This is a genomic window from Adhaeribacter soli, from assembly GCF_008727925.1.
Lineage (GTDB): Bacteria > Bacteroidota > Bacteroidia > Cytophagales > Hymenobacteraceae > Adhaeribacter_A > Adhaeribacter_A soli.
Genome location: NZ_VTWT01000010.1, coordinates 57672 through 173014 on the forward strand (window position 1 = coordinate 57672; position 115343 = coordinate 173014).

98 protein-coding genes (2 of these 98 cut by a window edge) are annotated in these 115343 nt (G+C 47.2%); 59 read left to right on the plus strand and 39 right to left on the minus strand.

Annotated elements, in window-relative coordinates:
- A protein-coding gene (locus F0P94_RS16290; protein ID WP_150904975.1) for a LamG-like jellyroll fold domain-containing protein crosses the window boundary here: on the minus strand, positions 1-4457 show its 5' portion. It extends 3403 nt beyond the left edge of the window; only the first 4457 of its 7860 coding nucleotides appear in the window; its start codon is at positions 4455-4457; the stop codon falls past the left edge of the window.
- A 439-nt stretch (positions 4458-4896) separates the two neighbouring features.
- Here F0P94_RS16290 and F0P94_RS16295 point away from each other — a divergent pair, with 439 nt between their 5' ends.
- From F0P94_RS16295 to F0P94_RS16320, 6 genes are all read left to right on the plus strand, one after another.
- Positions 4897-5835 carry a helix-turn-helix domain-containing protein gene (locus tag F0P94_RS16295; RefSeq protein ID WP_150904977.1) on the plus strand — a complete coding sequence of 313 codons (939 nt, stop codon included), beginning with the start codon at positions 4897-4899 and terminating at the stop codon, positions 5833-5835.
- A 659-nt stretch (positions 5836-6494) separates the two neighbouring features.
- On the plus strand, positions 6495-6875 hold the full coding sequence (gene rpsF / locus F0P94_RS16300) for a 30S ribosomal protein S6 (protein ID WP_150904979.1): 381 nt from the start codon (positions 6495-6497) through the stop codon (positions 6873-6875).
- Complete coding sequence (gene rpsR / locus F0P94_RS16305; protein WP_150904982.1) at positions 6872-7123, plus strand: 30S ribosomal protein S18; 252 nt, start codon at positions 6872-6874, stop codon at positions 7121-7123. The genes rpsF and rpsR overlap by 4 nt, the downstream gene beginning before the upstream one ends.
- A 15-nt stretch (positions 7124-7138) precedes the next feature.
- Positions 7139-7582, plus strand: coding sequence for a 50S ribosomal protein L9 (rplI, locus tag F0P94_RS16310; protein WP_150904984.1), 444 nt, complete (start codon positions 7139-7141; stop codon positions 7580-7582).
- Between the two features lie 145 nt (positions 7583-7727).
- Positions 7728-9902, plus strand: a complete 2175-nt coding sequence (locus F0P94_RS16315) for a GSCFA domain-containing protein (RefSeq protein ID WP_150904986.1) — start codon at positions 7728-7730, stop codon at positions 9900-9902.
- Positions 9903-10428: 526 nt separating this feature from the next.
- Positions 10429-12468, plus strand: a complete 2040-nt coding sequence (locus F0P94_RS16320; protein ID WP_150904988.1) for a thioredoxin domain-containing protein — start codon at positions 10429-10431, stop codon at positions 12466-12468.
- 337 nt (positions 12469-12805) lie between these two features.
- Here F0P94_RS16320 and ygiD read toward each other — a convergent pair whose 3' ends face one another.
- From ygiD to F0P94_RS16335, 3 genes are all read right to left on the minus strand, one after another.
- Positions 12806-13645 carry a 4,5-DOPA-extradiol-dioxygenase gene (gene ygiD / locus F0P94_RS16325; protein ID WP_150905187.1) on the minus strand — a complete coding sequence of 280 codons (840 nt, stop codon included), beginning with the start codon at positions 13643-13645 and terminating at the stop codon, positions 12806-12808.
- A 132-nt stretch (positions 13646-13777) separates the two neighbouring features.
- Positions 13778-14314, minus strand: a complete 537-nt coding sequence (locus F0P94_RS16330) for a YceI family protein (protein ID WP_150904990.1) — start codon at positions 14312-14314, stop codon at positions 13778-13780.
- Between the two features lie 152 nt (positions 14315-14466).
- On the minus strand, positions 14467-15000 hold the full coding sequence (locus tag F0P94_RS16335; RefSeq protein WP_150904993.1) for a GNAT family N-acetyltransferase: 534 nt from the start codon (positions 14998-15000) through the stop codon (positions 14467-14469).
- Positions 15001-15336: 336 nt separating this feature from the next.
- Here F0P94_RS16335 and F0P94_RS16340 point away from each other — a divergent pair, with 336 nt between their 5' ends.
- Positions 15337-15738, plus strand: a complete 402-nt coding sequence (locus F0P94_RS16340) for an STAS/SEC14 domain-containing protein (protein WP_150904995.1) — start codon at positions 15337-15339, stop codon at positions 15736-15738.
- Between the two features lie 373 nt (positions 15739-16111).
- Here the strand turns inward: F0P94_RS16340 and F0P94_RS16345 are convergent, their stop codons facing one another.
- Positions 16112-16705: a hypothetical protein gene (locus F0P94_RS16345; protein WP_150904998.1), complete on the minus strand. Its 594-nt coding sequence runs from the start codon at positions 16703-16705 to the stop codon at positions 16112-16114.
- Positions 16706-16976: 271 nt separating this feature from the next.
- Here F0P94_RS16345 and priA point away from each other — a divergent pair, with 271 nt between their 5' ends.
- Positions 16977-19493 carry a replication restart helicase PriA gene (priA, locus tag F0P94_RS16350; RefSeq protein WP_225307254.1) on the plus strand — a complete coding sequence of 839 codons (2517 nt, stop codon included), beginning with the start codon at positions 16977-16979 and terminating at the stop codon, positions 19491-19493.
- Positions 19494-19568: 75 nt separating this feature from the next.
- On the opposite strand, the gene F0P94_RS16355 is transcribed toward priA, so the two are convergent.
- From F0P94_RS16355 to F0P94_RS16365, 3 genes are all read right to left on the minus strand, one after another.
- On the minus strand, positions 19569-23141 hold the full coding sequence (locus F0P94_RS16355; protein ID WP_150905000.1) for an Ig-like domain-containing protein: 3573 nt from the start codon (positions 23139-23141) through the stop codon (positions 19569-19571).
- A gap of 19 nt (positions 23142-23160) precedes the next feature.
- The gene (locus F0P94_RS16360) at positions 23161-23604 is read right to left on the minus strand and encodes a DUF4907 domain-containing protein (RefSeq protein ID WP_150905003.1); all 444 of its coding nucleotides are present in this window, start codon (positions 23602-23604) and stop codon (positions 23161-23163) included.
- 412 nt (positions 23605-24016) lie between these two features.
- The gene (locus F0P94_RS16365; RefSeq protein ID WP_150905005.1) at positions 24017-24451 is read right to left on the minus strand and encodes a protease inhibitor I9 family protein; all 435 of its coding nucleotides are present in this window, start codon (positions 24449-24451) and stop codon (positions 24017-24019) included.
- Positions 24452-24693: 242 nt separating this feature from the next.
- Here F0P94_RS16365 and F0P94_RS16370 point away from each other — a divergent pair, with 242 nt between their 5' ends.
- From F0P94_RS16370 to F0P94_RS16380, 3 genes are all read left to right on the plus strand, one after another.
- The gene (locus F0P94_RS16370) at positions 24694-25917 is read left to right on the plus strand and encodes an S-adenosylmethionine:tRNA ribosyltransferase-isomerase (RefSeq protein ID WP_150905007.1); all 1224 of its coding nucleotides are present in this window, start codon (positions 24694-24696) and stop codon (positions 25915-25917) included.
- A 312-nt stretch (positions 25918-26229) separates the two neighbouring features.
- A complete protein-coding gene (locus F0P94_RS16375) occupies positions 26230-26562 on the plus strand; it encodes a Rieske (2Fe-2S) protein (RefSeq protein WP_150905025.1) in 333 nt (110 codons plus the stop codon).
- Between the two features lie 123 nt (positions 26563-26685).
- Positions 26686-27177 carry a hypothetical protein gene (locus F0P94_RS16380; RefSeq protein ID WP_150905027.1) on the plus strand — a complete coding sequence of 164 codons (492 nt, stop codon included), beginning with the start codon at positions 26686-26688 and terminating at the stop codon, positions 27175-27177.
- Positions 27178-27512: 335 nt separating this feature from the next.
- Here F0P94_RS16380 and F0P94_RS16385 read toward each other — a convergent pair whose 3' ends face one another.
- Positions 27513-27830, minus strand: coding sequence for a winged helix-turn-helix transcriptional regulator (locus F0P94_RS16385; protein ID WP_150905029.1), 318 nt, complete (start codon positions 27828-27830; stop codon positions 27513-27515).
- Between the two features lie 157 nt (positions 27831-27987).
- On the opposite strand from F0P94_RS16385, the gene F0P94_RS16390 reads away from it, so the two are divergent.
- Complete coding sequence (locus tag F0P94_RS16390; protein WP_150905031.1) at positions 27988-28932, plus strand: ClpXP adapter SpxH family protein; 945 nt, start codon at positions 27988-27990, stop codon at positions 28930-28932.
- A 452-nt stretch (positions 28933-29384) separates the two neighbouring features.
- Here the strand turns inward: F0P94_RS16390 and F0P94_RS16395 are convergent, their stop codons facing one another.
- On the minus strand, positions 29385-30770 hold the full coding sequence (locus F0P94_RS16395; RefSeq protein ID WP_150905033.1) for a M20/M25/M40 family metallo-hydrolase: 1386 nt from the start codon (positions 30768-30770) through the stop codon (positions 29385-29387).
- Between the two features lie 340 nt (positions 30771-31110).
- On the opposite strand from F0P94_RS16395, the gene F0P94_RS16400 reads away from it, so the two are divergent.
- Entirely contained in the window at positions 31111-31578 is a 468-nt protein-coding gene (locus F0P94_RS16400; protein ID WP_150905034.1) for a hypothetical protein, read from the plus strand.
- Between the two features lie 156 nt (positions 31579-31734).
- Positions 31735-32256, plus strand: a complete 522-nt coding sequence (locus tag F0P94_RS16405) for a hypothetical protein (protein ID WP_150905036.1) — start codon at positions 31735-31737, stop codon at positions 32254-32256.
- A gap of 2 nt (positions 32257-32258) precedes the next feature.
- Here F0P94_RS16405 and F0P94_RS16410 read toward each other — a convergent pair whose 3' ends face one another.
- The 3 genes from F0P94_RS16410 to surE form a co-directional block, all read right to left on the minus strand.
- Positions 32259-32984 carry a hypothetical protein gene (locus F0P94_RS16410; protein WP_150905038.1) on the minus strand — a complete coding sequence of 242 codons (726 nt, stop codon included), beginning with the start codon at positions 32982-32984 and terminating at the stop codon, positions 32259-32261.
- Between the two features lie 9 nt (positions 32985-32993).
- Positions 32994-34661 (minus strand): S8 family serine peptidase, encoded by a 1668-nt coding sequence (locus F0P94_RS16415; RefSeq protein ID WP_150905040.1) that lies wholly within the window; start codon positions 34659-34661, stop codon positions 32994-32996.
- A gap of 402 nt (positions 34662-35063) precedes the next feature.
- The gene (gene surE, locus F0P94_RS16420; protein ID WP_150905042.1) at positions 35064-35873 is read right to left on the minus strand and encodes a 5'/3'-nucleotidase SurE; all 810 of its coding nucleotides are present in this window, start codon (positions 35871-35873) and stop codon (positions 35064-35066) included.
- Positions 35874-36063: 190 nt separating this feature from the next.
- Between surE and F0P94_RS16425 the strand changes: the two genes are divergently transcribed.
- The 11 genes from F0P94_RS16425 to F0P94_RS16475 all read left to right on the plus strand — a co-directional run bounded on the left by F0P94_RS16425 (position 36064) and on the right by F0P94_RS16475 (position 50104).
- Complete coding sequence (locus F0P94_RS16425; protein WP_225307255.1) at positions 36064-38259, plus strand: peptidase domain-containing ABC transporter; 2196 nt, start codon at positions 36064-36066, stop codon at positions 38257-38259.
- Positions 38256-39635 carry an HlyD family secretion protein gene (locus F0P94_RS16430; protein ID WP_150905044.1) on the plus strand — a complete coding sequence of 460 codons (1380 nt, stop codon included), beginning with the start codon at positions 38256-38258 and terminating at the stop codon, positions 39633-39635. The genes F0P94_RS16425 and F0P94_RS16430 overlap by 4 nt, the downstream gene beginning before the upstream one ends.
- On the plus strand, positions 39610-41058 hold the full coding sequence (locus F0P94_RS16435) for a TolC family protein (protein WP_150905047.1): 1449 nt from the start codon (positions 39610-39612) through the stop codon (positions 41056-41058). Before F0P94_RS16430 ends, F0P94_RS16435 begins: the two co-directional genes overlap by 26 nt.
- A 217-nt stretch (positions 41059-41275) precedes the next feature.
- Positions 41276-41917 carry a hypothetical protein gene (locus tag F0P94_RS16440; protein ID WP_150905049.1) on the plus strand — a complete coding sequence of 214 codons (642 nt, stop codon included), beginning with the start codon at positions 41276-41278 and terminating at the stop codon, positions 41915-41917.
- Positions 41918-41934: 17 nt separating this feature from the next.
- Entirely contained in the window at positions 41935-42366 is a 432-nt protein-coding gene (locus tag F0P94_RS16445) for a DoxX family protein (RefSeq protein WP_150905051.1), read from the plus strand.
- A 181-nt stretch (positions 42367-42547) separates the two neighbouring features.
- A complete protein-coding gene (locus F0P94_RS16450; RefSeq protein WP_150905053.1) occupies positions 42548-44281 on the plus strand; it encodes a M14 family metallopeptidase in 1734 nt (577 codons plus the stop codon).
- 45 nt (positions 44282-44326) lie between these two features.
- Entirely contained in the window at positions 44327-44881 is a 555-nt protein-coding gene (locus F0P94_RS16455) for a hypothetical protein (protein WP_150905055.1), read from the plus strand.
- Between the two features lie 111 nt (positions 44882-44992).
- The gene (locus F0P94_RS16460) at positions 44993-45883 is read left to right on the plus strand and encodes an ABC transporter ATP-binding protein (RefSeq protein ID WP_150905058.1); all 891 of its coding nucleotides are present in this window, start codon (positions 44993-44995) and stop codon (positions 45881-45883) included.
- Positions 45884-46440: 557 nt separating this feature from the next.
- A complete protein-coding gene (locus tag F0P94_RS16465) occupies positions 46441-47148 on the plus strand; it encodes a tetratricopeptide repeat protein (RefSeq protein WP_150905060.1) in 708 nt (235 codons plus the stop codon).
- Between the two features lie 45 nt (positions 47149-47193).
- Positions 47194-47967, plus strand: a complete 774-nt coding sequence (locus F0P94_RS16470; protein WP_150905063.1) for an ABC transporter permease — start codon at positions 47194-47196, stop codon at positions 47965-47967.
- A 145-nt stretch (positions 47968-48112) separates the two neighbouring features.
- Entirely contained in the window at positions 48113-50104 is a 1992-nt protein-coding gene (locus F0P94_RS16475) for a cation:proton antiporter domain-containing protein (RefSeq protein ID WP_150905065.1), read from the plus strand.
- Here the strand turns inward: F0P94_RS16475 and F0P94_RS16480 are convergent.
- The 6 genes from F0P94_RS16480 to dnaG all read right to left on the minus strand — a co-directional run bounded on the left by F0P94_RS16480 (position 50101) and on the right by dnaG (position 58410).
- On the minus strand, positions 50101-50787 hold the full coding sequence (locus F0P94_RS16480; protein ID WP_150905067.1) for a hypothetical protein: 687 nt from the start codon (positions 50785-50787) through the stop codon (positions 50101-50103). The genes F0P94_RS16475 and F0P94_RS16480 overlap by 4 nt on opposite strands.
- A gap of 134 nt (positions 50788-50921) precedes the next feature.
- On the minus strand, positions 50922-51644 hold the full coding sequence (locus tag F0P94_RS16485; RefSeq protein ID WP_191907073.1) for a hypothetical protein: 723 nt from the start codon (positions 51642-51644) through the stop codon (positions 50922-50924).
- A gap of 444 nt (positions 51645-52088) precedes the next feature.
- The gene (locus F0P94_RS16490) at positions 52089-53291 is read right to left on the minus strand and encodes a bifunctional 3,4-dihydroxy-2-butanone-4-phosphate synthase/GTP cyclohydrolase II (RefSeq protein WP_150905072.1); all 1203 of its coding nucleotides are present in this window, start codon (positions 53289-53291) and stop codon (positions 52089-52091) included.
- A gap of 84 nt (positions 53292-53375) precedes the next feature.
- A complete protein-coding gene (locus F0P94_RS16495; RefSeq protein ID WP_150905074.1) occupies positions 53376-54545 on the minus strand; it encodes a glycosyltransferase in 1170 nt (389 codons plus the stop codon).
- 15 nt (positions 54546-54560) lie between these two features.
- A complete protein-coding gene (locus tag F0P94_RS16500) occupies positions 54561-55766 on the minus strand; it encodes a glycosyltransferase family 4 protein (protein ID WP_150905076.1) in 1206 nt (401 codons plus the stop codon).
- Between the two features lie 655 nt (positions 55767-56421).
- Entirely contained in the window at positions 56422-58410 is a 1989-nt protein-coding gene (dnaG, locus tag F0P94_RS16505) for a DNA primase (RefSeq protein WP_150905078.1), read from the minus strand.
- A gap of 494 nt (positions 58411-58904) precedes the next feature.
- Between dnaG and F0P94_RS16510 the strand changes: the two genes are divergently transcribed.
- From F0P94_RS16510 to F0P94_RS16535, 6 genes are all read left to right on the plus strand, one after another.
- On the plus strand, positions 58905-60011 hold the full coding sequence (locus F0P94_RS16510; RefSeq protein WP_150905080.1) for an Mrp/NBP35 family ATP-binding protein: 1107 nt from the start codon (positions 58905-58907) through the stop codon (positions 60009-60011).
- A gap of 6 nt (positions 60012-60017) precedes the next feature.
- The gene (locus F0P94_RS16515; protein WP_150905082.1) at positions 60018-60287 is read left to right on the plus strand and encodes a NifU family protein; all 270 of its coding nucleotides are present in this window, start codon (positions 60018-60020) and stop codon (positions 60285-60287) included.
- Positions 60288-60388: 101 nt separating this feature from the next.
- Positions 60389-61744 carry a choice-of-anchor B family protein gene (locus tag F0P94_RS16520; protein WP_150905084.1) on the plus strand — a complete coding sequence of 452 codons (1356 nt, stop codon included), beginning with the start codon at positions 60389-60391 and terminating at the stop codon, positions 61742-61744.
- Positions 61745-62459: 715 nt separating this feature from the next.
- The gene (gene fahA, locus F0P94_RS16525; RefSeq protein ID WP_191907074.1) at positions 62460-63734 is read left to right on the plus strand and encodes a fumarylacetoacetase; all 1275 of its coding nucleotides are present in this window, start codon (positions 62460-62462) and stop codon (positions 63732-63734) included.
- Between the two features lie 147 nt (positions 63735-63881).
- Entirely contained in the window at positions 63882-64793 is a 912-nt protein-coding gene (locus F0P94_RS16530; protein WP_150905086.1) for a flavin reductase family protein, read from the plus strand.
- 208 nt (positions 64794-65001) lie between these two features.
- Complete coding sequence (locus F0P94_RS16535; RefSeq protein ID WP_150905088.1) at positions 65002-66453, plus strand: hypothetical protein; 1452 nt, start codon at positions 65002-65004, stop codon at positions 66451-66453.
- A 135-nt stretch (positions 66454-66588) separates the two neighbouring features.
- Here the strand turns inward: F0P94_RS16535 and F0P94_RS16540 are convergent, their stop codons facing one another.
- Genes F0P94_RS16540 through porX form a run of 3 tightly spaced genes read right to left on the minus strand, consistent with a single transcriptional unit; the run spans position 66589 to position 69829 of the window.
- Entirely contained in the window at positions 66589-67815 is a 1227-nt protein-coding gene (locus F0P94_RS16540; RefSeq protein WP_150905090.1) for an alanine dehydrogenase, read from the minus strand.
- Between the two features lie 4 nt (positions 67816-67819).
- On the minus strand, positions 67820-68272 hold the full coding sequence (gene tsaE, locus F0P94_RS16545) for a tRNA (adenosine(37)-N6)-threonylcarbamoyltransferase complex ATPase subunit type 1 TsaE (RefSeq protein WP_150905092.1): 453 nt from the start codon (positions 68270-68272) through the stop codon (positions 67820-67822).
- Positions 68273-69829, minus strand: coding sequence for a T9SS response regulator signal transducer PorX (gene porX / locus F0P94_RS16550; RefSeq protein ID WP_150905094.1), 1557 nt, complete (start codon positions 69827-69829; stop codon positions 68273-68275).
- Between the two features lie 619 nt (positions 69830-70448).
- Here porX and F0P94_RS16555 point away from each other — a divergent pair.
- The 11 genes from F0P94_RS16555 (at position 70449) to F0P94_RS16600 (ending at position 80289) form a co-directional block, all read left to right on the plus strand.
- Positions 70449-71678 (plus strand): HD domain-containing protein, encoded by a 1230-nt coding sequence (locus tag F0P94_RS16555; RefSeq protein WP_150905096.1) that lies wholly within the window; start codon positions 70449-70451, stop codon positions 71676-71678.
- Between the two features lie 30 nt (positions 71679-71708).
- Positions 71709-72155 (plus strand): hypothetical protein, encoded by a 447-nt coding sequence (locus tag F0P94_RS19725; protein WP_191907075.1) that lies wholly within the window; start codon positions 71709-71711, stop codon positions 72153-72155.
- Between the two features lie 125 nt (positions 72156-72280).
- The gene (gene lpxD, locus F0P94_RS16560; RefSeq protein WP_150905098.1) at positions 72281-73303 is read left to right on the plus strand and encodes a UDP-3-O-(3-hydroxymyristoyl)glucosamine N-acyltransferase; all 1023 of its coding nucleotides are present in this window, start codon (positions 72281-72283) and stop codon (positions 73301-73303) included.
- A 30-nt stretch (positions 73304-73333) separates the two neighbouring features.
- Positions 73334-74731 (plus strand): bifunctional UDP-3-O-[3-hydroxymyristoyl] N-acetylglucosamine deacetylase/3-hydroxyacyl-ACP dehydratase, encoded by a 1398-nt coding sequence (locus F0P94_RS16565; protein ID WP_150905100.1) that lies wholly within the window; start codon positions 73334-73336, stop codon positions 74729-74731.
- Positions 74732-74904: 173 nt separating this feature from the next.
- Positions 74905-75696, plus strand: a complete 792-nt coding sequence (gene lpxA / locus F0P94_RS16570; RefSeq protein WP_150905102.1) for an acyl-ACP--UDP-N-acetylglucosamine O-acyltransferase — start codon at positions 74905-74907, stop codon at positions 75694-75696.
- Positions 75686-76315, plus strand: coding sequence for an ABC transporter ATP-binding protein (locus F0P94_RS16575; protein WP_150905104.1), 630 nt, complete (start codon positions 75686-75688; stop codon positions 76313-76315). The genes lpxA and F0P94_RS16575 overlap by 11 nt, the downstream gene beginning before the upstream one ends.
- A 198-nt stretch (positions 76316-76513) precedes the next feature.
- Positions 76514-76990, plus strand: coding sequence for a hypothetical protein (locus tag F0P94_RS16580; protein ID WP_150905106.1), 477 nt, complete (start codon positions 76514-76516; stop codon positions 76988-76990).
- 69 nt (positions 76991-77059) lie between these two features.
- Complete coding sequence (locus tag F0P94_RS16585) at positions 77060-78475, plus strand: hypothetical protein (protein WP_150905108.1); 1416 nt, start codon at positions 77060-77062, stop codon at positions 78473-78475.
- A gap of 171 nt (positions 78476-78646) precedes the next feature.
- Positions 78647-79201, plus strand: coding sequence for a dihydrofolate reductase family protein (locus F0P94_RS16590; protein ID WP_150905110.1), 555 nt, complete (start codon positions 78647-78649; stop codon positions 79199-79201).
- A 94-nt stretch (positions 79202-79295) separates the two neighbouring features.
- The gene (locus F0P94_RS16595) at positions 79296-79769 is read left to right on the plus strand and encodes a hypothetical protein (RefSeq protein WP_150905112.1); all 474 of its coding nucleotides are present in this window, start codon (positions 79296-79298) and stop codon (positions 79767-79769) included.
- A gap of 79 nt (positions 79770-79848) precedes the next feature.
- Positions 79849-80289, plus strand: a complete 441-nt coding sequence (locus F0P94_RS16600; protein ID WP_150905115.1) for a hypothetical protein — start codon at positions 79849-79851, stop codon at positions 80287-80289.
- 123 nt (positions 80290-80412) lie between these two features.
- Here F0P94_RS16600 and F0P94_RS16605 read toward each other — a convergent pair whose 3' ends face one another.
- Positions 80413-81246, minus strand: a complete 834-nt coding sequence (locus tag F0P94_RS16605; protein WP_150905117.1) for a helix-turn-helix domain-containing protein — start codon at positions 81244-81246, stop codon at positions 80413-80415.
- Between the two features lie 109 nt (positions 81247-81355).
- On the opposite strand from F0P94_RS16605, the gene F0P94_RS16610 reads away from it, so the two are divergent.
- Together F0P94_RS16610 and F0P94_RS16615 are read left to right on the plus strand one after the other, a co-directional pair.
- On the plus strand, positions 81356-81922 hold the full coding sequence (locus F0P94_RS16610; RefSeq protein ID WP_150905118.1) for a sugar O-acetyltransferase: 567 nt from the start codon (positions 81356-81358) through the stop codon (positions 81920-81922).
- 1 nt (position 81923) lies between these two features.
- Positions 81924-83015 (plus strand): alpha/beta hydrolase, encoded by a 1092-nt coding sequence (locus F0P94_RS16615; protein ID WP_150905120.1) that lies wholly within the window; start codon positions 81924-81926, stop codon positions 83013-83015.
- Positions 83016-83155: 140 nt separating this feature from the next.
- Here F0P94_RS16615 and F0P94_RS19730 read toward each other — a convergent pair whose 3' ends face one another.
- Entirely contained in the window at positions 83156-83299 is a 144-nt protein-coding gene (locus tag F0P94_RS19730; protein WP_191907076.1) for a hypothetical protein, read from the minus strand.
- A 161-nt stretch (positions 83300-83460) separates the two neighbouring features.
- Here F0P94_RS19730 and fabG point away from each other — a divergent pair, with 161 nt between their 5' ends.
- The 7 genes from fabG to dnaK all read left to right on the plus strand — a co-directional run bounded on the left by fabG (position 83461) and on the right by dnaK (position 91482).
- On the plus strand, positions 83461-84207 hold the full coding sequence (fabG, locus tag F0P94_RS16620) for a 3-oxoacyl-[acyl-carrier-protein] reductase (protein WP_150905122.1): 747 nt from the start codon (positions 83461-83463) through the stop codon (positions 84205-84207).
- A 146-nt stretch (positions 84208-84353) separates the two neighbouring features.
- The gene (locus tag F0P94_RS16625) at positions 84354-84686 is read left to right on the plus strand and encodes a four helix bundle protein (protein WP_394349690.1); all 333 of its coding nucleotides are present in this window, start codon (positions 84354-84356) and stop codon (positions 84684-84686) included.
- A 30-nt stretch (positions 84687-84716) separates the two neighbouring features.
- Positions 84717-86798 (plus strand): VWA domain-containing protein, encoded by a 2082-nt coding sequence (locus F0P94_RS16630; protein ID WP_150905126.1) that lies wholly within the window; start codon positions 84717-84719, stop codon positions 86796-86798.
- 149 nt (positions 86799-86947) lie between these two features.
- On the plus strand, positions 86948-87469 hold the full coding sequence (locus F0P94_RS16635; protein ID WP_150905128.1) for a transposase: 522 nt from the start codon (positions 86948-86950) through the stop codon (positions 87467-87469).
- 163 nt (positions 87470-87632) lie between these two features.
- A complete protein-coding gene (locus F0P94_RS16640; RefSeq protein WP_150905130.1) occupies positions 87633-88205 on the plus strand; it encodes a pseudouridine synthase in 573 nt (190 codons plus the stop codon).
- A 143-nt stretch (positions 88206-88348) separates the two neighbouring features.
- Positions 88349-89416, plus strand: a complete 1068-nt coding sequence (locus F0P94_RS16645) for a hypothetical protein (protein ID WP_150905131.1) — start codon at positions 88349-88351, stop codon at positions 89414-89416.
- Between the two features lie 140 nt (positions 89417-89556).
- Positions 89557-91482, plus strand: coding sequence for a molecular chaperone DnaK (gene dnaK, locus F0P94_RS16650; protein WP_150905133.1), 1926 nt, complete (start codon positions 89557-89559; stop codon positions 91480-91482).
- Between the two features lie 111 nt (positions 91483-91593).
- On the opposite strand, the gene F0P94_RS16655 is transcribed toward dnaK, so the two are convergent.
- Positions 91594-91785, minus strand: coding sequence for a GldL-related protein (locus F0P94_RS16655; RefSeq protein ID WP_150905135.1), 192 nt, complete (start codon positions 91783-91785; stop codon positions 91594-91596).
- Positions 91786-92140: 355 nt separating this feature from the next.
- On the opposite strand from F0P94_RS16655, the gene F0P94_RS16660 reads away from it, so the two are divergent.
- Together F0P94_RS16660 and F0P94_RS16665 are read left to right on the plus strand one after the other, a co-directional pair.
- Complete coding sequence (locus F0P94_RS16660) at positions 92141-93037, plus strand: hypothetical protein (protein ID WP_150905137.1); 897 nt, start codon at positions 92141-92143, stop codon at positions 93035-93037.
- A gap of 147 nt (positions 93038-93184) precedes the next feature.
- Positions 93185-94234 carry a hypothetical protein gene (locus F0P94_RS16665; RefSeq protein ID WP_150905139.1) on the plus strand — a complete coding sequence of 350 codons (1050 nt, stop codon included), beginning with the start codon at positions 93185-93187 and terminating at the stop codon, positions 94232-94234.
- Between the two features lie 45 nt (positions 94235-94279).
- On the opposite strand, the gene F0P94_RS16670 is transcribed toward F0P94_RS16665, so the two are convergent.
- The 3 genes from F0P94_RS16670 to F0P94_RS16680 all read right to left on the minus strand — a co-directional run bounded on the left by F0P94_RS16670 (position 94280) and on the right by F0P94_RS16680 (position 96191).
- Positions 94280-94930, minus strand: coding sequence for an outer membrane beta-barrel protein (locus F0P94_RS16670; RefSeq protein ID WP_150905141.1), 651 nt, complete (start codon positions 94928-94930; stop codon positions 94280-94282).
- A 157-nt stretch (positions 94931-95087) separates the two neighbouring features.
- Entirely contained in the window at positions 95088-95507 is a 420-nt protein-coding gene (locus F0P94_RS16675) for a DUF5329 family protein (protein WP_150905143.1), read from the minus strand.
- A gap of 279 nt (positions 95508-95786) precedes the next feature.
- Positions 95787-96191: a DUF5329 family protein gene (locus F0P94_RS16680; RefSeq protein WP_150905145.1), complete on the minus strand. Its 405-nt coding sequence runs from the start codon at positions 96189-96191 to the stop codon at positions 95787-95789.
- An 847-nt stretch (positions 96192-97038) separates the two neighbouring features.
- Here F0P94_RS16680 and F0P94_RS16685 point away from each other — a divergent pair.
- A complete protein-coding gene (locus tag F0P94_RS16685) occupies positions 97039-98301 on the plus strand; it encodes a pyridoxal-dependent decarboxylase (protein WP_225307256.1) in 1263 nt (420 codons plus the stop codon).
- Positions 98302-98546: 245 nt separating this feature from the next.
- Here the strand turns inward: F0P94_RS16685 and F0P94_RS16690 are convergent, their stop codons facing one another.
- The 4 genes from F0P94_RS16690 to F0P94_RS16705 all read right to left on the minus strand — a co-directional run bounded on the left by F0P94_RS16690 (position 98547) and on the right by F0P94_RS16705 (position 104257).
- A complete protein-coding gene (locus tag F0P94_RS16690; protein WP_150905147.1) occupies positions 98547-100805 on the minus strand; it encodes a TonB-dependent receptor in 2259 nt (752 codons plus the stop codon).
- A 231-nt stretch (positions 100806-101036) separates the two neighbouring features.
- Positions 101037-102152: an acyltransferase family protein gene (locus F0P94_RS16695; RefSeq protein ID WP_150905149.1), complete on the minus strand. Its 1116-nt coding sequence runs from the start codon at positions 102150-102152 to the stop codon at positions 101037-101039.
- A gap of 444 nt (positions 102153-102596) precedes the next feature.
- Positions 102597-103130 (minus strand): 5-(carboxyamino)imidazole ribonucleotide mutase, encoded by a 534-nt coding sequence (purE, locus tag F0P94_RS16700; protein ID WP_191907077.1) that lies wholly within the window; start codon positions 103128-103130, stop codon positions 102597-102599.
- Positions 103127-104257, minus strand: coding sequence for a 5-(carboxyamino)imidazole ribonucleotide synthase (locus F0P94_RS16705; protein ID WP_150905199.1), 1131 nt, complete (start codon positions 104255-104257; stop codon positions 103127-103129). Before F0P94_RS16705 ends, purE begins: the two co-directional genes overlap by 4 nt.
- 224 nt (positions 104258-104481) lie before the next feature.
- Between F0P94_RS16705 and F0P94_RS16710 the strand changes: the two genes are divergently transcribed.
- The 3 genes from F0P94_RS16710 (at position 104482) to F0P94_RS16720 (ending at position 108059) form a co-directional block, all read left to right on the plus strand.
- The gene (locus F0P94_RS16710; RefSeq protein ID WP_150905151.1) at positions 104482-105102 is read left to right on the plus strand and encodes a MarC family protein; all 621 of its coding nucleotides are present in this window, start codon (positions 104482-104484) and stop codon (positions 105100-105102) included.
- Between the two features lie 716 nt (positions 105103-105818).
- Positions 105819-107033, plus strand: coding sequence for a pyridoxal phosphate-dependent aminotransferase (locus F0P94_RS16715; RefSeq protein WP_150905201.1), 1215 nt, complete (start codon positions 105819-105821; stop codon positions 107031-107033).
- Positions 107034-108059, plus strand: a complete 1026-nt coding sequence (locus tag F0P94_RS16720; protein ID WP_150905153.1) for a bifunctional heptose 7-phosphate kinase/heptose 1-phosphate adenyltransferase — start codon at positions 107034-107036, stop codon at positions 108057-108059. It begins immediately after the preceding gene.
- 501 nt (positions 108060-108560) lie between these two features.
- Here F0P94_RS16720 and F0P94_RS16725 read toward each other — a convergent pair.
- The 5 genes from F0P94_RS16725 to F0P94_RS16745 form a co-directional block, all read right to left on the minus strand.
- The gene (locus F0P94_RS16725; RefSeq protein ID WP_150905155.1) at positions 108561-108866 is read right to left on the minus strand and encodes a hypothetical protein; all 306 of its coding nucleotides are present in this window, start codon (positions 108864-108866) and stop codon (positions 108561-108563) included.
- A 381-nt stretch (positions 108867-109247) separates the two neighbouring features.
- Positions 109248-110291: a uroporphyrinogen decarboxylase gene (hemE, locus tag F0P94_RS16730; protein WP_150905157.1), complete on the minus strand. Its 1044-nt coding sequence runs from the start codon at positions 110289-110291 to the stop codon at positions 109248-109250.
- Positions 110292-110336: 45 nt separating this feature from the next.
- Positions 110337-112292: a glycosyltransferase family 2 protein gene (locus F0P94_RS16735; RefSeq protein WP_150905159.1), complete on the minus strand. Its 1956-nt coding sequence runs from the start codon at positions 112290-112292 to the stop codon at positions 110337-110339.
- 413 nt (positions 112293-112705) lie between these two features.
- Positions 112706-113314, minus strand: coding sequence for a recombination mediator RecR (gene recR / locus F0P94_RS16740; RefSeq protein WP_150905161.1), 609 nt, complete (start codon positions 113312-113314; stop codon positions 112706-112708).
- Positions 113315-113329: 15 nt separating this feature from the next.
- A complete protein-coding gene (locus tag F0P94_RS16745; protein WP_150905163.1) occupies positions 113330-113611 on the minus strand; it encodes an ATP-dependent Clp protease adaptor ClpS in 282 nt (93 codons plus the stop codon).
- Positions 113612-113776: 165 nt separating this feature from the next.
- Here F0P94_RS16745 and F0P94_RS16750 point away from each other — a divergent pair, with 165 nt between their 5' ends.
- A complete protein-coding gene (locus F0P94_RS16750) occupies positions 113777-114448 on the plus strand; it encodes a hypothetical protein (protein ID WP_150905165.1) in 672 nt (223 codons plus the stop codon).
- A gap of 8 nt (positions 114449-114456) precedes the next feature.
- Here F0P94_RS16750 and F0P94_RS16755 read toward each other — a convergent pair whose 3' ends face one another.
- Together F0P94_RS16755 and F0P94_RS16760 are read right to left on the minus strand one after the other, a co-directional pair.
- Positions 114457-114714 (minus strand): Txe/YoeB family addiction module toxin, encoded by a 258-nt coding sequence (locus tag F0P94_RS16755; RefSeq protein WP_150905167.1) that lies wholly within the window; start codon positions 114712-114714, stop codon positions 114457-114459.
- Positions 114714-114968, minus strand: coding sequence for a type II toxin-antitoxin system Phd/YefM family antitoxin (locus tag F0P94_RS16760; protein WP_150905169.1), 255 nt, complete (start codon positions 114966-114968; stop codon positions 114714-114716). The genes F0P94_RS16755 and F0P94_RS16760 overlap by 1 nt, the downstream gene beginning before the upstream one ends.
- A 229-nt stretch (positions 114969-115197) precedes the next feature.
- Between F0P94_RS16760 and F0P94_RS16765 the strand changes: the two genes are divergently transcribed.
- Positions 115198-115343: the 5' portion of a S9 family peptidase gene (locus F0P94_RS16765; RefSeq protein ID WP_150905171.1), read on the plus strand. 2047 nt of this gene lie beyond the right edge of the window; only the first 146 of its 2193 coding nucleotides appear in the window; its start codon is at positions 115198-115200; its stop codon lies beyond the right edge, outside the window.

Sequence of the window (115343 nt, forward strand, 5' to 3'; positions counted from 1 at the left end):
GTTACCGTTAAGGTAACCGTACTGCCCGGACACAGGTTTACCGGGCCGGCAGGGCTTATTACTAGGGCCGTAGCAACCGTGAAGTCGGTGCTGCTTACTGCGGTTCCTCCTGCTGTGGTAATACTGATCTTACCGGTAGAAGCGCCTGCCGGAATCGTAGCTGTTAACTGGGTAGCGGAATTAACGGTAAAGCTGGCAGCAGCAGTTCCGTTAAAAGTTACACTGGTGGCTCCGCTGAAATCATTACCCGTAATCACAACTGCACAGCCCGTTGGGGCAGTACCGGGCGTAAAGGAAGAAATATCAGGTGCTGGTACAAAAGTAAAATCACTATTGCTTAAGGCGCTGCATCCGAAAGAAGTTGCTACGCTGATCTTGCCGGTTGTGGCCGTGGCCGGCACCACCGCTGTTATTTGGGTTCCTGAAATTACCGTATAGCTGGCCTCATTCACCCCGTTAAACTTAACGCTATTTACAGTACTTAAATTTGTACCGGTTAGCGTTACCGTCATCCCCGGTCCGGCAGAAGTTGGTGTGAAAGAAGTAAGGGCCGGCTGAGGATTAATAGTTATGGTTTGGGTAGCCGTGCTATTGCAGCTTCCCCCATAATTGGCCGTTAGCGTGTAAGTAGTAGTGCTTGCCGGAGCGGCTGTAAGGGTTTCGCCGGCAGCAGTGCCCCCGGACCAGCTCCAGCTATAAGCAGCAGCCTCAATGGTTGCCTCGGAAGTTATCCGCGCCGGAACAGCCGCGGAGCTGCCCGCCGTAAGCGTACCATGAAAATTATTAGCAGTACCATCATAAGCCGTAGTACCGGAAGTTTCGTCGAAGCGCCAGTACCCAACCAAACCTGAGGAACTACCACTAATAGCTCTGTTCATATCTGCCTGAATTTCGGACTGGGTACGGACTTTATTCCACACCCGGAATTCATCGATGCTTCCTTTATGATAATTACCATTCCAACGCCCGATCATCATGCCGGTAGCGCCTAAAGTACTGGCGCCATCGGAAACGGTACCGGATGCAGCTAAATTCCCGTTCAGGTAAATTGCTTTCCAGTTCCCGCCTTTTCCGGCCGAAACCAAGGCTACGTGGGTCCATTTGTCCAGGTAAGGCGTAAAATTCACCGACACCCTGCCATTGGAAGTAGTGCCATAATCCCAGTGCAGCATTTTATCCGTCCAGGGAGCATGCGCCTGAAAGCGCAACCCGTCGGCAGTAGTAAATGAAAAAATAGAGCTGGCTTTTACATCTGCCGTATTGGTCTTTACCCAAAACTCTACGGTTACGGCTCCCCCGTTTGCATTGAAGTTAAAATCCGGAACATTTACATGATTGCCCAGTCCATCGGTTTGCAGTGCGGTGCCCGCCAAATTCTGGTTACCGGTAGCCGTTAAATTTACGGACCCTCCGGCGCAGAAAGTGGTGGTGCCTGCAGCGGTTATGGACGGAGCGGTTACCAGGGTAAATTGGCCGGGGCTGTTGCTGGCACCGCCTGCGGTTGTAACTGTTACCGGCCCGGAAGTGGCAGATGCAGGAATAGTGGCCGTTATCTGGGTACCAGCAGCATTTACCGTTACGTTTGTGGCACTTGAATTATTAATCCGAACTGCTAAAGCACCGGAGAGATTTTTCCCGTTAATTGTAATGGTACAGCCGGCCTTCGCTGCCACCGGAAAGAAAGTATACACTTCCGGTGTCGGAACAAAGGTAAAATCACTACTGCTTGTGGCGCTGCATCCGGCCGCAGTTACCACGCTGATCTTACCGCTGGTAGCTGTAGCCGGAACTTCAGCCCAGACCTGAGTAGCGGAAAGGATGGTATAAGAAGCCGCATTTGTTCCGTTAAACTTTACTTCGGATAACGTGTTTAAATTCGTACCTGTTAGAGTAACCGACATTCCCGGCCCGGCAGAAGCCGGGGAAAAGGAACTGATTATTGGCAGCGGGTTAACGGTTATGGTTTGCGTTTCGGTTACCGAACAGCTGGCCGGATAAGCGGCCGTTACGGAATAAGTAGTGGTGGTACCTGGCAAAGCAGTTACAACTGCTCCGGATGTGGTATTTAAACCCGTAGCCGGACTCCAGGTATACGTTGGCGCCAGCCACGCAGGAGTTATCCAGGCCGGCAATCCTGTTGATGTCCCCTGCACGAAGGTACCGGCAGCATTTCGTCCGGAAATATCGGCGGTGACAGAGCCGTAGGTTTCGTCGAAGGTCCAGTAACCGAGCAGGCCACTTTGAGCACCGGCATAGGTTTCGTACATATCTGCCTGGATTTCGGCCTGAGTACGGATCTTATTCCAGATGCGGAATTCGTCTACGGCACCTTTATGATACAGCGCATCCCATTTTCCAATGGTAAGTCCGGTTCTGCTGCGGGTGTCCGCGCCATCGGAAACGGTAGCGGAATTCACCAAAACCCCGTTTATATAAATTGCTTTCCAGGTTCCGTTTTTACCGCCAGAAACCAGGGCCACGTGGGTCCACTGATCGAGGTAAGCGGTATAGGGCGCTGAGATCCGGCCACTTCCGCTTAAATTCCCATAATCGAAATGCAGGGTATTTCCGCTTCCGGGCACATGCGCCTGAAAACGCAGGCCATCGGCAGTAGTAATCGAGAAAATACTGCGGCTGCCGGTAGTGGCGGCGCTGGCCTTGGTCCAGAATTCTACGGTTACCGGTCCGCCGTTCGAGTTAAAACTGAAATCCGGTACGTTTACATAGTTTCCGTTCCCATCGAAATTAACCGCTGAACCGTTTTGTGTATAGTTACTGGTTGCCGTAAGCTGCACCGAACCGCCGGCACAAAAAGTTGTGGCGCCGGCCGGCGTAATGGTTGGCCGGACCACAATAAGCGATGCACTGCTAAAAGTAGTTCCCTGGGGAGTCGTTACACCAATAGTACCAGAGGTTGCATTGTTGGGAATAGTGGCTAAAATGCTCTTACCATCGGTACTTACAGTAAAAGTAGTTGTACTAACGCCGTGAAAATTTACTGCGGTTGCGCCGGCAAAGTTACTACCATTAATCGTTACCTGACAGTTGGCCGGGGAAACGTTCGGAGATACGCCGGAAACCGCCGGCAGGCTGCCGTTCGTCATTTTTAAAGCCCAGTAATCAAAACCGCCGCGGCTTGTCGTTGATTTGTCGCCGTTACGGCCGCCATAAGAATTAGCGCCTAACAAATAGCTGCCATCAAGCGCTTCTACTAAGTTTCCGCCGAAATCATAATTATTGGTGCCGGTAGGCCTTTCCCAGAGTTTGTTGCCATTCGCATCGAGTTTGATCAGCCAGATATCCATGGAACCCCGGGAGGCGGTGGTTTTATTGCCACTGATACCGGACATAGAGCTACCGGCCAGTAGAAAATTACCGTCTGCCGTTTGAATAATATCTTCAGCAATTTCGGAATCTGTGCCGCCGAAGGTTTTGTCCCATTGTTTATTACCATTGGCATCCGTTTTTACGATCCAGTAATCATTACTTCCCCAACCAGCTTCCGATTTATCTCCGCTGATACCGGAATTGCTATAGCCTGCCAAAATATAACCACCGTCGGACGTAAGTTCCATGCTACTAAAGTTATCGTTTAAACTGCCGCCATAAGCTTTATCCCACTGTTTAACGCCAACGGCGGTTAGTTTAATAATCCAATAATCCGTTCCACCTTTAGAAGCCCCTGACTTGTCGCTGCTGATTCCGGAGTCGGATGATCCGCCTATTACAAAGCCACCATCGGTCGTTAATTCCAGATCATACAGGTATTCTATTGAACTTCCACCGTAACTTTTATCCCACTGTTTGTTGCCGCCGGCATCGAGCTTAATTACCCAGAAATCTTTATCGCCTTTGGAGGCCTGGGTTTTGTCGCCGCTTATTCCAGAATCAGAATCGCCGGCCAGAAGATAGCCGCCGTCGGAGGTTTGAACAATTTTTCTTAATGCATCGGTCAAATCGCCCCCAAAAGTTTTATCCCAGAGTTTATTACCATTGGCATCTAATTTCAGCACCCAGAAATCGAGTCCTCCTTTTGAAGCCTGACTTTTATCGCCGCTGATCCCGGAAGAAGAATATCCGCCTAAGATATAGCCCCCATCAGAAATTTGTTGCAGGGAAGCCAGGTAATCTGCACCGCTGCCACCGTAGGTTTTTTCCCATTGTTTGTTACCCTGCAGATCGAGTTTTACGATCCAGAAATCATTATTCCCTCTGGTAGCTTCCGTTTTATCGCCGGAGATATCGGATTTGGAATATCCCCCCATTATACAGCCGCCATCGTTCGTTGGAGCAATACTGTTAAGCTGCTCATCGGCGCTGCCTCCCAAGCCGATGTCCCAGATTTTTACGGGTACGCTTTGCGAAAAACCTGCAGTAAAAATTAAGCAAAACAAGACCAATAACAGCACATAATGCAATCGGAATGTTCGTTTGAAGCGCAAGTAGTGGTACATCATAAATAATTCAGTAAAGGGTGAGTATTTAATAAGCAGGTTTTAGTTTGGGATGGTTACAAAGCGGTAATACCTTACAGGTCGATTTTTCAAAAGCTTTATTTTTTTGCCGTTCATCATTTTAAGGAAGTACCTCCATAAAGGAATGAATGGATTGGCAGTTACCGGGTGCTTGCATGCGTTCAGGCTATTCCGGGCAGCAAAACCAAAGGGAAAGTACTTAAGACAGGTGCAGCATAAAGCTGGGCGCTGCCAATTGGAGAGCACCATCAGGTTAGCCCGAAAATTGCTATTTCTCCTTAAAAAGGATTGTTTGAAATCCGAAGAATATATGATTGCCATACTTTAACTTCTCTCCGATTATAAAATAAATTGTAAAATTGCTAATTTTGAAAACAGAGAAAGTACGCCAAAAGGAGAAACAGCTACGCCAACAGGAGAAATGGGACGGATAATTAAACTGGAACTGGACTACATTCGCGAACTGCAGGAACAACAAATGCAGCGGGAGAACGCCCTGCTGCCACCCGAAGCCGGGAAATTAAAACTGGAACGCATTCCCGGACAGCACCTGAACCGGGTAAACCTGCACGAGATCAAAATGGCCGACCAGGAGCTAACCTTTCACACGCAAAGTATGCCGCTGGTCAGCATCGGGTTCCAGCTGCAAGGCACCGACGAATCGTGGTATGCCGGCGTAAAAGAACCTATGATCTTGGCGGAAAAAACCTTCAACGTCAACTTCCAGCCGGGAATTTCTGCCAAACACACCATGCGGGGCGAAAACGGGTTTTACTTTCTGCACCTGGGTTTTACCAAAGAACGTTTCCTGGAACTTACCGCCTTTAGTCCGGTACTGCACGAGGCCTATGCGAATGTTTTTTTAAAGAATGATTTCTTCCTCCTCTGGAAAAACTCTCCGAAGATATCTCCTGCCCTGCTCAACACCGTAGCCAACCTGAAACAGATCAATTTCAACAGCAACCTGGCCGGCATGGTGCTGGAAGCCGCCTTGCTGAACCTGATCGTGCAGGCCCACGAAGGTCATTTTACCGAACCAAGCCCAAGCCGCGAAAACGGTATCTTACAGGAAGTAAAAGCTTACCTGGAAGAAAATTATTTGGCCGATCTCAGTTTGAAAAGCCTGGCAAAGGAGTTTGGCACGAATGAATTCAGCTTAAAGAAAGGCTTCCGCGAAAAATACGGGCATACCGTTTTCGGTTACATCCATCAACTCCGCATGGAAAAAGCCAAAGACTTATTACTGGCCGGCAAAAGCATTAAAGCTGTAGCTATCGAGATGGGCTACGAGCACAGCAATCACTTTTCGGCCGCTTTTACCAAATGGTTCGGCCTCAGGCCTTCCGGATTTAAAAAGTGACCTTACCCCAGCCCTCTCCTAAAAACAGGAGAGGAAGCTTTTTTTGTCTGAATCAGGATTTTCAGGATTACAAGATTTTCAGGACAATTGTTTGAATCAGAATTATAGAATTTTCAGAATTTTTCTTTTAGATCTTGTACGGACAGGGCTTGACCTGTCCCACGCATATCGCCAGCGCAGCGCTCCTGAAAACCACGTTAGCAGATAAAAAACTAAACTAAATAGAAAGCCAAATACAAAGGAAAACTGACAGAAGCCTGCCCCGAAAGCTTTCGGGGTTTCTAAGGAGATAGACTTTGGATTAACCGGTGCCCCGATATGCATCGGGGTAGACCTCAGGCACGAGGCAGCCCGGAAGGGCAGGAGAATCCACGGCTTTCGAGTTTGAAACGAAGCCACCTAGGTCTACCCCGAAGCATTTCGGGGCTTGAGGGAGAAAGCTCAATTGAAAGTTGAAGGTTATGAGTTTAGAATTGAAGCTTGTTTGAATCTGTAGAAGTTAGACTCAAATATTTCTGAAACCCCGGAATTAAAATAAAAAGCCCTTCGTTTTATCAGAACGGTATTACTTTTAGCAGAAAAACAGCACCGATTTGCAAGAGTAGAAAAAACCTTCTATCTTTGCACCCTTATAGTATAACCATACACATTATAAAAAAATGGTATCAAAAAATTACGAAACGGTCTTCATTCTGACCCCTCTGTTAAACGAGGCTCAGGTGACAGAAACGGTCGAGAAGTTCAGACAGGTGCTTAAGGAAAATGGCGCCGACATTATCCACGAAGAAAACTGGGGCCTGCGTAAACTGGCTTACCCAATTCAGAAGAAATCTACTGGTTTCTACGTTCTGGTGGAATTTGCAGCTCCGTCTACTATTGTAGACACGTTGGAATTGGCTTACCGCCGCGATGAGCGCGTGGTTCGCTTCTTAACCACTGTTCTGGATAAACACGCTGTTTCTTACAACGAGCGTCGCCGCAAAGGTGAAATGAACACACAGAAAGCTGCAAAACAACAAAAGGAGGCACAAACAGCATGAGCTTAGTTAACGAAAAAGTCCACAAGCAGGACAATCGCAAAAAATACTGCCGCTTCAAGAAAAACGGCATCCAGTACATCGATTACAAAGACGGTAACTTCTTACTGAAGTTCGTAAACGAGCAGGGTAAAATTTTGCCACGTCGTATTACCGGTACCAGCCTGAAATTCCAGCGCCGTGTATCGCAGGCCGTAGCCCGTGCCCGTCACCTGGCAATTTTACCTTACGTAACTGATTCTTTAAAATAAGGAGGCTGAAAGAAAATGGAAGTAATTTTAAGAGATGACGTTAAAGGTTTAGGTTTCAAAAACGATATCGTTACCGTAAAACCAGGTTTCGGCCGTAACTACCTTATCCCGCAAGGCCTTGCGGTAATGGCAGACAAGTCGAACAAAAAAGTAGTAGCTGAGAACATCCGTCAAGCTGCTCACAAAGCTGAAAAAGTAAAAGCAGATGCCCAGGCAATTGCTGACCAGATCGGCGACATGACCCTCGAAATTCCGGCCCGCGTTGGCGAATCCGGCAAAATTTTCGGTGCGGTTACTACCCTGCAGCTGTCAGAAGCCCTGAAAGCAAAAGGCATCGATGTAGATCGTAAGAAGATCTCTTTCGATACCGATGTTAAAACTGCCGGTGAATACACAGCTTCTATTGTACTGCACAAAGAAGTGAAGCACCAGGTTAAATTTAACGTAGTTGCTGAGTAAGCATTTACTATAAACCCGCTTAAAACGCCCTGTTACTAAAAACAGGGCGTTTTTTTGTTTGCAACGGGCAACTTAAAGAATAAATCTCCGATTTTAATTAAATTGCCTGCTTTCCTTTTACGATCAGAAAACATACTGTTTTAGCATGATATTCCGTACCGAATTGCACCCCAGCCCGGCTGACCAAAAACTCGACCTGACCTCCAAAGCGGTTACGGTCGGTTCCTGCTTTTCGGAAGTGATCGGGCGGCAACTGGAGAAATACAAGGTAAACACCCTCTCCAACCCTTTCGGCACCATTTTCAACCCCCTTTCTGCCTGCAAACTGCTGCAGGTTTGTGCCGGCGCCGACATCGAGCTGGCCGATTCCTTTGTCGAAAATAACGGCCGCTGGTATTCCTATGACTTTCATTCTTCCTTTTCCGCCCCCACCGAAGAAGACCTTTACGAACAGCTCGACGAGGTAATTGTAAAAACCCGCCGCTTCCTGAAACAAGCCGATGTGCTGATCCTGACCCTGGGAACGGCCAATATTTTCCGGCTGAACATTACGGGCGAAACCGTAGCCAACTGCCATAAATTACCGGCAGCAAACTTTACCCGCGAAACGCTGCTGCCCGAAGAAATTATTACCGCCATTGCCGAAACGCACAGCCTGCTTCGCGAACTGAACCCGAACCTCCGCCTGGTTTTAACCGTGAGTCCGGTAAGGCACATTAAAGACACGCTCGAACTCAACAGCGTGAGCAAAGCCGTTCTCCGCCTGGCCACTCATTATCTTTCGCAGCAACTTCCTTTTGTAAGCTATTTCCCAGCCTACGAGCTGCTCATCGACGATTTGCGCGATTACCGGTTCTACAAGGAAGACATGCTTCACCCTACTGCCACGGCGGAACAATACATCTGGGAGAAATTTTCCGGCGCGTATTTTGAAGAAACCTTCCACCTGTTTGCTCAGGAATGGGAGAAGATCTTACGGGCCAGAGAGCACAAACCGTTCCATCCGGAATCGCCGCAACACCAGGCTTTCCTGCAGAATATCATCGAAAAACTGCATACCCTTCAGGAAAAAACCGATGTAACCGAAGAACTGGCATATTTCGAAAGTCAGGTAATTGTGCTGCCGGAAGTGGTAGAAGAACCTGATTCTGAAGAAGAGGAAGAAGAAGCGGAATTAACGCCGGAAGAAGCTCAGGAAACTGCTGCAACTGTAGAAACTGCCCTTGCTGAAACTTCTGACGAGGAAGAAGACATTGCCACGCCGGTAATGGTTGCCGTTCCGGAAGAAGCCGTGGCTCTGGAAGAGGGTTCCCGGAAGAAAAAGAAACGCAAACCAAAGCGGAAAAAGAAGAAGCCATTTGGCACCGAAGAAGCCCAGCCCATTGCCGAAGCTGCTGCAGCCGAATCGGTTATTGCAATAGACCAGGAGGAAGCAAGTGCAACAGAAACTACGCCTGTAGTTGAAAGCACGCCCGAGCTTGGGACCGTTTTAGAAGAAACCGCCGAACCGGTAGTGGCTACTTTAGCGGCCGCCTTTACTGAACCAACCGGCGCAACGCTATCGAAATCGGCCAAAAAACGGGCTGCCCGCAAAAAGAAAAAAGCACTGGCTGCTCAGCAAACTTCCGAAGAAGCAATGGTTCAGGAACAAGTTGCTCCAATTGAAGAGGAAAGTATTGCTGAAACCGAAACTCCCCTTGAGATTGCGCCATCAGAACCCGTTTTAACCATTCCGGTACCGGTGGAGGAAGTAGAACCGGTTCCGTTCCAGGCAACTGAAGCGGAGCCTACGCCGGCACCTGCCCCATCAGCTTCAGCAAAAGGCCGGAAGGAAAAGCAACCAAAGAAAACAGCCGCAAAAGGCAAGAAAAAAGAATGGCCGGATCTGTTTGCCCCGGCCATTCCTGCCGAAGCAGCTCCGGTAGAAGTTCCTGCCTTAACGGAAGCGCCTGAGCCTGAACCGGAAGTAAATCCGTTACTGGAAATACTTTCTGATTGGGAGAATATCCCAATGCCGACTGCTCCAAAACGCCGCGGACGACCTAAAAAAGAAGAACCGGCAAAGGTCGAAGCTCCGGTTCCTGCCGCGACACCGGTTACTCCCGAACCTGTGCAAACGGAAGTACTTCCAACCGAAACGGTTACACCGGAACCGGCATCCGTACCGGTTTCCGAAACAGCTGAAGAAACAACCGTAGCAACGGAACAACCGAAAAAGAAACGGACCTACAACCGGAAACCAAAGCCGGAAACAACCTCCGCTCCTGCTCCCACCCCGGCACCGAAAGGCCGCCGGAAAAAAGCAACTCCGGAAGGATAATACCTAATGGCCTGTCCTTCGGCAGGCCATTTCCTTTTTTGTCATCCTGAACGCCAGTGAAGGACCTCGTCGGCCAAAAGCAGAATAGCCAAAACAGAAGTTCCTGCAATTCGCCGAAAGTTGTTTCGCTATCTCTCAACAGGACATAATTAAAAATTGGCAGAATATTATACCCCGGTCTGTGTCGCACAGACCGGAGCACTGCCGGAAGGTAAAGCCAGATTTCAAGTAGCAGAATGGTTGTTGGTGAAAACACAAACGCAATGCTGTTTCGGACATCTTTGTCCGAAACTAACCCTGGTGCGGACATCCATGTCCGCGAGTGCAGTTACGGGGACAAGGATGTCCCCTGCAGGTTGCTTCCAGACATAGATGTCCGGAAGAGCAGTAAAAGCATTTAAATAATACTCCGTAGCGTAGGGTTTAAACCCTACGCTACGGAGATAAATCCATTCCCGTTAAAAAACGCTATCTTTTCGACCAAAAAACCCGGTACCCGTAAAACGTCTGTTTAAATTCCTGCACCATGCCTGATACCTCCCGCAAGCCGAACCGTTTAGTCCACGAATCGAGCCCTTATTTGCTGCAACACGCGCATAACCCCGTAGATTGGTACCCGTGGGGGCAGGAAGCGCTGGAAAAGGCAAAGAAAGAAGATAAGCTCATTATTGTGAGTATCGGGTATGCGGCTTGCCACTGGTGCCACGTAATGGAGCACCAGAGTTTCGAAAATGAGCAGATTGCCCGGGTAATGAATGAGCGCTACGTGTGCATAAAAGTAGACCGCGAAGAACGCCCCGATGTGGACCAGGTGTATATGGATGCCGTACAAGCCATGGGTTTGCAGGGCGGCTGGCCACTGAACGTATTTCTGAACCCGGAGGCCAAGCCCTTTTACGGCGGCACGTATTTTCCGCCGGAGCAATGGATCCAGGTGCTTGAAAACGTGGCTACTGCCTACCAGAAACAACGAACCGAACTGGATGCCTCCGCGGACCAGTTTGCCGAGCACCTGAACGCCGATGAACTCTCCAAATACGGCCTGAAATTCGAAGAAACCAATACTTTTTCCGAAGAAGAACTCACCCAGCTTTACCAGAAATTCAGCAAAAACTACGATAAAAAACGCGGCGGTATAGGGAAGGCGCCTAAGTTCCCGATGCCGGCCAATTACCAGTTTTTATTGCGCTACTACTACCATTCCAAAGATCCGGCCGCGCTGGAGCAACTGAACCTTACCCTCACCGAAATGGCGGGCGGCGGCATCTACGATCAGGCGGGCGGCGGCTTTGCGCGCTACTCCACCGACGAGGACTGGCTAGTGCCCCACTTCGAAAAAATGCTTTATGATAACGGGCAACTGGTAAGTTTGTATTCCGAAGCTTATCAGGTTACCAAAGATCCGCTTTACAAGGAAGTAGTGTACGAAACCATCGGCTTTGTAGAACGCGAACTGATGAGTCCGGAAGGCGGCTTTTATTCCTCCCTGGATGCGGACAGCGAAGGCGAAGAAGGCAAATTCTACGTTTTCACCAAAGAGGAACTGGAAAAGATCTTAGGGCAGGAAGAGCCGCTTTTCTCGAAATACTACCACGTAACGGCCGCCGGAAACTGGGAACACGGCCGGAATATTCTGCACCGGAAAGTAAGCGATGAAGTATTTGCCAAAGAAAACGAACTGGAGATTGCGGTGTTGCAGGAATTGGTCCCCGGTTGGAAACAGAAAATCCTCCAGGTGCGGCTCGAACGCGTTCGCCCGAGCCTCGACGATAAGATCCTACTGGGTTGGAATGCGCTGATGCTACGCGGCCTGACCGATGCCTACAAAGCTTTCGGGGAAAAGGAATTTCTGGATCTGGCCGTAATAAATGCCGAATTCCTGCTGATGAACCTGAAAATAGAAGCCCAGCTGTACCGGAACTTTAAACAAGGCAACGCGAGCATTCCGGCTTTCCTGGAAGATTACGCCCTGCTCATAAGAGCGCTGATCGGGCTGTACGAAGTTTCGTTTGAAGAAAAGTATTTACTGGAAGCCAAGAGATTAACCGAATACGTGCTAGAGAATTTCGCCGATGCAAACGATTTCCTGTTCTTCTACACCGATAAAAATGCCGAGAAACTGATCGCCCGCAAAAAGGAATTCTTCGATAACGTAATTCCGGCTTCCAACTCAGTAATGGCGCAAAACCTGTGGCAACTAGGCTTGTTTTTTGATGAAAGCAGCTATTCCGAACGCGCCGTAAACATGCTGAAAAAGGTGCAGGAACTCGTAGTAAAAGAACCGGGCTACGTGGCTAATTGGGCCATTTTGTACTTGCAGCAACTGAAACCCGCTGCCGAAATTGCCATTGCCGGACCGGAGGCCGATACTTTAAGGGAAGAACTAAGCACTTTTTTCCTGCCAAATGCTATCGTTTGCGGTACCTCCCGCCCCGAAAGTCAGCTTCCCTTACTCGAAGACCGCGCCGGAATGACGGATAGTACGCTGATCTACGTTTGCTTCAATAAAACCTGCCAGATGCCGGTGGAAACGGTGAAAGAGGCTTTGGCGCAACTGGGGGTTTAGCTGAAGTATGACTCTTTAAGTGCAATTTCGACTGAAAGTTCGGCGGAGCCAAATCTCCGGAATAAGGTAGGAAGCCTTAGTAAAAGGGCTACCAACTGGATGAGATCTCTCCTGTCGTCGAGATGACCGGGAAATTTTATAGAAATAGTAGAGATTTCTTACTAAAAAGTCGGCATGTTGAGCCATTGCAAAACAACTTGTCGGCACCTGGTAGGAAGCTATCTACTAAAAGCCGACGAGGTCCTTCGCTGGCGCTCAGGATGACAAGATTTTTTTAAAAACTTCTGACCTGAACCAATTCTTCCTTATTCCGATAATCTTCCCTATTTCATTATACCTACCCGATCTTCACCGAAGTCATGGTAAGGGAGCCGGCTACGGCTTTGTCGTTGAAGAATGAGCTGCCTTCGTTTTTGCCTTGCAAGGCCAGGGCGTACAGTAGCGGGTAATAGTGATCCGGTGATGGTACAGCCAGTTTGGCGGATTTGCTTAGCTTTTCGTAATTGATCAGGGCCTGGTGGTCGCCGTTGGTGATCTTGCTTTTGAAGATCTCATTCATCTCCAGGGCCCAGTCGTAGCCGTATTCGTTGTTTATTTCGCTGAAATCGCGGATGGCAAGCATGCCCAGATTGTGCACCATATTGCCGCTGGCCAGGATCAGCACGCCTTTTTTGCGTAAAGCGGCCAGTTCTTTGGCCAGATCGTAATGGTACTGGGCCGGCTTGTAATAGTCCATGCTGAGCTGCAGCATCGGGATATTGGCTTCCGGGTACATCTGCATCACCACCGACCAGGCGCCGTGGTCTAAGCCCCAGTCGTGGTCCAGGCCTACGTTGGTAGATTTGATTAGAGAAGCCGTTTCTTTGGCAAGGGCCGGATTTCCGGGCGCCGGATACCGGGCTTCGTTCAGTTCGCGGGAGAAGCCCCCAAAATCGTGGATGGTTTTGGGCTTTTCCATGGCCGTAATGTGTGTGCCCCGCGTTAACCAGTGCGCCGACACGATAAGCACCGCCTTTGGTACCGGGATCTGCTTCGCCATTTGTTTCCAGCGGATCGTAAATTCATTATCTTCCAGGGCATTGGTAGGCGAACCGTGGCCTACGAACAGCACCGGCATGAGCTGGTCCTGCTCCTTTAAAGAACTCGTAAAATGATTGAAAGCGGTTAAAGTGGTCATGCCGGCAACTCCTGTAACTAAACTTTTGATAAATGTTCTTCTTTCCATGGCTGTACTCCAAAGAATAAAATAAAAACGGAAGCACAGCCGGCTTTTTCTTTCCGGCTGCTTCCGCTGCAATTTAAATTGAAATTACGCCTGCTTCACCAGCTGCACTTCGGCCTGAAGCTTAATTTCGTCGCTTACCACCACGCTGCCGGCTTCGGTTACCGCGTTCCAGGTAAGGCCGAACTCCTTGCGGCTGATCTTACCGCTTACCGTAAATCCGGCTTTGGTTTGGCCGTACGGGTCTACCACGATTCCGCCGAATTCCACGTCTACCGTAACCGGTTTGGTAACGCCTTTAATGGTCAGGTCGCCGTGCAGTTTATAGTCGTTGCCGCCTGTGTTTTCGTACTTCGTACCTACAAAACGAACTTCACCGTGCTGCGCCGCATCGAAGAAATCTGCCGATTTCAGGTGCGTATCGCGCTGCTCGTTGTTGGTGCTGATCGAATCTACATCGGCGGTAAATACCACGCTGGCGGCATCGGTAAATTTATCGTCGGAGGTTTCGGCTTCGATATTGAACTTCTGAAAATACCCGGTTACCGTGGTGATCATCAGGTGTTTCACTTTAAACTGGATCTCACTGTGCGTTGGGTCAACCACCCATTTTACATTAGCCATAATTTTATCTTTTAAAGTTTTATAGGTAATTCCTTCCGGAATATTTTTTCAAATGTACATACATTTAATGTATATACATATATTTTGACAAAAAAAGTTTCAAAACTTTATGTTCTGAAATTTTTAAGGCTTCAAAATGGCTTATATCCGCGTTATTTAACCCATTCCTCCTTCAGCAAGGAATACAGATAAAGGTCATGAAACCGGCCGTTTACCTGTTCGGCCTGCCGGAGAATGCCTTCCCTAGTAAATCCTAAACGTTCCGGAATTCCCTGGCTTTTATGGTTGCCGGTGGCACATTTAATTTCGATGCGGTTCAGCCCTAAAGCAGTAAAACCGTGGCCGATGATCTCTTTACACGCTTCCGTAACCAGGCCCTTGCCTTGAAATTCTTCGCCGAGCCAATAACCAATAGCGCCCGTTTTGTTCTGATGATCGAGGTAGTACAGCCCTATGCGGCCGGCCACTTTCCTTGCATGGAGGATCATAAAAGAAGCTTCCTGATTATCAGCCGCGCGTTGCTGTGCACCTTTAATAAAGCTTCGGAAATTATCGGCAGACTGCATAAAATCTACCCAGGTCAGCCAGGTTTTTAAATGCGTGCGGTTGTTATCGATCAGCTCGAAGGCAGGCTCGGCGTGATGGTCGGCAAGAGGTTCGAGTGAAATGGTTTCGGAGATCTGCATAAATTAAAAACTTATCGGGTTATTGCCTCGCCAGGTTGTAAAAAACCTGACCGGGTGCCCTAAGTTAATTATTCTAACATATAACCCGTCTATCTTTTGCCCGAATTTTCTACCTTAAGCCTTATTTTTTTCGGTATAGGACTTCAGAATTAGGGTTCCGGTAAATCTATGAATAGCCCGCTGCTTTCGGTAATCTTATGCGAATCAGGAAGCATTCGCTACCAGTATCAAACTTCAAATGAAATTGGCAGAGGAAAGTCCTTAAAAACCAATTGCCCTTCCTGCCGTTCAATTTTAATACAAACCCAACTGCATTTCTACCTTACCCTATTTGCCATGATCGAACTGAAGAATGTTTTTAACAAGGTTTTTCTCACCATTGAAACCGATGCTTTAAACAGATGGGTGGAAGCAACCTGGTACGGCTACCCAACAGAAGATAATTTAAGAACCGGCGTGGCTGCCTATACCCAGGCACTGGCCAACACCAATGCCAACCACATCCTGATCGATGCGCGCAAGGTTCTCGGCACCTGGAAACATTCTTTGAAATGGATGTTAGAGGATTGGGCGCCCGTAGCGGCACAGATGGGGCTGGAATATTATGCGCTGGTGGTAGCTCCGGAAACATTTGCCGAAGAAGCAGCATTGAACATGCGCGAAAACCTGTATTCTTTTCGGGCAAAGGTTTTCAATAACCTGGACGAAGCGAAATTCTGGCTAAGGAGTCAGGGGTAGGTTGTTTAGAGGTGATTTTTCAATGTTTAGAGTTTTCGGAAGGATGACATCAAACTTAAAAATGGAAAAGCAAGTTATTGACTTCCCTATGCTATCACAAATTTTCCAGATTACTTTTATTCATAGCAGCGCCGTCGGAGACGGCTTATTTCATTAAACTTTGAAGTCATCCTCCGGAAGACTCCAAAGAGCGAAGTTTCTTTCGATCCGTTCGAGAGCTTGTTCGGCGTGATGGTCGGCAATGGGTTCTAGGATGGTGGTTTGGGAGATTTGAATATTAGTTTTAACGAGCTACTTTAAACAACCTATAAACAAAAGAGGTATAGTTGAAACTATACCTCTTTAAGATTTCAAAAAGCTTAGTTCTTATTTCTTACTGTAATATTCCTGCTTCTTTAAGTTTAGCATTTACTCTTGAGGCATCTGCCTGAATTTGAGGTCTAATTTTATTTAAAGCGTCATTTAATGCATCAGGATAAATCTTTCTCCCAGCACTTGTCATTCCGTAACCATAATATAGAGCCATAGTTGTATTCGACTCTCCAATAGCCGAGTACTTTCCGATTAATTTATTATTCTTATCTAAAATCCTTAACTCAACCTCCAGTTTTAAATTAAACTTACCCATTGGAAACCCGAATAAATTTGGTGCAAATAAAAATAAACCAGAAACAATTGGGTAAAGGGCACCACTTTTAAGTTCAACTACATTCCTTTTTAAGGCAATGTAACCATACTTATCACCATAAGGGTCCATTAAATTTGCTTCAACTTCTTGCGTAAAAATTTTCAATTCATCTCCGCTGGATACGACAGTAGTGTTTGCCATATCCTCCATTCTTCTTTCAAGAGTTAAAAGCTTTGGAGTAATAGGTTCTTTCTTTACAGATAGCATAGAAGGATCCCATGCTTTACAACTTGTCATTAAAAATGAGAATAGTAGAACAATTGAAGTTATCTTTTTCATAATGTTTTATTTTGCTTGTAAATATGGTGCTTTTTGTCAAAACAGAAAAAATATTTTAACACCAAAATCATGCATTAAAGCTATTCCCATTTACAATATCCGTTAACTTGTTTTATTATTTAATGTGTACTTAAAAATATCAACCCCTAAAAATGTAAGCTTGTAGACTGTATCTTCCACCCGCAAGGAATTCTCCCCTCCTTTTCCGACCTTTGCAGCGCGATTTTACTTTTTAACCGCAATACCTTAGCGTTTTATCTTGGATTCTCCGTTGCTTTTTTCCCCAGAAGAATTACCTGCCGACCGGCTCACGCTGTTCGTGGATGTGATCCTGCCTTTGCCGTTGCCGAAGCTTTACACCTACCGCGTGCCGTACGAAATGAACGACCAGGTTTTTGTGGGCGGCCGGGTAATTGTGCAATTCGGGGCGAAAAAGGTATTGAGCTGCATTGTAGCGGCCGTGCACGAAAAACCGCCGGCGGGTTACCAGGCTAAATACCTGATGGAGGTGATCGACGAAACGCCGGTGGTTACGCCGCCGCAATTGCGCATTTTTAGTTGGATGGCTGAATATTATATGTGCACGCTGGGCGAAGTGATCAACGCGGCTTTGCCGGCTGCTTTGAAATTAAGCTCCGAATCGCGCATCCAGATGCACCCGGCTTACCGCGACGAAACCAACGAATGGCGGCTTTCCGCGCAGGAAGAAAAAATTCTGTACGCGCTTTCCCAACAGCCTACCCTAACGTTTACCGAAGTCGGGAATTTATTGCAGACGAGCCATTTTCATAAGTACATCAAATCGCTGCTGCTGAAGGAGATCATTATTATTTTCGAGGAAATTGCGGAAAAGTACAGCCCGAAAGTGGTAAAGAAAGTGCGCCTGAACCAGGAACTGCTAAACGAACCGGAAGCACTGGAAAAACTCTTCGACGAACTGGCTTCCAAACCGAAACAGGTGGATGTGCTGATGTATTACCTGCAAAAGGCGCCGGTGCATCAGGATCCCAATCTGAACTTCAAAGGCCTCGATAAAAACCTGCTTACGTCTAACCCGCGGCTATCGCTTTCGGCCATTAATTCTTTGCTGAAAAAAGGAGTACTGGAACAATTTGAGCAAATTGTTTCACGGTTTCCGGTCGATGACTCGGTGAAGCAAATGGCTTTTCCGCTTTCCGAATACCAGGAAAATGCGCGCAAACAAATACTGGACTTTTTTGCCGAAAAAGATACCGTTCTGCTGCACGGCATTACCGGATCGGGTAAAACAGAAGTGTATATTGACCTGATAAAAAATGCGCTGGAAGGTGGCGGACAGGTGTTATACCTGCTTCCCGAAATTGCCTTAACTGCCCAGATCGTTGGCCGCTTAATGAAAGTTTTCGGCGATAGATTAGGCGTGTACCATTCCAAATTCTCGGATAACGAACGCGTGGAAGTCTGGAACGGCGTTTTAAGTGGGCGGTTTCAGGTAGTAGTAGGCGTGCGTTCGTCTATTTTCCTGCCTTTCCACGACCTTTCCCTCATTATTGTAGATGAGGAACACGAATCGAGCTACAAGCAGTACGACCCTGCTCCCCGCTACAACGCCCGCGAAGTCGCTTTAATGCTGGCCAACTTTCACGGCGCGAAAACCTTGCTCGGTTCCGCTACGCCTTCCGTAGAAAGCTTCTACAACGCAAAAAATGGCCGCTGGGGATTGGTAACCATGAATAAGCGTTTCGGTACGGCCGTTTTGCCGGAAACAGAGCTGGTAGATACGCGCGACGAGCAGAAACGCAAGAACATGCACAGCCATTTTTCGGCCAAACTTCTGGAGGAAATTCAGGAACGGTTGAAGCGCGAAGAACAGGTGATTTTATTCCAGAACCGCCGTGGCTACGCGCCTTACATAAACTGCAACGATTGCGGCTGGATACCCAAATGCAAGAGTTGTGCGGTGAGTTTGTCGTTCCATAAATTCAGCCACGAGCTGCGCTGCCATTACTGCGGTTTCCACGAGCGGATGCCGCATTCCTGCATTGCCTGTGGCTCCACCGATCTGAAAACGGTAGGTTTCGGCACCGAGAAAATAGAAGACGAACTGAAGATCCTGCTGCCGGAAGCTAATATCCAGCGCATGGACCTAGACACGACTAAAAACAAGAACGCCTTTCAGCAGATCATTTCCGATTTCGAAGCCAACCGCACCAACGTTCTGGTAGGAACGCAGATGGTAACCAAAGGCCTCGATTTTGAAAATGTAAGTTTGGTAGGCATTATAAACGCCGATAGCATTATTAATTATCCGGATTTCCGGGCACACGAACGGGCTTACAGCATGTTCGTGCAGGTTTCCGGAAGAGCCGGAAGGAAAGGTAAAAAAGGAAAGGTAATTATCCAGACAGGAAATGTGGCACAACCCATTTTTCAGAAGGTAATGGAAAACGATTACCAGGCGCTGTACGAAATGGAAATTGCCGAACGGCAGCTCCATGGCTTCCCTCCTTTTGTGCGCTTAATTAAAATTACGGTAAAGCATCTGGATGAAAAAGCCTGCGACGAAGGTGCTTTGCATTTGGCAGGCGAGCTGAAAAACCGCCTGGCCGGGCCGATGGTTCTGGGACCGGAAACGCCCTATATTTTCAAGATCCGGAATTATTTTCTGAACGAAATTCATATTAAGCTGCCGCGCAACCACGCCTCCGGAAAGGAAACCAAACAGCAAATAGCGCTGGCCATTGAGCAGATAAAGCAGCAACCGGAGTTTAAGAATTTACGGGTAGTAGTGGATGTAGATCCGGCTTAGATTTGGATCAATTAAAAAGCAGAAAGCCTTAGAATATTTCCTAAGGCTTTCTGCTTTTTTGCTAAAAGGGTTTCCTTATTTTTCTAAAACAACCCGCAACACCTTACTCACATCCTCCCGAGTAACTTTAAGCAGGTAAATTCCGGAAGCTTGATTTTTTACATTAAATTGTTTTTCCTCCTCTCCAGCACTCAATTGTTCGGTTGTAATTAATTGTCCTGCAAGGTTGTAGAGCTCCAATCTTGCAACATTCTGATTTCCCTTTACTTTCACTGAAAATATACCGGAACTCGGATTAGGGAAAACACCTATTGCCAATGCACTCTTGGATTCACCCAAACCAGTGGTAGTTACATTTATTGGGGCAGATGGTGAGGACGAACAACCATTTACCGTTACTACCACTGTATAACTTCCATTTGCAGTAACAGTATAGTTTTGGTTTGTAGCTCCAGGAATTGCCACGCCATTTAAATACCATTGGTTTCCGGTTGCACTTCCTGAAATAAGAACATTACCCGATTGCGATATACTTGGCGAGCCGGGTACCCCTTTAACCGTTACATTGATAGCAGCAGAAGGTAGGCTTAAGCACCCACCAGCTTTTGCAACTGTAGTAAATGCCCCTGCCGAATTTGCTATATAAGAAGCGGAATTTGCTCCAGTAATCAGGTTCCCATTCAGGTACCATTCGAACATACCTCCCGGAGTGTTTGAAGAGGCAGTTAATGTGACTGAGCTTCCAGAACAAAAAGTAATAGGTCCTGCTGAAGACAAAACAGGAGCAGCCGGAGCAGCATTTATTAAAATTTGTTGGGTAGCCGTTCCGGTACATCCGCCATTGGTATTAGAAATAACTATGGTATGGGTTCCTACGCTTAAATTTCCTGGATCCAGGGTACTACTTGCAACACCATCAATTGTAAATGTACTGCCGGATGGCGTGCCGGTTAAGGTTACAGCTGCTTCACTCTGGCAGTAAGCTGATTTTAACCCGCTGATTACCGGCACAGGAATAGGATTAACGGTTATAAGTGTTGAAGCGGAGGCAGCACTACTACAAGAGCCTGAAGTTGCGATAGCTGAATACTGGCCACTATTTTTTACGGTAAAAGTTGCTGAGTTGGCTCCAGGAATAATATTACCATCTTTGAACCAGGTAAAGGTTGCGCCGGAAGAAGCAGAATTAGCCGTTAAAACCACGGAATCACCGGTACAGAAAGTAATTGGTCGGCTGGCAGTAATATTAGGTACAGCAGGCACAGGACTTATGGCTACGGTAGTAGCGGCGGAAGTGGCACTAAAACAAGCTCCTGTAACTGTTATTGAGTAATCCCCGGCGGAGCTTGCGGTATAGGTTGGATTGGTTTCTCCTTGTATTGGCATACCATTTAATGACCATTGGTAGGTTGCACCCGGTACCGGAGAACTTATACTTAATACTAGTGAACCTGAAGAACAAATGGTTGTTGAACCACTTATTACCACTATTTCCGGAGTTTTATCGGTGGTATATTCCCAGAACCCACGGGCATACCCTTGAGTTGAATTACTTCCAATTCCAACATACCCCTTTGCGCCAATACTAAAAGCTACTGCTCCCGAACGGGTATCGCCCCCAATGTCGGTTATCTGGCTCCAAGTATCCAATGCAGGGTCATATTCATAAAAAAAAGATTTTTCTCCGGTGCTACCAAAGCCGGTTCCCAAATAACCTTTTGACCCGATACTGAATCCAACTGCCTCTATAATTGGTCCACCTGCAAAATCTGCTTTCATAGTCCAGGCATTGGTTATTGGATCATATTCCCAAAAATCGTCTCTTGCCCCTGAGTTGCTGTTACCAGTACCTATATAACCTTTAGCACCAATGCTAAAGCCAACAGCCCGCTCCCTGGCCGGGCCGGGCACATTTGCCCGGGATAACCAGGTGTCAGTGGCTGGATTGTATTCATAAAATGTATTGGATGGCCCGATAACGTTGGCATATCCGGTACCTATATAACCTTTAGTACCGATGCTGAATCCGACCGCACTAATTCTGGCACTTCCAATAAAATTAGCCTTCTGAGTCCAGGTATTGGTTAGCGGGTTATATTCCCAGAAATCGTTTTTATAATTTCTGCTATTATCCAGCCCCGTACCTACGTAACCTTTGGAGCCAATGCTAAAACCAACTGCCCCTTTACGAAGCCCGCCAGCAAAATTAGCTTTCTGCGACCAGGTATCGGTAACAGGATCGTACTCCCAAAAATCATCCTTAAAAAATCCGAATTCTCCTGTACCTAAATACCCTTTCGAACCTATGCTAAAGCTTACGGCCTCCTGCCGTGAACCGCCCCCGAAGCTGGCTTTTTGGGTCCAGGTATCTTTATCGCCGGGGCTACCTACATTCATATTCGTGCCGTTATCAATTATTATAGAAGCTACAGGGGTAGAAGATACAACCCTAATGCGATAAGCGTTTCCATTAGGGGTGTTGGCCGGAATAGTTGTCACTATGGTGCCTGCAGTTGTGCCATTTAATGTTCCAAGCACGGTTGGCGTAGCAAAAGACCCGTACTTATCAGAAAGCTGGGCCGTAAAAATATTGCCGGCATAAGGCATTTCCGGGATTCCATTTAGCGTAAACGCAATGTTTAAAGAAGCCCCGGGACACAAAATACTGGAATTCAAGGCTGTTGTAGCAACAGTAAAATCCGGGGTGTATTCAAAAAATGAACTTGATTCGCCAAATATAGTAGTACCAGTGCCTAGATAACCTTTTGAACCAATGTTGAAAGCTACTGCGCCATCTCGCTCCAAGCCAGGTATGCTTGGCTTCTGGATCCAGGTGTTAGTTACCGGATCATATTGCCAGATATCTGCAGTTTTATAGGTACTGTTAAATGGGCTTCTTATTAAACCAGTTCCTACAAAAGCTTTTGTTCCTAGTACAAAGGCAACCGCACTGTTCCGGGCTGCCCCACCAAAAGTTGCTTTCGTAGTCCAGGTATTGGTTGCTGGATTATATTCCCGCAGGTCGTTCTTAAAACCTGTATTATCTGATCCTAAACCTACATAGCCTTTGGAATTAATAGTAAAACCTACTGCCGCCCACCGTTCATTGCCTGGAATACTAGCCTTTTGAAGCCAGGTGTTGGTAGTCGGGTTAAATTCCCAGAAATCATCAAACAAAGTAAAAACCGAACCAGAAGTATTGGAACGGATGCCTGTTCCTACATATCCTAACGAACCAATAGAAAACCCAATTGCATTTGCCCTGGCTGTCCCCGGAAAATCGGATTTTTGGGTCCAGGTGTTGCCAACAGGGTCGTATTCCCAGAAGTCTTTTTTATATAGACCATTTGCTCCGGAACCTGTTCCTACATAGCCCTTATTGCCTATACTAAAGCCTACTGCCGCACTTCGGGTTCCACCCCCAAAATTGGCCTTCTGACTCCAGGTATCAGTTGCAGGGTCGTATTCCCAGAAATCATCCCGTTGGTTTCCGGTTCCCAAATAACCTTTCTGCCCAATACTAAAACCAATAGAGGCAGAACGGGCAGTACCGCCAAATGAAGCTTTGGTGACCCAAGTGTTGGGGGCTTGCGCCTGAGCGGATAAACAATAAATTGCACTTAATATTAAAAGTAAAAGTTTCCTCATATAAAGCTTTACTGATTTGTTAATTTAAAACATTGAGTTCTTTTAACTCCTCCATAGTAATTGTTGGCGGCATTTCACCATTCTTTAGTTTTTTAATCACCAAACCAGCTACTTTCTCCGCTTGGTCTTTCGTCTTAAATCCTTTATTGCCTGCAAGCCCAGGTACGCTGGTTTGCCGGATCAATGGTCGACCATCTTTAAGAATTTCATACCCGAAGGTTCCTCCTTCCGATGGCATCACCTGGAAGGAGAAAGCTGCAGCCGGAGTAGCTTCCGGAAAAGCAGTTACTGTTTTCCCGCTTTCGGCAGAAACGCTGGTCTCGGCTGCAGTTGTCCGAGTGGGTGGAAAAGGTTGCTTATGTAATTGTTCGGTAGCAGATTGTTCAGATTGGTTAAATTCTTTTTTCTGCTTGGAGCATGCAGAAAAAAGAATTACCAGCAATACCAGATAAATTATTTTCATTGTAATTAGCGACTGCCAAAGCTTAAAATACAGAACCTTGGCAAAATCTTAGAATTAAAAGGTGGTTCCTCATCACCTTTACCCTGGAAATAATTATTGAGATTTATAATGCAGGAAGGATGAATCGATGCAATTTAACAAATAGTAAATTACCCAACAAAGATCCTTTTCTGAATAATAGAACAGCAGACTTAATTTACTGGAATACAAACGGTATAATTTCAGTGGTTAAATATCATTTGTATAGACTGCTAACCCAAAATAAGCCTGTAAATCGGGATTCTGAAAAATAAAACAATCCTCGAAATTCCGACATCCGCTCAATCCGGCCTAAAAAAGAAAACCGCTTCCCGGCAAATCCGGAAGCGGTCCTCAATCAACTACTACACAATGAAAAAACTCTATAATATTTTTAATCCGCAAAGGCAAAACTTGTTTCAGTAGCGCCGGCCGGATAGATCGGACCGTCGGCTTCTACAAATTCAACCCGGGAATCATGTCGGAAGGTATATACCTGCGAAGCGGTGAGAGGCGCGGCGAAGCCTTTGGTGCCTTCCCAGTACGTTTGCTCGAAAGCAATCGGACCGGCAATGCTGTTGGCTAAGGCTTGTACGTCAGCTTCGGAATTAAGGGTGTTGTTTGCATCAAAAAAAGTTACAATAAAAACAGAATCAGCGGTTTGCGAAGGATCGTTCTTTTTGATCTGTCCCGGCGCATCGCCTTTTTTCAAGTCGCTGGCCTGGGCCGCCGGCACTAATCCGTCCATCTCAGATTTTTCACAAGAAACCAGGAAAACCGACATCACTACTACTACCCACACCTGCGAAATTTGGAAAATCTTCTTCATAAAAATTATTTTATAGTACCCGGAAATTGTATTCAGTTTCAAATTATAGTCCTTTAACGCCCTTATCCTGCTTGCGTTTATCACTTTTCAAGGAAGGCTATAGTACTTAAAATTTAACAGCACTACTACCTGATTTCTGGTTCTTTCCGGCTTACAGACATAAATTGGCAGGTTTTCCGGCCGAAAACTGTTTTATTAACCTTCGGGAGCGTATTTTTGACCCTTGCAGAAATGAAAAGCGCATGCTCCACCCGAAGAACCTGAAGATTGCCGATTACCAGTACGCCCTGCCCGACGAACGCATTGCCAAATTCCCGCTCGGGCAGCGCGACGCCTCCAAATTGCTGTATTACAAGGAAGGAAAAATTGCCGATCATGGCTTTCAGGAAATTCCGGAGCTCTTGCCACCTGATACTTTACTGCTCTTCAACGACACCAAAGTGGTACAGGCTCGTTTGTTCTTTACCCGAAGCACCGGCAGCATTATTGAAGTGTTTTGCCTGGAACCGATAGCACCCACTTCCGAAATTCAGCAAGCCATGCAACAAACCGGCACCTGCATCTGGCGCTGCATGGTAGGAAATGCCAAGAAATGGAAAGAACCGGAACTGGTGTTGGAATTTAGTTTTCAGGATAAAAACGGTAAGCTGAAGGCCGAAAAAGTAAGCCAGGAAGAAGGCAGTTATCTGATTAGATTTTCGTGGGAACCCGCGGAGCTGACCTTTGCCGAAGTACTGGCCGGCGCCGGAAACCTGCCGCTTCCCCCCTATTTCAAACGCGACGCCACGCTGGCCGACCAAACCCGCTACCAGACCGTTTACGCACGGCAGGAAGGCGCGGTGGCTGCTCCAACCGCCGGTTTACACTTCACGCCTCAGGTACTGGAAAAACTTCAGGCAAAAGGCATTAAAACGGCTTATTTAACGCTGCACGTGGGGGCCGGAACGTTTAAACCGGTGAAGGCGGAAAAAATGGAAGATCATGCCATGCACGCCGAACAGATCATTATTTCCCGGGAACTGGTGCAGCAAATTCTGGAACATTTCCCGAAACCAATCATCCCGGTAGGCACTACTTCCATGCGAAGTCTGGAAAGTTTGTACTGGCTGGGCCTGCTGCTGCTCCGCAACCCGGAACTGAAAGCAGAATCGTTGGAAGTGCCGCAATGGCTGCCGTATGAAGAAGATTTGAACGTTGCCGTTCCCGAAGCGCTTCAAGCCGTACTGGACTTTTTACGCCAAAACAATACCGATTTTCTGGCCGCTTCCACCCAAATAATTATTGCCCCCGGCTACGATTTTAAAATTTGTGCCGGATTGGTTACCAATTTCCACCAGCCGGGCAGCACCCTTTTATTATTGGTTTCAGCTTTGGTTGGCAACGAATGGAAACGCATCTACGAGCACGCCCTGCACAACAACTACCGCTTCCTAAGCTACGGCGACAGCTCCTTATTAATGGCTTAATTGTTAAATTGCTGATTGTTAAATTGCTGATTGTTAATTGATGATTGTTAATTGATGAATTACGTTGTGCGTAGAATTAGAGAAGCGTTCTACGCACGTTCGGTTTACCAGTCTCTGACTGACGTAAACTTTTTCAGTTGATTCAGAAGCCTGAATTTCAGGTAAATCTGATTTATGGGAAACGCCAATCTGGAGATTGGCTATCTGTTGATGCTTAGAGCGCTCCGCTAACTCTACGCATAACTTTATCAGAAACAATCATTATTCATTATTCATTAACTACTAATCACTATTCACTAATCACTAAATAAAATGGAGTGGATCAAGATATTTGAATCGGAAGAGGAGGCTAAGAATGCGGTGCCGGTTACCAAAGCGAAACAGCTGATCCTGAACGGACAGAAGATCTGCCTGGCGCATACCCAGCAGGGCTTCTTTGCCATTGCCGATACTTGCCCGCATTTAGGCGAAAGTTTAAGCAAAGGCACCACCAATTACCTGAACGAAATAGTTTGTCCCTGGCATAGTTACCGCTACCATTTAATTTCCGGCGCCGAATGCAAACACCGTTCCCGCGATGCCCAGACCTTTAAAGTAGAAAACCGGGAAGACGGCCTTTATATTGGGGTGCCGGAAAAAAATTAAGAGATGCGGCCGAATCAAATTCCGCGTTCAGCGTTATTTTAATTGCTACTTTCGTAAAATAAACTCAACCGGAGAGCCATCCATTTTCAAATCTCCCCATTTTCAAATCTTCAAATTAAAGAAATGTCAGCTGCCAGCTTCGAATACTTACTGGAAAATGCTTTTGGTCCGGACGATGCGGTTACCAAAAAGATCCTGAATAAGAATCTGTACGAAAATTTTATTGCCGCCGAAGACAAACACCGTCAACGCAATTCTCAGGAGTTCGACGAAGACCTGGCCTTTGCTTTCGAGCGTTTGCGTTTAGGCATCGGCGTGGCTTTGATCCAGGTATTTGTCCGCTTATCTGAAAATCCTGATAGCAAACAGGTGGTAGAATTGTTACTGCATGCGCTGGAAGCAAAATCGATCGAGGAAATTGACAAGATCATGCACGAAGGCGTTTCCGCTTTCGATAATTTATATGCCGACGTGTTTGTAAACAAGGACCGCGAAGATATGCTGGCCCTGTTCGAAAGAACCCTGGAAGCTGAAAATAAACCCCAACTCAACGCCGTACTCCGCGAAGGTTTAGCCCTCCTCGATCACATTGACTGGGATCATCTTAGTGAGTAGTGATTAATGGTTAATGATTAATGATTAATAATTAATAATCAGAGGTTAACTCAAAGAAGACTGTCATCCTGAGCTTCAGTGAAGGACCTCGTCGGCTTTTAGCTATCCTGTTTATTCTGGCTTCCAAGGAACTAACTTAATTTTCCTCATTCAAGGGAACACCAATTTTAAAATAGCTTTCTAAAAAACAGTATTCAGCCCTCTTACTTTATAAACCTGAAAGCATATCTTTTTTCAAGAGTTTAATTTTGAAAGCCTTCCTGAATTATGAATAAAAAAGCAGCCTGGAATAAATTTCAGGCTGCTTTTTTATTGTCTTTCTATTGCGGTATTTTTTATTCCGCAGAAAAGCTCTCGAGCTGTTTAAAAACGGGCACCAGTGAAAGGCCTTTTTCTGTGAGATGATACTCGATGTGCAGTGGCTTTTCGGTAATGATCGTTTTTTGGAGCAAGCCTGCTTCTTCCAGTTCTTTTAAAGCCACCGCTACCGACTGCTTATTAGAGCCGGGCAATTGCCGGAGCAGGCTGTTGAACCGCACCGGACCTTCCAGGGCCAACCGGTAGATCTCGGGTTTCCATTTTCCGGCCAGTAATTTCAGCAGACTCGTGGCCGGGCAACTCGCGTCTTCCGGAAATTCATTCATAGTGGTCATGTTTTTCTGACTAATTGACAAGGCTTTTTATTTCCCCGACCTTTGTATTGTCTTAAACGCAAGCGGTAAAAAGACGCAAACCCAAATCTACAATCAAAAGCAAGATATGAAAAAACTGCTTGTACTTATTTGTTTCAACCTTTTAACTCTTAGTTGTATGAACGCAAAAACTGCTAAAACCGACATAAATACTGCTTCTAATCCGCTTTTATGCGATCCGTCTGCCGGCAGCTGTGAAATTCCGGGCCTGGCAACCACCGGAAACGTTATTGCTGAAGCCGTAAAAACCGAGAAACCGGTTCGCCTGGTGTATTTCACCGACCCGATCTGTTCGTCGTGCTGGGGCATTGAGCCGCAATTACGCAAACTGAAACTGGAATACGGCGATGATCTGGAAATTGAATACCGTATGGGCGGCCTGTTGAAAAGCTGGGATTCGTATGGCGGCCGTGATGTGTCCGGACCTGAAACCGTGGCCCCGCACTGGGACGAAGCCAGCGCCTATTACGAAATGCCCATAGACGGCGACGTGTGGCTCGAAGACCCGCTGCCGTCCTCTTATCCGCCATCCATTGCCTTTAAAGCCGCTCAATTGCAGGACAAAGAAAAGGCCGTTAATTACATGCGCCGCTTGCGGGAAATGCTGTTCCTGGAGAAAAAGAACATCACCAAATGGGAACATCTGGAAAAAGCAGCAGCTCAGGTTGGCCTCGACCCGATCCAGCTTTTAAGCGACTACGGCAGCAAAGCCAAGCAGCTTTTTGAAGATGATCTGGCTTTGGCCCGTCAGCTTGGCGTGCGCGGTTTTCCGACCATCTTTTTCTACGACGAGCAAAATAACCAGACTTTGGTTTATGGCTCCAAACCTTACGAAAGCTACGAAACCGTGGTGCAGAAAATAGTACCTAAAAGCGTAAAAAAACCGATCGATGCCACTGGCGATAACCTGTTCCGGATCTACCCAACGCTTACGCTGAAAGAATTTGCCGTACTGGGTAATGTCTCAAAAGCAGTAGCCGAATCCAGGTTAAAGGAATTGCAAAGCGCTGGTAAGGTTGAAAGATTCGAAAGTAAAAACGGCCCGATCTGGAAACGGAAATAAGCCGGAACCTGCCAGGGAACTTAACCTTTCAGGTTTAAATAAAAGCAAAGAACCCGCCCGGAATATTTTATTCCGGACGGGTTCTTTCTTTATGATATTTAAGCATTCCATCCCGCAAGTTTAGCGAAGCGTAACTTGTGCCCCCCCTATTGGTCAGTTTGTAACTGACCTTGCCTGCAAGGCAAACATCCCGCCTGCTATGGGCTACTGAAATGGATATCAACAACTTCCGCCTTCACAAACTGGCTAACAGAAGAAAGTCACACGTTACGGCATCGCCTAAACTTGCAATTGGCCTTTTAATTCAGAGCTCCAATAAGCTTTATTTGTCAGGTAAAAGCAGACTGATGGATGGTTGTTGGTGAAAACACGCAACAACGGCGAAGGGTAGTACCCGACACTTAATGGGTTATAGAGTATAAGTAAAGCAACGCTACCTAATAAACAACAACCTATAAACCATACTCCGAGAGCAGGTAAACCAAAGCGGCCATTGCTCCGGCTCCTAGTGCAAGTTCCCGCTGGTTGATTTTATCGAAAGTGTCGGAAGCAGCGTGGTGAATTTCAAAGTAGCGTTGCGAATCTGGTTCCAGGCCAATTAAAGCCGTTTCCGGGCTGTTTTTGCGAAGCGGCCCGATATCTACGCCGCCGTAACCCGGTCCAATATCGTGCAGGCCGTAAGGTTCCAATAGTTTTTTCCACTCCTGAATCTGCTTAATGTGTTTGGCCGGACCATCTATCCCGAAACCACGCGGCGTAAAGCCACCGGCATCCGATTCAATAGCCGCAATGTGGTTTTCATTCAGCGTTTTGGCTTCTTCAGCGTATTTCAGACCACCCCGCACGCCATTCTCCTCGTTCATGTACATTACTGCCCGGATGGTACGTTTCGGTTTTATCTGCAAGGCTTTCATCAGGCGAAGTACTTCTATGGCCTGAACGCAACCCGCGCCGTCGTCGTGGGCGCCCTGGCCCAAGTCCCAGGAATCGAGGTGGCCGCCTACTACAATAATTTCGTCCGGATTTTCGGTGCCTTTTATTTCCCCGATCACATTATGGGATTTTGCATCGGGCAGGGTTTGCGGGTTTTGCTTTAAGAAGAACTTCAGCCCGGGCTCATCTTTCAGGCGATGGCTTAAAAATTCTGCCCCGTTCGTGCTGATGGCTGCCGCCGGAATTTTGGCAACCGTTTCGTCGTAGCGCATGGCGCCCGTGTGCGGGTAATCGTCCAGGGCCAGGTTCATGGAGCGGATAATAACTGCCACGGCTCCATATTTGGCGGCTTCTATGGCCCCGCGGCTCCGCTGGTCTACCGCCCCGCCGTAAGCATGAAAAGTAGAAACATGGCTGGGCTCCATCGCACGATTAAAGAATATAATTTTCCCTGCGATCTTCTCTTTTCCCAGTTTAGCCACTTCAGCCAGGCTTTTTACTTCAATAATTTCGGCCGTTATGCCTTTTTTACCGGTACCCACCGAACCGCCCAGCGCGCAAACCGAAACGGCTACTTTTTTGCCCTTTACCGGTACTATTTTGCCTTCTTCTTTTTCGCCCCGCACCCAATGCGGCACCATTACTTCCTGCACATATACCCGGTCTAAACCAAGTTTTTCCATTTCCGCTTTGCTCCAGTTCACCGCTTGTGCCGCCTGAACCGAGCCGCTTAACCGCCCGCCGATCCGGGTGCTCAGGTGCCTGAGCTGTTCGTAACTGCTGCGGTTGCTCAGGGCTTCGGAATATAATTTCCGGATAATGAGGCTGTCGGTTTGCTGGGCTTCTGCTACCAGCGCAGTGCCGGCCACCAGCAGACCGGCAAGTATTTTTGAAAAGATCTTCATATGAAAGGTTAAGAATGTAAAATTAGCGATTCTGCCGGAAAAGCCGGTTATATAAACAGCCGGATTCCTGTTTTTTAAACCTGCCTGAACCTTGTAAAATACAACCCGGCAGATCAGGTTTATTTCTCCTGAATCTTCTTCAGATTAATTGCCTGATGCCGAACCTAATCCGAAAGTTCCCGCCGGAAGTTGGATTAAACAGGTTAAGCGCACCGAAATTATAAATTTAACAACAACTAAATATAATTAAACCAACTTTAAAAAAAAGTGCGTTTTCTTCCTTTCGTGGCAGGCGTATAGAACCCCAGAAACACATTTACAAACCTAAAATATTTGAGCCATGAAAAACTACTTCAAAAGTACAATCGCATTTTCCCTGTTTTCTGTTTTTGCTTTCTCTGGCTGCTTCGACATTGCTCCGGGCGCTACCGATGCCCAAGCCTCCCTGAAACAAACGGTTTCCCAGAGTATCTCGAATGAACTTGCGGATGCTCCCTGCGGGTTCGATGACCGCAAGACCACGGGGATGCTGAAAGAAAGAACAGCTATCGTGGTAGCTGTGCGAAACCTCGGAGATCGAGAAACGCCGACTTTTATTCTCGACATGCCTGATGAAGGCAGACGGTTTGTAGCCTGTAATATGCCGGATGAAATAAAAATAGACGGCGTAAAGGTTACTTTCGATGGCGAGATAAAAGAAATTTACGATTATGAACGCTGGATGGCGCACCCTATGAAACTAACGAAGATCCACAAAATGGACGGCTCGCGCGGGGAAACGGCCTCCAATTCCGGTGAGACATTTTAATGAACGCTTCTGATGTAAAAAAGAGAGGGTTCAGCCGCTTGGTTGAACCCTCTCTTTTTGCTTATTCGGACAGTTAGCAGTACCATGTTTACAGAAATGCGTTTACCCCGGCCCGAAAATTTCCGTAAGCTTTAGTACAGAAATCAACTATTGCCTATGAAACCCGGAACGCTACTTTTCAGGCTACCTGCCCTACTGATTTTCTTTGCCAGTTTATTATGGACTACGAAAGCCGATGCCCAGGTAGTAAGCACCAATAAAGCCCGCAACCTGTTCTGGGGATTTGGCGGGGGCGGTTTCAGCAGCGAGGGCGGCTCGGCGGGCTTCGGCCTTTCCACCCAATTCGGAAGCCATATTATATCGGGCCGTTTTGTACGCAACTACGATTTTGACGGCGGCGGAACGCAAAGCTGGGACGCGGGTGCTTTATACGGCAGAAGTTACAAAACCCAGCACGCCATGATCTCGGGGTCGGCCGGTCTCGGTTACGTGGGTCCTTCTTCTAAAGTCGGCACGGTGGGTATTCCGCTGGAAAGCCAGATATTCTGGACGCCAACCCATTATTTCGGCATCGGTATTTACGGTTTCGGCAACCTGAACACCAAACAATCTTTCGGCGGCGCTTTGCTGGGAATTCAGCTGGGCCGGGTTACGTCACCCTTTATTTCTTCCAATTAAGTTTACTTGTGCAGGCTTATCTGTAAACCAACGGCTACGCGGGGCAATTCGGCATACTTAACGGTATAATCCTTATCGAAAAGGTCGGAAAGGCGGTAGTTCCCGTAAAACACGTAGCGGTTAAAGCCCAGCCTTGCCAGCAGGCCGTAATTGAAATCTTCTACGTAAGTCAGGTCTTTGTGCCGCACCACCACGTGTTCCGAACCGGTAAGTTTCGGGTCGGGCATTTCATCTTCGTAGATATGCCGCGAAAAAGCCAGCCAGTTGCCGTAAACACCCAGGTCGATGAAATTACCTACGTAATTGCCGCGTTTCCCAAAGTTGATCCGGTTATACAATCCCAGTCCAATGTTGGTGAACTTCAGTTTTTCCTTTTCGTGGGTGGCTGCATTCGGCAGGGTTTTCTCTATGCTTTGCTTCAGGAAAAAGGTTTGCGGATTAAAGGCCACGTCGAAGCCCAGCGCATACACGTTTCCAACTTTGTATTTATACCGGTAACCGATCTGCCATTCGTGCGATTCACCGTATTTCACGGCGCTGCCTTTATTTTCGGACGGACCAGCTACAAAACCATAGCCCACGTACAAATGCCGGAAATGCTTCCGGTTGGGGCCAAACTTATGCGGAATGCTGTCTTTGGTAAGGTCTTCCGCCAGAACAACTTTCTGGGCAGATAAAGTAGAAACAGACCCGATAAATAAGCCTAAAAACAGAAGATATTTTCTCATAAAAAGTGCTTAATACGTAAATGTGCCGGTATAACCTCTATAATAAACCCGTACCTGAGAGCCAGGTTTCAGGTACGCTAAATTAAGGGTAGCCACTTCGGCTTCTTTCCCCGGTTTCACTACAAAATATTTATCCAGATAGCCTTTCGGGTTTACCAGGTGGTAATACACGTAATCGGGAGTCGGAAAATCTACCGGCAGCGCATACGGGGCATTACCGGTAAACGCCTTTTGGATGGAATCGGGGCTAACTTGCGGCAGGAACCGGGGTTTTATCAGGATGGTAAGCTGATTTCCGGTTCGTTCGAAGGCGATCGTTGGTTCGGCTTCCTGAACCGTTTCCCCGAGGAATCTGCGGGCTTGCGGCACCCCGAAACCATGCGCATAATCGAAGTACGGGTACAGATGACCGGACTGCTCAATTTGCCTGAAAAGCTGCATGTTGCTAAGCTGGCGGTTGCTTTGCCAGGCACAAGCCGCAAAACCGGCCACCAGCGGACTGGCAAACGAAGTGCCCTGGGTTTGCTCAGAACCATTCGGCCCCACTGCTATCACCACCCCAAAAGCACTGACATTGGGCTTCATTTTTTTAGTTGCCGTCGGCCCGAAAGAACTGAAATCAACGTGCATGAGGTCTTCCGGATCGATTCCTCCTACGGCAAGTACGCTGTCGGCATCGGCGGGCGTACCCAGAATTTTCCAGGTTTTATTGCTCCCGTCGTTGCCGTTGGCGTTTACAACCAGAATACCCTTGCGGGCAGCCAGGTTAGCGGCGCGGGCTACAAAAGAAGTCCGGCCATCCATCTGCTCCGGAAAGTATCGGTTATAGGTATAGCCTAAGGAAGAGTTGATGATATCGGCGCCGTTCTGATCGGCCCATTCCATGGCGGCGAGCCAATGCTCTTCTTCCGAATACCGCTCCGAATGCATGCGCTCGGTGCGCGCCAGCAAAAACTCGGCACCGGTAGCCAGCCCCACGTTGTTTTCGCCCATGCGGCCGCCAATGCAGGAAAGCACCATGGTACCGTGGGTAGAATAATCGTAGGCGTATTCGCGGCGTTTTACAAAGTCCCAGGTTTTAAGGATCTGCTTGTTGCGGCGGAGGTGCTCGAAACCTGCCTCGGAATCTACGCCTCTGAACCCGGCATCCAGCACCGCGACCCGCACGCCCTTGCCATCCAAACCGCGGGCGGAAAAATCGGCGGCTCCCAGGCTGGCGGTCTGGTTGCGCAATATTTTCAGTTCTTTTCTGGAGAGCGATTTTTCTTTATCGACCGGAAAATTGGCCAGTACAGCTGCCTGTTGCCGGAACGGTAGTATTTCCTTTACAAAAACCTGCTGCCGTAATGCCTTAACCTGCTCCGGCGTAGCAAAACAGGCCACCGCATTCAGCCAGCGGCTGCTGCCGGAAACCGAATCGGTGAGTTGCGCAATTTTAAGCACATACGCCGGATTGAGCGGTTTATCGGTTTCGTCGGAAAGCGGCAAACCCTGAAGCTGGCGACGTTCAATGGCTTTGGCATCGAAATACTGGTACGGATCGAAAGCAACGCCTTTTTTATCTTTCAGCACTACCCAGAATTTCTCCTGGGCATGAGCCGGAAAAATGGTAGCAGAAACGATAAAAAACAGGGCCGGAAGCCACCTGTACAAAAAATGATCGGAAGAAAAATTCATAAAAGCGCACCGGTTTCCCGGCAGAAAAAACCACTGCCTTATTTCCTGAACATCGTTGTATGGGCCAGAAAAAGGCTAAAAAGCAACAGCTCCAGAAATTACACATTCCCGGAACTGCTGCTACTTTTCTTTAATTAAGTAGCAGGTCTAAAATAACCGCATAACCGGAAAGGCGATTCAACCCTGCAGCATGTTGAATTACAAGACATTGCGGTTTTTTAGTCTTGATACTAACTAACGTTACGCAAGTTTTTTGAGGTCCCCCTTTGGAGGGGGTAGGGGGAGGATTTTATTTTATCGAATCAAAGATGTTTAGATAAATCTCCTGACCTCCCCCTACCCCCCTCCAAAGGGGGACTTTTCTTTTGCTTACGTAATATCCAGATACTAATATCTTGTTACTTAGTTATCTTTTACCTCTGGGTTCAGGTTTATCTCGGGCTCAAGGCTCCATTCGTTATTCATCTGCACGATGGCGTGGTGAGCAGTCATATCGAACTGGCAGGGCACTACCGAAACGTAATTATTGGCCAAGGCCCACTCATCGGTATCTTCGCCTTTGTCGAAATTCACGAAGCTGCCCGTCATCCAGTAATATTTGCGCTTGTGCGGGTCCGTGCGTTCGTCGAACTCTTCCTGCCACTTGGCGCGGGCCTGGCGACAGATCCGGATCCCTTTCAAAGGTTCTTCCGAACGTTTCGGGAAATTCACGTTCAAGGCTACGCCCGGCGCAATGCCTTTCTTCAGGGCTTCCCGCACAATCTGCTCGATAAATTCTTCGGTATGGCTGAAATCGGCATCGTGGCCGAATTCGCAAAGGGAAAACCCGATGGCAGGTAAGCCTTCTATGGCCGCCTCAATGGCCGCCGACATGGTTCCCGAATACAGAACGCTGATGCTGGAATTGGCCCCGTGGTTGATTCCGCTGACCACCAGATCAGGACGGCGGTTTTTCAGTACGTGAAATTTGGCCAGTTTCACGCAATCGGCCGGCGTGCCGGAACACTCCCAGGCCTCGATGGATTCGAAGGCGATGGATTTGTCGAGCCGGAGCGTTTCGCCAATGGTAATGGCGTGCCCCATGCCCGATTGCGGACTGTCGGGAGCTACCACCACCACGTCGCCAATTTTCTTCATCACTTTTACCAGCGTCCGGATGCCGGGTGCGGTAATACCATCGTCGTTCGAAACTAAAATAAGAGGTCTGGCCATGGTGGAAACGCTATAATTATTATGCCGTAAAAGTAACCCGAAATGCGCGATATAACAAACAGGCAAGTATTTCGGTTGTAGGTTTTGGGCAGGAACAGCTAAAAATAATCCCGGAAAAATTCCACAGCTAGCCAGTTCTTTGCCTGAAACTAAACCCGACCGGATCACAAATTTCCGGTAAAAAGCATTTATGTACACCCCGCTGCTCCAACGTATCCATCACATTTTCCGGCAACAGTTCGGCTTTCCAACCGAAGAGCTTCCGGCAATAGCAGTTCCGGCTTCGCCATTAGTAGCCCATATTCCGTCTTTCACCTTGGAACTGGCCGAAACCGGCGGTGCACTGGAGCTTTCTTATTTCCTGCAGCACCTTACTCCCGCCGAAGCGACCGACCTACTGTTGCGGCAGGAATTGCCGTTGCTGGCTTTTCAGTTGGAAAACGAAAAATACCTGCCCGTTATTCTGATTCCGAAAAAAAAGAAGGTGATCGTTTACCGGGTAACGCCCGCGGCCACCGATCTTATCACGCTTACGGACGCTGACCTGCCCAACATCCTGAACGGGCTGGTAACCGAAAACACCGAATCGGGGCCGGCCCTGACACTAGTACTTTGCTTTCCGCATAAATCTATTTATACGCCTGCCGGCACCACCCAACCCGGTAAAACCAAGCCCATCACCCGTTTTCTGCAGCTAGTAGCCTCCGAAAAAAGCGCCATTGGTTACCTTTATATTTATGCGGTGCTTATGGGCCTCATCAGTTTATCGCTGCCGCTGGGAATTCAGAGCATTGTAAGTTTTATTGCTACCGGGCAGGTTTCGGCCTCGGTGGTGGTACTGATTTCGCTGCTCATCGTCGGTATTCTATTTACGGGCGGATTGCAGGTTATGCAGCTCTGGCTTGTGGAGTTTATTCAGCAGCGCATTTTTGCCAAAACCGCTTTCGAATTCGCCTTCCGTATTCCCCGCCTGAAACTGGAAAGCCTTCGCCAGCACTACCCGCCGGAACTGGTAAACCGCTTTTTCGATACTATTTCGTTGCAGAAAGGCTTTGCCAAAATTCTGGTCGATTTCTCCACGGCCGTCATCCAGATAGTTTTTGGTTTGATTCTGCTATCGTTTTACCACCCGTATTTTATTTTTCTGGGCATTGTCCTGATTGTGGTGCTGGGCTTGATTTTGCGGATTACCGGTCCGAAAGGAATAAAAAGCAGCCTCTCGGAATCGAAATACAAATACAAACTCGTGAACTGGCTCGAAGAAGTGGCCCGCGCCCAAAGCACCTTCCGCCTTTCCGGTTACTCCAACCTGCCTTTAGATAAAGCCAACGGTTTTGTGAGTCATTACCTTCACGCCCGGCGGCAGCACTTCGGCGTGCTCATGACGCAGTACTTCAGCTTTGTGGGCTTTAAAACGTTCATTACCGGTAGTTTACTTATTCTCGGTTGTATTCTGGTTATTCAGCAGGAAATAAACATCGGCCAATTCGTCGCTTCCGAGATCATCATCATCCTGATCATGACGGCCGTGGAAAAGATCATCATCAAGCTGGAAAACGTGTACGATGTGCTTACGAGCCTCGATAAAATTGGCATGGTAACCGATCTGCCGATCGAAAATGCCGCCGGCTTTAAACTGGAGCTGCTGCCCGGCCAGAATGGTATGCTGGTGGCCGTAAAAAGTCTGAAATTCGCTTACCCGGAAAACAAAAAGCCGGTATTGAAAGACGTAAGCTTTACCCTGAAACCGGGCGAGCGGGTATGCCTGGCCGGCGCCAGCGATTCGGGAAAAACCACCCTGCTCCACCTGCTTTTGGGGCTTTATTCTTCTTACGAGGGCAGCATCTCCTACAACCACCTGCCCTTACGCAACCTGAACAAAGCCAACCTGCGCCGCCACATCGGCGATAACCTTTCGCACGGCCAGCTCTTCGACGGCACCCTGCTGGAAAACCTTACCCTGGGCCAGCCGGTACCGGTTAAGGATGTGCTCTGGGCCCTGGAAAGTGCGGGTTTGCAGGTCTACCTGGAACAGGCGCCGGAAGGGCTCAACACCTACCTGAGCGCCGGCAGCTACCAGTTACCCCAGTCGCTGGCCCGCAAAATGATTGTGGCCCGCAGCCTGGTGCTCCGGCCTAAATTTTTGATTCTCGACGAGCTGATTACCGGCTTCGACAAGCACGAAAAAGATCGTTTGCTAAGCCTATTGCTGTCGCCAGAGCGTTCATGGACCCTGATGCTCATTTCCAACGATCCGGAAGTAATGAAACGCTGCGACCGCGTGCTGCTGCTCACCAAAGGCGCCATAACCGCCGAAGGTACTTTCCCGCAGATAAGCCAGGACAAACTGTTCCAGGAATTGATTGGTAAACCAGCCACGCTATGAATCTGACCGAAAAAGAAAATGCTCCCGTTCGCGGTTTCCAGGCGCTGGAACTGGCCCGCACGCCCCGCTGGGGTAAAACCCTGGCCCTTTGGTGCGCCGCCATCTTCGGGTTTCTGGTCCTGCTGCTTTTCCTTCCCTGGACCCAGAACATCAGCTCCTACGGCACGCTTACCACTATATCGCCGGCCGAGCGTCCGCAAACCATTAACAGCACCATTGCCGGCCGCATCGAAAAATGGCACGTGCGCGAAGGGCAGCTCGTAGAAAAAGGCGACACCATTGTAAGCCTGGCGGAAGTAAAAGACAAATACATGGACCCGGCCCTGCTGAAGCGTCTGGAAGAACAACTTAAAGCCAAAGAACAATCGCTGGAAGCCACCGAGCAAAAAGCCGAAGACCTGGACAGGCAGCTGGAAGCCTTGCGGCAGGGTTTGCAGGTAAGCCTCGACAAAGCCCGGAATAAAGTGCGCCAGACCCGCCTGAAAGTGCAAAGCGACAGCGCCGACGTAATCGCGCAGCGCAACGAAGCCCAGATTGCCCGCGTGCGCCTCGAACGGCAAGAGACGTTATACCGCCAGGGCCTGAAATCGTTGAACGAAGTGGAATCGGCCCGGCTGAAGCAGCAGGAAGCCCAGGCCAAGCTGGTTTCGAGCCAGAACAAACTGGGCACCTCGCGCAACGAACTGGTAAACGCAAGATTAGAATTAAGCAGTCTGCAGGCGGAATACGCCGATAAAATTGCCAAAGCCGAAGCTGAACAAAATGCCACCCGTTCCTATGCCTACAGCGCCGCTTCCGAAATAGCCAAAGCCCGGAGCGAGCTCAGCAGCACGGTCATCAGAAGCTCTTTTTACCAGATCACGGCACCGCAACAGGGCTACGTAGTGAAAACTCTTAAGGCCGGTATCGGGGAAATCGTAAAAGAAGCCGAAGCTATTGCCACGGTCGTTCCGGTTGCCCCCCATCTGGCCGCTGAGCTTTACGTGAACCCGCTCGATTTGCCCCTGCTCCGAACCGGGCAGGAGGTCCGGCTGCAGTTCGAAGGCTGGCCTACCCTGGTTTTCTCCGGCTGGCCAAACATAAGTACAGGTACCTTTGCCGGCAAAATAGCGGTAATCGACAACCTCGACACCCAGGGCAAATACCGCATTCTGGTAACCCCTGATCCGAAAGAAGAGCCCTGGCCGGAACAATTGCGGGTGGGTTCGGGCGTGTACGGCTGGGCCTTGCTGGGCAACGTGCCGGTTTGGTACGAGCTGTGGCGGCAAATGAACGGTTTCCCGGCAGATTTCCCGCGCAACGGCCCGCAAGCTGCCCCTTACAAAGAAAAACTGAAGCCAACCAAAGACGATGCCGCCAAAGAAGAAGATAAATAACCCTGCTTTTCTGTTGCTGGCATTTGCGCTGGGCTTGTTGCTTTTCCCGGCCCGGAACGCTATGGCCCAGGCCGAAAAAAGTGCCCTGGTCTTTACCCTGGATGCTTTCTTTGAACAAATTTTGCAGCACCATCCAGTGGCCAAACAGGCCGCGCTTTTACCTGAACAGGCCCGCCAGGAGATCCGGGTGGCCCGCGGCCAATTCGACCCGAGCCTGAACAGCTACTACAGCAGCAAGGAGTTTACCGGCAAAAATTACTACCGCCTCTGGGATAGCAACCTGAAAATACCCACCTGGTTCGGGCCGGAACTGAAAGCCGGTTTTGAAGACAACAGCGGCATTTACCTTAACCCGCAGAATACGGTTCCGGAAGAAGGGTTGCTGTATGCCGGTCTTTCGGTACCTATCGGGCAGGGTTTGCTCATAGACCAACGGCGGGCGGCTTTGCGGCAGGCCAAACTGGCAACGGGTATGCTGGAAGCGGAACGCATAAAAACCATAAACAAACTGCTGCTGCAGGCCGCCAAAGATTACTGGGACTGGTATTTTGCATTTCAGCAGCGGGAGCTTTACCTGAAAGGGCTGCAGTTTGCCAACGTCCGGAGGCAGGCAGTTGGCCAACGAGCTGCTTCTGGCGATCTGGCTGCCATCGATACCGTGGAAGCCGCCATTGAAGTGAAGAAAAGAGAAGTTACGTACCAGGAAGCTGAAGTGCAGTTTCAGAATGCCCGGCTGCTGGTTTCGAATTACCTGTGGCAGGAAAACCTGGAACCGGTAGAATTACCCGAAAATGCCATCCCCGCCGATTACGGCAGCGCCCTTACGCCCCTTTCAGCCGATTCGCTGCAGCGCCTCTTAGAGCAGGCCCAGACCCGGCACCCCGACCTACTGAAACTTCAGCTAAAGAACCAGCAACTGGAATACGACCGGCGGGTGCAGGCCGATAAATTCAAGCCTAAGCTGAACGCCGAATATTACCTGCTGCAACGCCGCCTGGCCCCGAACCCGGAGTATTTTGCCAACGGGTACCTGCTCGATAATTACAAATTCGGGCTGAGCTTCAGTTATCCGCTGCTGCTCCGGGCTGAACGCGGAAAATACCAGCTCATGAAACTGAAACTGCTCGACAATAACCTGGAAACCCAGCAAACCCGGCGCGAAGTACTGAACCAGGTGCAGGCCGCTTACAACCAATGGCAAACCCTGGAGCAGCAGTTGCAGCGGCAGGAGCAGCTCGTGCAGCAATCGCAACTGTTGCGCGATGCCGAACAGGCGCTCTTCGAAGCCGGCGAAAGCTCCTTGTTCCTGACCAATTCCCGCGAAATGAGTTTGCTTACCAACGAAATAAAACTCTACGAACTGAAAGCCAAATACGCCAAAAACAAAACCTTTCTGCAGTGGGCCGCCGGCAGCATCCGTTAAGAGCAGAAACTCTTCAGGAGTTCCGGTTAAAACTGTTTCACAAGTCAAGCATTTGCAAATAAAACTTCATTCCCGCAATTAAAAGAAAACAGCCCGGCCTAATTCCGCGTAGAGTTTAATTTCCGGAGAAACTATTTCTCTTTCAACTTCTTAAACACCAGCGAATAGGCTAACTTTGCCGGCACCTGTTCTTTTACTCACTTACCTGCACAATCTTATGCGTTTTCCGAATTTCATTCCTTTTTCCTGTTCCGTCGTTGCCCTTGCGTTATTATTTTCCTGCTCTTCTGAAAACAAGCCAACCGCCACAACTCAAATTGATAGCTCCAAGGACCTGACCGATACAATTGCCACTACCCCCAAGCCCGACCCTAAAATTATTGAAGCAGAGCAATATACCTTGACAACCGGACACGCCGGAAAAATAAAACTGAACATGAGCTCGGATTCCCTGAAAGCCATGGTACCGGCAGAGAACCTGAAAACCGTGCAAAGGGTCCTGGAAGGCGTGCCATACACGGCCTATGAATTGCGCAATGCCCAGTCCGGAAACCAGTTGCTTTTACTGGCTGAAGAAAGCTGCGCCAACCAGAATTGCACCATTTTCCGCATCCGGGTGGTAAGCCCTAAATTCAAAACAGATAAAGGAGTCCGCGTAGGTTCTACCTTTGCCGACGTAAAAAATGCCTACCCGCTATCGTTTATCGGCATCGGCGAATCGGATTACGTAGCAGTATCGGACGAGAATAAAATGACCTTCACCCTGGATATCACCCATTTCCCGCCTAAGGAACTGGCCAAAGTAAAGCCGGAGGAAATCCCGGATTCTACGAAAGTTACCAGCATTATGCTGTTCTGATAATTACCTGGCAAACCATGAAATTTCTCCGCAATTACTACCCGAACCGCGATCTTGGTTTACTCATTTTACGAATTCTCCTCGGGATTATGTTCATGCTGCACGGCTGGCCTAAAATTGCCGGCGGCACCGAAAAATGGACAGCCATTGGCGGTTCCATGAGCAGCTTCGGCATTGAATTTATGCCGGGTTTCTGGGGCTTTATGGCTGCATTCACCGAATTTTTCGGCGGTTTTTTATTCATTATCGGGCTTTTTTTCCGGCCGGTTAATTTGCTGCTTCTCCTTACCATGATCGTGGCCACCGCAAAGCACGCCTCCGCCGGCGATGGCTTTATCGGCTACTCGCACGCGCTGGAAGCCGGGATCCTGTTTTTCAGTTTGCTTTTTATTGGTCCGGGCCGGTATAGTTTAGATGCGAAGTATTTTCCGGGGGAACGGTTGCGTTAGTTTTTTCGGGCTGAATGTAAATCGTTTAATTTTCAAACCTCCCAGGTTTCAGAAACCTGGGAGGTTTTTTGTTTTAAATCAGTACCAAATTCCTCCCTGAAACCCACCGGATTTTTCGTAAATTCCCCCGATGAAAATCCGTTTTCTGCTTTTATTTTTTACCGGCCTAACCCTACCCTTTATGGAAACCATTTCCGCACCCGTTAAAACCGACTGGCAAACGCCCTACGAAAAAGGCAACGGCAACCAGACCGTAACCTACGCCGACTGCATTGCCTGGTACCAGAAACTCGACAAGGAATACGCGCAAATAAAGATCCGGGAATACGGTAAAACCGACGTGGGCAAACCGCTGCATCTGGTAGTTTTTTCGCCGGAAAAAGTATTTGATCCGGACAAGATCCGCAAGCATAACAAGCGCATTTTATTTATTCAGAACGGCATTCATCCCGGCGAACCGGAAGGCATCGATGCGAGCATGATGCTGCTCCGCGACCTGCTGCAAAAGCCTGAATGGAAGCAACAATTGCAGAACTTGGTAATTATTGTAGTGCCGGTTTACAACGTAGATGGCATGCTAAACCGCAACTCCGGCACGCGGGCGAACCAGGACGGCCCGGAAAGTTACGGCTTCCGCGGAAACGCCCGCAACCTCGACCTGAACCGTGATTACATCAAAACCGAATCGGGCAACGCAAAGGCCTTTCAGGAGATTTTCCAGGAATGGCAGCCCGATATTTTCGTGGAAACCCACACCAGCAACGGCGCCGACTACCAGTACGTGATGACCCTGATCGCGACGCAGAAAGACAAGCTGCAACCGGTTTTAGGCCAGTATCTGGAAGCCGAAATGCTGCCGCACCTGTACGCCGAAATGGAAAAAGCCGGCTTCCCGATGATCCCTTACGTGAACTCGAAGGAAGAAACGCCGGAAAGCGGGATTGTCGATTTTCTGGAAAGTCCGCGTTACAGCACCGGTTATGCCGCTTTGTTCAATACCATCGGGTTTATGCCGGAAACGCACATGCTGAAGCCTTACAAGCAACGCGTAGAAAGCACCTACAAATTGCTGGAGATCTACATTAAACTGGTGAACCGCGATGCCGATAAGATAGGAAAATTAAGAGCACAGGCTTGGGCCGAAACCTTAAAGCAAAAGAACTTCCCGCTGAACTGGAAACCGAACGAGCAAAAATCGGTGCAAATCCCTTTTAAAGGCTACGAAGCCGGCTACAAAAAAAGCGAAGTTTCCGGCGCCGACCGTCTGTATTACGACCGCACCAAACCGTTCACCCGCAACATCACCTATTTCAATACCTACGAACCAAACGTTACCGTCTCCCGGCCGGAAGCCTACATTATTCCCCAAGCCTGGCCGGAAGTAATTGAGCGCTTGAAACGCAACGGCATTGCCGTGCAGCAGCTTAAAAACGACAGGGTTTTGCCGGTAGATAGTTACTACATCACCGGTTTCGAATCGTTTCCGCGCCCGTTCGAAGGTCATTACCTGCACTACAACGTAAAGCTGCGCACCGAAAAACAAAACTGGCAATTCTTCGAAGGCGATTATGTGGTCTTTACCGATCAGCAGCACGTACGCTACGTCATAGAAACGCTCGAGCCGCAAGCCTCTGATTCCTTCTTCGCCTGGAATTTCTTCGACGCCATTTTAGGCCGCAAGGAATATTTTTCGCCCTACATTTTTGAAGATACTGCCGCCGAATTGTTGCAAAAGAATCCGGAACTGAAAGCTGCTTTAGAGAAAGGCAAAACCGAAAACCCGGAACTGAAAAACAACCCGCAAGCGCAACTCGAATTCATTTACCAGCGCTCCGAACATTACGAAAACACGCACATGCGCTACCCGATCGTACGGGTGGAAAATGCGGCAGAGTTGCGGCAGTTCTTGAAGTAAAAACGGTAGCGTTATGAGCACTTATCCATCACATTGGAAGGACTAATGATAGATAAAGAAAGAAGAAAAAAACTTGCACTTCATTTGCGGCATTTATCAGTTGGACAGACCAGCAATGATGATTTTGAGGAAGCTATTACAGAAGAAGTGTCAAATGGTTGGTTGCCTGAACAATATTATCGAGCAAAAGAAGCAAAAACAGATGACCCAATTATTATTCCTATGCTTGAATTGTGCTGGGGTTTATACGATGACACGAGGAATCATAAATTGGCTGGCTCAGATAAATTAAGTGATGAAGCTTTGAAAGTAATTGCACGTAGCATTCTTTTCTTGCATTCTGATCAGGAATATGAATGGCCCTATATAAACCTCAATAGTACTTTATTTAGTCTTACTTTCGAAGACTTTATATTGTCCATATTGACACTTGGGCAACACTATCGGAACAAAAAGGAAGAACAATTACAATCTTATGAGGAATGGAAAAAATTGGGAGATTATGATGTCTGGCCATTCTTCAGCAAAGCTGAATATGAAGGCCAACTTTGTAAACAACCATTCTTAATTGGACAGGAAAAATCAAACGCACAGCATTAAATTTAAAGACTAATGAAAATGCGTTGAGAAATTCAATTAATTAACTTTCCAATCCAAAAACGATAACGCTTTAAGCATAAAAACTATCTTTCGCAAAAAACACCTACACCTTTGGCAAACGTTTTAGAAATTCAGGGTTTATCGAAAAATTACGGTTCGGTAACCGCTTTACAAAACCTGTCGTTGCAGGTACCGCAAGGAAGTATTTACGGCTTGCTGGGGCCGAACGGCAGCGGCAAAACCACCACCCTCGGCATTGTGCTCGACGTTTTAAAAGCTTCGGCCGGAACATTCCAGTGGTTTGGGCAACCCTATACCGGAACCGTAAAACGCAGCATCGGCGCCATTCTGGAAACGCCGAATTTTTACCCGTACCTTTCGGCTTATAAAAACCTGCAGATCGCCGCCGATATAAAAAAAGCGCCTCATTCCGATATTCCCCAGGTACTGGAAATGACCGGTCTGGCCGCGCGCCAAAATTCGCCGTTTCGTACTTTTTCCCTTGGCATGAAACAGCGTCTGGCTTTGGCTTCGGCCCTGCTGGGCAACCCGGAAGTGCTCGTGCTCGACGAACCAACCAACGGCCTCGACCCCCAGGGCATTGCCGACGTACGAAACCTGATCCGGAACATTGCCGCCCAGGGCAAAACCATTATCCTGGCCAGCCACCTGCTCGATGAAGTGGAAAAGGTTTGCACCCATGTAGCCGTTCTGCAGAAAGGCATTCTGAAAGCAGAGGGAAATGTGTCGAACATCCTTGCTCAGCAGGACCAGGTACTGATAACTGTTCCCCAACCGGAAAAAGCACTTTCCCTGCTTCAAAACCTACCCTTTGTAGAAAGCATTAAAACCGAACGCGAATGGCTGCAGTTGGTCCTGAAAAACGGCTATAGCAGCACCGACATCAACAAAACGCTTTTCGAAAACGGCATTGTGGCTTCCCAGATCATGGTCCGCAAGAAAAGTCTAGAAAGCCAGTTTTTGGAGATTGTTAACAAGTAGATTTGAAGATTTGGAAATTTGAAGATTTGAAAATGGAAAATTTAGGGTTGAATTAGCCGATAATGCTATTGCAGGTTGGAATTCGCTCAAAAGAGATTTTCTAACTGCCCTTACGCAGGTAGGAGCAAAGTCCCCCTTTGGAGGAGGTAGGGGGAGGATTTTACATTATGTAATTTTTAACAATGATCCGATAAATCTCCTGTCCTCCCCCTACCCCCTCCAAAGGGGGACCTCAAAAAACTTGTGTAACGTCAGTTTCTAATTCAATTATTGCCTTCTCGCATTACCCAATTAGCACATTAAAAAATTAGCACATTAAATAAGCCGCTCTTTGTAGTCTTCCGAAGGAGGACTGCAAAGCAAGAATGAAACAAGCCGTCTCCGACGGCGCTGTCTAATGCAAGGCAGAAAGCGCTGAGTGTGATGCACCTATCTTAAAGCAATCACTAACTTTAAAACCAAGCAACAATCACAAAATCAATTACTTAACAAATAAAACAACCAAATTTCCCGTTTTAAGGTAAACAGCCCAAACCAAAGGAGCTGTTTCCTTACCAATGAAAAAGATTTTCTTATACCTGATTGTTGCCCTTCAGTTAGCCGGCTGTGCCCGCGTCCGTTCCAAAGTTCACGAAGAAAAAGGCGAAGCCAAAGTGCAGGAAAATGACCTGCAGGCCGCTCTGGCGCAATACGACCGCGCCATTCAGCTGCAACGAACCGACGGCGATCTGTACCGGAAACGCGGCCTGCTGAAATTTGAAATGAACGATTTGCCCGGCGCCCTTTCCGACCTGAATACCGCGGAAATGTACAATGCCGCCGATGCCGAAGCCTTTAAGACCCGCGCCGATATTCACACCAAAAGCAAGGAATTTAAGAAAGCCTTTCCGGACTACGACAAAGCCATTGCCCTGAAACCCGATTATGCCGCCGCCTACAACAACCGCGGCCTGGCCAAAGTCCGTCTGCATAACCTTCGCGGTGCCCTGGCCGATTACAACAAAGCCATTTCCCTCGACCCGAATTACGCCATCGCCTACCTGAACCGGGCCAACATCAAGCTAAAAAATAAAGAATACCGTCCGGCCCTGATCGATTACGACCGCGCCATTGAGCTCGATAATTCCCTGGCCGAAGCGTACGTGAACCGGGGTGTGCTGAAAAGAACAGTGGTAGACAAAGCGGGCGCCTGTGCCGATTGGCGGAAAGCGGCTGACCTGGGAAATATTAATGCCACAGGATTTCTGAAAAGGTATTGCCGCTAAGCATTTTTTTGCGAAATTCCGGCTCCTAAACCAACCGCTGCCTTTATGTTATCTCTGCTCCGCACCGAGCTCCGGAAATTGCTGCCCTATCGTACGTTCTGGGTAATCCTGGGAATTTATGTATTAATGCTGTTCCTGATCCTGCACATGGGAAGTTCCGTAACCATAAACGGGCAAAGTGCCGGCTCGAACTTCTACAAATTCCCCGATTTCTGGATGATGCTCACCTATATTGCCAGTTGGTTTAACCTCTTACTGGGCATCCTGATCATTATTCTGGTTACCGACGAATTCAGTTTCCGTACCTTCCGCCAGCAGGTAATAGACGGTTTGTTCCGGTCGGAAGTAATTGCGGCCAAGCTTTTGGTAGTGGTTTTGGTAGCGTTTTTTGCCACTCTGGTGCTTACCGTTTTGGGCTTAGGTTTCGGGCTGGTTTACGCCCCGAATATTTCTGCTGAAAAAATTACGGGCAATATGATGTACCTGGTATATTATTTTGTGCAGGCCCTGGGGTATATGTCGCTGGCGATGCTGTTTGGGTTCCTGCTCCGGAAAAACGGCCTGGCCATTATTGCGTTCCTCGTATTTTCGAAGATCATAGAACCGATCCTGCGTTTTCCCCTCGACGACCAGCTCGATCAGTTCTTTCCCGTAAAAACCTTCAGCAGCCTTACGCCCATGCCCGGCCAGGACATTCTGGATTCGGCTTTGGGCGCTTCGGTGGCACTTTCGCCGCAACAGGCCGTGCTTCCGGCCGCGGCTTACATTTTGCTTTTCGTGGGCCTGTCTTACACCTTACTCAAAGCCCGCGATCTTTAACGCACCTTTTATCTTAATTTTTCCTGAAAAAATGTAATGCGCCACAACCTTCTCCCGTAAAAATCCGGTATCAGGTTTATTGAAAAAGGAACGCGTTTGCTTCCTTCTCCTTACCTGGTAACCGAACCTGCCTACGAATTACAAGATGGAGATCCCTTTACTTGCCGATATAATTGTAATTCTGGGCCTAGCGGTGGTGGTAATTTTAACCTTCCAGGCCTTGCGGCTCCACCCCATTCTGGGCTTCCTGATAACGGGTTTAATTGCGGGCCCTTCCGGCTTAAACCTGGTCCATGCTTCGCACGAAGTGGAAATGCTATCGGAGATCGGGGTAATTCTGCTGCTGTTTATTATCGGGCTTGAATTCTCGCTCCGGGAACTGATCGCCATTAAGAACCTGGTTTTTATTGGCGGTGCCGTGCAGGTAGTCCTCACCATTCTGGCCACCATTCTGGTAGGGTACCTGCTGGGCTATTCGCTTAGCCAATCGTTATTTCTGGGCTTTTTACTTTCCCTCAGCAGCACGGCTATTGTCCTGAAACTCCTGCAGGACCGGCGCGAAGTGAACAGCCCGCACGGCAAAATAATCCTGGCTATACTTATCTTTCAGGATATTATTGTGGTACCCATGATGCTGGTAACGCCCATGCTGGCCGGGGAATCGGAAGACATTCTTTTTTCCGTGATCCTGCTGTTCATTAAGGGCTTGCTGATTGTAGGATTTGTGTATGTAAGCGCCCGGTACCTGGTTCCCAAACTGCTTTATTTAATCGCCAGGTCGCGGAGCAAAGAATTATTCCTTATCAGCACCATTGTAATTTGCCTGGCCGTGGCCGTACTTACTTCCAGCATGGGGCTTTCGCTTTCTTTAGGAGCTTTCCTGGCCGGCCTTATCATCTCAGAATCGGAATACAGCCACGAAGCTACCACCAACATCCTGCCCTTCCGGGAAGTTTTCAGCAGTTTCTTTTTCGTGTCTATCGGAATGCTGCTCGATGTTTCTTTTCTGCTCGATCACCTCAACATGGTATTGCTTTTTACCCTGCTTGCCTTTCTGGTGAAGAGCCTGGTAGCTTTCCTTGCGTCTTTTTCGCTGGGCTACCCTACCCGAACTTCCATCCTGGTCGGTTTTGCTTTATTTCAGGTAGGGGAATTTTCTTTTATCCTTTCCAAAGTAGGTCTGGAAAACGAACTGATCAGCACCACAACCTACCAGTATTTCCTTTCGGTTTCTTTACTGACCATGGCTTGTACTCCGTTTCTGCTGGCCCGCGGTAATTTTGTAGCAAGCCTGGTGCTGAAGCTCCTTCCTGCCGGCTGGGCCCGCCCCGACGTTCCGCCGGCCAAAGCGCACCAGGAACTCAACGACCATATTGTAATTATCGGTTACGGAATTACGGGCCAGCACATTGCCCGCGCGGCCCGCAAAGTGGGTATTCCTTACAACATTCTGGAACTGAACGCCGAAACGGTACGCCGGGAACGGCAAAAAGGCGAGCCCATTGTTTATGGCGATGCCGTGCACAGCATTATGCTGGCACATCTGGGCATTACCCGTGCGCGGGTAGCGGTAGTAGCTATTTCCGATGCTAAAGCCACCAAACAGATCGTGGCCAATATCCGCCATTTAAGCAGTTCGGTGCACATTATTGCCAGAACCATGTTTGTGCTGGAAATGGAAGAGAATTTCCGGATGGGGGCCGATGAGGTAATTCCGGAAGAACTGGAAACTTCCATCGAGATCTTCACCCGGGTGCTGCATAAATACCTGGTGCCCAAAGACGATATCATGGCATTTATCGACCGCATCCGGGCCGGCAACTACAACATGATGCGCTCTTTTTCGGCCGAGCCGCTATTCCCTAGGTTACCGGAAATAGAACTGGCCAGCATGACCACCGCGGCCTTGAAAGTACCGGACGGGAATAAAGAAATTGTGGGAAGATCGTTGCAGGAATCTGATATCCGCGAAAAATATGGCATCACTATTCTGGCCATTAAACGCAAGGACATTACCTTAGAAACCGTTACCCGCAACACCCATATTGAGCCGGACGATGTGCTGTACGTTTTCGGGCGCCGGGAATCGATCCTGGAATTTGAGAAGGCGCTTAAAATTGTTGAAACCGCGGCTTAAAGCAAGCTGTTAGCATAATTCACGATCCGGGCAAGTTCCAGGGGTTCGGTAAAACTCAGCTTATTTTCTTTGGCGAAGGTTAGAATCTGTTTTCCTTTCTTTCCGTAGATCTCCGGCAGGTCTTTTTTCGGGTTCCGTAACGGTTTTATCTCCTGGTTAGGCAGAAGCAGGTAAAATTTCTCCCGGATCCGCTCCCTTTCCATACGCGAATTACTGTAAAGGCTGCCGGATGCATTATCGTAATACCGTTCTTTTATTTCGCGCATCAGCAAGGTGTTTTTGCCGGGTTGCAGCACCGCAAAAAAAGCCGGTGATTTAAAATTGCTGTAATCTTTATCGTGGTTCCAGAGGAAGGACTGGTATTCGCGTTTAAAAGTTAATGGGCCTTCGGTGTGGCGGGAAAGCCCGCTGTTCTGCTCATGCTCCACCAAGAAGCTCTTTACATTAACGGCAGAAAAAGCACTTATAGCGCCATTTGGCTGGGTTACGCGCACAATATCGTTCGGAAGAGTCAAGGTAACGCTACCACTTACGGTATCGCCGGTGGCCAGCAAAAGCTGTCCGGACCGCCAGGAAAGCTCGAATGGCTGCTCCTGGGCCCAGGCGCTAAACGATAGGGCAAGCGCTGCAAAAAGAGATAACGTTGCCCTGCCAGAAACTGAAAAAAAGGATTTGCTCCGCATAAAATCAGTCTTTAGAAAACCATAAGATTGTAATTACCGTCAAACCGGCACCTTCCATAAATCTCTAACGCACAATTGGTTGTTCTTCGTTTTAACTTACCGGAATATTATTGTGAAAGAAGCAAAAACCGGTACTAAAAACGGTTGCAAAACTCCACGATCCTGGCCAGATGTTCCGGCTTGGTAAAGGAAAGGTTGTTTTGGGTAGCAAACTGCATTATTTCCTTTTTCTTTTCCGGAAAATACGCCAACAGGTCTTTCTTAGGCTGGCGCAACCATTTCAATTCCTGATTCGGTGAAAGCAGGTAAAATTTTTCGGTTAGGTTGAATTGGTTCATAGCCATCCGGGTTACTTGTTCGGCCATTACCCCTCCTACCGCACCTACAGCACTCGCCCCTAGATTACGTCCTTGTCCGGGTGCACGCTCATAACGTTCTTCCCGGAGCAAAAGTGAGTGCTTTCCCGAAACCAACATTACGAATAGTGCCGGGGAACGGAAATTAGAATAAGCATTATCGCGGTCCCAGATAAAGGTTTTGTATATGCGGCGTTGTTGAATCGGTCCGTTTGCTAACCTATAAGTTACTTTCATTTGCTCATCAGAAACCTCCAGCGATCTTATATTAGCCGGTATGGCACTGGTAACGGTACTATCGGCTGAAGTAATTACCACCAGATCGTGCGGCAGGGTAATACTGGCAGCGCCCCGGATGGTATCGCCGTTGGTTAACACCAGAATGCCGTTTTTCCATTTCATTTCGAAATCTAAAGGCCTTTGCGCGTTTGCCTGCTGCCCGGAAACAAAAAGAAAAAGGGTACCTAAAAACAAAAAAAAAGTATGGTTAAGAAGCTTCATGTAATTCACAGCAATAAATATCAAGTTCTTTAAGGTCCCCCTTTGGAGGGCAGGGCCGTTTCATTCTAAACTAAAACAGCTTTTTCGGATATTTTTATCCGAAAACTTCCTGCTGGGGATCTATTGATCCCCGTAATGTGGCCTGAAAATGGTCAACGCGGGTTAATAAACCCGCAACAGGATGCTTCCGGATCGATAGATCCGAAAGAGCAAACGGATTCTCCCCTTGAGGGGAGCCAGAGGGGTGTTTACACTTGCTAATAATTATCAAATAACGTGTTTACACCCCTATAATCCCCTCTAGGGGATAGTCATTTGCCAGAATGAAACAGCCTTGGCTCCAAAGGGGGACTTTTCTCCTCCCTACGGAATATCAATCTAATTTAATAAAAATGCCTGAGAACCGTAAGATCCTCAGGCATAAATCTGTTATAAAAATAAAGCTTAACCTTTCAGAATGGTATGGCCCAGTTTGTCGCGTTTGGTGGTTAAATAGCTTTTGTTGTGTTCGTTGGGCTCTATTTCTATCGGCAGCGTTTCTACAATCTCTAAGCCGTAACCAACCAGACCGGTACGTTTTTTCGGGTTGTTTGTGATCAGTCGCATTTTACTCACGTTCAGCTCGCGAAGGATCTGGGCGCCCACGCCGTAATCGCGTTCGTCCATGCCGAAACCAAGTTCCAGGTTTGCTTCTACAGTGTCGCGGCCCTGCTCCTGCAGTTTGTAGGCTTTCAGTTTGTTCAGCAGACCAATGCCGCGGCCTTCCTGGTTCATGTACACAATTACGCCCTTGCCTTCTTTCTCGATCATGGCCATGGCGCGGTGCAGTTGCGGACCGCAATCGCAACGGCACGATCCGAAAATATCGCCGGTTACACAGCTGGAGTGCACGCGTACCATTACCGGCTCATCCTTCTCCCAGGTACCTTTTACCAGGGCTAAATGCTTCACGCCGTTATTTTTCTGGGTAAAAGCATACAGGTCGAAGTTTCCCCATTCGGTAGGCATCTGCACGGCAATTTCCAGTTGAATCAGGCTTTCCTGCTGCAAACGGTACTGGATCAGGTCTTTAATGGAAATGAGTTTCAGGTTGAAACGCTCAGCTACTTTTTCCAGGTCCGGCAGGCGGGCCATGGTGCCGTCTTCGTTCATGATTTCCACCAACACCCCAGCCGGCTCAAAACCAGCTAAACGGGCCAGATCGATAGCCGCTTCGGTGTGGCCGGCGCGGCGCAGCACGCCTTCTTTCTTTGCTTTCAGCGGGAAAATATGACCGGGTTTGCCCAAGCTTTCCGGATCTGTGTTCGGGTCTACCAGGGCCTGAATGGTTTTGGCGCGGTCGGAAGCGGAAATGCCGGTGGTGCAGCCGTGGCCAATTAAGTCAACCGAAACGGTGAAAGGCGTGGCGTGTAAAGCGGTATTGCGGCCAACCATCAGTTCCAGGCCAAGTTCTTCGCAACGTTCTTCTACTAAAGGCGCGCAGATTAGGCCGCGGCCGTGGGTAGCCATAAAGTTGATGATCTCGGGCGTTACCGAACGGGCGGCGCAAACAAAATCACCTTCGTTTTCACGGTCGTCGTCGTCTACTACAATTACAACTTTACCGGCTTTAATATCTTCAATGGCTTCTTCTATGGTATTGAGCATGATGCGTCCTTCAATTTTAATGCTGTTTCCGGGCTAAGGTCCCGGAATTTTCCGCAAAGATACTCAATTTTTGCCGAGCTTGCCTTATTCCGACAGCATTACTGTCTCCAGTTGGGCTACCGCGCTTTTCCAGTCGTAGTTTTTGCGCACAAAATCATACGCTTTTTGCGCCAGATTTTCGGCTAAATATTGGTCAGAAAGGAGTTTAATGATCTGTTCCGCCACTTCTTCTGGCGTGGCGGCAAGCAGCAGATGTTCATTTTCGGCAGCGCCTACGCCATTGTTCACCAGCGGCGAAATGATGCAGGGAATTTTCATGGCCATGGCTTCCAGCACTTTGTTCTGCACCCCGGTCCCAATGCTCATGGGCGCCACAAAAACCCGGGCCGAAGCATAGGCTTCGCGAATATCATCCATCCAGCCACTCACGTACACGTTTTCCGATTGCAGCGTGAGCACCCGTTGGCTCGGCGTGGCACCGGCTAAAAGCAGACGGGTTTCGGGCAGTTTCTCCAGCACCAGCGGCAGCACTTTTTTAACCAGAAAAACGGCCGTATCTACGTTGGGCGCATAGCTCATATTGCCGGCAAAAACCAGCTCGAAGTTCTTAATGCGTTCCAGCGGATGAAAAAAATCGGTATCGATGCCGTTCGGCACAATGGCAATTTCCTGGTTGCGCGGGTGGTCAATCAGGTTGCGGTCCTGCCCGGAAATGATAGTAGTATGCTCAAAATCGTCAAAAACCTCGGTTTCGTAAGCTTTCAGCCGCTCCGATTCAAAGGTAAAAGCAGGTTTGAGGTAGAACGGCGCAATTTCAGCCCGGCGTGCCATCCCCTTCGAAAAAGCATCCATGTAATCGAGCGTTTTCGGGATAGTCTTGATGTGGCGCACGTATTCGCTCATGCGTACCAGCTGGCAAAAGATATGGTCGGGCTGGTGTTTCCTGATTATCTGATCGATCTGCTGCTGGGCCACCGGGTGGTAAAAATAATTAACCTGAGCCGGCTTGTTGTTTGAAAATGCTTTCGCCAGGTTGCCCAAGGCTTTCAATTTCGAAACCGGAAATAGATAAACTTCGGAACAGTATTTTTTAAGTTCGGCGGTTGCTTCCGGTATCTGATCGGGGTCTTCGGAAAGCGCAAACAAAATAAGCTCGTGCCTTTTGGAAAGTTCTTTCAACTGGTAGAACGCGCGCAGTTTATCGCCTTTTTCAAGCCGGAGCGGCACGCGTGACAATAGAAAGAGAATCTTCATTAATTACTTTTTAAATCAGGAACTTGCTTTAATGGGGCTGTAAGATGCATATAATTGCAGAAACTTCTGAATAATCCGCCGGTTATCGTAGGCATTTTTCGCCTTTTCCGCGGCCGCCATGCCCGTTTCGGTTACCGGCAGCGTTCCGGCTGCATACTCCCGCAGCCATTGCGCCCAGCTTTCCGCCTTATCCGAAATGTAAATTTCCTTGCCGGGCTCCACCGAAATTCCTTCTGCGCCCACCGGCGTCGTCAGAATGCATTTTCCCAAGGCCATGCCTTCAATAATTTTAATGCGCATGCCTCCGCCGGAAAGCAAAGGTACCAGCATAATATCGTACTGTTGCATGAATTCCGGCGCAGAAGGTACAAACCCGTGCACAAAAACGTTCGGCAAATCCAGCTTCAGCAAATGCTCCGGCGGCGATTTCCCGGCAATGTGCAGCTCGAGGTTTGGCAGCGTTTTGGCTACCGTTTTCCAGACATTTTCCAGGAACCAGTCAATCCCTTCCAGGTTCGGCAGCCAGTTCAGCGAACTGATAATGAATAAGGATTTCGGTTTGGCTTTTATTTCCGGGTTCAACTGGAAACGCGCCATTTCCACGCCCGCCGGAATAAATTCGATGGGTACGGTACAGCCCAGCTCGCGCATCCGTATTTTGTCTTCTTCGGTAATGGAAGCAATGGCATCGAACTTATTTAGATAGCTTTTTTCGAAGCTTTTCATACCGTTTGCCAGGTACTTCAGGTAAGCTTTTTTCAGCAGGCTCTGCTCGTTAGCCGCCAGCCTTTCCCAGATCAGGTACTCCACGTTGTGGGACCGCATGATTACCGGCGCTTTGGAATATTTCCGGATCACATCCACGTAATACGCCATAAACAAGCCTTCCACCTGAATAATATCGAAAGTTTCCTTTTGCAGCAGTTCGGTTAAAGCGCTTTCAACTTCTCTGGAAATGAACCGCTCTAAATTGTAAGGAACGCTTTTGAAAAGGTTAAGGAAAGCTTTACGTTTGGAAAGGTCCGTATTTACCGGAATGGCGATTACGCGCGCAACATTTTCCATCACGCTGGCCGGCTGAAAATGCTTGGGCGTATTAATAGCCAGTAAGGTTACTTCGTGCCCTTCCGCGGCCAGATTGCTGGTTACGTCGTACATGGCAATCGCACCGCCGTCGTGGGGCGGGTACGGAATACGCGGACAAAGCTGAAGTATTTTCAAGGTCAATATAAAACAAGTAGCGTAGGGTTAAAACCCTACGCTACAAAACAAATGCAATACAAATAAAGGTAAATTATTGAAAAGCGGTAGCCTTTTAGCCTGAAAAAGTGGTTATGACTGCTTCTGTTTTCTTTTCAGGTACCAATAATCAAAACTCATCCCAATAAAAATCGCAATAAGGCTTAACAGTACCTTATAGGTTTTGCCATTTGTTTTCCAGCTCAGATCCGAAAATTCAATGCCGAAACAGGTATAAACAAAAGCAGCAATTAATAATACAAGCAAGATCTTATTGATCTTAGATTGCGTTTTTTCGTGCTTTTTCATTGTCCGAATTTTGGTTGTTTAGAACTTTGGTTGCTTAGTTGAAATCTAACCTAACAAAAAAGTTTAAAACGTAATGGTTTCGGGCTGAAAAAGTCGTTATAAAATTTTCGTTACCAAATCGCGATCATACCCTTTACCCACCCCTAACCCCTCCCAGGAGGGGAATTATCAGATATCGTAATCTTATTAACTGCTTAGATTACGCGAATTCCAATTCATACATTCCAATTCACGCATGCTAATTCACGCATGCTAATTCACGCATTGCAATTCCCCTCCTCGGAGGGGTTAGGGGTGGGTTCCGTATTAGCAACAACCAGCAACCAACCTACCGCGTTACCACAATCCCTAGCGCCCCGGCAATTTCCATTTCGAAGTTCTTCAGCGCCTTGGCCACCTGCAGGAGTTTCATCATTTCGTCAATGTTCGTTTCTTTCTGAAGCGCATCCTGGTTTTCCTTGATCATGGCCTGCACGTTCCGCCATTTCAGCCTTAGAATGGAAGTATCGGCGGCGTATTGCAGCAGCTCCACTTCTTTCGGTACAAAGATCTGGTGCGCGGCCCAGGCTTCGCTGAGTTCGTATTTCTGGGTAAGCAGATCGATGGCTTCGCTCTTCAACACCGTATCAGTTTCTTCCCGGATAAAATAAGTGGCAATGTCGAAACGGCCCTGCTGCACTTTTTCAGAAATTACGGCATATAATTTTGCAAGCCCCGGTGTTTTAAATTCTATATCTTCGAGCTGCTCAAAAAGATATTGGGCCAAATTCTGGCCTTCCGGCAGGGTCTGGTCCGAATAGTTCAGCAGCAAGCGCAAAATTTCACGTTCGTACCGGTGCAGTAACTGCACCTCCGAATCTATTTCTTCTTCCGCATCCTCATAAGCAGCCGCTTCGGCCTCCGCTTCCAACGCGGCCATATCGAATTCATCGAGCGGGGGGAAATTGCTTCGGCCGCCGGAATTAGGCCGGGAAGGTTGTTGCTGGTTCTGCTGCTTTTTATTTTCCTGCAGGGCAATTTTATTGTATTCCGAAATCAGTACTTGCTCATCGATCCCGAACAAACTGCTGCAGCGCTGCAAGAAAACCGACCGCTTAATGGAATCCGGAATTTTAGCAATGCTCTGGACCACTTCCCGGATGGCTTCGGCTTTCTTAACCGGATTATCTTTCGCTTCCTTCGCCAGAAGCTCGGTCTTAAAAGAGACAAAATCTTTCGCTTCGCTCTTAATATATTCCCGAAAGGCGTTGTCGCCCACTTTGCGGATGTAGGAATCGGGGTCTTCGCCGGGCGGGAAGATTACCACGTCCACGTTCAGGCCGGCTTCCAGGATCAGGTCCGTTCCCCGCAAGGAAGCTTTAATCCCTGCGGCATCGCCGTCGTAAAGTACCGTAATGTTTTTGGTGTAGCGCGAAATAAGCTTGATCTGGTTTTCGGTAAGCGAGGTTCCGGAGCTGGCCACCACGTTCTCGATTCCCCCCTGGTGCAACGAAATTACGTCCAGATACCCTTCAGTCATGTAGCAAACGTCGGCCATCCGGATCGCCTGCTTCGCCTGGAACATGCCGTATAAAACGTCGCTCTTATGGTAAATTTCCGATTCGGGCGAGTTCAGATATTTCGGTGTACTCTTATCGTTGGTTTTTAACGTGCGCGCGCCAAAGCCGATGGTTCTTCCAGAAACGTTGTGGATCGGAAACATCACCCGGGCACGGAAACGGTCATATTTCTTGCCCTCTTCCTTGAAAATAGTCAAGCCGGTGGCTTCCAGAAACTTCTCCTGAAACCCTTTTTCCAACGCTGCTTTCGTCAATCCGTCCCAGCTTTCCAGGCTATAACCCAGTTCGAACTTTTTGATCGTATTCAGGCTTATACCGCGTTCTTTCAGGTAAGGCAGACCAATGCTCTGGCCTTGGTCGTGGTTGTGCAGAATATTCTGATAGAAGTCCTTGGCAAAGTCCGATAAGATGAACTGGCTGTCGCGGTCGTGCTGGAATTTGAGTTTTTCCGGGCTGGGCGCTTCTTCGGCAATCTCGATCCCATACTTTTTAGCCAGGTGCTTGAGAGCTTCCACATAGCTCACCCCTTCCAGGTCCATAATGAACTGCACCGAGTTTCCGGCCTTGCCGCAACCAAAACACTTGTAAATGCCCTTGGCCGGCGCTACCGAAAACGAAGGCGACTTCTCGTTATGGAACGGACAAGGCGCCCACAAATTCTGACCTTTTTTCTTCAGCGTTACATAATCGCCCACCACCTCGGCAATATCGGCCGCATTAATGATCTGATCGACGGTTTCTTTACTGATTAAGGCCATGGAAAAAAGATTAGGGTTACAAAGATAAGGAATTTACCCCACCCCTACCCTCCCCTAATTCAGGGGAGGTAGTTTTACACGTGCGGACAGGTCGCGACCCAATGCTGTCAACTTAAGGAAAGTACCAACACATTTAAGGTCATTCTGAGCCTGTCGAAGAAACTATTGGTTACTACTATGGCATTTGAGCGTAGCAAAAAATGCCTTTCGTTTGGGTTCGGTACGCGATAGTTCCCTCAACTTCGTTCGGGATGACCATATAAACCATTAAATTGACAGCATTGGGTCGCGACCTGTCCGCACGCATATTGCGATAATTTCTTATCAGAACATCAAAATGCCCGGCACCCACATATTCCCGCACCTCCCTTCTCGCCCCTGCTGTAACATAAAAACTACTGCATCCTGAAAGTCCTTCCCTGAATCAGGGGAGGATTTAGGTGGGGTCCTAAAAAATCAGTATCTTTGTAAAGCAAAAAATTTGCATTATTACTATGGCAATTACAACTGAAGACGTTTTACGGGCCCTGAGCTACGTAGAAGAACCGGATCTGGGCAAAGATCTGGTTACGTTGAATATGATAGAAAATGTGGCGATAGACGGTAAAAAAGTAAGCTTTACCGTGATCCTCACCACCCCGGCCTGCCCGCTGAAAGACCTGATCCGTACCGCTTGCGAACGCGCCATTCATACCATGGTCGATAAAGAAGCGGAAGTTACCGTGAACATGACCTCCCGCGTTACTTCCGGCCGCGCCGATGCTTCGGCGGTGCTGAAAGGCGTGAAAAATATTATCGCTATTGCTTCCGGAAAAGGCGGCGTGGGCAAATCTACGGTTACCAGCAACCTGGCCATTGCGCTGGCGCAAACCGGCGCAAAAGTGGGCCTGGTAGATGCCGATATTTCCGGCCCCTCTATTCCGGTAATGTTCAATTGCGAAGATGCCCACCCGCGGGTATTTCAGACGGCAGAAGGCAAAAATCAGATCGAAACCATTGAACGCTACGGCGTAAAGCTCATGTCGATCGGTTTTCTGGCACCGGCCGAAAGTGCGGTGGTATGGCGCGGCCCGATGGCTTCTTCTGCCCTGAAACAATTTATTACCGAATGCGACTGGGGCGAACTGGATTATTTACTTATTGACCTTCCGCCGGGAACGTCCGACATACACTTAACGCTGGTACAAACCGTGCCGGTAACGGGGGCGGTAATTGTAACCACGCCGCAGAAAGTGGCCCTGGCCGATGCCCAAAAAGGCTTAACGATGTTCCAGCAGCCCCAGATCAATGTGCCGGTTTTAGGCGTTATAGAGAATATGGCCTACTTTACGCCGGCCGAATTACCGGAAAACAAATATTTTATTTTCGGAAAAGGCGGCGGCGAGAACTTAGCAGCTAAATTTAAGGTTCCTTTTATCGGGCAGATCCCGTTGGTGCAGAGCATCCGCGAAGGCGGTGACGAAGGCACCCCGGAAGTAATGAAAGAAAACTCGCCGGCTGCAGCCGTTTTTAAAGAAATTGCCCGTGAAGTAGCCCGCCAGGTTTCGGTACGGAATGCTGAGCTGGCGCAAACCAAGGTTGTAGAAATTACCAGAACGTAGAAAGAAATGGAAGAGATGAATATGACCCCGGAATTCCTGACCAAGATCGAATCGGCCCTGGATCAGATCCGTCCTTACCTGCAGGCCGATGGCGGCGACGTAAAAGTGCTGGAACTAACCCCGGAAATGGTCCTGAAACTGGAACTGGTAGGCGCCTGCGGTACCTGCCCAATGTCGCCGATGACGCTGAAAGCCGGCGTGGAGCAGGCAATCCTGAAAGCAGTGCCGGAAATTAAGGCCGTTGAGGCCATAAACGTGATGCCGATGCCGGCTTAATTCTAAAAACAAAAGAATATTTCGTATTTTTAAACCGGAGCTAAGCAACGTAGCTCCGGTTTTTTTTTGTCTATAAACTACTGAAACCAATTCCTTTCCGGATGAAACGAATTCTACTGCTTATTTTTTTAGCCGCCGCCAGCCTGCAAGGCTTTGCCCAGACGTCGCAGAACATGAACCTGCTCTCTACCTGGCGAGATCCGAAGCCGGGCGTGTATTATAACGACATCTGGGGATATGCAGCCAACGGCCGCGAATATGCCATTATCGGCAGCAACGAAGCCACTAACTTTATAGACGTTACCAATCCTGCCTCTCCGGTGCTGATAAAAAAAGCACTCGGTAAGTTTACGAATACGATCTGGCGCGATTTTAAAACCTATTCGCATTATGCCTATACCGTTGGCGACGGAAATAACTTCCACAGCCTTCAGATCTTCGACCTGCAGTTCCTACCAGATTCGGTGCATAAGGTTTACGACAGCAATGCGATAAGCCAGAGCGCCCACACCATTTTCATTGACAATGCCAAACTCTATCTGGTTTCGAATGTTCGCAATGGCTCCAATCAGGCGGTAGACGTTTATTCGCTCGCCAACCCCGTAGCCCCCACCCTTTTAGGGAGTCTGCAATCTACCTTCTTTAACGATATGCACGCTGTATTTGTAAAGAACGACACAGCGTATTGCTCTGCCGGCTGGCCGGGTTTTGTGATGTACAACGTAGCCAATATCAACAACCCGGTACTCATCAGCAGCTTAACCACATATCCTGGCCAAGGCTATAACCACACCAGCTGGGTTAGCCAGAACTCTAAAAAGATGATTATGACCGATGAGATCCCGGCGGGCTTACCGGTAAAACTGTATGATATTTCCGACCCATCAAACCCGGTTTATAAAAGCTCCTTTACTTCCAACGCAGCAGCAACCCCGCACAACACCTTTATTGTCGGAAATAATTACGCTGTGCTTTCATTTTACCACGATGGCGTACAGGTTTTTGATATATCGAATTCCACCAACGTTACCCGCATCGGCTATTACGATACGTACCCCGATAACCCGGGAAATTATAGCGGCTACGAGGGCTGCTGGGGCGTTTACCCGTTCCTACCATCCGGCAATATCATCGCCTCGGATATTACCTACGGCCTGTTTGTACTTTCCGCGCCTTATAGCAATATTTCCGGTACCAGGGAGGAGTTGAATAAAGACAGATCCTTTACTGTTTATCCGAATCCATCTACCGGAACGCTATCGTTTCAGCTCAAAAAACCCGTGAAAAACCTGAAAATAACGGTTACCGATGTCCTCGGCAAAAACCTGAAAACCTTTAGCGGCGATATGCTTACGGACCAGAAATTAAACCTGAACAACTTATCGGCCGGACTTTACCTGGTACATGCCTCCGGCGATGGCTTTTCCGAAACCCGGCGGGTTTTAATTAAAAAATAATAGCGATTTTAATAATGTAATCTGAGATTCTAAAACTCTACAAAGGTCTGCTGAAAGCAATCAGCAGACCTTTTTTTATCCGGGAGGCTGGTTTAAAAACGCCGTTATGAAATTACAATCTTTGAGCCCTTCATTTAAACAGGCCTTACGCGAACCCAATTGTCTGAATTATACTCTTTAAGTAAGTGGACAGATTTAGCTTACATAATAATACTGCTTCTTTTTCTGTCATTCTGGAAGAATCTTGTGATTTCAGTGCTTTAAACTCACAAAATTCTTCCAGAATGACAATCGTAGTGATATTAAGTAAATTTGTTCCCATACATAGAATTAGGGGATGCACATGTTTTGTCGCCAAAAGAATTTCGAGGAACCCGAAGGGGAATAGGAAAAAGGGAAATTACAGAATCGCTTAACCTGCTACCGTAAGCACAATATCGGCTTCAAGATTTTCACAAAGCTTTAAGCGCAATATTCTCTTCTTTGCCCGTACCTCGGTTTTCTCCAGGATCAGAATAATTTCTTCTCCAGAATCAAATCCTGTCTATCTTAATAATCCTTAAAATCGTGTTCAGACAAATAAAGCTTAAAGATTTCTTTACTGAAACCCGTCGGTTTTTAATTAAAAGATTATAGCGTTTGCGGTGTTTGGGTGTGGGTTCAGGCGCAATTCTTTATATTTGCCCCACTGCTAATTAAAGAGCCCTTTTAGACTATGATAAAAGCCAACGACCCGAACCTGCATTCCTGGATCACCATTGCTCCGGATTCCGAATTCCCGATTCAGAACCTGCCATTCGGTATTTTTCAGGTAGGCCTGAAAGACCCGCGCGTAGGCGTAGCCATTGGCGACTATGTGCTAGACCTTTATGCATTAAGTCAGTTTGGCTATTTCGAAGATGTTGATATTGCAGACCATACCGTACTATTTCGCGACAATCTGAACGACTTTATTGCGCTTGGTAAACCGGTTTGGCGCCAGACCCGCGAGCGTGTTTCCCAGCTACTTCGCCACGACAATACCGAATTCCGCGACAACGAAGAAGCCGTACGCGAATGCCTGGTAAAACGCGCAGAAGTAGAAATGCTGATGCCGGTAAAAGTACCGAACTATACCGATTTTTACTCCAGCATCGAGCACGCCACCAACGTAGGCAAAATGTTCCGCGACCCGGCCAATGCGTTGCTGCCGAACTGGAAACACCTGCCGGTTGGTTACCACGGCCGCGCTTCCTCCATCTGTGTTTCCGGTTACGATGTAATTCGCCCGAACGGCCAGACCAAAGCTGCCGATGCCGATATGCCGACTTTCGGCCCTACCAAAGAACTTGATTTTGAACTGGAAGTAGCCTTTATAGCTGGCCGCGAAACTGAACTGGGCACCCCCGTTTCTACTACCGATGCCGAAGACTATATTTTTGGCATGGTGCTCTTCAACGACTGGAGCGCCCGCGACATGCAGCGCTGGGAATACGTGCCCCTCGGCCCTTTCCTGGCCAAGAACTTTGCCTCCACCATTTCGCCCTGGGTGGTTACCTTAGATGCCCTGGAACCATTCCGCGTGAAAGGCCCGGACCAGGATCCGCAGGTGTTGCCTTACCTGCAATATACCGGCAACAAGAACATCGACATTAACCTGGAAGTGCTCTTGCAGCCGGAAGGCCAGCAACCGGTTTCCATCTGCCGCTCCAACTACAAGCACATGTACTGGAACATGAACCAGCAGCTGGCGCACCAGACCAGCAACGGCTGTAACCTGCAGATCGGCGATATGTATGCTTCCGGCACCATTTCCGGCCCGGAAGAAACTTCTTTCGGCTCTATGCTGGAACTTACCTGGAAAGGCACCAAACCCCTCACCCTACCCGACGGCACCGAACGCAAATTCATCAACGACGGCGACACGGTGATCATGCGGGGCTACGCCGAAAAAGACGGCATCCGCATCGGCTTCGGCGAATGCGTAGCCAAAGTATTGCCAGCGCTTTAGTAATTTGGAGATTTGAAAATTTGAAGATTTGGAAATGATGGCTCAGAGGAAATATTCGGTTAATTTTCTTAACCGTGATCTATTCTGAAATTAAATTTTCCTTCCCATTTTCAAATCTCCAAATCTTCAAATTTTCAAATCAAAAGAATGATAAAAACCATAGATCCGAAAGCAATTCCTACGGCGGAGTTCCATGCATATATGCTGGGAGCTGTTGCGCCGCGGCCAATTGCTTTTGCCAGTACCGTAGATGAGGAAGGGAACGTGAACCTGAGTCCTTTCAGCTTTTTCAATGCCTTTGGTTCCAATCCGCCGATCCTAATCTTTTCACCCGCCCGCCGGGTGCGCGACAATACCATAAAGCATACCCTGGAAAATGCTTATGCTACCAAAGAAGTAGTGATCAATATCGGGAATTACGACATTGTGGAGCAACTTTCGCTGGCCAGCACCGAGTACGATAAAGGCATCAACGAATTTATAAAATCTGGTTTAACGCCAGCGCCATCGGTAATGGTGAAGCCGCCGCGGGTGGCAGAAGCCCCGGCAGCTTTCGAGTGCCGGGTGCGCGACATTATTCCGTTAGGCGACCAGGGCGGCGCTGCCAACCTGATCGTTTGTGAAGTATTACTGATGCACCTGAATGAAAATGTGTTAGGCCCGGACGGAAAAACCATTGACCCAAATAAACTGGATGCCGTTGCCCGCTTAGGCGGCGACTGGTACCTGCGTGCCAGCGGCGATTGCCTGTTCGAACTCCCCAAACCGGTAAGGAATAAAGGTATCGGCGTAGATCAGTTGCCGGAGCATATCCGGACCAGCAACCGCCTTACCGGTAACAACCTGGCCCGCTTAGGCAACACCGAAAAAGAGCAGGTTCCAACCGCAAAAGATACCGAAGCATTTAAAACCGATCCGCTGGTAGAAAAAATTCTTTCCGGTTACAAACACGACAGAACAGCTTTGAAAGAGCAACTTGAAACGCTCGGAATAAGGTTACTGAACGATAATAAAGTTACTGAAGCCTGGAAGGTGTTGCTGATGGCAGAAGGTTTATAGAAAAAGGCTTTATTTCAAGCAAAAAAAGGTGCTGGATACATGCTTCCGCACCTTTTTTATTTTATTTAACCCAAGAATAGACGGGCTTGGTTTTACTTCGGCTCAATTAAAATATTCTTGTTATTTTTAGAGTTTCAAAACAATAGAAACAGGCATGTCTGCGCCTGGATAGGCAGTTGCACTGGTGGTGCTTATCCTTTTTAAAATCATGAGTAAGAAAATTACTACACTCCTCGTTCTTTTCCTTTTTCTGGATATCTGTTATTCCTTTTTTCAGTATTACTATACCGCACACGATGGCGATATGGCTGCCATCATTGCCCCTGCCGAATGGTATTCCGATGTCCTGAAAGACCCTTTTGGATTCAGCCTTTTAAGTGAGCAGAAATCTTATGGCGGCTCTAACCGTTTCTTTGCCCATTGGTCGTTAGGTGCTTATTTTAAAACAGTGCCGCTTATGCTGCAGGCATTTGTAAGCCCTTTGGATAGCACTTACCTGGCCTCTGCTTTAGCTAAAATTGGTATACACCTGTTAATAATCTGGCTGCTCGGGTTATTCATAACCAATTCCGGAAAATGGTGGAAGCCGGAATTTATTCTGGCTGGCGCCCTGGTTGCTCCCTTTTTTCAAACCTGGGGATACTTCGACCGCGTGTCCATTATTGAGAGTTCTATCACGTACACGTTCTTTTACGCCCTTTCAACCGCTATTCTGATCTTGTTTTTCCTGCCGTTTTACCAGGCCTATTTTTTGGGGCAGGATGTAAAGTTTACCCTTCCGAAAAAAATAATCCTTTTTGCCTTAACCATCATTCTCCCGTTTATGGGGCCACTAAACCTGGGCATAATTGCAATAGTCTGCTCTTTTACTCTCGCTTATCAATGGTGGTTAAATTTTCGGAATTCAGGCGAAATCCCCTTTATTAAAAGGATTTGGAATTCAGTTTTAAAAATTCCTAAGCCACTGCTTTTTTATTTTCCTGTCATTCTGCTGTTTAGCTTTTACTCGCTTTACATTGGTAGTTTTAATGCTGAAAGTGATAATAGCATAAGCATTGCGGATCGTTACTCCTTTTTGCTTACAGGCCTGAACCGGCAGCTTTTCTTTGGTCAGGGTTGGGAGTTTAGCCCGGCATATTCCATCTTATTCCTGCTGCTGATCATTAACAGCTTAATACTCTGGAAGAAAGGGCCTGAGGGTAAGAAAATAGTAAAATGGCTGCTTTGGGTCATTGTGTTTTCTATAATATACATCTTGCTGCTTCCTTTAGGCGGCTATCGGAGCTACCGGCCCCATATCGTTAGCGGAAGCACCTTTCAGCCGGTTACGTTAACATTAGTATTTTTCTACGGGCTTACCTGCTGGTACATCCTCCGGCAAACCACGCTCAAGTACCGGAAACTATACATTGGTACCCTCATTTTAGTAGCAGTTATTTTTAGCAGCACCGAACGGCCAAGTGATTCCACCTACCAATGCGAACGAAACGCGATTTTGGCCATTGCAGCCTCGCCGGAGAAACACGTAGACCTGGAAACCTGGTGCGGTGTAATGTCGTGGGGAAAAATTACGCATCCGTATTATTCAATCCCCGGCGGGAAACTGCTGCACTATTGGGGTATCACGAAAGAAGAAAAAAACTATACGACCGGAAAATAGTAACGCACTTCAGTTTTCAAGCCCAAAATCCACGAAAAAGCTACCATAATTTTTCAAACAGAAACGTTACCGTTTTAAACAAAAAAGTGCTGAAGCTTCCGCTTCAGCACTTTTTTGTTTCTATGCAGCAATCGCTTAATTCCGAACCGCAATCATCAGCCCGAGCTCCTTATACCGCATGCCGAATTTCTTAGCGATAACGGCATTGGTGAGGCTGCCGCGGTAAATGTACACGCCGCTTCGGTAATGTTCGTTCGTAAACAGCACTTCGTTTATACCACCGTACTGCGAAATTTCCATCAGGATCGGGGTAAAAATGTTGCTTAGCGCATTTGTGGCCGTCCGCGGTACGCGGGAAGCGATATTCGGTACGCAGTAATGAATTACGTCGTATTTGCGGTAAACGGGACGGCTGTGCGAAGTCATTTCCGAAGTTTCGAAACAACCGCCCTGGTCGATGCTAACATCTATGATAACCGAACCGGGCTGCATGCGGGCCACAACGGCTTCGGGCACCATGTAATTGCCGTGGTTATCTTCCGGACTCAACGCGCCGATTACCACATCGGCCTGGGTAATGTTTTCGGAAAGCACCTGGCCGTCTAAGGTAGAAGTAAATAACTGGGCGCCTACGTTATGCTTTAAGCGCCGGAGTTTGTAGATCTGGTCGTCAAATACTCTTACTTCGGCCCCCAGACCAATGGCAGCGCGGGTGGCATATTCGGCTACCGTTCCGGCGCCTAAGATCACGACTCTGGAAGGCGGAACCCCGGTAATGCCGCCTAAAATTACTCCCTTGCCGTCGTTGCTGCTGCTCAGGTACTCGGCCGCGATGAGCATAACCGTGCTTCCGGCAATTTCGCTCATGGCCCGCACCACCGGTTTGGTTTCGGAACGGTCTTTTATGAGTTCGAAGGAAATGGCGTTTATTTTTTTCCGGCACAAGGCCAGCACATAATCGGCGGTAATGCTGGCAAACTGCAAAGCCGAAATAAGCGTCTGGTTGGCCTTCAGGTAATCCATTTCCTCGTAGGTTGGCGGCGCAATCTTCAGGATGATGTCGGCTTCGTATACTTCCGGCGTGGAGTATACGATCTTGGCCCCGGCTTCGGAAAAATCGTGGTCGGAGTATTTGGAAGGTTCCCCGGCCCCGGTTTCAACCCAAATTTCGTGGCCCTGCTCGGTAAGCTGTTTCACGGAAGCCGGGCTCAGCCCGATCCGGTTTTCCTGCAAACTCGATTCTTTCGGAATCCCGATAAAGAGCCGCTTTCGCTTGGTTTCCACCGCCAGCATCGATTCCTTCGTGGCAAGACCCGGGCTGGCCGCAATAGCAGCAAAGCCCGAAGGTGTTTTATGGGTCATATTCTCAGTACTGTTTCAAAGTAATTAAGCGCTCCTCGCCGGCCCCGCTCGTAATCGTTACCAGCATGTAGTGGTCGGGCAGCAGGTTCGGGATCTTCGTAGGCCATTCGATCAGACACAGATTTCCCGAATCGAAATAATCGTAAACGCCGATGTTCACTGATTCCTGTTCTTCGTTTATCCGGTAAAAATCGAAATGATATACCGGACGGCCGTTGCCGGTCAGGTACTCGTTCACGATGGAAAAAGTAGGGCTGCTTACCGGGTCTATTACGCCCAGTTCCTTGCAAATGGCTTTTATGAACGTGGTTTTGCCGGCCCCCATTTCCCCTTCGAACAGAACGGTTGAAATGGTCGTGTTTCCGGCCAGAAAAGTAAGAAACTCCTCGGCGGCTTCGGGCAGTTCGGCCAGAGAAGCCACCTGCAGCATTTTTTCGGTATCGGCGATTGTGTCCATCTAGCGGGGGCTAAGGGTTACAAACGGTATAATGATCTCTTCCAAAGATATGCCCCCGTGCTGGAAGGTATCTTTGTAGTAGTTCACATAATAGTTATAATTGTTCGGATATGCAAAGAAATAATCTTCTATGGCAAAAACATACGCCGTGGAGATGTTTTCTTTCGGCAAATATAAGCGTTCCGGCTTTCTGGACACATATACGTCTTTTTCGGTGAAGCCCAGGTTCTTGCCGTGCTTGTAGCGCAAATTGGTATTCGTGTTCCGGTCGCCCACAATCTTAAACGGCCGTTTAACCCGGATCGTACCGTGGTCGGTGGTAATTACCACTCTGCCTTTTTTCTCCGAGATCATGCGCAAGGCCTCGTACAGCGGCGAATGCAGGAACCAGGAACGGGTTAACGAACGGTAAGCCGATTCGTCCGGGGCCAGTTCGCGCACCATGGCCATATCGGTACGGGCGTGCGAAAGCATGTCCACGAAGTTGTACACGATCACGTTCAGCTTATTGTTTTGCAGGTTGCTGAACTTACTGAGTAACTCCTTGCCGGCCGTAATATTGGTAATTTTGTTGTAGCTGAACTTGTCGGTGATTTTATTCTGCTGAAACAGTATCTCCATGAAATCCTGCTCGTGCAGGTTCTTGCCTTCGTCCTCATCATCGGAAACCCACAGGTTCGGGTACTTTTTCTGAATATCGGCAGGCAGCATACCGGCAAAAATGGCATTCCGGGCGTAGGCCGTGGTGGTTGGCAGAATGGAGTAATACATTTCCTCGCTGTCCACGGTAAAATGCTCGGAAATGATCGGCTCCAGGATCTTCCACTGGTCGTAGCGCAAATTATCGATCAGGATAAAATAAACCGGCTGCTCCGATTCTTTCATCATCGGGAAAACGCGCTGCTTGAACAACTGGTGCGACATGAGCGGGGCATCTTCCTTCTCTTCGTTCATCCAGTCTTCGTAATTGTCCATAATGAACTTCGAGAAGTTGGCGTTGGCCTCGTCTTTCTGCATCGTGATCACGTCGGCCATGCTTTTATTCTCGGTCTCATCGATTTCCAGCTCCCAGTAAACCAGCTTCTTATACACATCGGCCCATTCCTGGTAGCTTAAACGCTCGCCAAAAGCCATGCCCAGCTGCCGGAAGTCGCGCTGGTAACTAATGTTTGTACGTTCCGAAACCAGCCGTTTATTATCCAGAATTTTCTTAATGGAAAGCAGGATCTGGTTCGGATTGATGGGCTTGATGAGGTAGTCGGCTATTTTAGAACCGATAGCCTCCTCCATAATATGTTCTTCCTCGCTCTTGGTGATCATCACCACCGGCGTCATCGGCTTTATGGCTTTCAGCTCGTTCAGGGTTTCCAAACCGCTTATTCCCGGCATGTTCTCATCCAGAAAAACCACATCATAGGCCTGTTCCTGGAACTTCTCGATAGCGTCCGCCCCGCTGGGTACAGGCGTAACGTCGTAACCACGGTCCTTGAGGAACATGATATGGGGTTTCAGCAGGTCGATCTCGTCATCGGCCCATAAAATACTATATCTTTGCATTGGAATGTAATTTCGGGTTATTATAAAGTTATTTATACGGATTTGACCGTAAAAAAACCGGGAATTCCGGCGCAACCTTTAGCACGTGAAATTAAACGAAAGGTTGCTTTATTTTATTAGGATCGGAGAATTAAAAATTAAAGTTTTTGAATATTTACCCTGGCCCTAGTGCTCGACCAAATTAATTTCCAGAATTTGCTTGACGGGATTTGTAATCCCGTCTTTACCGAGCCGTGGGATTTGTAATCCCACTTGCTAAAAATTAACTTGACTATGTACTAGAATATAAACCTAGGGAGGGAGTTTTTAAGCACCTGTAAAGAACTGTCAGCAGCACGGAAAACAACCACCCCCAACCCCTCCTTGAAAAAAGGAGGGGAGCTTGACCCCACCCCGGCCCTCCCCTAAAAACAGGAGAGGGGGCTTTGTTTCTGCTGGATTTCACTTTTATTGTCTATGGCATACTGTTTACAAAAAGAAAAGTCCATTGAAAGCAGTTAAGTAAAGAACAAGCAGCGAAAGCTCCCCTCCTTTTTTCAAGGAGGGGTTGGGGGTGGTTAACACTTTTTCATCCTGAAACCGTACCATTCCAAATTTTACAAAACACCACAACAGCATTTTGAGCAAGAAAAAGATCTTCAACGACCCGGTTTACGGCTTCATTACCATTCCTTCGGGCTTGGTTTTCGATATTATCGAGCACCCTTATTTTCAGCGCTTGCGCCGCATTCGGCAACTCGGCCTTACAGATTTTGTGTATCCCGGCGCCTTGCATACCCGTTTTCACCACGCGCTAGGTGCAATGCATCTGATGAGCACCGCTCTGGATACGCTCCGTGCCAAAGGTACTTTTATCTGGGATGCCGAATACGAAGCTTCTTTAATTGCTATTTTGCTGCACGACATCGGTCACGGCCCTCTCTCCCATGCCCTGGAAACGGCTATTTTCAAGGAAGTGCACCACGAAGATATTTCCCTTTACATCATGGAGCTGCTGAACAAGGAGTTTCACGGCCGGTTGGATCTGGCGATCCGGATCTTCCAGGGAAATTATGAACGACCGTTCTTTCACCAGTTAGTTTCCAGCCAGTTGGATGTGGACCGCCTGGATTACCTGAACCGGGACAGCTTTTATACCGGCGTGATGGAAGGCAAGATCGGGGCCAGTCGATTGCTGAAAATGTTGGATGTGGTGGATGAAAAACTGGTGGTGGAAGAAAAAGCCATCTATTCCATCGAGAACTTTCTGGTTAGCCGCCGTTTGATGTACTGGCAGGTGTACCTGCACAAAACCGTACTAAGCGCCGAAAACATGGTATTGCGCACCGTAGAACGCGCCCGCGAACTGATGCAGGCTGGCGTAGAGGTTCCCGCCAGTCCTTCGTTCCGGCTTTTTCTGGCCAATGACATACGGTTTTCCGATTTCCAGACCGACCCGGAGATCATGCGCAACTTTGTAGCCTTGGACGATATCGACGTTTGGGGTGCCGTAAAACAGTGGGCTTTTCACCCGGATAAAATCCTAGCCTTCCTGGCTTCCAGCATCATCGACCGCAAATTGTTCAAGATCATCATTACTACCGAGCCACTGGAAGAAGATTTCCGCTTAGGCATTGCGGAGTTGGTTCAGGAGAAATTCGGCATTACGGAAGAAGAACTGCCCTACATTATGATTTCCGGCAAGATCAGCAATAACGCCTACAACGCCACCAACGAAGCCATAAACGTCCTTACCAAATATGGCAAGGTAGTAGAACTGGCCGAAGCCTCCGACCTGCCCAATATCCGGGCGCTAAGCACGAAGGTGGAGAAATATTTTGTGTGCTATCCGAAGGAAATTGCGGGGTAGTACGGCTATTTATTAATCCAATCTGATTAAATGGAAGAAAGAAGTTACTCATCAAAAATATGGCTTACTCCAGGTGTTGGATTAGCTTTATTTATCTTTATTTCTACTATATTCAACAACAAAGCAAATTTTGACCTAAATTCACTTCTTTTCATTTTTGGAGTTCCTTTTGCGACTTCATTCTTTATCCTTACGCTAACGTTTCCTGTTTGGGTTTTCCTAAAAGTCATCAACTATCTTACCTTAAAGCTAATCAAAACAGTTACTTACATAAAAATCATTAACCAAGTTTCCGGAATAATTCTTTACAGTTTGTTTTATCTGCTCATTAGATATATTTTCCTGTCCTCCAACAAGCCATTTTTATGGGATGAAAAGAGTTACTATTTATTAATCATTTATTATTTATCTTTTAGCTTCGGTGTCTGGTATCACAGAATAGAAATAAAAGATAAGAATCTAATTAATTCTTTATAATAAATTGTTTCTGAAATCGCTACCCCTACCACCCCAAAAACCCCTTCTTCCAACAACCTTTAAATAAATTCCATCTTTCCTTCCCCAAAAAAATAAGGGATTAATTAATTTTCTATTTTTGCAGCATGGAATTTACTGTTCAACAGATTGCTGAAATGTTGGGCGGGACCGTAGAAGGCAACCCGACCAGCAAGATCAGTACTTTAGCTAAAATAGAAGAAGCCGGCGAAAAAGCCCTGGCTTTTCTATCGAACCCGAAATACGAACCTTATTTATATACCACCGAGGCCTCGGCCGTGATCGTATCGCACGAACTGGAACTGAAGCAGCACGTGGAAACTTCCCTGATCCGGGTGGCCGATCCGTACACCAGTTTTTCGCGCCTGCTCGAGGAATACCAGAAAGCGGTGATGGCTTTTAAAACCGGCGTGGAAGAACCGGCTTATATGGGCAAAAATTCTACCATCGGTGATAACTTCTACCGCGCGGCTTTTTCCTACATTGGCCAGAACTGTAAGATCGGTGCGAACGCCCGCATTTTCCCGCATGTTTCCATTGGCGATAACGTGAAGATCGGCGACAACGTGATCATTTACGCCGGCGCTAAAATTTATTCTGATACCGTAATCGGCAACAACTGCACCATTCACGCCGGTGCGGTTATCGGTTCCGACGGTTTCGGTTTTGCTCCCCAAAAGGACGGCACTTACAAGATCATTCCACAGATCGGCAATGTAGTTCTGGAGGATAATGTGAGCATTGGCGCTAATGCTACCATCGATTGCGCTACCATGGGCTCCACTATTATTCACGAAGGCACCAAAATAGACAACCTCGTTCAGATCGCCCACAACGTGGAAATTGGCAAGCATACGGTAATTGCCGCGCAATCGGGCGTTTCGGGCTCTTCCAGGATCGGGAATTTCTGCACCGTGGCCGGCCAGGTGGGCATTGTGGGCCACATAACCATTGCCGACCGCACCATTATCGGCGCGCAATCGGGCGTTTCCAAATCCATAAAAGAAGAAGGCACCATTATTCAGGGATCGCCGGCTTTCGATTACAAACAGAACCTTCGCGCGCTTACCGTTTTCCGCAAGCTGCCCGAACTGCAAAAAGACATAGAGGAACTGAAAGAAAAGCTCTAATTTTACGCTTTCTTATTTAAGAAATACTGAATGAACGACAAACAGCATACCATTAAGTCGCCGGTTACGGTATCGGGCATTGGCCTGCACACCGGCGTGGTAGCCAACATGACCTTTCTGCCGGCTCCGGTAAACCACGGCTATAAATTCCAGCGCGTAGACCTGCCCGGCCAGCCCATTGTAGATGCCGACGTAGACAACGTGGTAGACCTTTCCAGAGGCACCACCATTGAACAGAACGGCGCACGCATAAACACGGTAGAGCATACACTGGCCGCTCTGGTAGGTTTGGAAATAGACAATGTGCTTATCCAGCTGGACGGTCCGGAACCGCCGATCATGGATGGCAGCTCCATCACGTTTGTAAGAGCTTTAATGGATGCCGGCTTCGAAGAACAGAATGCCTTGCGCAACTTCTTCGAGATTCCTCAGGGCATAAGCTTTAAAGACAGCGCCCGGGAAGTAGAATTAGCGGCATTGCCTTTAGACGATTACCGCGTTACCGTAATGGTAGATTACAATTCGCCGGTATTGGGCAGCCAGCACGCTTCCATCACCAACATCAACCAGTTCCCGGACGAGATCGCTCCTTGCCGGACCTTCTGCTTTCTGCACGAACTGGAAATGCTGTTCCGCCAGAACCTGATAAAAGGCGGCGACCTGGACAATGCCATTGTGGTAGTAGACCGCGTGGTGCAGGACGATGAACTGGACCACCTGGCCCGGTTGCTGAACAAGCCTAAAGTAGAAGTAAAGAAGGAAGGCATTCTGAACAACACCGAGTTACGCTTTAAAAACGAACCGGCCCGCCACAAACTCCTCGACCTGATCGGTGACTTAGCCTTAGTTGGTCGTCCGCTGAAAGGCCAGATCCTGGCCGCACGCCCGGGCCACGCGGCAAACGTAGCGTTTGCGAAGAAAATTAAAAAAGCGATGCAGGAAGCGGCCATTAAAAATGTGCCGGTGTACGATCCGCGGCGCGAACCGGTGATGGACATTAACAGGATCACCCAGACCCTGCCGCACCGCTACCCGTTCCTGCTCATCGATAAAATTATTCACCTGGACGAAACTACGGTTACCGGAATCAAGAATGTAACGATAAACGAGCCGTTCTTCCAGGGCCACTTCCCGAACAACCCGGTAATGCCCGGCGTACTGCAGATCGAAGCCATGGCACAAACTGGCGGGATTCTTGTATTAAGCACCGTTCCGGACCCGGAAAACTACTGGACTTACTTTTTAGGAATTGAAAAATGCCGTTTCCGGAAAAAAGTACTGCCCGGCGATACCATTATTTTCAAATGCGAACTAATGGCCCCGGTAAAACGCGGCATCGCCAAAATGATGGGTCAGGCTTTTGTAGGCGGCAAAGTAGTAATGGAAGCCGAAATGAGCGCCAGTATTGTAAGAAAAGAGAACGTTTAATTTTAATTAGAAATTAGAAATTATGAATTAGAAATTATCAGCAACCAATTTGGCTGCAGATAATTTCAAACCTCATCCAAGCTTTCACCTTCTGACAAAACTTAATAAAGTCGCCTCAAAACCGAAAGCATTTCTAATTTCTAATTCATAATTTCTAATTAAAAGTAAGTCTAATGACTCAACCGTTAGCATATATTCATCCGGAAGCCAAAATTGCGCATAACGTAGTTGTGGAGCCGTTTACCACCATTTACAAAGACGTGGAAATTGGAGAAGGCACCTGGATTGGCCCGAACGTAACCATTATGGAAGGCGCCCGCATCGGGAAGAACTGCAAAATATTTCCGGGCGCGGTAATTTCGGCTCCGCCGCAAGACCTGAAATACCAGGGCGAACCTTCTACTGCGACCATCGGCGACAATACCATTATCCGGGAGTGCGTTACGATGAACCGCGGTACGGCGCTGGACAAAAACACTACTTCTATAGGGAAGAACTGCCTGGTAATGGCTTACGTGCACATTGCGCACGATTGCATTGTGGGCAACAACGTAATTCTGGCTAATTCGGTGCAGCTGGCCGGCCACATCGAGGTACAGGATCACGTGTTTATCGGCGGAACCACCGCGGTGCACCAGTTCGTAAAGATCGGGGCGCACTCGATGGTTTCGGGTGGCTCACTGGTACGCAAAGATGTGCCGCCGTTTATCAAGGCTGCCCGCGAACCGCTTTCCTATGCCGGCATCAACTCCATTGGTTTACGCCGCCGGGGGTATACCAACGAGCAGATCTACGAAATTCAGCAGATCTACCGCATTGTTTTCCTTAACGGCCTCAACTATTCGGCTGCCCTGGAGAAAATTGAAATGGAAATGCCTTCTTCGTTAGAGCGCGACGAGATCCTGAACTTCTTCCGGACTTCGGAACGGGGTGTAATTAAAGGCCAGGGCCGCGATGCAGGTTAAGCTCTCCGCCCTCGGAAAACGCTATAATTTTGAATGGATTTTCCGGAACCTCGATTATGAATTCTCGGCAGGCAATATTTATGCGGTGCTGGGCCATAACGGTTCCGGAAAATCTACTTTAATCAATACCATTTCCGGCTTTCTGCTGCCCAGCGAAGGCCAGCTCTCTTTTTCCCATCAAAACGCTACCATTCCGGTAGAAGAAATTTACCGTTACCTTTCGTACGCGGCCCCTTACCTGGAAACCGTAGAGGAATTTACCTTAACCGAAATCCTGGAATTTCATACCCGCTTCAAGCAGTTGCGTCAGATTTCGGTACCGGAACTCATTGACCGGATGCGTCTGCAAAAGTCCCGCGACAAGTACGTAAAGGATTTCTCTTCTGGCATGAAGCAACGCCTTAAGCTGGGCTTGGCTATTTATACCGAAGCCCCCCTCCTGCTTTTAGACGAACCCACCACCAATTTAGACCAGGAAGGCATCGACTGGTACCTCGAACACCTGCACCAGAACAAACAGGACCGCCTCATCATTATCGGCTCCAACATCTCCCACGAATACAGCTTCGCCGACGAACGCCTGCACATTACCGATTACCACCCGGTGGCGAAGAAGTAAGTTTACTTTTCTGCCGGTTTTAATAGCGTTTTGGAGGATAGAAATCCCATCTCAAACAACTTGTTATTTTTAAGAACTTTGTTATATTTACAAAGCTAAATATAGTATATTCGTTAATCCAGTTACGTTTATCCGCCTGACGGTAGCTGGATAAACGTAGTTATTACGGATATATAGTAGTTGTACCAAATTTCTATTATGAAAGAATTAGTATTCGAAATAAATTCAAACGAAGAAATTTGGGGTCTTTTTGATAAAAGTATCAGCAATATTTTTATCCATAAATTTTGCCCCGTAGATTCAATTCATTGGTGGAAGACTGACTTAAAACTAGAAAATGGGCTGTTGTTGAAGGATTGTTCAGTAAGAGGAATGGAATTTGACTTGCAAACCGACTTGAACGGACTAAAGCAAATTCTTGAAATGAATACTAATCAGCTAAGAATTTATCAATTTGATAAACTTATTCCGGATTCTCTAACACTTGAACAGTTGCCTGAAAAGGCTAAATTTCAAATTTTAAAACAGAACGGACTCAAACACTTCTTCTGGATTGACTTTGAAATTATTACCATCAGTAGTTTTGACGAGAAGTTTATAAAAGCAATTGAGGAGAACCCGCTTTTTGCAGAACGGATAAAAGAAAGAAAAAACTGGGTACAACAAGGTGCATAAGTCATGCTACGGCCGACGGCCTTGCACACCTCATGCACTAGCCGTTGGTGGCAACTTTAAATAGACACGATGAAAGAATATACAGGAATAGGATTTAGTATACCTAGCGAAAATGACGACTATGTCCGCTTGGACAGCTTTACTTCTTTAGCGGATTCAGATATAGCCATTTTCTGTCCAGACCTTTCAACAACAAGTTATTCTACATACGACAGTGGTAGCTATCATAGCAGTGGAGAATACGAAGGAAAAAAACTTTACAATAAGGAGTCATCTGTATCAATAAAAGAACATTCTAAACATTGGAAAAAGGAGCTATTACATTTTGTTGAAACAGGCAGGACACTATTTGTTATCCTTCCGAATAAGTCTGATTTCTATATTTATTCTGGGACAAAAGATTTAAGTGGAACAGGAAGAAATCAAAAAACGACTTATCACGTTTCTCCGTTCACAAATTATTCATTTCTTCCATTTAGCTTTCTAGAGTTTCATACTGCTTCAGGGAAAAATGTTTATCCCAAGTCAAACTTAACAAAAGATTTTTTTAATCAATTCAAAGACCTGATTTCTTATGAAGTTTATATAACCTCAGACAAGCAATTACAAGGATTATTTACAACAAAAAATGGTGACAGGATATTAGGTACAGTCCTTAAAATTAATGATGGCTTTGTGGTCTTTTTGCCAAACATAAATTTCAATGACCAGGCCTTTTCATTTTACGACAAGGAAAAAGATGAAGAGTATTGGACAGAGGAAGCTTTAAAGCGAGGCAAGATATTTATAAACTCATTGGTAGCTATTGATAAAAGTTTAAGAAGTGAAAAAGCAATAACTCCAAGACCAGATTGGCTTGAAAAAGATGAATACTCCCTTGAGAAAGCAACTGAAACAAAAAGCCTAATAAAGAAAATTGAAAAAGAAATCGCTAAAAAGACAATAGAACTCAAAGAGCTAAGTTCTGTTCTTGAAGATCAAGAAAGTTTAAAGGACTTGCTTTTTGAAACAGGCAAACCACTTGAGTTTGCAGTAATAAAAGCTTTGATCATTTTAGGGTATAAAGCTGAAAATTATGATGATGGAGAACTAGAATTAGACCAAATTATTCTATCACCTGAAGGTTTTAGATTTATAGGTGAATGTGAAGGGAAAGACAATAAGGATATTGATGTTTCTAAATTTAGACAATTGTTAGATGGACTAAATGCAGATTTTGAAAAGCAATCAGTAACCGAAAAAGCATTCGGATTATTATTTGGGAACCCTCAAAGACTTATTTCACCAAATGATAGGACATTAGACTTTACGCTGAAATGCAAATCAGGAGCACAGAGAGAAAAAATTGGATTAATAAAAACAAGTGACTTGTTCAGAGTTTGTAAGATTGTTTTAGAAAAAGGCGGTGATGAGTTTGCTAAAAAATGTAGAGATGCAATCAATAATCAAATGGGGGACATTGTAATATTTCCAGACTATGAATAAAAAAGCAGCCACCAACACGGGTTTTGCGTCAGGCGGGGTGACGTGCAAACTTGGAGCTTTGTGCTTCTATTCAAGTTCTGTGCTGGTTGACGATTTTGTGCTCCGAAACCCCGCCCGAACGCAAAGCCCGAAAACGTTAGCAGTCATTTTAATGAACCATATACTTTAAATATGAGAAAAGTAATTGCAGCAATAAACATGACGCTTGACGGGATTTGCGACCATACAGCGGGTATCCCCGATGAAGATCTACATCAACATTATGCCGAGCTTCTGGACAATGCAGGAGTTATTCTATATGGACGGACAACTTACCAACTTATGCAATTTTGGCAATCGCTGGTAAACAACCCTTCAGGTCAAAAATCAATGGATGACTTCGCTTTAGCAATAGATAAAGTACCAAAAATCGTTTTTTCACAGACCTTGAAAAATACCGCATGGAACAGTGCGAAACTTGCAACAAAAGAAATTGAAAAGGAAGTTTTAGAACTCAAACAACAACCTGAATCAGGCAAAGATATTTTAGTTGGCAGTCGGAGTTTGATTATTCAGCTTTTAAACCTTAATATGATTGATGAATTTCAGATTTGTATTCACCCCATGATTGAAGGAAAAGGTCTGCCGTTGTTTGACAAAATAAAAGACAGAACAATTTTTAGACTTTTAAAGACCAAAACCTTTGATTCAGGTGCAATCGTCCTCTATTACAAGCCGATACGATAGTAAACAACGAACAACCAACAATATGTAAACACCATATCATGGGTCCATGGCCTCGCACGCTGTTTACACAAGACCGTTGGTAGTAATTTAAATTATGGGAATCAATAAAAGGTATAGCGGAACAATCATAGGCGGAATTTTTACTGCAGTAAGCTTACTGTTTACCAAAACCTTTATAGTTCCAATTCTTTCTGTAATTCCTGGAGTTATTGTAGAATTCTTTTTTGCTTCAATAATTAACAATGTGCCATACTCAAATGTAGGTATTGCAACAATTATTACATTAGCTATCCTAGCTTTCTTGCCTTTAGCTATTATACTATTTAAGGGACGTGTTCAGGAAATTCCAAAAAGAATAATAGTTGGAATTTTGGTAATAGAATATTTCCTGATCCATACACTTGGATTCTATATTTACTGGGCAACCAAGCAGAACTTTAGGAGTGACGGACAATTGATTTTTGGAGCAATTTCTAGCTTTCCAGCAAGTAGTTTTGGATTAGTTGCGATAGGCTTTATTATAGATTTAATAAAGAATTCAAGAAATGATGTCAGCCTTGCCAGCTAATTAAAAAACGATTTACCAACTAATCATAATGGTCAGGCTCGGCCATCGTTTAGCTGAGACGTTAACCAAAGCTTTAATCATGACGGGCTGGAAAACCATAAAAGAAGAAATTTATTATGAAGACGGTTCTTTGAGAGACATCTATATCTTTGATACTAACAAAGAGGATTGGAAGGCCTGGAGTAATTTGGTAAACGAGAAATATAAGGTAGAATTTTACAACGGGCGAACACAGAAAACTGAAACCAGAATAGAGGTAAATGAATTGTTGAAATACTTCACAGCTCCTGAAGACTTTAAAGATGTAAATAAGGCATATATCAGATTGGGGGAAGTAACCATCGTTTGTCAGGTACACTATGAAAGTGAAATGGAAAGTGACATTGATCCCAAAGAAGTTAAAACGGAAGGAGACCATCTGGCAATTCTGGAATACCTCAAAGAAATCTCATCAACTCTAAAAAAGAAAGTTATAGTGACTTCAGAAATGACTCCAAGAGCTGTGCTATTTGAAGTATAAAACCCATTATGTGTAGCATTAGCAAGCGATCTTCGCAAAACATAAAAGCTTTCATTGCACAATCAAATTGTACGTCAGCTAAAAGTATTACCTCCCAAAAGAGAGATAGCTATTGCAAAGCTTTCACTTCCAGCCCAGCCTGCTTCGGTATTCACTTGGCGTAGCACCCAGTAATTTTTTCACGTAGCGGGTAAAAAACGAACGGCTGCCAAATTCCATTTTATCGGCAATTTCAGAAATATTGAGGTTTTTGTTTTGTAAAAGAATGATGATGCGTTCCCTGGCGAAGCGTTGGATCCATTCGGAAGCTGTAATGCCGGATGATCTTTTACAGATCTGGTTCAGGTATTTTGAAGTAATGTGCAATTGATTGCTGTAAAACTGAACTTCCCGCTCAGTAGTGCAATGCTCCTGTGCCAACTGTATAAATCGCTCGTATAAAGTGCCGGTTTGCAGGCTGTGTTTTCGCCTTTCATATTCATTGGCAAAAATATGCCACATATCCAGAATAAACAGCTGCATCTGCAAATTCAGGGCTTCGTAGTAGAACCGGTGTTCCGTTTCCAGAAAGCGGTCATTCAGCCATTTAAAGTTTGCAAGGATCTTTTGTTTATCGGTTTCGGCATGAATCGTTTTTACCGGATAAACCCTGGAATGCAACAGGGCATTAATGCTCCAGCCCTGGTCGGGAATATTGTTGTTCAGCAGATCTTTTTCTACTAACAATACCGTTGCTTTAAAGCTTTTTGAAAACTGTAAGTCCGTAATGCTGCTGCCGGCAAACCAAAACAAAAACTCCCCTCTTTTACATACCATTTCCTGGTCATTGAAGGTAAACGTTATGCTTCCCTGCCGGCAGAACAAATGGGTATGATACAGGTTTTGGAAATGATCGGGAAAATCATGCTTACCCGATACTTCCAGTAAAATAACTTTTGGTATTACTTCATTTGGCATCACATAAAGTCTTTCTGCTAATATAGGTGATATTTGACATTATAGCCGAATAATGTGTAACAATCAAGAAGTAAGTCTTCCTTAACTTTGTAAACCAAAATAATATAACATGAATACACCCGATAAAGATATTTTTGAACGATTAAGGAATGGGGAAATAATAAGCCCGGCCGATCCTCAGGTTAGCCAATTGCGGGAAAAATCTTACGCGACCATTAAATTGGTTCAACAAATGAATAATTCCAGCAACCCGGGGGAGATCCGGAATATACTGGGCCAGATTACCGGAAAGGAAATCGATGAATCGACGGCTGTATTTCCGCCCTTATACATCAACTACGGCAAGAATACCAAAATCGGCAAGAATGTATTTATCAACTTTGGCTGCACTTTTCTGGATCTGGGCGGCATTACCCTGGAAGACAATGTAATGCTGGCGCCCGGGGTGAAGCTACTTTCAGAAGGTCATCCCCTTTCCCCGGAAAACAGGCATTCGCTTATTCCCCAACCCATTCACATCGGAAAAAATGCCTGGATCGGGGCAAATGCAACAATTCTTCAGGGGGTAACGATTGGCGAAAATTCGGTTGTTGCCGCCGGAGCAGTAGTGTCGAAAGATGTGCCCGCCAATACGGTTGTGGGAGGCATTCCGGCAAAATTCATTAAATCAATTTAAGATGAAAAATTTAATAAGCATGATAGTGGCCTTACTGATCAGTGGGCAAGCAATAAGTCAGAATTCAAAACTTAAAAGTGTAAACAGGAAGCAAAACCAGGATCATTACACTTTTGAATTGAGCGATAAGGTAACGCGCCAGAAAATCAATTTCAAAAACCGATATGGAATTACGGTGGCCGGCGACCTTTACACACCAAAAACCTTGGGAAATCAAAAACTTCCCGCCATTATATTGAGTGGTCCGTTTGGAGCGGTGAAAGAGCAGTCTTCAGGGCTTTACGCAAACGAACTGGCAGCCCGGGGGTTTATAACGCTGGCATTCGACCCTTCCTTTACGGGTGAAAGTGGCGGAGAAGTTCGTAATGTTGCCTCGCCCGATATTTTTACAGAAGACTTTAGTGCAGCAGTGGACTACGCGGGCTTATTGCCTTCCGTTAACCGCAACCGCATTGGCGTAATGGCCATTTGTGGTTTGAGCGGTATGGCCCTTACAGCCACTACCAGCGATTCCCGGATCAAGGCTGTTGCCACGGCTTCTATGTATGATATTTCGCGGAGCATGAGCCGCAACCATAAAGATAGTTACACAAAGGAGCAACGTTATAAGGTTATCAATTACTTAAGCCAACAGCGTTGGCTGGATGCGGAGAACGGGAATTATGCGGTTGGCTTACACGAAGTTCCTTTTGACGAAAAGGGCAATGTTGCAAAGGGAAAGCGGGTGCTTCCTGAAGCCCTGCCCCAAAACCCGGACCCGGTATTAGCTTCATTCTTCGATTATTACCGGACGCCGCGGGGCTTTCATCCGAGGTCCATCAACTCTACAACCGCCTGGACTGCTACAACCCCCATGGCATTCTTCAGTTTTCCAATGGCCGCAAACATAGAGATGATCTCGCCCCGTCCGGTTTTGCTGCTTGCAGGAGAAAATGCCCACTCCCGTTATTATTCTGAAGATGTTTATAAAATGGCTTCCGAACCGAAGGAGTTGGTGATCGTACCAAAAGCAGACCACGTAGATCTGTATGACCGAACCGAATTAATTCCATTTGATAAATTGGAAGCATTTTTTAAAAAGAATTTGAAGTAAAGGCAAACTGTCCCAACGGGGCGTTTTAATTCTCCCGTAAAGTGCTTCGCTAATGCGATGCAAAACATTGGCGTTTTCAGCAAAGCATAAATTATATAAACCAAAAGGTCCTGAATTCATCCTTCAAGGCCTTTTCTTTATCAGGCAATTTCTTTCCGCAACATCCGCTTAACAGCCCGCATTTTCGGATTAAGCGCTTTGGCCGGATTATACGGGTACCGGTAAAGCAGGAACAAAATAAAACATCCAAGGCCGAAGATCGCCAGGCAAGTTAATAAACACATATCACTGTAGAGTAGCGTTTTACCCCTACGCTACAGAAAAGAGTCACTTTAAACATAAAATGGTAGTATTATGCTGCAAAATCTCTGTTTAGCAACAAGACACCTTAAATAATAATTGCAGTTGGTTTTAACCAACGGACAACTTTTTTACCTTTGAGGTTATGAAAGTACTTGAAGGAAAAACTGCTTTAATTACCGGCGCCTCCAAAGGAATTGGCCGCGCCATTGCTCAGAAATTTGCCGATATGGGCGCCAACGTAGCGTTCACGTATTTATCGAGCGTAGAAAAAGGCCAGGCGCTGGAAAACGAGCTTAGCCAGAACGGCGCCAAAGTAAAAGGTTTCCGTTCCGATGCTTCCGATTTTAAACAGGCCGAACAATTGGTGGAAGATGTGGTTAAGGAATTCGGAAAGCTGGATATTCTGGTGAACAATGCCGGCATTACCCGCGATGGCCTGCTTATGCGCATGACCGAAGAAAACTGGGATGCCGTGATCAACACCAACCTGAAATCGGTTTTCAACCTGACCAAAGCCGCTACCAAGCACATGATGCGTGCCAAAACCGGTTCTATCATCAATATTACTTCCGTAGTAGGCATTAAAGGCAACGCCGGACAGGCTAATTACGCTGCTTCCAAAGCGGGTATTATCGGTTTCACGAAATCGGTAGCCCTGGAATTAGGCTCAAGAAATATCCGTTCCAACGCCATTGCTCCGGGCTTTATCGAAACCGAAATGACCGGCGAACTGGACGCAGCCGTAGTGGAAGGCTGGAAACAGGCCATTCCGCTGAAACGGGCCGGCTCCGGCGAAGACATTGCCAATTGCGCCGTATTCCTGGCTTCCGACCAATCAGCCTACATCACCGGCCAGGTGCTGCAGGTAGACGGCGGCATGTTAACCTAGTTGTTGGTTGATGGTTGTTAGTTGTTGGTGATGCAATAACTTTTAGGGTTTTCTGGTTGTATAGAGAGGCTGTGTAGATGCTAAATTAAACCTGAAAAATGCAGCGACCATATACCAATTTAGAAGTTTGGCAAAAATGCCGGGAGTTGGTAACCGATATTTACCAGTTCTCGGCATTGTTTCCGAAAGAGGAATTATTCGGCTTAACCAGCCAGATAAGAAGAAGTGCAGTTTCTATTCCTTCCAACATTGCCGAAGGTTGTGGCAGAAGTACTTCTAAAGATACGGTTCAATTTCTTTTTATTGCCCGAGGTTCGCTGTATGAATTGGAAACCCAGCTTTATATAGCCTTGGATTTGAAATATTTACCTGAAACCCAGTTTCAAGAGTCAATAGCAAAATTAACAACCTGCAAAAAGATACTGAATGGCTTCATAAATTATTTCCAGGGACTAACAACCACCAACAAACAACCATAGCTCACCAACAACTAACAACCAACAACTAACTTGGAGCAATTCAGAATACTTTTAACGCATTCAGCCTGGTTGCTGCCGCTGTGCCTGCTGGCAGGCGTTGCATACGCATGGCTGCTGTATTCCAAAAACCCGCCCTGGAGCAAAAAGCTGAATTATTCGCTGGCAGCGTTGCGGTTTCTGGTAGTCAGTTTTTTATGCTTTCTGTTGCTGGGGCCGGTAGTGCGCTATTTCACCAACACCACCGAAAAACCTACCATCGTTTTTGCTATCGATAATTCCGAATCCGTTCGCTTGTTTACCGATTCCAGCACCCTCCGGAGTACCCGGCAGGGTTTGGCCGGAATCCGGGAAAAACTGGCCGAAAATGGTATCGAAACGGCCGTAAAAACCTTGGATGCCTCGCAGCAAACCGACTTAAATGGTATTCAATTCAACCAGAAAAGTACGAACCTCGACGGCCTGCTCAACAACGTGGCCGAAACCTACGAGAACCGGAATTTAGCCGCCGTAGTGTTGCTTTCCGACGGCATTGCAAACCAGGGAAAATCGCCGGCCTATTCCGACTTTCCGTTCAAACTTTACCCGGTTGCCTTAGGCGATACTGTACCGAAAAGGGACATAAGTTTGCCGGCACTGCAATACAACAAAGTGGCGTTCAGCGGCAATAAATTCCCGATCGTGGCCGAAGTTCGCAACGATGGTTTTGGCTCCGCCACGGTAGGCGTAGTTATTAAGGAAAACGGTAAGGTGCTGGAAAGAAAAACCGTAAACCTGCAGAAAAACAAACTCACCGAACAGGTAACCTTTACCCTAACCGCAGCCCAGCCCGGCAAAAAACACTACGAAATTGTAGTAGAAAGCCTGCCCGGCGAATTCACCAAACTCAACAACAGCAAACACGCTTACCTGGAAATTGTAAAAGGAAAGCTGAAGGTGCTGCTGGCTGCCGCCGTACCGCACCCGGATGTGAAAGCCCTGAAAAGCGCCATCGAAACCGACGAAAACTTTGAGGTGGATCTTTACCTTGCCGGCATTTACCCCCTGAAAAAAGCGGACTACGACATGGCCATTCTGCACCAGATCCCGAGCCGTTTACGCGCCGGCGACGAAGTGTTGCAAATGATTAATTCCAAAAAATTACCCGCGCTTTACATTTTAGGCGCACAATCCGATCTGGCTGAATTCAACAAGCAGCAAACGGCCGTTTTTGTAGCGCCGCGCGGCAACCAGACCGATGAAGTAGTACCGGTGATCAATCCTGGTTTTACCAAGTTCGGGTTTGCCGAAAATGCTGCCGCAACGTTCCTGAAATTTCCGCCGGTTACCGTACCGTTTGCCGATTTCCGCCTGAGCCCCGCTTCCGAAGTAGTATTGCAGCAACAGGTAGGCCGCTTAAAAACCACGAAACCGCTGCTGGCCGTACAAACCGGTGCAGAAAGAACCGTAGGCGTATTGCTGGGCGAAGGAACGTGGCAATGGCGTTTAAGCGAAGCCTCCGAAACCGAAAAAGCCCCTCATTTTGATAAACTCGTTACCGACCTGGTACAATTGCTGGCCACGAAGGAGAATAAAAAACGCCTGAATGTTTATCCGGTGCAGGACGAATTCCTGGTTTCGGAAGACGTGCGTTTCCAGAGCGAAGTGTACAATGCCATTTACGAAAAAATCTACGGCCAGACCATTAACCTCACCCTTACCGACGAGCAAAAGAAAACCCGCACGTACAATTTTGTGAACGGCGAAAATTTTTCCGGTCTGAACGTAGGAATATTACCGGGCGGCGTGTACCGTTACACCGCGTCCACCACCCTGGAAGGCAAACGTGTTCAGGATTCCGGCGAATTTTTGGTGCAGGACCTGGCTCTCGAAACCTTAACTTCCCTGGCCAACCACAATTTACTGCACCAGCTGGCCCGCAAAAACGGTAGCAAGCTCTACTACCCTACCCAATTAAATCAACTCGAAAACGACCTGCTGAAAGCCGATTTCAAAAACCTGATCTTCACCCAGGAATCCCTGAAAGACCTCATCAACCTGAAATGGCTTTTCTTCGTGATCCTGGCCCTGATTTCAGCAGAATGGTTTCTGAGGAAATATTATGGCAGCATTTAAGTTATAATTAGAAATTAGAAATGATTTCCTACTATGCGGTCTGTGTCCCCACAGACCGCTTTTGAGTTAATACCCGCAAAGCATCCCTTTCAACAACAGAAGTTTACAGCAATTCAATGTCCGAAGAAGCCAGACAGAGAAAGTCGAAAATGGAATTGAGTCAGGTTTATTTCTGGACTTCCACCATTCTCGATTGGAAACCTTTACTTCTTCACCATACATCCAAGGCAATTATCGTCAACAGCTTGAAACACCTGCACGCAAAAGGAAAGATAAGGATTTACGGATTCGTGATCATGCCAAACCACGTGCATCTGCTTTGGGAAATGATAGCCATGAACGGAAAAGAAATGCCCTATGCTTCTTTCCAGAAATTTACCGCTCATGAATTTCAGAAAGAACTGAGATCAACCAATCCTTCGCTGCTTTCTGAATTTGAAGTAGACGAACCAGAGAGAAAGTACCGATTCTGGCAAAGAGATCCACTAGCCTTTCCGGTAAATTCTAAAACCATGGCTGAACAGAAACTTCAATACCTGCACCTGAATCCCTTGCAGGCGCATTGGAATTTAGCTAAACGTCCAGAAGCATATATGTTCTCCTCGGCCCGGTTTTATGAAAGTATGGATCAGGAATTTAATTTTCTAACCGATTACCGGGAAAGATTTTAATTTGCAGGCTGCAAATAAGTGAATATTGAAGGGTTGAACTGGCAAATCCCGGAAGTGGCCTGTGAGGACACAGTCCACATAGTTTGAATCAAACTGTCATACTGAATTGGTATCCTTTTCAGTTCTAAAACTCATAACTCTAAACTTTTAACTCATAACTCTCTTGAATTACCTCATCCTCAACAAGCCTTTCGAAGTACTCACGCAGTTTACCGATGAGAACGACCGGCTTACCCTGAAGGAATTTGTAAAAGTACCCGGCGTTTACCCAGTCGGGCGCCTCGATTACGATTCTGAAGGCCTGGTTTTACTTACCGACGACAAGGAATTGCAGCACCGCCTTTCCGATCCGAAATTTAAAGTAGAGAAAACCTATTGGGCTCAGGTGGAAGGTATTCCGGACGAAATGGCTTTGGAAAAACTCCGGCGCGGCGTAATCATTAAGAACGTAAAAACCGCTCCTGCCAAAGCCCGTTTACTGGAAGCCGAACCCGCTGTATGGGAACGCTCCAAACCGATCCGCTTCCGAGCCAACATTCCAACCAACTGGGTAGAGATAAAGATCAGCCAGGGCATGAACCGGCAGGTGCGTAAAATGACCGCTGCCGTTGGTTTCCCTACGTTGCGCCTGATCCGGGAAGCCATTGGCCCGCTTACGCTTGGCAGTTTGCAGCCCGGAGAAAGCCGCGAATTAACGGCAGCAGAAATCAGGGCCTTAAAAAACTTACGGCGTTAACGCGGCCGGCTACATTCGCTATCCGGATATTTTTGTGGTTTTCACTTCCATTTCAGCCCGATAAATAAGCTTCAGCTACCCAACCAATTAACAATTAGTACTATATTTGTGGTACTGCAAACATTACCGATTAAAACCAGCACATGCGTTTACATACCTTTGCCCTTCGCTGCTTAACCATACTTGGCTTTGGCGCTTTCGCGCTTTCCGGCTGCTCCACCGATCTGGACCCCAATGCCGATTACAAAGAAACCATGGTTATTTACAGCCTGCTGAACCCCGGCGAAAAGATCCACTACGTTAAAGTGAACAAGGCATTTCTGAATACGAAAAGCAACGCGGTTACCATTGCTGCCAGTAACCTCGACTCAACCACTTTCAGGCCGGAAGATCTGACAGTGCGGCTGGAGCGCCTGGGCAAGGACAGTACCGTTTTGAATACCTATACGCTGGAGCGTTATGTAAGCAAAGGTAAAGATGCGGGCAGCTTTTTCTCCGATAGCACCATTCTTTACCGCACCCTGCCTAACCAGCCTGGTCAGTTAGATGAAAATTCCATTTACCGGGTAGTGGCACACAGTACCCGGAGCGGTTTATCGGCCAGTGCCGCTACTTCCCTGGTAAAAAGCAACGAACTTTGTATTTTCCGGGTCAGCATGAAAAATACGATCGGGAGAGATTGCTTCGACACCTTAGATACATACGTAGAATACGAGCCGCATAAAACCAACAATGCCATCGCTTTCAATACCCCGTCCAACGGGTACATTTACAGCACCCGGATAGATTTTCCTTATACCGAAACCACTAATGGCGTGTCGCAACAGAAAACCATTACCTGGTACCCGCTTAACAACGAGTTAAAATCCCCATCCTCTTTAGGCGAAAATGAAATCCGCATCAGGATCGAAAACAACTCTTTCTACAACACCCTGGCAAACCAGATCAATACCCAGAACGATAATGGCACCACCAAACGGACTACCGACGGCAAGGTGATCATTACCGTAACGGCCGGTTCGCAATTATTAGCCCTTAACTACCGCGCCAATACCTCCTATTCCATTTATTCGCAAACCCGGCCCGAATTCAGCAATGTGAGGAACGGCGCCGGCCTGGTGTCTTCCCGCGCTCAGAAGGTTGTTTATGCCACGCTTACAACCGATGCCCTGAAACAATTAAAGAACGATACCCGGTTGAAATTCCAGTAATAACTCCATTTAGATTTTTTTTTACGGAACGCCTTCTGACAATCTGTCACGAAGGCATTCTTTTTTTCCGGTTGGCACAACGCTTGATAAATGCCTTCCGAACTCTAAATCTTTATTAGCAACTAACTAAATAAAACATAATGGGAAAAATTATTGGCATCGACTTAGGAACTACCAACTCGTGCGTAGCCGTAATGGAAGGCAACGAACCGGTGGTAATTCCGAACAGTGAAGGGCGCCGGACGACGCCTTCCATTGTTGCGTTCCTCGACAACGGCGAGCGCAAGGTGGGTGATCCGGCCAAACGGCAGGCTATCACCAACCCGAAAAATACCATTGCATCCATCAAGCGCTTTATGGGCCACAGCTTTAACGAGGTTAGCTCGGAGCATGTGTCGTACGAGGTAGTGCAGGGTGCAAACAATACCGTACGCGTACAGATCGGCGACCGTCAGTACACACCGCAGGAAATTTCGGCCATGGTGCTTCAGAAAATGAAAGCTACCGCCGAAGATTACCTGGGCACCACAATTACCGAAGCGGTAATTACGGTTCCGGCTTACTTTAACGACGCACAGCGTCAGGCTACGAAAGAAGCCGGTGCGATTGCTGGCCTGGATGTAAAACGGATCATTAACGAACCAACGGCTGCTGCTTTGGCTTACGGCCTGGATAAAAAACACAAAGACCAGAAAATTGCGGTATTCGACTTAGGTGGCGGTACTTTCGATATTTCTATTCTGGAACTTGGTGACGGCGTATTCGAAGTACTTTCTACCAACGGCGATACCCACTTAGGTGGTGACGACTTCGACCAGAAAATTATTAACTGGTTAGCCGACGAATTCAAAAACGACGAAGGCATTGACCTGCGTCAGGACCCAATGGCGCTGCAGCGTTTAAAAGAAGCAGCTGAGAAGGCAAAGATCGAGCTTTCTTCTTCGAACGAAACCGAAATTAACCTGCCATACATCATGCCGGTGAATGGTATTCCGAAACACTTGGTACGCAAACTGACCCGCGCAAAATTCGAGCAATTGGTGCACGACCTGGTAGACCGCGCGATGGCGCCTTGCAAAAAGGCCTTACAGGATGCAGGTTTATCTACCAACGATATTGACGAAGTAATTCTGGTAGGTGGTTCAACCCGTATTCCAAGAGTGCAGGAAGAAGTAGAGAAATTCTTCGGCAAAAAACCATCTAAAGGCGTTAACCCGGATGAAGTGGTAGCCGTTGGAGCTGCTATTCAGGGTGGCGTACTGACCGGTGAGGTTAAAGATGTGCTCCTGCTGGACGTTACCCCGCTTTCTTTGGGTATCGAAACCATGGGCGGCGTAATGACGAAGCTGATCGAATCGAACACAACTATTCCTACGAAGAAATCGGAGACCTTCTCTACGGCTTCCGACAACCAGCCTTCCGTGGAAATTCACGTGTTGCAGGGTGAGCGCCCAATGGCCCGCGATAACCGCACCATCGGTCGTTTCCACTTAGACGGTCTGCCACCGGCACCGCGCGGTATTCCGCAGATCGAGGTTACTTTCGACATCGACGCAAACGGTATTCTGCACGTAACGGCAAAAGACAAAGCAACCGGCAAAGAGCAGAAGATCCGCATCGAAGCTTCTTCCGGCTTAAGCGAGCAGGAAATCGAGCGCATGCGTCAGGAAGCGCAAGCCAACGCGGAATCTGATAAAAAGGCCAAGGAAGAAATTGAGAAGCTGAACGCAGCGGACTCCATGATCTTCCAGACCGAAAAACAGCTGAAAGAGTACGGCGACAAACTTTCTGCCGGCAACAAATCGGCCATTGAAAGTGCCTTAACCGAACTCCGCACCGCACACGGTTCCAAAGACATTGCCGCGATCGATACCGCCATGGCCAACATCAACAATGCGTGGCAGGCAGCTTCGCAGGAAATGTATGCGGCTTCGCAGGAAACCGGCGCCGGCCCGAACCCGAACATGGGTGGCAACACCGGCGGCGCTCCAGGCGGCAACGGTCAGCCAGGCCACGACAACGTAACCGACGTAGACTATGAAGAAGTAGACGGAGACAAAAAATAAACGTTAGCGTTTTAAGCTAAAAAAGCCTTTCCGGTTTCCCGGAAAGGCTTTTTTGTTGATTTCAGAAAGGTTGCTGAGTAATTTTAATTGCTGCTCATTTAGCTAATGCTGCTAAGTTAACCGGGCATTTCTCCGGCTCCGGAATAAATGAACAGCCGCCAGAGGAAGGAAAATAAAGGAAGCCACTAACGTCCCAATAGTCATCAGCATGTTGGCGCCCTCCCAATGCATGCTTTTAAACAACATGCCATTCAGAACCAGGAAAGCAGTAATTACCCCAAGTACGTAAACAATTATTCTCATATTCTTAAAAGGTTAAGTGGAAAATTGATTTAGGTAAAATTTTACTTCAGTTCCAGAAAATTAAGTCCGCCTCCAATCCGATAAAGATTAAGTTCTCTCCTCCTTTTAATGAAGCCGGTCTTTATGAAGCGTTAATTTAATATTTCTTTTTTAATATCAAATTGAACAACCTTAATTATTTGTTATTACCTGCTTTCTGTTTATAAAAGCTTATACCTTAATTTTCATATTGAATGGTTTAGCAAAACCCTCTTAGGGAAACCGGGAAGACTTTTTTGTTTTTAGGTGGTTAAACCCCATCCAATAACAATCTTTTTTAATTATTATTGTAACAAAACATTTAATAAAAGCATCTATGAAGCTAAGGCATAACAGTTATAGAAAATTTCTCTCTATCTTCTTTATAAGTTTTCTTTTCTTGTCCTCCGGCACGGCAAAGGCCCAAATTGACAAAAAGCTTTGTAAAGCCTTTCTCGAGGCCAGCGAATTGTACCTGATCAATACTCCTTTCAATTCAGTTAAACTAACTACCGGAAATGGCAGGACTTTTACTTTTGAACAGCTGGTCCAGGAGAATTGGCCCTCTAAAAAAATAATTCAAATAGATGAGCAAGACTTTAATAAACTCAAAAACCGAAACCAGAAGTTCCATATAACAATTACAAATTGGATTGTTACCACCACCGACCCTAATTATGCAGGAGCGCTTACGGGCCTCGCAATTCAAAGGGGGAAAACCGGATATTACCAAACCGATCATTTATTTTGGCTTCTACTTCCTTTAGATGAGCTTAAGAAAGGAGTTGTTCCGGAAAGGCTAATTTATGCGGTAGAAAACATAAGAAAAATACTTGAAAGTTCTGATGATAACAGCATATTTGGGAATGGTTTCTATAAAAGCGCCGATTATAAGCAAATATTAAAATCAGACACCCTTTATGTAAAAGAAAGCCACCTTTCTTATTATTTCAATTCGCCCGAGTTAGTTAAAAAGAATTATCCGTACCCTTTTAAAATCGTTAATGATGAACAATGGTTAAAGGCAATAGTGGAATCAAAGCCAAATGTATTATTTGTTGATTATGTAAGAAGCGGAAACATTCCCCTCTCTAATGGAGGATGGGCGGTGGGAGATCGCAATGCAATCAATATTTATCAGGCTAAAAACGGAAGGCTGATTATTTCTTTATACCCTTGGAAGGGAATAGACCGCAAACTGGAAGGCTCTGTATTTAAAAAATTTGTTAAATAAAATTAATCTATTCCCTTAAAGTCTCTCCCGGAAAACGGGAAAGACTTTTTGTTTATTTCAGCTATTTGAGCTTTTCCGATCGCTAAAAAAACCGTATCGGAATCAGGTAAAAAGTCAATTCCTTTGTAGTACCTAAACGCCTTCCCCGTGCTCCTCATTTCCAAGAAAAAGCTGATCTACCCGGTTTCGAAAAGCCTTCGGAAGTACCTGCAAAACTACGACCGCGAAACCAGGCTGCCGGTGCAGTACAAAGACCTGATCCATTACACCGAGTCTTTTCCGTACTTCGATAAAAACGGCGTAGATACGCTCTGGCAAACGGTGATGTACGAACAAAGCCGCCACCAGGAACTCAACGACGGCCTAACCATGACCTACGCGCTGCTGAAAACCGACGGCGATATTTCGGTAATGGAGCACTTGCACGTTTCCCGCATCGATTACTGCACGTTCGGCAATACCCACCCCTTCCGCATCCAGATCCAGAACCGCCTGAACGACAACTACGATTATTTTTACGTGAAGCGGGCCGATGCCTCGCGGGTATACGGGCTGGAACTGGAGCACATCCTCTCCCCGAGCCGCATAAATTACCTGGTAAACGAAGAAACCTTAATTGAAGAACACATTGCCGGCATTCCCGGCGACGTGTTTATAAAAGAATACCTGGAGCGGCCCAACTGCAATAAAGTGCGCATCGCCAAAGAGTTCGTAAAGTTCAACGAACGCTGTTTTATCCGCCTTTTAGGCGACATGCGCTCCTACAACTACGTGGTAGATGTTACTCCTGATTTCGAAGACGAACAGTACCGCGTCCGCTCCATCGACTTTGACCAGCAGAGCTACGAAGGGAAAAAAATCATGTACCTGCCGCAATTCTTTAAGGAAAACAATAAGGTAGTGGAGCTGGTAACCAAACTACTCAAACCGCAGGCCATTCAGCAATACCAGAGCGAAGAGCGCACTTCCTTGTTCCATCGCCTCCGTTCCGCCCGTTACCGCCTTAAAGACCTGGTAGACATTATGCGTTCCGACACCATTTCCACGCCCGAAAAAATCGCCCAGCTTGCCCGGGAACTGGCCGAACACCACAAAGCACCGGATTTTCTGAAATGTACAGGCATGGGTGATATTGTGCGGCTGCATTTAAAAACCATTCTGTCGCGGGAACCCCGCATCCGGCAACCGAAGCTCTGATGCAATTGCCTGATTTATCAGGAATAGAAATGCTTGCCTGAACATTTAGTTGAACTGATAGCTGATGCTTAAACTATAATTGAGCGCATTCATATCCTGCTTTACCGTAACGTTGTTGTTCTTGAACGTCGGTTTGGAATGGATCGAAAATATTTCGAGGCCAAACCCCACCCTATTTTCTACAATGCTTTTAATGCCTCCACCCCAGCCATACGCAAGTGCTTCGGCAGTAACTTTTTGGTCTGTTTGCCCGGAGGGCGTGGTCGTGACCTGGGGCAAGGTATTAAAAGTTAAGCCCGCTCCGCCTTTGAGGTATACCGAAAAAGCTTGCGAAACCGGGTATTTAAGAAGGAGGTTGCCCAGCAAATAACTGGTGCGCCATTTAGATTGCGCGTATAGCTTTGGCCCCATGACAGCCCGGTTTACTTCATAAAGGTCCAGGGCATGTCTTCTGATGCCGAAAGTACCGCTCAGCCCAAAGTAATCGCTCAAAAAATTCCCGTATTCTGCCGCCACATGAAAACCCTTAACTGCCAGCCCGGCATTCTGGTTATTGGCCGACAAACTACCAAAGTCGCCTTGCGGCACGCTTAAGCCGGTGCGTATAGCAAAAAATCCCTTTTCCGATAATCCTTCTCCGGCCCAACTGTTCAAACTCAGGGCACACAAGCAAAACAAAAGTAGATTTCTCTTCATAAAAATGAGATTGTTATGAAACGGCAAAATAACAATATTTCTTATGAAGTTAAGTCCCTAAAAAGCAAAGAATATACGAATATAAAATTCAATCGAAAAAAAACCTTTACTCAAAATAACGAATGGTGCAAAGAAGCAAAATGCTGGAATTTCAGAATCATCCCTTTTCGATGCGATCCAATTCCTTGTCCAGCAATTCAGCCAGGTCAACTGTTCTCCCATCGCTAAACCGGATCAAATAGGGCTTCCCGGAGGAAGATTCCGATGCCAGCTTCTCCACAAACTGCCTGGCGGTATCTACTTTTTTCCGGTGCTTCTTATACTTTTTCTCCAGATGGTCGGCCGCTTTAGCAGGGGTATATTCCTTGCCATTCCGGATAAAAACCGCTCCCTGCATGTTCCGGACATAAGCAATTAACCGGCTCACCTTTTCCGACTCATCCTGTTTCAGTCCTCGTCTGTTTAACGCTTCGAAACCTGCTCCGGGAGCTTTAGTCAGCGAGATCAAGCCTGCAAGTGCCTTTGGAGCATACCCCAGCGAAATTAAAATTCCCAGACAATAAAATACTTTTTTCATATCAAACCAATAAATGTAATCGGCTTTCCGGCAACCCAGGTTCAAGCGTAGCTACCTAAATTAACCAGCTCATTAGTTGGTTGTTGATACTTTCCCTTTGTTTTATAACACCTTCACTTCAAAACTAAAATTCAGGATTTTGCAGCACGCAATATCTCCGATCGGTTATTATTTTAAGCAATACCAAAACCACTATCTGCAAAACGCTATGGCGGAAACAAAAAAAACCTTCCCGATTAGAGAAGGCTTTTCAAGAGAGAAAGGATCGGTTATGCCGCTTTATTTCTCGATCCGTTCCAGTTCTTTCAGCAGTAATTCACGGCTGAAATAGGTTTTACCTTCTTTCATCCGGATCTGGTATTTCTTGCCCGACATCGACGATTCGGAAGCCAGGTTATCGATAAACTGGCGGGCCGTTTTTATGCGGCTGCCGGCGTTTTTCCGCTTCAGCTCCAGGTGTTCGGCGGCGGCTTTGGCAGAGTATTCGCTTCCGTTCCGGATAAAAGTTGCTCCTTCCAGGCCCCGGATGTAATTTATCAGGTGCTCGATCTTCTGGTCTTCCGTTAGTTTCCGGGCCGATACGGTTGCCGGTTTAATGCCACCGGTTTTTCCCTGCTGGGCCATAACCTGCTGGCTCCAACCCGTTAGCAGCAGCGCAAAAGTGAACGTAAATAGTTTATGCATACCAAATTGAATTTAAATCTTGTTCCGAAGAGGCTTGTTCCCAATAATCCTGCCAATTATAAGCAATATATTCTTCCCAACGAAACAGCCAGGAAGTTCTTCAGCCTTCGGAATTTATAAAAACAGCAAAAGCCGGAGGTTCTCCGGCTCTTACTTAATTACAAACAACCTTGTGCCGCTTAAAAGAAGCAGCTTATTTGCCCCTATCAGCCCAAGTATTATTTAAGATCGAAAATACCTGCTCTCACCCAGGCAAACCAATCCTTAAATAATAAATTCCTCAGGCTGCAATTGAAGTGGTCCTTCAAAAACAAGATTACTAACCCCAAATGTAACTGGAGAAATTAAAAAATGAAATACCTACAATTGGGTATTTTTAACTAAGTTACCTCTTTTCAAATTAAAATAATTACAATAAAATAGGCAATATTCCCAAAACCTATGCCAGCTACCTGGTTTTCCCTTAAACTCCTGTTTGGTCTTTTTCTTAGCATTCAGAAAATATGGCCTGCACGAACAGGCAGAAAAATCTGATTTTTCCCTGTGGCGGAGTTTGAGCATAAGTGGTTACCCTACGGCCCCTTTACGAAAAAAATTATCCCAGCTTCTGCTGTGGATCAGCCTGCTAAACAAGCCTTTTCCCCTTTCCGGATTATTAATACAGGAAGAGCAATCTGCCCGTCGCTTGTGTCTGAAAAATCCTTTTAGAATATTAACCTGGTAAATTGATATTGTCCAACATCTGCATTCCAGGCTCCCGGTGACGCAGATCATTTCAAATGATGATCTGCTGCCTGGTTTCCCGGCAGAAAGGCAGGTAATTTTGACCCGGTCATGAAGTAAACCTATGCAAAACCTGAACATGTTCTGGGAAAGATATTCGCACGATGCCATTAACCAGCGGGTAGAAGAAGCCCTGCAGCAAAATATAAACCTGCACAAAGAGCCCGTGCTGGGTATTCCCGGCACTTACCTCGATCAGGAGGAATTCTACGAAGATGCCCCTTTTCTGCAGGATGCCCCTTTTCTGAGAACCCTGATCGCGAATCCCAACCACATCGGCTGCCATACGCTTTCCGACAACCACCTGAGTTACTTTAAAGGTACCCAGCAACTGGAAACCGAACTGATCCGGATCTGTGCCGAACAGATCTTCGGCGGCCAGCCCAACCAGCAGGACGGCTACGTAACGCCCGGCGGCACGGAAGCCAATATTCAGGCCATGTGGATCTACCGGAATTACTTTATGCACGAGAAGAAAGCCCGGCCGGAAGAAATAGCGGTACTCTTCTCGCAGGACAGCCACTACTCCATGCCCAAAGGCGTGAATCTGCTGGGCTTGCCGGCCGCCGTGCTGCCCGTAGACGATTGCACCCGGCAAATAAACCAGGAAGCCCTGGAAAAAACCGTAGCAGATCTGACCGAAAAAGGCATTAAGCACTATATCCTGATTCTGAACCTTTCCACCACCATGTTCGGCTCGGTAGATGACATTGCCCGGATCACCACGTTCCTGAAAGAAAAACAGCTGGATTTCCGGCTTCACATCGATGCGGCCTTCGGCGGTTTTATTTACCCGTTCACCAATCCGGAAAGCGCGTTCTCGTTCCGGAACCCGGATATTACCTCCATTACCATCGATGCCCACAAAATGCTGCAAACGCCCTATGGTACCGGTATTTTCCTGATCCGGAAAGGCTGGATGGAATACGTTTGCACCGAAGAAGCCCAGTACATTCCGGGCAAAGACTTTACGCTTTGCGGCAGCCGCTCCGGCGCCAACGCCATTTCCGTCTGGATGATCCTGCGCACGCATGGCTCGGAAGGCTGGCGCGTTAAAATGCAGCAGCTCAACGACCGCACCACCCGCCTCTGCCATAAACTTACCGGTTTGGGCATAGACTATTTCCGCAACCCCTACATCAATATTATTGCCATAAGAAGCAGGTTTGTCTCCGCCAGATTAGCTGCCAAATACCACCTGGTAGCCGACACTTACGAGCGGGAGCCCGGCTGGTATAAAATTGTGGTAATGCCCCACGTACGCCAAGGAATCCTGGACCAGTTTATCTCCGAACTTCAGGCCGAACAATTGCCGGTAGAAGTATAGTTTGTTTTCATAAGGATGATTGGAAAGTCTTTCTGCTTTGCGGGAAGACTTTTTTCTTTTAACCGGTAGCGTTTTTAACTGAATACCAGCGCCATTCAGATACTTCCGGAATCAGGTAAATATCCCCAAAAATGTAAGATTACCGTAGCGTATTTTTTATAAACCAATTCTTACTAGTTCTTCCCCATTATCAAGGAGTTTCTCTCCTTTGCCGGACTGAAAATTCTTCAATCGTTACCTGACAGCTACTTTGCCTGTAACTGCCACCGGATACCCACAAACCCTCTCCTGCCCTGCATGGGTGCATAATTATAAGTTGTATCGAAAGTATAACCGTGCGGATTATCGGTTCCGGTATGTTTATCGAACGGATCGAAGGGGCGCATTAAGGGGTTTTCGGGCAGGAAGTTATACAGGTTCTTAATGCCGAAATAAACTTCCAGGTGGTTTTTAAACTTTTTGGTAACCTGCACATTGTCCTGCACAAACCACGGCGATTTTTCCGACCGGAAATCATTTTCCAGCACCGGTAAATGCATAGGCCCGTAAAGCCGGCCGGTATAATCTACCGTTATTCCGGGCTTACCAAAAGTATAACTGACGGCATAAGTAGCCGATACCTTCGGGGCGTGCAGCTGGGGTTGTTTTTCATCGCTTTTATCCCCGGTATTCTGCACGGTATAAACTTCCATTAGCGTAGTACCGGCATTGAGTTTTAAAGGGAAATTGAACATCCAATCGGCGTTGAAAGTCCCCCCCCGCGAAATGGCATAGCCCTGCAGATTCCGGTAAATGATCTGGTTTGGGTCGGTCAAGAAATCGCCCATGATCCGGTTGGTGAAATAAGTGTAAAACAAACTGCCGTCTACGTTCAGGTAACCCTTATTCAGATCGATGAATTTCTGGTAGTTCAGGCTGGCGTTCCAGCTCCGTTCGGGTTTCAGGTTTTCCAGAATTACTACTTCCCGGGAGCCGGTAAGCGCGGCATGGTCTTCGGTGAACAGGTTTACCACCCGGTAGCCGTTACCGGCATTTAAGCGAAAAACGTTATGGTTATTGGGCGAAAACTTAAAACCCAGCCGCGGCGAAAAAATACCGCCATGCGTTGAATTGTAATCGAACCGAATGCCAGGCATGGAAGTTAGCTTCTCCGATAAGCTGATCTCATTCTGCACAAAAATTCCGGGCAGATAAAGTTGTTGGGGCTGGTTGTTCCCGTTTACTTTCTGGGTACCGGGCGTATTGTCGTCGTAGAAAGTGTACCGGAAAGGCAGGCCGACCAGAATTTCGTGGCGTTTCAGGCTTTTGTTCCAAAGCAGTTGCGCAAACGCGATGTGCTGGTTTGCCAGGTAAAGCAGGTTGCCGTAAGCCGAATTCTGCCGGTGGTTGTTGTACGAAAACTGCAGACTGATCTTTTCCGGCAGGGGTAACTCATAACTTCCGATCACTTCCAGCCGTTTGGTGTAGATCGATTCTCCGTAAATGCTGTCGCCGCCCCGGAATTCCGGTTGCCACTGCATTTCCCCGCCCCAGCGGTCTTCGTAAAGATAGCGTGCCGCGAGGTTAGCCAACCGGTTTTCCTTCCGCCCGAAACTCCATTTGTTGAACACTGAGATCCGCTCCTGCAGGGTTATATCGGTAAAATTATCGTGGTTCACATCGCGCCGGTCCTGAAAAGTAAAAGCATTAATTCCAAGCAAGGATTGTGCATTTCCAAGCTCCGACTTTACCGCCAGGTCGGCATTAAACTCCCGGTGCGAAGTGGCCATCAGGTCGGCAGAAACTAAAGGCGCATCTTTCGGGCTTTTGGTAATGATGTTGATGAGTCCGCCCACGGCTTCGGAACCGTACAGCGTAGAGGCCGGTCCTTTTACCACTTCCACCCGTTGAATCAGGCTGTTAGGAATGCCGCTGAGCCCGTAAACGCTGCCCAGAGAACTTACAATCGGCATGCCGTCGATGGTCACCATGGTATAAGGCCCTTCCATGCCGTTGATGTGGATGTCGCCGGTATTGCAGACGTTGCAGTTGAGCTGGGGCTGCACGCCGTTCACCATTTGCAAGGCTTCAAAAACGCTGGGCGTGGGGTTTTTCTGAAACAGTTTCGGCGTATAAACCTCTACGTGCACCGGCGACTGCATCACGTAGGTTTCTTTCATGGTGCCGCTTACCACTACTTCCTGCAACTGCCGCGTAGCTTTCTGCAGTTCTATTTTCAAGTGCAGTTTTTCAGCCCCAACTCCTATCCTTTTCTGATAAGGCTGAAAACCAACCGTATTTACCAACAGTTCATAATTGCCGGCCGGAATGTTCTTTATCGTAAAATTGCCATTCTCATCGGCCGTTGTCCCATAGGAAGTTCCCTTCAACCCAACCGCGGCAAAACTTACCCCTTCGCCTTCAGCCGTTACTTTCCCTGTGATTTCAGCTTTCAGATTTTGCCCACTAGCAGCCTTGTTCAGCATAAAAGTAACGAAGAGAAACAGGAGTAAATGTTTTTGCATATTGCCTGATTTTATAATTTCCGAAATCTATATTTAAACTACCTTAAATTTAACAATGCAATGTACATTAATTTTATTTTTAGATTGGTCTAATTTTAAAACATTAACTTCAAAAGACGGAAAAAAGTTATTGTCTAAGCATAAAAAAAGCCCGATTGCGGTTGCAATCAGGCTTACAGCTTTATTGATAAAAGCTTTATTGAAGGTGCGTACGGTTAATTTATGCTTTACTTATATGGCTGAAATCTTCTTCCGAAGCCACAAATACACGGGCTTATCGAAAGCCAGGTACACTCCGATGGAAATTGCCCAGAGGATGATGAAAAGCAGAAAGGGTGAATCGGTGACGTTATAAATAAGCCAGTTATTCACCCAGCCGAAATGGATCAGGTAAAAAGCATAGGAAGCATTCCCAAGCAACATAAAAAACCTGGTACTGAGAAGTTGGCCCAAAAATGTATTTTCCCGGATTAGCCCGTAAAGAATAACCGCAATGGCAAAAGGAATAACCGTATGATGAAACGCCAGCCCGCTCCAGGTATGAATACTGAAAGCAGTTGGAGTTTGAAAGGCATGCAGAATCAAACTGCTCACTATTAAAAATATTATTCCTCCGTAAGTAACCGGCATCCATTTTACCGGCCATTCTTTTCCTTTGGGAATTATAAAATAATAAAGCAACATGCCGGCAAAGAATTCGCTTGCCCTGCCGAAGAAGGTATTGAAAGCGGCAAATTTCAGATCCGGCACGAATTCGTGGGGGTTCAGTCCAAGATAAGTTAAGGTGCTGCCGATGCTGGCAAGAGCCACTCCAATAAGCGTTACTACCAGAAAGGCATGCAGCATCTTTCCTTTCAGCGTGGCTTTATAAAGGAAGGGGGCACAGGCGTAAAAGGCAAGTTCCACGGTAAGCGACCAGGCCTGGGCAACGCCGGGATGAAATCCCCGGAAATAACCTTTCAATAGCGCGGCATGAATGAAAAACTCTGGTATGGAAAATAGCCAGAGCATTTGCAGCACGATCAGAATGGCCCAATACAAGGGAAAGATCCTACCAAACCGAATGGCCAGGTATTTAAGATAGGCTTTGGGTTTTTCGAAACTGGTTCCGTTGAACTGGTTGGCGATCAGAAAACCGCTCAGCACAAAAAATACGGAAACGCCAATGTGAAACTCCGCAATTATATTCCGAAGTAGCAGAGGTACTGTTTCCGGAATAAGGTCCTGGTTGTGAAATACGAAAATGATGGAAGCCGCAATAAACCGCAAACCGGTAAGCGCCGGGTAAATGGTACGTTGCTGCTGCACAATAGAATCAGGTTGCGGTTTAGAAAGTAAGATGCCCATTTTTAAGCCCAATTTGTATTTCAGAAACCGGTGGTTAAGGGCTGACGCACTGTAATTCCTCAAAGGAATTGCGATTAGAGGCTATCTCAAAAATGGCTGTCATGTTGAGCGATAGCGAAACAACTCGTCGGTTACTGGTAAAAACGTTAAATCTGGTTTTGGCGCTGAGAGCCAACGAGGTCCTTCGCTATCGCTCCTCGGAATGCTCCGGGACAGGCACGATGACAGGTAGTTTTTTTGAGATAGCTTCAAATAATATTCCGGTTGGTGCCCGTTCCGCTTAAAGACCATGCATACTTTCTAAACCGGACTAGTGCATGACCAGGTTAATTTTTAGAAAGTGGGATTACAAATCCCACGGCTCGGTTAAGACGGGATTACAAATCCCGTCAAGCAAATTCTAATAATTAATTTGGTCGAGCACTGGTTATCAGTTAAAATTAATTAATCTACATCCCGGTCGCCGCGGCGCAGCTCTTCGGCAGACCGCATTACCCGGTCTTTCAGCGTGCTTTTGTATTTCTCCAGACGGTCGGCTACTACCGGGTCGGTAGTTCCCAGGATCTGAGCGGCCAGAATACCCGCGTTCAGGGCACCGTCTAAAGCAACGGTGGCAACCGGAATTCCACCCGGCATTTGCAGAATGGAAAGCACCGAATCCCAGCCATCTATGGAATTACTGGATTTTACCGGCACGCCAATTACAGGTAAGGTAGTTAAGGAAGCTACCATGCCCGGCAAGTGCGCCGCGCCGCCGGCCCCGGCAATTATTACCCGGATGCCACGTTTACGGGCACCTTCGGCATAATCGATCATGCGGTGCGGGGTGCGGTGCGCCGAAACAATGTTGATCTCGTAAGGCACCTGGACCTGGTCCAGAAATTCAGCAGCAGCTTCCATAACCCGAAGGTCGGACTGGCTGCCCATAATTATACCCACAATCGGGCTTTTAGAAGGGGTTACAGGAGAATCGGTCATGCTATTATCTTTAAATATTTTCGGGCTCTGGCGGCTTTTTCATTTGCTTCGGCAGTAGTTGGCGCCAGAACGGTCATGTGGCCCATTTTGCGCGAAGGCTTGGTAAATTTCTTTCCGTATAAATGTACAAATACTCCCGGAATTTCCAGTGTCTGGTCGGTGCCTTCGTACTTCGCTTCGCCGGAATAGCCGGGCTCACCAAGTAAATTTACCATTACGGCCGCGCTGTGCTGTTTGGTATCGCCGAGCGGCAGGTTTAAAATGGCCCGCAAATGCTGCTCGAATTGCGAGGTGTAATTGGCTTTCATGGTGTGGTGACCGGAATTATGCGGACGCGGCGCTACTTCGTTAACCAGCACTTCGCCGGTTTTGGTCAAAAACATTTCCACGGCCAGCAAACCAACCATATCGAACGCTTCTAGCACTTTTCTGGCCAGATCTGCTACTGTTTTCTGCAGTTCTTCCGAAATGTTGGCCGGCGCCATTAGGTAATCTACCAGGTTGAATTCCGGGTGAAAAACCAGTTCCGTGGCCGGGAAAACCGCAATTTCACCTTTAGCATTCCGCGCACAGATCACGGCAATTTCTTTTTCGTAATCTACCAGTTTTTCCAGTACCGAAGGGGCTTCAAAACCTTTGCTGAAATCCGCTTCGCCGGAAATTTTCTGTACGCCGCGGCCATCGTACCCTAAGGTTCTCAGTTTCTGAAAAGCCGGTAAAAAATCGGAATTTGCTGCTAACTCCGTAGCATCTTTCAGGATCCGGAAATCAGCAGTAGGGATGTTGTTCTGCCGGTAAAATTCTTTCTGCAAACCCTTGTCCTGAATGGTGCGGATCACTTCAGGATCGGGATAAACGGTTACGCCTTCTTTCTTCAGCTGAGCCAGCGCATCGCAATTTACATGCTCAATTTCGATGGTAACTACGTCGCACTTTTTCCCGAAATTATATACTGTTTCGTAATCGGCGAAGCTGCCGTTGTAAAATTCGTTGCAGATAGGTTTGCAGGGTGCATCCGGATCCGGGTCCAGGATTAAGGTGTAGAGGTTAAAGTCGAGGCCGGCCTGAATGAGCATCCGGCCCAGCTGGCCGCCGCCCAGAATGCCCAGTTTCACGTTTCCAATCATAGCGTGCAAATAAGTCGTAGCTGTTTTGCTTTCAAAAGTAAGCAAATAAAACCTGAAAATTTACCCGCCTTGCGTTATCCGGAATTTATCCAAGCCCGGCTGTTCATTTTTCAAAATCTTTCCCCAAAACGGTACTCATTTCCGCCAAAAACCTTAGCTTAACGCTTTCGTAACCACCCGGTAATGTTGCCCAGCTACCTTTACCCGCGAAACAAACTCATTTTATGGAATTATTTCTTGCCACTTTTTCTGCCTTATTTTCGGTGGTAAACCCCTTCGGCGCCATGCCGGTCTTTCTTACCCTCACCCAGGATGACACCCCGCAACGCCGAAACCAACAGGCCCGCAAAGCCTGCATGTACATGGTAGGAATCCTAGTAATTTTCTTTTTTTCGGGCCAGTACCTGCTTAACTTTTTCGGAGTAAGAATTCACGATCTGCGCATTGCTGGCGGGCTAATGATCATGAAAGCCGGCTTCGATCTGCTGAATTCCAAAACAGGCGCGGGAGGGAAAATTTCCAAAACCTCGGTTGAAGCCAGTATTCACAAAGAAGATATTTCGTTTGCGCCGCTAGCCATGCCCATGCTTTCCGGACCAGGCGCCATTGCGGTAAGCATCGGAATGTTTAGCGGTTCGCTTTCCTCCGTAGATATTGCCCTGATTGTTAGCGCCATTATTTTGGTAGCGCTTGTTTCGTTTATCATCCTGTTTTTCTCCACCCGCCTTACGCGTTACATGGGCAAAGCCGGCCTCGAAGCGCTTTCCAAGATCATGGGCTTCATCGTGCTTTCTATCGGCGTGAATTTTATCGTTTCGGCGCTTACGGCTTTGTTTAAATTGTAATTGAGGTTAAAAGTATCCTTCGGAAGTTGTAGTTTTTTTATGAATTCGGCCGGTTCAGATTTTTAGCTCAGACCTATTACTAGCCGGTAAGGCTAACTTAGCAGGAAAAGGCTTAATCGACAATTCCCCTCCTCGGAGGGGGCAGGGGTGGGTTTAAGCCAGTACATTAAAAAGAAAAAAACTGCTTTCAGCTTCCTGTCAACTCAACCTTTCATGTTTTAAATGCAGGAATGCAGGCTCTCCTATTTACCCACCCCTAACCCCTCCGAGGAGGGGAATTGGTTACATTATGCTTTTCCCCACCAGGTTAGGCCTGTCTGGAGATAGATGAATAACCGTCCATCGTCCTTTCAGCGAAAAATTCATTGCCGTCTGCTTTAGCTGACGGTTATAGGACAAATTAAAGTAACGGCTTTAGCCTAAGCCATTTTTCTGTAAAGGAATCGTTGGGCTTAAGCCGGATTTGCTGCTCCGTCCGCCAAAGCAGACGGCAATGAGATCCTATTTAAACCAAGGCAGATTTAAGAGGAATTTGCTTGCCGGTTTTTCCTTTCCCTTTTCATGATTTTACATCCGGAAAAATGCTGTTTACCTATTCCAGGAAGATTATTTCCCTGGCCTGGATTAAAGCCACACCTGTTTTCAGTCCGAATTCGTTTTAATACTGCTTTTATCTGAATATTCTGTAAATTTGATGCCCCTAACTGATGAATAATATGCAGCTAAGTGAAGCCTTAAGCACCGTTCTTTCCGACCGGATTGTTTCCCTGTCTGAATCTCAGACCATTGCCATGGCAAAAAAAGCCCGTGAACTGGTAGCCATAGGCATAGACGTTATAAATTTAAGCTTCGGCGAACCGGATTTCCAAACGCCGCAATACATAAAAGATGCCGCTAAAAAAGCGATCGACGATGGGTTCACGTTTTACACGCCGGTTGCCGGTTATCCGGAGCTCCGCCAGGCTATTGCCGATAAACTGAAACGCGACAACCACCTCGATTATAAACCCGAGAACATCGTGGTTTCTACCGGCGCCAAGCAATCGATTGCCAATGCGGTACTGAGTTTGGTAAATCCGGGAGATGAGGTGATTATTTTCTCGCCTTACTGGGTTTCTTATGAAGAGATCGTAAAGCTGGCCGAAGGCATTCCGGTGCAGGTAGTTGGCAAGATCGAAAACAATTACAAAGTACTGCCCCAGCAATTAGAAGACGCCATTACCTCCAATACCAAGCTGGTAATGTACTCTTCGCCCTGCAACCCTACCGGTTCGGTGTTCACCAAAGAAGAACTCGAAGCTTTTGCCCGCATCCTGGAAAAGCACCCGCAGGTACACGTAATTGCCGACGAGATCTACGAATACATCAATTTCTCCGGACAGCATTACAGCATGGCCCAGTTCGATTTTATTAAGGACCGGGTGGTTACGGTAAACGGTTTCTCGAAAGGCTATGCCATGACCGGCTGGCGCGTGGGTTACCTGGCTGCCTCCAAAGAAATTGCCGATGCCTGCGATAAAATGCAGAGCCAGATCACGTCCGGTACCTGCTCCATTGCCCAGAAAGCGGCCGTGGGCGCGTTAAAAGGTGGCCGTCAATCAGCCGAGGAAATGACAGAAGCCTACCTCCGCCGCCGCGACCTGGTGCTGGATCTGATGAAAAACATTCCGGGCATTAAAACTTACGTACCAAGCGGCGCTTTCTACATTTTCCCGGACATGAGCGCTTATTTCGGAAAATCCTGGGGCGAATACCAGATAAAAGATTCCCACGACCTGAGCCTTTACCTGCTCAACGATGCCCACGTAGCTTTGGTAAGCGGCGATGCCTTTGGCGCGCCGCAATGCATCCGGTTCTCGTTTGCCGCCGCCGACGAAAAACTAATTGAAGCGCTGGACCGCGTAAAGACCAGCCTGGCTAAACTTGCTTAAATGGCTCCATTTTTAAATACATTGAAAGAATTATTCGATTCCTTTAACGATTTAAAAGTTCTCATTGTCGGTGACGTGATGATCGACTCCTACTTATGGGGGAAATCATCGCGTTTGTCGCCGGAAGCGCCGGTGCCGATCGTGAATGTTACGAAGACCGAAAAACGACTGGGCGGCGCGGCCAACGTAGCCCTGAACGTGCAGGCTTTAGGCGCTACGCCGCTGCTTTGCTCCGTGATCGGCGATGATTTAGACGGGGCTGACTTTATCCGGCTGCTGGAAGATAAACAACTTTCTACGGAAGGCATTATTAAATCTCCGGAACGGGTAACCACCATCAAGCAACGCATTCTTTCCGGCAACCAGCAACTGCTCCGCATCGATTCGGAAGTAGAAACCGACCTGACCGAATTTGAGGAACGCCACCTGCTGGAACGCTACCTGAAACTACTCGAAAACTGCCAGGTGGTTATTTTTGAAGACTACGACAAAGGCGTTTTAACGGCTCCGGTCATTCAGCAATTCATTAAAGCGGCCCGCGAACGCAACATTCCAACGGTAGTAGACCCGAAGAAAAAGAACTTCCTGAGCTACGTAGGCTGCAGCCTTTTTAAACCCAACCTGAAAGAATTGAAGGAAGGTTTGAAAGTTGAATTTGCCGATGCCAACCTCGAAGCGTTCGAAAAAGCCGCTGAAGACCTGCAGGCCCGGTTAGAAACCGAAAATATCCTGATCACGCTTTCCGAGCGCGGCGTTTTCTGCACCGACGGCGCCATTAAAACCTACATCGATGCCCACGTAAGGGCTATTTCCGATGTATCCGGCGCCGGCGACACTGTTATAAGCATTGCCGCACTTTGCCTTGCCCGCCAAACGCCGCTGCCGTTACTGGCCGGCCTGGCCAACTTAGGCGGCGGCCTGGTTTGCGAACAGGTAGGTGTAGTGCCAATCGATAAAAGCCGGCTTTACGAAGAAGCCCGGGAATTCAATATTTTCCAGGAACTTACAGAAGAAAGGGAAGCGTAAAGCTCCCCTTTTTATTTTATCAGTCCGGTTTGGCTAACTGAGGTTACACAAGTCTTTTAAGGTCCCCCTTTAGAGGGCAGGGTTGATTCATTCTGGCTAATGACTATCCCCTTGAGGGGATCACAGGGGTGTAAACACGTTATTTGATAAATCAGCAGGTGTAAACACCCCTCTAACTCCCCTGAAGGGGAGAATCCGGTAGAATGAAACGTCCCTACCTTTGGAGAGGGACTTTTCTTGTGCTTGTGTAATGACAGTAAAGCAGCTTTTTCGGATATTTTTATCCGAAAACTTCCTGCCGGGGATCTATTGATCCCCGGATTGTGGCCTGAAAATGGTCCACGCGGGTTAATAAACCCGCAACAGGATGCTTCAGGATCGATAGATCCGAAAGCGCAAACGGGTTATAAACTTAGACTAGAAACTTAGACCAGCCTTCTTGAGAATAAAACGATTCTACCTCCAAAGGAGTTTTTTCTCCTGCTAGTGTAACGACAGTAACTAATTCAGCGATCGCAGCCAGATTTCCGCCAGCCGCACATTATCGAAATTCAGCACCACCACATCCGTTTTTTCCCGGGCCAGGATCTCATCAGCCGTTGACTGAGCCAGGCTTTTGTCGCCATAGATCCAGGCCATGTATTCCAGCCCGGCATCGGCCAGCTTGCGGGCAAATTCGGTACCGCCCGCTATAATTTCAGCCAGCGTTTCCCCCTGATATGTAGAACTGTCCAGAATCATTTTATGCACCCCGGTTTGTTGCAGGAAGTGGAGAATGCGCGCACTGCCATCCTGAAAACTTTCCATAGACCGCTCTCCTTCCCAACGGCAATACAACCAGTTATGATCATGATTGTGAAAAATGCTGATATGTTTATTACTGAAAAGTAAGGTATGCGTTTTGGGATCGGGTAAGGAAATCGGATTTTGTGACATGAATTCTAACCTTCAAACTTATAAATAACCAACTGACACAGCACGAATTTAACAAACAAACAATCGTTAGGTATTACCAAATTGCTAAGCTCTCACAAAAAATGGTTAACATAAGATATGAAAAGGCCGGCAGTCAGTATAAATACCGATTCAAATCAGCAAATTCATCCTTCTGGAAAATGGTTCCGGAATCAAGTGAAAAACAAAAGGCCGGCATTTTATTGCCGGCCTTTCATAAGTACTTTACATCAATTAAGCTTTCCGCATTTGTTCGCTGTATTCCTTTACGGTGTTTATAAAGCAGCGCACATGATCCGGGTTCGTATCCGGGTAAACGCCATGGCCCAGGTTGGCAATATGGCGGTCCGGTCCGAAAGCATCCAGCATTTTAATGGTTTCCTTGCGGATCGTAGCAAAATCGCTGTACAAGGCACAAGGATCGAGGTTTCCCTGCAGGGTTTTATCCGGGCCTAAAGCAGCCCGCGCTTCTGCAATGTTCATGTTCCAGTCCAGACCAATTACCTGGCAAGGAAGGTTCGCGAAATCGTGCATGGAAAAGAAAGCGCCTTTGGCAAAAACCGTAACCGGAACGTCCGGCAGGGCTTCGCAAATTTCTTTAATGTAGGCGTAAGAAAAGGTCCGGTAATGCTCCGGCGGCAGAATTCCCGCCCAAGAATCGAACACCTGGATCAGGTTGGCGCCGGCCTGCACCTGGGCCTGCAAATATTTAATGGTAGTATTGGTTATTTTCCGGAGCAGTTTGTGAGCCATTTCCGGTTCGGTGTAAAGCATTTTCCGGGCTTTGGAAAACGTTTTGGAACCGCTGCCTTCTATCATATAGGCAAAGATCGTCCAGGGCGCGCCGGCGAAACCAATCAGCGGCACCCGGCCGTTCAACGCTCTTTTGGTAATGCGTAACGCTTCCAGCACGTAGCCCAGGTCTTCCTCCGGATCGGCTTCGCGCAATTGCTCAATGTCTTTTAAAGTCTGAACCGTGCGCGGGAAGATCGGCCCCTTTTGTTCCTGCATTTCGTAGGTCAGGCCCATGGCTTCGGGCACCACCAGAATGTCGGAGAAAATAATGGCGGCATCCACGCCCAGCAGATCTACCGGCTGAATGGTAACTTCGGAAGCCAGTTCAGGGGTTTCCACCAGCTCCTTAAAATCGCGGAGGGAACTGCGTACGGCGCGGTATTCCGGTAAAATGCGGCCGGCCTGGCGCATCAGCCACACCGGAGTGCGTTCGGTTTTTTCACCGCGGGCAGCCCGCAAAAACAAGTCGTTCTTTAATTGCATGGTACAAAGATAAACGTTTTCCTCAAATAGCAGCCAGGCCGGGAACTAACGCCGTCCCAGTTTCCGGAAAGCCTTGAATACCACTTCCAGGTCCAGCGAAGGGGTATAATCTTTGGCGTAAAGCACTTCCAGACGCTGCACCGTTGCTTCGTCTAAAGCGGTATCCCGGAAGCGGTCGGCCGGAGAAAGTACGGCACGCTGCCTTCTGCGGGTTTCCGGCGCGGTATGCCGCAAACCTACCCATTGCAGGTTACCGAATAACACCCCAAAGCAGTTGCTGAAAAAGCCTCCTTTCTCTTTCACAAACGGTAGCAAAAACGGCGAAAAAAGGATAAAGCCTAAACTCAGGCAAATCTCTAGCGCCCGCTTGGCCCGCCGGTTCGATTTTTTATCGAGGTTCAGCTCAATGTTGAGGGTATAATAATCGCCCTGACTGGTCTTGGAACTGGAACCAATAATGTATTCGCTGGCTTCGGGCAAAATCTTGAATTCGATCTCTTTGTTTTCGATCTGGGCCATCAGGCTGATGATCTGACTGGTACTCAGATCTTTGCCACAAAATATCAGTTCGTTTACCCCGTAGATCTGGATAATTTCGTTCAGCTGCCGCAATTCGCCCAGGTAATCGCCGGCGGTCCGTTCAGAGGCATCGTTCGAAATAAAGCCCAGCATCGAGGCATCTACGTGCGCTTCTTTCAGCAAAGCTATCACCCGCCGGCTTTCGGCCTGACTACCCACAATGGCAATGCGTTTCTGCTGCACCTCCCCCATTTGCAGGTTTTTGTACTTCAGAAAATGGACCAGCAACCTCCGTCCGACCACTGCGGCAATGGCCCAGGCACCGCCCAGCACGATCAGGGCTTTAGAGAACCGGTAAGCATCGAAAAAATTGGAAATAGCCGCGATCAGCACTGTGCCGATAAAAATGCCCCGGACCGCTCTCGAAGTTTTAAAGGGTTTGTCATACGCCCCGCTGAAATAAGCCGAACCAAGCCAGATCAGGATATAAACCGGCACGGCTACCAGCATAAATTGCGGCGGGTAATCGGTCGGCACCCATTTGTGGTTTTCCTGCCAGTATTCCTTCAGGAAAAACATCCCGATGAAAATGATAACGGCATCGAGCAAAACCGGCAGCGCCGCCTTGAAAAACCGCATGGCAATAGCCGCCCCGGCGCGCAAGTAAATGGCCAGGTTTATCAGGAACGAAAAAACGCCCGCGTTACCGCTGCTGAAATGCTTCTGGGCAAAAATGATCATGGCGCGGTAAAACACGAACACGTAGTTCACGCTGGTGCGCTTGGTACTTTCGCCTTTGTAATGAATGATGCGCGTTTCCGGAAAGTAGTAATTCCTGTAGCCGCCCTGCGTAATCCGGTACGAAAGATCGATGTCTTCGCCGTACATGAAATAATCTTCATCCAGCAAGCCGACTTTATCGAGCGTCGTTTTCCGCATGAGCATGAACGCCCCGCTCAACACGTCAACTTCGTGAATTTTATCGTTATCCAGAAAACCAAGGTGGTAGCGCCCGAAGCGTTTCGATTTCGGGAACAACTTAGAAAAGCCGAAGATTTTGTAAAAAGCAACCCACGGCGTAGGCAAACCCCGTTTCGATTCCGGCAGAAATTCGCCTTTGCCATCCAGCATTTTCACGCCCAAACCGCCGGCCTCCGGGTGTTCGTCCATAAAGCGGCAGACCTTTACGAAGGTATCTTCCTCCACCACCGTATCGGGGTTCAGCAGCAACACGTATTCGGCGTTGCTTTCCCGGATGGCCTGGTTATTGGCTTTGCTGAAGCCGGTATTCACCTTATTGGCAATCAGTTTCACCTCCGGGAATTTCTCCCGCACCATTTCCACCGAGCCATCTACCGAATTATTATCGACCACCCACACTTCCGCATCGAGGTGCTGCACCGCTTTGCGCACAGAAAGCAGCGCCTGCTCCAGAAAGTAGCAAACGTTGTAGTTAACAATTATTACGGCAAGCTTTTTCAAACGGGAATCCGGGGAATCAAAGCAGCAAATATGGAGATTTTTTCTGAGGGTTTGGTAATGGAGTTTGGTTGGATTGGAAAATGGTAAGGTTTTGGAAGAAAAAAGCTCGACTCCAATAATATTCCCATGATTTGAATTGCCTCTGCCTTTAGGCAGAGGAATACGGAAACAAGAAATGGCTTTAGCCAAACTTACGTCTAAGGATTTTTAAACAAGGTGATTTTGGCTAAAGCCATTTAAGGTTCAACTTTTATCCCCTGCCTGAAGGCAGGGGCAATTCAAAACATCATCCTTTCCCCTAAAAAACTAAAAGCTGCCCTTGCAGGACAGCTTTCCAAGATATAAAAACGATAAGGTTTTAAGCAAAAAGCTCCATTAATCTCCTAATCCCAAAAAATCCTAATTCAGACAACCTACGCCCGACCGTAATTACTCCGCTCCACAATACTCCGGCCGAGGGTAATTTCATCAATGTACTCCAGTTCGCCGCCAACCGGTACGCCGCGGGCAATGCTCGTAATCTTCAAGTTGAAATCTTTGAGCTTGCGGGTAATGTAGAACGAGGTCGTATCTCCTTCAATGGTCGGGCTAAGCGCCAGGATAATCTCTTTTATTTCCGAACCCGGGATGCGCTCCAGCAACGAATTAATGGTCAGGTCGCTTGGGCCGATGCCTTCTATCGGAGAAATAACGCCGCCTAGCACGTGATAAACGCCTTTAAACTGGGAGGTATTCTCGATCGCCATCACGTCGCGGATATCCGAAACCACGCAAACGAGGCTGTGGTCGCGGCCGGGATTGGCGCAGATACTGCAGGTTTCCGAATCGGAGATGTTGTGGCAGGTTTTGCAATAGGTGATCAGCGTCCGCATTTTAAGCAGCGCGTCGGCCATGCCTACGGTTTGTTCCGTTTCGGTTTTGAGCAAATGCAAAGCCAGTCGCAAAGCCGTTTTCCGCCCGATACCCGGGAGTTTGGCCAGCTCTTCAACGGCATTTTCTATTAACTTGGAAGGAAAATTCACTTAGCAGAATAAAATTTAAACAACATCGGCAGAAATGCCGCGGTCGTGAATGGCGGTGCACATGCCGGCCAGCAGCTCGAATTCGCCCATTTTCACAACGCATTTGCCTTTGTAATGAACGAGCAGCGTGCACTGTTCGGCCTGCTCCGGGGTGTGGTTGCACACGTCCATCAGGGTTTCGATCACGTGGTCGAAGGTGTTTACATCGTCGTTGTAAACCACGAGGTTACGCACATCGGTTACTTCTTCCAAAAGAAGCACATCGTCCTGGTATAAGGTTTCGGTAGCTGTATTCATCTTACAAATTTACGAAAAACTACGGATTTTTCCGAGGCAAATTCTACGGCAACCAGGCCATGCTGGCTGGCTTTTAAGAACAAACGGAAGGGGGTGAGAATTCCTTTTGGGTGGGTTTATTTTGGGGGAATTTGGGAATAATTTTACTAAGTGATATATTACAAAATGTTCAAAGTTTCGATTATATCCAAGTATTTAATCCTAAGCATTCTTGTCTTTACTTTCTTGAGGTGCAATTCCAATAAAGGAGAAAAACAAAAATTTTATTATATAATTAAACATCCAGACTTAGAACAACCTTCAGAAGTTGAAACTTTAGAAATTAATGGTGAAACTGTTTTTATAAGTCAACCTAAACCACCACGTCTATTCCCATTCTTTTATGGAAACTATAACTTTATATTAATTGGGTCTAACCAAATCTTTTATCACAACAAAAGAGGTCCAATATATTTTTGTGGCACTGGAGTTGACTTCTCAAGACCAGAGCGCTTAGATTTAACTCCTGAAGACTTTTCCCAAATTAAGCTTTCTAATTTAGAAAGATTTCTAAGAGATTCAATATCAACTGACACTCTGAAAGATGGACGCGAGGCTATTGTAAAAATTGCATCGCCTAAAGATACTATTTTTAATCCTGCATTAGATGTAATTGTAAAACACATTAAAAAGAAGGGATTAAAACGCTGGCAAATTATAAACTCAACAGAAGAAGAGAATTGTGTAATAAATTCAATTACAGAAAAAAAGCCATACAATCTTGCTAACTGTGACTTTAAATTTGGTTTTGGAGGAGTTAAATTCAATCCATCTATTCAATCTGATTCGATTAATTAAAATTGGAATCAATCATAATGATAACGGCAACTGTAAATTAGTACTTCACCTTCCAAGTACTGATAAACCAAACGATGCTCTCGGTCAATTCTTCTGCTCCAGTAACCAGCCAAATCATACTTTAGCGGTTCTGGTTTTCCTATTCCCTCAAATGGCGTTCGGGTAATATCTTTTATCAGCTCATTAATTTTTTTGAGCATCTTTTTATCTTCCGTCTGCCAGGAAACATAATCTTCCCAGCCATTTTTAGAGAAAGTAATTTTCATTACTCTTCTATCAAGCCTTTATTTACAGTTTTACCGGCTTTCATTTGTTGAATGGACTCGTAAAGCCGGTCGGCATTTTTTTTGGAACGAAGCAAATGAACCGTTTCCAGAATCGAATTATATTCTTCCAGCGAAATCATGACAGCACCCTTCCCGGCACCCCGTTTAATGATTAAGGTTTCGTTGTTGTTTTCAACATTATCCAAATACGATTTCAGGTTTAATCTGAACTCAGTAAAGTTGGCAGCAATCATGGCAATAAGTTATAATAAGTTATTAAGTACAAATATAAGTACTTATTTAGTAACGCACTCTTTTCGTAAATAGTTTACTTTTCAAAACTTCGCCCGAAACCGCACATTCCGTACACCAAATCCTTAATTCAAAACTTCGTATCTTTACCCAATGGACAAGGGCCGGCTTTTTCAGCTCCAAACCCTACCAATTTCTAATTCCTAATTTTTAATTTTTAATTAATAAAACATGCTTCAAGCCTTTCAAAAACGTCGGTTAACGGCGTTGCTGCTTTTGCTGAGCGCCTGGTTGTACGTGCAGCCATTGGCCGCGCAGAACAAAATGCTCACCATGGAAGATGCCCACCTGAACCGGGCATTGGTGCCGGCCAACCT

Excerpts from the sequence above, each read along its gene's own strand:
- F0P94_RS16295 (WP_150904977.1), top strand. The coding sequence starts at position 4,897 with ATGGGACGGATAATTAAACTGGAACTGGACTACATTCGCGAACTGCAG.
- rpsF (WP_150904979.1), top strand. The coding sequence starts at position 6,495 with ATGGTATCAAAAAATTACGAAACGGTCTTCATTCTGACCCCTCTGTTA.
- rpsR (WP_150904982.1), top strand. The coding sequence starts at position 6,872 with ATGAGCTTAGTTAACGAAAAAGTCCACAAGCAGGACAATCGCAAAAAA.
- rplI (WP_150904984.1), top strand. The coding sequence starts at position 7,139 with ATGGAAGTAATTTTAAGAGATGACGTTAAAGGTTTAGGTTTCAAAAAC.
- F0P94_RS16315 (WP_150904986.1), top strand. The coding sequence starts at position 7,728 with ATGATATTCCGTACCGAATTGCACCCCAGCCCGGCTGACCAAAAACTC.
- F0P94_RS16320 (WP_150904988.1), top strand. The coding sequence starts at position 10,429 with ATGCCTGATACCTCCCGCAAGCCGAACCGTTTAGTCCACGAATCGAGC.
- ygiD (WP_150905187.1), bottom strand. The coding sequence starts at position 13,645 with ATGACCACTTTAACCGCTTTCAATCATTTTACGAGTTCTTTAAAGGAG.
- F0P94_RS16330 (WP_150904990.1), bottom strand. The coding sequence starts at position 14,314 with ATGGCTAATGTAAAATGGGTGGTTGACCCAACGCACAGTGAGATCCAG.
- F0P94_RS16335 (WP_150904993.1), bottom strand. The coding sequence starts at position 15,000 with ATGCAGATCTCCGAAACCATTTCACTCGAACCTCTTGCCGACCATCAC.
- F0P94_RS16340 (WP_150904995.1), top strand. The coding sequence starts at position 15,337 with ATGATCGAACTGAAGAATGTTTTTAACAAGGTTTTTCTCACCATTGAA.
- F0P94_RS16345 (WP_150904998.1), bottom strand. The coding sequence starts at position 16,705 with ATGAAAAAGATAACTTCAATTGTTCTACTATTCTCATTTTTAATGACA.
- F0P94_RS16355 (WP_150905000.1), bottom strand. The coding sequence starts at position 23,141 with ATGAGGAAACTTTTACTTTTAATATTAAGTGCAATTTATTGTTTATCC.
- F0P94_RS16360 (WP_150905003.1), bottom strand. The coding sequence starts at position 23,604 with ATGAAAATAATTTATCTGGTATTGCTGGTAATTCTTTTTTCTGCATGC.
- F0P94_RS16365 (WP_150905005.1), bottom strand. The coding sequence starts at position 24,451 with ATGAAGAAGATTTTCCAAATTTCGCAGGTGTGGGTAGTAGTAGTGATG.
- F0P94_RS16370 (WP_150905007.1), top strand. The coding sequence starts at position 24,694 with ATGCTCCACCCGAAGAACCTGAAGATTGCCGATTACCAGTACGCCCTG.
- F0P94_RS16375 (WP_150905025.1), top strand. The coding sequence starts at position 26,230 with ATGGAGTGGATCAAGATATTTGAATCGGAAGAGGAGGCTAAGAATGCG.
- F0P94_RS16380 (WP_150905027.1), top strand. The coding sequence starts at position 26,686 with ATGTCAGCTGCCAGCTTCGAATACTTACTGGAAAATGCTTTTGGTCCG.
- F0P94_RS16385 (WP_150905029.1), bottom strand. The coding sequence starts at position 27,830 with ATGACCACTATGAATGAATTTCCGGAAGACGCGAGTTGCCCGGCCACG.
- F0P94_RS16390 (WP_150905031.1), top strand. The coding sequence starts at position 27,988 with ATGAACGCAAAAACTGCTAAAACCGACATAAATACTGCTTCTAATCCG.
- F0P94_RS16395 (WP_150905033.1), bottom strand. The coding sequence starts at position 30,770 with ATGAAGATCTTTTCAAAAATACTTGCCGGTCTGCTGGTGGCCGGCACT.
- F0P94_RS16400 (WP_150905034.1), top strand. The coding sequence starts at position 31,111 with ATGAAAAACTACTTCAAAAGTACAATCGCATTTTCCCTGTTTTCTGTT.
- F0P94_RS16405 (WP_150905036.1), top strand. The coding sequence starts at position 31,735 with ATGAAACCCGGAACGCTACTTTTCAGGCTACCTGCCCTACTGATTTTC.
- F0P94_RS16410 (WP_150905038.1), bottom strand. The coding sequence starts at position 32,984 with ATGAGAAAATATCTTCTGTTTTTAGGCTTATTTATCGGGTCTGTTTCT.
- F0P94_RS16415 (WP_150905040.1), bottom strand. The coding sequence starts at position 34,661 with ATGAATTTTTCTTCCGATCATTTTTTGTACAGGTGGCTTCCGGCCCTG.
- surE (WP_150905042.1), bottom strand. The coding sequence starts at position 35,873 with ATGGCCAGACCTCTTATTTTAGTTTCGAACGACGATGGTATTACCGCA.
- F0P94_RS16425 (WP_225307255.1), top strand. The coding sequence starts at position 36,064 with ATGTACACCCCGCTGCTCCAACGTATCCATCACATTTTCCGGCAACAG.
- F0P94_RS16430 (WP_150905044.1), top strand. The coding sequence starts at position 38,256 with ATGAATCTGACCGAAAAAGAAAATGCTCCCGTTCGCGGTTTCCAGGCG.
- F0P94_RS16435 (WP_150905047.1), top strand. The coding sequence starts at position 39,610 with ATGCCGCCAAAGAAGAAGATAAATAACCCTGCTTTTCTGTTGCTGGCA.
- F0P94_RS16440 (WP_150905049.1), top strand. The coding sequence starts at position 41,276 with ATGCGTTTTCCGAATTTCATTCCTTTTTCCTGTTCCGTCGTTGCCCTT.
- F0P94_RS16445 (WP_150905051.1), top strand. The coding sequence starts at position 41,935 with ATGAAATTTCTCCGCAATTACTACCCGAACCGCGATCTTGGTTTACTC.
- F0P94_RS16450 (WP_150905053.1), top strand. The coding sequence starts at position 42,548 with ATGGAAACCATTTCCGCACCCGTTAAAACCGACTGGCAAACGCCCTAC.
- F0P94_RS16455 (WP_150905055.1), top strand. The coding sequence starts at position 44,327 with ATGATAGATAAAGAAAGAAGAAAAAAACTTGCACTTCATTTGCGGCAT.
- F0P94_RS16465 (WP_150905060.1), top strand. The coding sequence starts at position 46,441 with ATGAAAAAGATTTTCTTATACCTGATTGTTGCCCTTCAGTTAGCCGGC.
- F0P94_RS16470 (WP_150905063.1), top strand. The coding sequence starts at position 47,194 with ATGTTATCTCTGCTCCGCACCGAGCTCCGGAAATTGCTGCCCTATCGT.
- F0P94_RS16475 (WP_150905065.1), top strand. The coding sequence starts at position 48,113 with ATGGAGATCCCTTTACTTGCCGATATAATTGTAATTCTGGGCCTAGCG.
- F0P94_RS16480 (WP_150905067.1), bottom strand. The coding sequence starts at position 50,787 with ATGCGGAGCAAATCCTTTTTTTCAGTTTCTGGCAGGGCAACGTTATCT.
- F0P94_RS16485 (WP_191907073.1), bottom strand. The coding sequence starts at position 51,644 with ATGAAGCTTCTTAACCATACTTTTTTTTTGTTTTTAGGTACCCTTTTT.
- F0P94_RS16490 (WP_150905072.1), bottom strand. The coding sequence starts at position 53,291 with ATGCTCAATACCATAGAAGAAGCCATTGAAGATATTAAAGCCGGTAAA.
- F0P94_RS16495 (WP_150905074.1), bottom strand. The coding sequence starts at position 54,545 with ATGAAGATTCTCTTTCTATTGTCACGCGTGCCGCTCCGGCTTGAAAAA.
- dnaG (WP_150905078.1), bottom strand. The coding sequence starts at position 58,410 with ATGGCCTTAATCAGTAAAGAAACCGTCGATCAGATCATTAATGCGGCC.
- F0P94_RS16510 (WP_150905080.1), top strand. The coding sequence starts at position 58,905 with ATGGCAATTACAACTGAAGACGTTTTACGGGCCCTGAGCTACGTAGAA.
- F0P94_RS16515 (WP_150905082.1), top strand. The coding sequence starts at position 60,018 with ATGGAAGAGATGAATATGACCCCGGAATTCCTGACCAAGATCGAATCG.
- F0P94_RS16520 (WP_150905084.1), top strand. The coding sequence starts at position 60,389 with ATGAAACGAATTCTACTGCTTATTTTTTTAGCCGCCGCCAGCCTGCAA.
- fahA (WP_191907074.1), top strand. The coding sequence starts at position 62,460 with ATGATAAAAGCCAACGACCCGAACCTGCATTCCTGGATCACCATTGCT.
- F0P94_RS16530 (WP_150905086.1), top strand. The coding sequence starts at position 63,882 with ATGATAAAAACCATAGATCCGAAAGCAATTCCTACGGCGGAGTTCCAT.
- F0P94_RS16535 (WP_150905088.1), top strand. The coding sequence starts at position 65,002 with ATGAGTAAGAAAATTACTACACTCCTCGTTCTTTTCCTTTTTCTGGAT.
- F0P94_RS16540 (WP_150905090.1), bottom strand. The coding sequence starts at position 67,815 with ATGACCCATAAAACACCTTCGGGCTTTGCTGCTATTGCGGCCAGCCCG.
- tsaE (WP_150905092.1), bottom strand. The coding sequence starts at position 68,272 with ATGGACACAATCGCCGATACCGAAAAAATGCTGCAGGTGGCTTCTCTG.
- porX (WP_150905094.1), bottom strand. The coding sequence starts at position 69,829 with ATGCAAAGATATAGTATTTTATGGGCCGATGACGAGATCGACCTGCTG.
- F0P94_RS19725 (WP_191907075.1), top strand. The coding sequence starts at position 71,709 with ATGGAAGAAAGAAGTTACTCATCAAAAATATGGCTTACTCCAGGTGTT.
- lpxD (WP_150905098.1), top strand. The coding sequence starts at position 72,281 with ATGGAATTTACTGTTCAACAGATTGCTGAAATGTTGGGCGGGACCGTA.
- F0P94_RS16565 (WP_150905100.1), top strand. The coding sequence starts at position 73,334 with ATGAACGACAAACAGCATACCATTAAGTCGCCGGTTACGGTATCGGGC.
- lpxA (WP_150905102.1), top strand. The coding sequence starts at position 74,905 with ATGACTCAACCGTTAGCATATATTCATCCGGAAGCCAAAATTGCGCAT.
- F0P94_RS16575 (WP_150905104.1), top strand. The coding sequence starts at position 75,686 with ATGCAGGTTAAGCTCTCCGCCCTCGGAAAACGCTATAATTTTGAATGG.
- F0P94_RS16580 (WP_150905106.1), top strand. The coding sequence starts at position 76,514 with ATGAAAGAATTAGTATTCGAAATAAATTCAAACGAAGAAATTTGGGGT.
- F0P94_RS16585 (WP_150905108.1), top strand. The coding sequence starts at position 77,060 with ATGAAAGAATATACAGGAATAGGATTTAGTATACCTAGCGAAAATGAC.
- F0P94_RS16590 (WP_150905110.1), top strand. The coding sequence starts at position 78,647 with ATGAGAAAAGTAATTGCAGCAATAAACATGACGCTTGACGGGATTTGC.
- F0P94_RS16595 (WP_150905112.1), top strand. The coding sequence starts at position 79,296 with ATGGGAATCAATAAAAGGTATAGCGGAACAATCATAGGCGGAATTTTT.
- F0P94_RS16600 (WP_150905115.1), top strand. The coding sequence starts at position 79,849 with ATGACGGGCTGGAAAACCATAAAAGAAGAAATTTATTATGAAGACGGT.
- F0P94_RS16605 (WP_150905117.1), bottom strand. The coding sequence starts at position 81,246 with ATGCCAAATGAAGTAATACCAAAAGTTATTTTACTGGAAGTATCGGGT.
- F0P94_RS16610 (WP_150905118.1), top strand. The coding sequence starts at position 81,356 with ATGAATACACCCGATAAAGATATTTTTGAACGATTAAGGAATGGGGAA.
- F0P94_RS16615 (WP_150905120.1), top strand. The coding sequence starts at position 81,924 with ATGAAAAATTTAATAAGCATGATAGTGGCCTTACTGATCAGTGGGCAA.
- F0P94_RS19730 (WP_191907076.1), bottom strand. The coding sequence starts at position 83,299 with ATGTGTTTATTAACTTGCCTGGCGATCTTCGGCCTTGGATGTTTTATT.
- fabG (WP_150905122.1), top strand. The coding sequence starts at position 83,461 with ATGAAAGTACTTGAAGGAAAAACTGCTTTAATTACCGGCGCCTCCAAA.
- F0P94_RS16635 (WP_150905128.1), top strand. The coding sequence starts at position 86,948 with ATGGAATTGAGTCAGGTTTATTTCTGGACTTCCACCATTCTCGATTGG.
- F0P94_RS16645 (WP_150905131.1), top strand. The coding sequence starts at position 88,349 with ATGCGTTTACATACCTTTGCCCTTCGCTGCTTAACCATACTTGGCTTT.
- dnaK (WP_150905133.1), top strand. The coding sequence starts at position 89,557 with ATGGGAAAAATTATTGGCATCGACTTAGGAACTACCAACTCGTGCGTA.
- F0P94_RS16655 (WP_150905135.1), bottom strand. The coding sequence starts at position 91,785 with ATGAGAATAATTGTTTACGTACTTGGGGTAATTACTGCTTTCCTGGTT.
- F0P94_RS16660 (WP_150905137.1), top strand. The coding sequence starts at position 92,141 with ATGAAGCTAAGGCATAACAGTTATAGAAAATTTCTCTCTATCTTCTTT.
- F0P94_RS16670 (WP_150905141.1), bottom strand. The coding sequence starts at position 94,930 with ATGAAGAGAAATCTACTTTTGTTTTGCTTGTGTGCCCTGAGTTTGAAC.
- F0P94_RS16675 (WP_150905143.1), bottom strand. The coding sequence starts at position 95,507 with ATGAAAAAAGTATTTTATTGTCTGGGAATTTTAATTTCGCTGGGGTAT.
- F0P94_RS16680 (WP_150905145.1), bottom strand. The coding sequence starts at position 96,191 with ATGCATAAACTATTTACGTTCACTTTTGCGCTGCTGCTAACGGGTTGG.
- F0P94_RS16685 (WP_225307256.1), top strand. The coding sequence starts at position 97,039 with ATGCAAAACCTGAACATGTTCTGGGAAAGATATTCGCACGATGCCATT.
- F0P94_RS16690 (WP_150905147.1), bottom strand. The coding sequence starts at position 100,805 with ATGCAAAAACATTTACTCCTGTTTCTCTTCGTTACTTTTATGCTGAAC.
- F0P94_RS16695 (WP_150905149.1), bottom strand. The coding sequence starts at position 102,152 with ATGGGCATCTTACTTTCTAAACCGCAACCTGATTCTATTGTGCAGCAG.
- purE (WP_191907077.1), bottom strand. The coding sequence starts at position 103,130 with ATGACCGATTCTCCTGTAACCCCTTCTAAAAGCCCGATTGTGGGTATA.
- F0P94_RS16705 (WP_150905199.1), bottom strand. The coding sequence starts at position 104,257 with ATGATTGGAAACGTGAAACTGGGCATTCTGGGCGGCGGCCAGCTGGGC.
- F0P94_RS16710 (WP_150905151.1), top strand. The coding sequence starts at position 104,482 with ATGGAATTATTTCTTGCCACTTTTTCTGCCTTATTTTCGGTGGTAAAC.
- F0P94_RS16715 (WP_150905201.1), top strand. The coding sequence starts at position 105,819 with ATGCAGCTAAGTGAAGCCTTAAGCACCGTTCTTTCCGACCGGATTGTT.
- F0P94_RS16720 (WP_150905153.1), top strand. The coding sequence starts at position 107,034 with ATGGCTCCATTTTTAAATACATTGAAAGAATTATTCGATTCCTTTAAC.
- F0P94_RS16725 (WP_150905155.1), bottom strand. The coding sequence starts at position 108,866 with ATGGAAAGTTTTCAGGATGGCAGTGCGCGCATTCTCCACTTCCTGCAA.
- hemE (WP_150905157.1), bottom strand. The coding sequence starts at position 110,291 with ATGCAATTAAAGAACGACTTGTTTTTGCGGGCTGCCCGCGGTGAAAAA.
- F0P94_RS16745 (WP_150905163.1), bottom strand. The coding sequence starts at position 113,611 with ATGAATACAGCTACCGAAACCTTATACCAGGACGATGTGCTTCTTTTG.
- F0P94_RS16750 (WP_150905165.1), top strand. The coding sequence starts at position 113,777 with ATGTTCAAAGTTTCGATTATATCCAAGTATTTAATCCTAAGCATTCTT.
- F0P94_RS16755 (WP_150905167.1), bottom strand. The coding sequence starts at position 114,714 with ATGAAAATTACTTTCTCTAAAAATGGCTGGGAAGATTATGTTTCCTGG.
- F0P94_RS16760 (WP_150905169.1), bottom strand. The coding sequence starts at position 114,968 with ATGATTGCTGCCAACTTTACTGAGTTCAGATTAAACCTGAAATCGTAT.